This window comes from Pseudoalteromonas sp. SMS1 (assembly GCF_021530565.1).
GTDB lineage: Bacteria > Pseudomonadota > Gammaproteobacteria > Enterobacterales > Alteromonadaceae > Pseudoalteromonas.
The window spans coordinates 115,343-201,317 of sequence record NZ_JAKGBI010000007.1 but is presented as its reverse complement, the minus strand read 5'-3'; the positions used below and the strand labels follow the sequence as shown (position 1 = coordinate 201,317).

Sequence of the window (85,975 nt, the reverse complement as noted above, 5' to 3'; positions counted from 1 at the left end):
GGGCACCATCATTTCGGTGTGCCGACTTAGCTCAGTTGGTAGAGCAACTGACTTGTAATCAGTAGGTCATCCGTTCGACTCGGATAGTCGGCACCATTTCCCCCAGTACACCCTGAGTTATTAACTCTGACACGTATATATCGTGTTTTGACTGATCTCCTAGCTGCCCTTGATAAAAATCTCTATTTGATTGTGATATTTTCAACTAGAATTTAAATAGCATACTGAGTCATGTAGTATCGATACTATAAAACTCAGATTGATGACTATTGGATTTTTTGTTGACCTCACGTATGGAACAAATCGAAATTTTTCCGATCCCGAGTCCATGCAAAGGGATCTGTGAAGTAAATAATCGCGGCTATTGTAAAGGGTGCTTTCGTAGCCGAGAAGAACGTTTCTGTTGGAATAACATGACAGAACAGCAAAAGCGTACGGTTGTTGAACTTTGTCAACGAAGAAAAAAACGTGTTTTAGCCAAGCAGAGTGCAGATGCACAAGTGTATAGTGAGGCACCATTAGAGCAGCAAGCAGATCTCTTTAAATCCGATACTTAGCTTTTAAAACCGCGGTTACACCTTTTTTTTCAAGTTTCTCAAGTGTTTTCTTCAACTTAGGGATTAGCGCTATGTGTTTTTTATGCAAATAGTGAAAACTCTCAATGGTTACCAAATCTTCAATTCTAATGGTGTCCATATCCATATAAGGAAGGTGCTCTCTCAGATGAAAATCCACAATAAGCGCGCCTTGTACTTTTTTTTGCATGAGTAGGTTAAGTTGTGCTGCGGTACTTTTCACTTCAATGAGTTCACCATCAAATTGATGGTCCATCATGTATTGATAGGCAACCAAGTAGCCACTTTGCACAACCAGCGAGTCCAATTGGTTAAAAGCACAAACAAGGCAATGACTGATCAGCTGAAGATTAAAAGAGTAAAGCGGGTAGTCGACATAAATTAAGTTGGCATAGCTATCGGTGACGCCAGCAATACGGCCTAATTGCCCGTCCAACTCGCCTTCATTGGCAGCAATAAGCGCACTGTTTCTATCAAAATCAATGATTTCAAGTTTGTGGCCCATATCTTTGTATGCAAGGCTCAGTAATTCAATAACATAACGAGCTTGTGCTGTGTCAGCGGGGCGATTGAAGTAGAGTGTTTTGGTGTTGGCTATTGCGCAGGTGGTTAGAAACAGCATACATAACAATGTTAGATTCCGCACATATTCTCCTTGTCGTACTTGTCATTCTGATATTTGATTGGCCCATTTAAATACGCAACTGCATATTTCGTCATGAACTTTGTCAATCTGTACTGCCTCTGTCCAGTTCATATATGATACACTGTTTTCAAGAATTTCAATAATTGTACTGTCTGATGTCCTACAATCTATGTAATCTTTCTCGCGCTGAAAAATATCAAATTCAATTGGAATATGAGGCGTCTTTTTGGGCATATCAAATCAAGCGCGGAAAAAATACGCGAGAGGCGATTTATGATGCCATTAATAGCAGACCTATTTCTGAGCGTGATACGCTAAAAGCTAAATTTGAACAATACCTTGGACTAATGCTAGTTTAATTATGACATTGCACTGTTATTGTCTTCCAGCCATTCAAACACCTTTAGCCAATAAGTTTTTCCAGACACACAAAGTGCGTGGCAGGGCGACAAAGCAGGACCAAGTTTGGGTCGTTAAGCAGGTCGACTTGATTGCAGCGTGTAGAGTTCAAAATGTGGATCACCATGCATTCTTGTCGACAGTATTTGTGGCTACCGATTTTCGCGGGCAGGGGGTTGCAAAAATGATGTTAAAACAGGTGGTTGAACATAATATACACGGTATATACACCTTTGCTTATCGGGATGTTGTACCATTGTACTTACAGCTAGATTTCGAATGTGTTGATGCACACTCACTGTCAAATACATTACAAAGAAAATTTGCAAGTTATACTCAGCAAGGGCGAGATATCATCCCCATGTATCATTTAGGGAAAATACACTGATGATACGACTTTTCATTTTATTCATTTTTATATTTAGCTCAGTTAGCTCTGCACAAGTGGCCCGTATATCACCTGCAGAGGGCTTATCTCAAAGTTATGTTAATACCCTTTTGTTTGATAAAAAGGGGTATTTATGGCTATCAACGGAAGGTGGGTTGAACCGTTATGATGGCTATCAAGTGCTTGAAGTCATGGGACCCAATCGTGACTTGGATAAAATGCAAATTGATCGGATTTACCAAGATTCGAGCGGTACTATTTGGATAGCCTCTGGGCGAGCAGGGTTCTTTAGCTATAACCCAGAGCAAGACACTTATCGGCAATACATAAAAGCACCCTCGTCAGAACAAGATTATATTCATAACAGCGTTTTTCAAATGCTGGAAAAAAATGACAATGAGCTTTGGCTTGGCCGCACGCAAAATGTCTCGATACTTAACAAGCAAACTGGGGAAATAAAAGAGGCAATCCCTATACCTGGCATGACTGAGCGCAGTTTGGTCAGATCATTATTACAGCACGATGATATCCTTTATATTGCGACGACAGAGCAACTCTTTGCTTATCATATTCCTAGCGAACAATTAAAGCCTTTGCAGCATATTCATGCTCCTCAACATCCCTTTGAGCACAACACCAAGTCTTTATTACTGCTTGACGAAAAGACTTTATTAGTTGGGGCCGTGCTAGGCTTGTACGTACTCGATATTGGAGCATTGCAAAAAGATTTCAATGCAACACCAAGCTATAAAACATTGTTAGAAGATTTTAATATCTGGCATATGTTAAAGCAGGAAAAATACTTACTTTTGGGCACAGATAAGGGATTGATGCGCTATGACCCTGAGTCTGCACAAATCACACCTGATTTGCGATTGTCCCGGAGCCGGTTTTCGATCTCAGACAGCAGCGTCATTCACTTAAATGAAGATCAAAATGGTGGTATTTGGGTCGCAACTCGAACCGATGGGGCATTTTACCTTCCCCCTGAAAACCATATTTTTGACAATGTTCAAGCGGAGTCTGTGGTGGGGGAGTTATCCCATGGCACAATATGGGGGTTAGTAGAGTTTCAAGGCTATATTTGGGCTGCCACGAGAGATGGTTTGACACGCTATGATCCAAAAACACGCGAAGCCAAGCCGTTATTACAGGGCTATATGGGGGAAAGTTTTTTACCGGAGTACTCCATTATTTCTTTGTATCCATATAAAGATAAATTGTGGCTGATCAGTAATCGTGGATTATTTGTGTTTGAGCCTGAAACTGAACAGATCTATCGCCCTCGCGCACAAGATGCAAGCGCCACGGAAGTGCTGGCTGGATTTGTCAAAGGCGCAGCATTGGTTGAACCTGGCCTGCTTTACTTTGTTGATGGCAACTCAGGCTTTTATCTATTTGACATTGAAAGAGGGCGTCTTGAGGCCTTAAGCAGCCAATTCAATCAATTTGACCCATTTTTGAGTTATGGCTTTTTCCCACCCTTGTCCAGCCATCCAACTCAGCCTGTATTTTATAGTGAGGGTCGATTATTTAGATATGATCACAGCTCAGACACGTTGACGGAGATATATCAGGTTCCTAAAGCACACAAACAGTCCGCCGTAGATTTACTCAGTTACACCATTGATAAAAACAATGTTTTGTGGCTATCTTTCGCAACGCACGGTCTGGTCAGGTTGACCGCTGACGGCTATAAGGAACTTCCCCTGCCTACAGATTCTCTGTCAGTCACCAACTTCTTGCTGTATGAAATGCAACAAGATGAAGCGGGTATGATATGGATGTCTTCTCATCAGGGGATCTGGCGATTGGATCCGGATAACTTTCATCTACAAGGGTTTACCATCAATGATGGGTTGATGAGCAATGAGTTTAACAGCGGTTCATCAGTGAAATTAAAAGATGGCAAAATTGCGTACGGTTCACTACAGGGCATTACGATTTTTGACCCTGAAGTCAATCGTCCCAGTAAACCGTTGCTCACACGTGTAAATATTACGAACGTTGATCTAATGTCGCGTGATTTAAAGCCCGCAGGGTTAAAATCTTTTTCTTCCATAGTACTCGACCATGATGATATTGGCCTGGAAGTGTCATTTTCTGCCATGGCTTTTACAGCGCAAGAACGTATTGTATATGAATATCAGCTGTCAGGTGAGCAACGTATTTTGAGCCGTAATAGCAATCGCGTTGTTTTTCCGAAGTTAAACCCTGGTAACCACCGTTTAAAAGTTTGGGCCAAAGACCCGCTTACTGGAGATTATACGCAACCAGCCGAGCTGAATATTAGAGTTAAATATCCTTTTTGGCGCTCACCAATTGCATTGGCATGTTACCTGATTTTAGCCAGTGCGCTTTTTGCTCTATGGGTACACCGTAAAAATAGAGTCGCGCAGCTATTAATGGCTGCACACAAAGAAACACGAAATAGTGAAACACGCCTGAAAATGGCTTTAGAAGGTAGTAACTCCGGGGTTTGGGACTGGCAGTCTGGATCTAATCTAGTTTATCAGCCTAGGCTGGTTAATGAGCTGGGGTACAAAACGGATTATATCAACCTCGATGACTACCTTGAATTGATACATCCTCAGGACCGCGCACTTTTTCGCATTGAATGGCTAGAGTTTGTGTCGACTGCAAAAGGGTATATTGATTGTACCTATCGATTACGTAATCGAGTGGGGCAGTGGCGTTGGTATAAAGACTACGGCAAAGTGATGGCGTGGCGAGAAGCGGTGCCGATGAGAGTCGCTGGCACGTATACAAATTTAACACGTGAACGTGTATTTGAAGAGCGCGCTTCATTATTTGGTGAAGCGTTTGAGCAAACCCGAGATTGGGTCATGATCTTTGATAAGCGTTTCCGTATTTTGGCATGTAACAAGGCACTTCAAGAGGCTTTTTCGGTGCCTGCGAACCCGACTTCCAGTACGAGTGTTAGCTTGGGCCTTGAACGTCACGTTCGAATGCATTATTTACGTGCCATGAGTGAGTTAAGTGAAGGTGAGTACCACAGTGCAGAAGAAGCACTGCGGTTACCAAGTGGTGAAGTACGGCACGTATTGGTCAAAGTGACTGCCACCTTGGGGCAGAACTACATTATTGTGTTAACCGATATCAGCAAGCAAAAGCGCACAGAAAAAGAGTTGTATCAACTTGCGAACTATGACTCACTTACAAAGTTGCCAAACAAAGTCCTATTTATGGATCGGGTGCAGCATGCACTTGAGCAAGCCAAAGAAGCAGAGCAATCAATGGCTATTTTGGCGATTAAATTTGGACGATTGCAGCGATTAGCAGATATGTACGGCAATGAGTTTGTTGCCAGTGTCATTCAGCGAGTTGCACAGACACTCCAGTGTTGCTTTAGAGAAGTGGATAGCTTGGCGATTGGCCATGAAAGAGATTTCTTTATTCTAATGGAGCATTTAAGTGATGTAGATGCCGTGACGCGTTATATTCACTGTTTAATGGAGCGTTTTCAAGATGGAATTAATGTACACGATCAGCGAGTACATTTGCAGGTGTACGTTGGCATTGCGTTGTACCCGGATGACGCCAGTGATGCGTTTGAATTGAATCAAGCGGCAGAGATAGCGTTGAGTCATGCTAAAAAATCTCTGACTAGTGGTTATCAGTTTTATCATCACGATATTAATCAGCAAGCAAAGCGCACGTTAGAGATAGAGCGGCGACTCAATACCGCGTACAATGATGAGCTGTTTTGTAACTACTATCAGCCTATTTTAAACGGCACAAAGGGAGCGATAGAAGGGTTTGAAGTACTTCTGCGCTGGCCTGAGGATCCGACATTCAGTGCGCAAGAGTTTGCGAATGCAGCAGAAAAAACAGGCCTAATCACGAAGCTACTTTTACAGACATTAGAGCGTGCCTTAATCGAGTTGAAAGTCTGGCACCTATCGTGGCCTGACCTGTACTTGTCTATCAATTTGTCAGCTTTGGATTTTGAGTACGATGAATTGATAACAAGAGTTAGACAGGCGCTTGAAAAGTCTAATGTACCTGGTCGCTGTTTAGTTTTTGAAATCACGGAGTCCGTTATGATGGCGGACGCTGAAAACGCCATCGATCGCATGAATGCTTTGAGAGCACTTGGATGTCGTTTATATATGGACGATTTTGGTACTGGTTATTCTTCGCTGACTTACCTCAAGCAATTCCCCGTGGATGCGCTGAAGATAGATCGTAGTTTTATTACCGACATTGGTGTTGATAAAGATCATGAAACCATTATCCACTCCACACTGTCACTGGCTCATAGTCTCGGCAAGTTTTGTATTGCCGAAGGTGTTGAGAGTACCGAGCAATTGAGGTTCTTACGCATGCTCGGTTGTGAGCGCTTTCAAGGTTACTTGTTCAGTCCACCTTTACCTGGAGATTTGATTTCTCATCAAATGGAAAGTGCTTGGCATGAAATGTTCCGTGATTAAAGTTTTTTGCCACAATGGCGGCAGTACAGGTTTTGTGCACGTTGCGAAGTCATCAATTTGATTGCCTGATTCGCTTCACTGGCACTGAGTCCTAATTGGAGCCTCAGTGCCTCTAGATGATCTGTTTCGTACTCATCTAATTCACCGTCAACCAATGCATGTAATATGGCCTCATTGAAAGCATCACGTCGTTTGCGTAATTGATCAGCGAAACTCGAAGCGAGCAGTCCTGTCGGAATTGCAACCATTCCCATACTGAGCAAGGTAATGACGCCCCCGAAAAAGCGGCCAAGCGGTGTAATGGGCACAACATCGCCATAGCCAACGGTGGTTAATGTCGCCATTGCCCACCACATTGCTGCGGGGATAGAGCCAAACTTATCGGGTTGCACGTCGTGTTCGATGAGGTAAATACCGCAGGACGCGACGATTAACACCAACGACATGATAAAAAATGCGGCCATGAGTGAGCTAGCTTCTTCTTTAAAAGCCGCTAGGAGCAACTGCATGGCCCGTGAATATCGCGTCAGTTTAAAGATGCGCATAAGCCTAACCACGCGTAAAAAGCGCAGATCAAACGTAAAAAACACCATCAATAGCGTGGGTAAAATCGCGATAAGATCAATGACAGCGAGTGGCGAGCGCACATACTTCAAGCGAATAAAAAAATGATGCTTAGCCTTATCTCGATAATTCACCTTATCCACACAACACCATAACCGGAGCAAATATTCGACACAAAAAATACCAACCGATACAACTTCGATATAAAAAAAGACTTGGTAGTATTGCTCTGCCAAAGTAGGTACAGACTCAAGTACAATCGCAATGACGTTAAAAATAATTAGCGCAATCAGGAAAATATCAAGACTGTGGGCTATTTTTCTATATTTTCCGCTGCCTTCTAATATCGCAGCTGTTTTTTGTCTTAACGTCAAACTCATTGTACTTTGTTCACATGTGCCGTATTTATTTTGGGTTATTATGTAATGGTAAGGTCATGATTGTAGCGCCTTCTTCAAAATCACGCTTAATTTTAAAGCCAAGATGCTTAGCAAGACTGATCATGCCCAAGTTTTCGGGCAAGGTTATTCCTTCTATGGTCCCGACACCCTTGGCTCGACAATAGTCGATCGCTGCGTTCATGAGCAATTTGCCAAGACCTAGCCCATGACTATCTGAGCGGACTATGACAGAGAACTCAGCACTGATGTTATCTGGATCCATCAATACCCGAGATACGCCTAAGGTACGATGTGCACTTTTATATCTTTCACTAATGATAAAGGCCATTTCTCTGTCGTAGTCGATTTGAGTCATCTTTGCTAGCTGCTCGTGTGTAAATTGAGGCAGCTGCCCAAAGAATCGGCTGTATCTATCCTCTTTACTCAAAGATTGGTCAAACTCTTGATGGCTTCGTTCATCTTCAGGCTTGATGGGTCTTAAAGTGGCTACTTGACCATTTTTCAATGTGATTTCGCGTTCTAACTCTTTTGGATAAGGTTTAATGGCGAGCCGTTTTCTATTCGCCATCGGTTGATAGGGTGAAAGCGTAATTTGGGCATCTAGTACCAAAAATTGTCCGGCACTTGCCAAAATTGGATTCAGCTCCAAACTGCCAATATCTGGTTGCTCGACGATCATTTGAGATACTCTGGTAAGCAAGGCACATAGGCGGTACTTATCCACTTTGTCAGGTAAAGTACGTTCTTTGAGTACGCCTTTGTCATGGGCTGCGGCAATTAAATACTTTGCCAAGTTCATGTTTAACGGCGGTAAAGCCACAGCAGCTTGGGAAAAGTTTAAAGCCGTACCAGCTTCTCCGAGCAAAATAACAGGCCCCACGTCAGGTTCTGTTTTGATGGCAATCCGTAACTCTTGCGTACCTGCCCTCGAAGCCATGCGCTGCAGTGAAAAACCTTCTATGGCGGCATCTGGATAGGTTTTTTTAATCCGCAATAACATGGCGAAGGCGGTTTGCTCAACCTCATTTCCGTCGTTCAAGTTGAGCACGACACCACCTACCTCAGATTTAGAAGGGATTGCAGGGCTAATCAGTTTAAGTGCAACCGGATATCCAAGTTGCTCAGCTTGTTCTCTTGCATCGCTTGGCGTCAGGGCCACTTCTGTTTCAATACATTCAATGCCATAGCAGGATAAGATTTGAGAGGACAAGTGTGTCGAGAGATAACGATGCCCAGATGCTAAATAGTCTTTAATGTGTTGCTTAGCCACGGTGCTGTTAATCAAGTCATCTTGAATAATTGATTCAGGAGTTTGTGTTAAGTGTTTTTGGTTTCTTCTGTATGTGATTAAGTGCATAAATGCACTGACGGCGCCTTCAGGTGTACGGTAAGTTGGAATGTGGCTTAAGACACAAATGTCCCTCGCAGATCTTGCCGCCTCTTCCCCCATAAAATTAGTCATCACAAATGGTCTTGCCATTTTAGGAATTTTTTCGAGTGTTTGGGCAATAATTTTTGCATATGCACTGCTCGGCGCCAGTGCTGAAGGTGTATGAATGATCAATAGGTTTTTTACTTCATCTGCTTTGAGTAATATTTCTAGTGCTTGTTGATATCGCTCAGGTGATGAGTCGCCAAAAATATCAACTGGGTTATCGGTTTGAGAAGATTGCGGCACGATCTGTTTGAGGGCTGCGATGGTCTGCTCACTCAACGTTGCCAATTTGCCTGAGCGCATTAATAGCGTATCCACGGCCATAATACCTGGCCCACCACCATTAGTGAGAATGGTCAAGTGTTCCACTTTTAGCAGTTTAGGGTGAAGCGCCAACGTTTGTGTTGCAGCAAAAAGCTCTCGTAGGTCATTGACTCTCAACATCCCGGCACGTTGGAACATCGCATCATACACGGCATCATCCGATGTTTTTCCACCAGTATGGTTGTAAGCTGCTTGTGCACCAGCCAAGGTACGGCCAGTTTTAATTGCAATCACCGGTTTATTGAACGCAGCGGCCCTTGCAGCGGAAATAAAACGCCGTACATCTTTTATGTTATCGATATAGAGCAGTATGGCTGAAGTTTTTGCATCTCTGGCGAGATAATCAAGCAGTTCATCAAAGTCAATGTCAACACAATCTCCTACAGAGATAAAGTGGGAAAAGCCGATGTGTTTGTTTTGAGCCCAATCCAGAATGGTAGAGCAGACCGCAGCAGATTGTGAGACAAAAGCCAGTTTGCCAGGCCTTGCCACCGTATGTGAAAAGCTGGCATTGAGGCCAATATGGGGCAGCATGAGCCCAAGGCTATTTGAACCAAGTATCGTCACACCAGCTTGGTGAGCGACATGTTGCAGCTGTGCTTTATGTTCGCTGTCTAGTCCAGCAGCCACGACAATTGCATGTTTACATCCAAGTAGGCCTAGTTCTTCGATAAGTTGGCCAAGGGTGTTCTTGTTTGTGCAAAGAATGACAAGGTCAGGTGTGTATGGCAAGCTCTTGATGTTTGGGTAAGCTAATACGCCTTGTACTGCCGTATATTTTGGCGTAACGGGCATTATTGGTCCCTTAAAGCCACCTTGTAGGAGATTCCGCATAACAACATTACCCGCACGCGCAGGGTTGCTGGAGGCGCCTACCACCGCAACGGAGTTTGGATTAAAAAATTGCCCTATGCGTTTTACACTCATGTCTACTCCTTTGATTTCTAAGCGACCAAGGTATGCATTGGACTATGACTTTAACATGTCTGGGGGATAATTCGAGCGGATAAATCAATTACTTTGATCTGACCCGCGTTGGGCAGTCAGATAAAAGCTGAGCGGGCGCAAGCACTTAAAACTTGCGCCTAAAGACGCAGAATTAAACCTTGAAGCGTGACACGTCCTCCTGCATTTTATGTGCGTCGTACTCTAAAGCTTCACAGTTTTTGCAGTTTTCGCAGGAATCTACATACAACTGCTCGGCAGAAACCGAAATATTCGCAGCGGCATCTTCAACGCCTTGCACCGTTGCCATTTGCTCTTCTGTTGCCCCTGCGATTTGGATGACCATATCACGAATTTTATCCATGGCCAGTTTGTTTTCGTCCATGCTTTGCTGCGCATCGGTAATGCCTTCATACATTTTCTCACTCAAGCTTAAGCTGGTTTGCATTGCATGCTCCGACTCGGTTACTAGGCTTTGGAGGCTATGTATCATGCGCTCAATCTCCACGGTGGAGCTTTGAGTTCGTTTGGCGAGGGTTCTAACTTCGTCAGCCACAACGGCAAAGCCTCTGCCACTTTCACCTGCACGAGCGGCCTCAATTGCAGCATTTAAAGCTAGGAGGTTGGTTTGCTCGGTGATACCTCGTATCACGGAGGTGACACTTTCGATTTCTCCACTTGCTGAAGAAAGCTGCTGCATGAGTTGGCTATTTTGATTGATGTGACCAGTTAACTCTGACATGTTGTTATGTGCGCGATGCATAATTTCAGAGCCTCTCGCCATGTTTTCGTCCGCTTCGTTAACGTTATTTTGCACCGCGACGCTGTTTTCTGCGATCAGGGAGACAGCTTGTACGAGTTCGCTTACTGCTGTTTTTACCGCATGCGTATTATTTTTTTGCTCCTCAATCGCTTGCTGCGAGCGCTTTGTGACTTCGACGGATTGATGGGCACCAGTTTCAACGGTCTCGCCGGTGTGTTTTATCTCTCGAACAATGTTGGCAGTGGTATCAATAAATTGATTAACCGAACCGGTAAACTCGGTGACTTCATCTTGCCCCCGTAGCTCAATATGATGGGTTAGGTCACCTTCACCATGGCTGATTGTGGCCATGTTAGCGTTGGCGGCTTTCAAACGATTGACTATGCGGTAACCTTTCCACAGCAGTAGTCCGGCAATGATGGTGGTAAGTATGGTCGCCAGTGCCATCCCCTGACTCTTCGCTGTTCCCAACTCAGTATGAATATTTTGATCTATCTGACCTGAGAGTTGATTCATGGTGCTTTCAACTTTATGAATGCTGTTTCTCAATTCACCTCTTAGGCCAGAATCTGAATCTAAGCCCCTTTCCATTAATGCTTCGGTGAGTGCGCGGGCGGTGTTTTCAAATTTTGTTAAGTCATTTTGACCTTCACTGAATTGGTCATTGAAATACACTTTCATCACGGCCAGCTGCTGGGTAACCTCTTGCTTGGTTGACATGTTTAAATTAGTTTGAAAATCATTTTCCAGTAGAACAAGCCGTAACGCCTTACTCATTGCCGTAATGTCTCCAATGTTCGTAAGAGACTCATGCAATGCGATTTCGGCTTGGTTGAACTCTGCGCGCAGTCCTTGTGTTGGAGATAGGCCTATTTTTCGGTCAAGCGCAACCAAATTTCTAAGGTTAAGCTCGTAGCTAGATAAATCTTTTTTTGCCGTGACTAATTCTTGTTTTAGACTTTCTGGCAATTGTGTGCTGAGTGCTTGCATGTTGGCGCGCATTTTCGTGATACGCGCATCAAATTTGTCAACGTACTTTTCATTCTTGCGCAGTAAAAAGTCTTTTTCATGGCGCCTCAGCATCAGTAAGTCATTGCTAATTTCTTTACTTTTTGCGAGCCGCTGGCCCAAAGACGCAATGTGTGTGGTTTCGTACCAAAGCACGCCAACCATACAAAACATTGCGAGCATAACTAATGAAGAAAGTAATATAAAAGTCTGGCGAATGGTCATTATCTACTCCTTTAACCTTGTTGCTCCTAACAACAAAACTTAGAACAGAATTTATAAAATACCAATTTGAAGTCAGATTTATTGAAGTTATTTGTCTAACCACTTGTTCATCGCTGCTTCATATGAGCTTTTTATTACATTTTCATTACATTTATACCCAAGTGAAACCCACTCGTTTGAAAACCCTTGGGGTACCGGAGTACTGGGGTCACCGTGCATGACCTTGAAGCACCTGTCTCCCTGTCTATACTCCGTAAAGATCTGATTTTGCGTTTCAATTTTTGGAATTTTCAATATGTCAGCTGTGTGCGATGTGGGTACGGTGATGCGGCCAATATTGTGTGTATGGGTGGGTGGTTGGTGTGTACGCTGGGTCGTGTTTAGTTCGGCTTGCTGGGCTTTGAATGCCTCTAACCCCAGGTATGGATCGAGTTGTTTAAAATGGGGTTGGCCAGATTGTTCCTTATCCTCTGCCGAAGTAAGTTCCGGTGAGGGGCTAAGATGATCAGATTGAGGTACTTGCTTAAAAGTGTCAGACTCGATTAACTGACTTTGCTCTGGCTCTGGCTCTGGCTCTGGCTCTGGCTCTGGCTCTGGCTCTGGCTCTGGCTCTGGCGTAGCTGAAAGGGCCGAGGGGTCGGTATCCTCAATCACCAAATAGGTTTTCATCGTGGGTTCTGGCACAGGCTGTGATGAAATGATTATTACCTCAGAAAGCGCGAATAGCACAAGTAAATGTGCCGCGATGGAAAAGAGTATCGTTTTTAAAGTTCTATGCACTGATTTCCGTTTCCTTAACGTTAGTGTGCAATCCTTTTCTGGGGATCTGGATAGTGCATATGACCTGTCAGACAGTGGTTAGTTCAATTCGAATTCAGCTGCGACCGCCTCTAAAATAATGGTTTCTCTTCGCAATGACTGTCCTTTCTTATCACTGTTTGCCATGGCATGACGGTTGTGTGCGATAGCTTCTTGGATAGGCAGCCAAATAGGGCGCATACCATTCGCTTGCTCATAAGACTCCATTTGTGGTTCGGTAAAGTCACCACAAATTTCCACTAAGAAGCAATGCGAGATAATTTTTACAGTGTCAAAGTCTGACTTATACCAGTGTTGATATTCTTCATATACACCATATGGTTGAATATTGATTACTGACTTGGCCCCAGTTTCTTCTAGAAGTTCTCTCGCCAGAGCAGACTCGATATTTTCATCCTCATCAATTCCACCACCTGGAAGGGTATAATCATCATAGCGAGCGGTGTATAGAAGTAATATTTCATTGCCTCGAAGTACAATTGCACGTGCCGCTTGCCTTTCAAAACAAGAACCGGGCAACGGCTTTGCGGGTGTCAAATTGAGTTGTTTCATAGGTATCAGGGTATTGAATCAATGCAGGGTGGCGATACTACCACACCTGCATTTAGAATGTTTGCTGATTGGCTAAAAAGGCACAGGGTAGGTTTTGAGAATCGTGTCAATCTCAGCAAGGGCTTCAGGGGGTAACGGTTGCTCAAAGGCGGTGATATTCTCTTTTAACTGCGTCATATTCGTCGCACCAATGATCGTTGAGGCTACGCCATCCACTTGATCACACCACGCCAGAGCTAACTGCGCAGTAGTCAAGTGGTGTTCATGGGCAACTTCTTGGTAGGCAGCGGTGGCTTGTTGAGAGTATTGAGTGTCTCTAAAGAGTCCGTGGCGCTGCATTAAGGTCCAACGGCTACCTTCAGGTCTCGCACCGCCAAGGTATTTACCGCTAAGTAACCCCCCAGCAAGCGGTGACCAAGGTAAATAAGCAATGTCTTCATTGACGCAGTTCTCAAGTAAGTATGGCCAATCTTTTTCATGCAGTAAGTTAAATTCATTTTGAATAGATACTGGCCTCTCGATGCCTGCCTGTAAGCAAAGGTTAAGGTAGGTATTTAAGCCCCAAGGTGTTTCGTTAGACAAGCCCCAATGTTTAATTTTTCCTGCTTGAATACAGATTTGGAGCCCCTCTAATATCCCTGCCATTTCTTCTAGTTGTTGCGTTTTACTGACGGCATGTAAGTCCAGCATACCGTGCCAATGTTTACCAAAATGAGGAGATGTTCTATTTGGCCAATGTAATTGATATACGTCTATGTAGTCGGTGTTCAATCGTGCCAGAGAATGCTCTACCGCTTCGATAATTGCCTGTTTGTCAATGGGTTTACCACCTCGGACCCAATCAAGCCCTGCACCTGCAATTTTGGTCGCTAAAACTATATCTTGGCGTTTTTCTGCGTGACGTTTTATCCAGTCGCCAATGATTTTTTCTGTTTTACCGTAAGTTTCAGGTGAGGGGGGCACTGCGTACATTTCTGCCGTATCAATAAAGTTGATCCCTTGACTCAGTGCATAATTTATTTGTTCGTCAGCGTCATGCTGGTTATTTTGTAACCCCCAAGTCATACTCCCCAAACAGACACGCGAAATTTTTATAGACGTGTGACCTAATTGGCTGTACTTCATACATACTCCTTGCAAAGGTGGACTGATTTAATCTGATAGTGTAGCCAACATTAACTTGCTACAGATAAAAAGCTATAACAGCAGTGTAGAGCATTTCAACCTGATCTGCCGAGCTTTGTCTCGAACAAAAATAAGTTGAGCGGAAATTCGTTTTCTCACAATAAAGGCAGGGAGGAATAGGAGGCTTCTAGCTGGATACGACGTAGTGCTGGACAAACACAAAATGAACTGTCAGTATACTGTATATATAAACAGTTTTGTATGGTCGCATCTGTGAGAAAGTTTATTCATATTGATATGGATTGTTTTTACGCTGCTGTTGAGATGCGTGACAACCCTTCACTGGCCAACGTGCCAATGGCAATTGGAGGCCGCAGTCATCGGGGCGTTTTGTCCACTGCCAATTATATCGCGCGCGAATATGGTGTGCGTTCTGCAATGTCGAATTACAAAGCTAAACAATTATGCCCTCAATTGGTTATCGTACCTGGGCGGATGCAAGTTTATAAGGAAGTATCCCAACAGATCCGTGCGATTTTTGCAAAATATACAGATCTGGTTGAACCTTTATCACTTGATGAAGCTTACTTAGATGTTACCGAATGTTTCGCGTGTCAGGGCAGTGCCACACTAATTGCACAACAGATCCGTGCAGAAATTTACCATGAAACCGGCCTCACAGCATCGGCAGGGGTTGCGCCAATTAAGTTTCTAGCAAAGATCGCAAGCGATGAGAACAAACCCAATGGTCAGTGTGTTATTACGCCACACAACGTCCATGAGTTTATTGATACACTACCTTTAAAAAAGATACCTGGGGTAGGTAAAGTGACCCATGAAAAGCTGCTAGCATGTGGTTTAGTGCATGGTAAAGATATAAAAGCACTGACACTCGATGAAATGGCAAATCGCTTTGGCAAGTTTGGACAGGTGCTTTGGCGCCGCTGTCAAGGTATTGATGAAAGGGGGGTGGAAACTTCGCGTGTACGTAAATCAGTGGGGGTTGAGACAACCTTTGAAAAAGACATTCAAGACCTTGCTACATTGAAATCTATATTATGTGAAAAGCTCATTCCTGAGCTTGTAAAACGCAGTGCTGCGTATCAGTCTGAACGTGAATTTACTAAATTGGGGGTAAAGGTAAAGTTTTATGACTTTACGCAAACGACCAAAGAGTGCCAATTTCATGAAATTGACCAAGACATTTTGTGCACTTTATTGGCGCAAGCAGTAGCACGCCATGGTAGCAAACCAGTTAGGTTAGTAGGGGTACAAATTGGCTTGGGAGAAACGCCGAGCAATCAGGTACAAATGGGATTGTTTAATTAAACAATTTTTTCTTACAGAGGTGGCTATTCAGCAAAGTGATTTAATGCGACTAAAATATAACAGATTTTATCCTCAACCGTGTTAAAGTGATGTTAATACAACAATAACACAGAGGACACCCCATGCAATCTATCATGATAGTGTTGTTTGGTATCTTGGGTATGCTGTTTGGCTGGTTTGTATACTCCAAGTTTATTGCTACTAAGATCTTCAAAATGGATGACGATTTTGTCACTCCCGCCCACGAATTAAATGACGGTGTTGACTATGTCCCTACAAACAAAGTGGTACTTTGGGGGCATCATTTTACGTCCGTTGCAGGAGCTGCGCCAATTGTCGGCCCTGCCATTGCTGTTTATTGGGGTTGGGTACCCGCTGTACTTTGGGTCGTTATTGGTACGATCTTTTTCGCTGGGGTGCATGATATGGGCGCGCTGTGGGCCAGTGCGCGTCATAAGGGTAAATCCATGGGGGCACTCTCTGAAAGTGTGATTGGCAAACGTACCCGATCTTTGTTTATGATTGTTGTATTTCTCGTATTGCTCATGGTTAATGCGGTATTTGGGGTGGTAATCGCCAATTCATTTGTCGCGAATCCTCAAGCCGTATTTCCAGCTTGGGCGGCCATTGTTGTCGCGCTGATTATCGGCCAGTTATTGAAACGTAAAGTTCCTTTGGTCCCTCTATGCTTGGTAGGCGTCGCGATTTTGTATGCAACAATCTATGCAGGAAGTGGTATGCCCATTGCGTTACCTAGCGAGTTGTTCGGGTTAACAGACAAAGCCAGTTGGATTGTTATTTTGTTTGTGTACGCCGCTGTAGCTTCACTGCTACCTGTTTGGATGTTGTTGCAACCAAGAGACTTTATAAACGGCATGCAGTTGCTCGTTGGTTTAGTGTTACTTTACGGTGCTGTATTTATGGTGATGCCGGATATTACAGCGCCCGCATTTAATACCCAAACCGCGATAGATACACCCAGTATTATCCCATTGTTATTTGTGACCATCGCATGTGGCGCGGTGTCAGGTTTCCACGGTATTGTTTCATCGGGTACAAGCTCTAAGCAGCTGAACAAAGAGACGGATGGTCGTTTTGTCGGTTATCTTGGGGCAGTGGGAGAAGGCTCCTTGGCGCTCATCACGCTGGTTGCGGTAAGCGGGGTTATGCTGGCCGTTTCTCCTGAAGAGTGGCACGAAATATACAGTCATTTAGGGGCTGGGTCAGTAGGTGCATTCATCCAAGGTGGCGCTAATTTAATAAGTACAGGTTGGGGCTTGCCTGCGGAAATAGCCTCGACTTTGTTGGCCGTCATGGTGGTGCTTTTTGCTGGCACGACAATGGACTCTGGTGTGCGCCTGCAGCGGTATATAATTCAGGAATGGGGCGACATTTACAAACTGCCTGTTTTCAAAAATGGCATTGCTGCCACACTTATCGCGGTGGGCTGTTGTTTATTATTGGCCTTTGGTGCTGGTGGCGCATCCGGGAGTGGCGGTATGATTATTTGGCCATTGTTCGGCTCAACCAATCAGATCTTAGCCAGCCTAACCCTATTGGTCATCTCGGTATATTTAATCAAATTAGGCCGACCAGCTAAATTTACGCTTATTCCCATGACTTTCGTGATCTTAATGGCATTTTTCGCAGGCTTGATTAAACTGGGCGAATACTATGAAAAAGGAAATTGGCTATTAGTTGGCTTAGACATTGTTGTCCTCGTTGTCAGCGTCTTAGTGATGTTGGAGGCTTGGAGCGTTGTAAGTAAACTGAAAAATACACCGCAAAGTGCATCAGACAGTAAAGAATCGGGCATCTAGCTTGGTTCTTTTTGATAAATAACCGATAATCGGCCCTTTCATGATAAGAAAAAGGGCCTTTTTTATGTCTTTTCCTCTCTCTCTACCAGCCGTTAGCTGGCAGCAAAATGACGCGGATGCCGTAATTGTAATAACTTCAGACGTTACGCAGCTTGGTGATGAACAGCTCAATCGTATAGCAGCACCTTATCTGGCTGTTGATGCTAGACTCACTAGCCAAGCTAGTGTGCTATTAGCAGACGGCGTACCAGGAAAGCGCCTTATTGTCGCACCTACGGGTCCTGTCAATAGAGACTTTGACGATGTACGCCGTTTCTTCGAAGCCGGTCAAGCGGGTATTGCACAGGCTAAAGCTGCGGGTGCGACGAAACCTGTAATTGTGCTGGCAGGTGTACCGCATGCCGAGCGTTACCAGAATGCATTGCAAGTTGCTTTTTTAGGCGCGTGTCAATCACTTTGGCAACCCCTTGAAGCGCGTGAATATCGCGGTGAACAGATTGAACCAGTTGAACAAATTTTTCTTGTGGGCGCTGATGAAACGCTTTGCTCACAGCTAAATGCCATTGCAGCAGGTCAATATGCGGCACGTGATCTTTGTGGTACTGAGCCAGAGCGTATGGCACCACCACGTTTCGCAGATTACTGTGTCGAATTATTTAAAAATACACCGGTAAGCGTAGATGTGATTTCTGACAGAGCCACCATTGACCATGACTATCCAATGCTTGGGACGGTTGCACGCGCTTCTTATGCTGTAGAACGTCATCATCCACGCGTTGTAAAAATGGAATATGTTCCGCAGGGTGATGTCGAGCGTACGCTCATGTTTGTAGGTAAAGGCCTTGTTTATGATACGGGTGGAGCGGACCTAAAGGTAGGTGGCTTCATGGCAGGTATGAGCCGTGACAAGGGCGGGGCGGCCTCTGTTGCTGGCTTTATGAAAGCTGTTGCTGAATATCAGCCGAAAGGTGTGAAAGTGGTTGCTTATCTAGCGGTCGTCAGAAACTCAATTGGCTCGGATTGTTTTGTACCAGATGAAATTATCGAGACGCGTGAAGGCGTGCGCGTGCGTATTGGAAATACGGATGCTGAAGGCCGCCTTGCAATGGGTGATCTGCTAAGTGAGATGAAAGATTTGGCTAAGTCGGAGGTAAACCCAGAGTTATTTACTGTCGCCACCCTGACAGGCCATGCTGCACGTGCCATGGGACCTTACAGTGCTTATGTTGAAAATGGCCCAGCCCGTGCAAATGCAGTATCACGATTGATTGCCGATCAAGGTGATCTATGGGCTGACTGTGCGGAAGTGTCTCGTAGTCGTCGTGAAGACTATGACTTCGTTAAGCCGCGTACATTGGCTGACGACGTCTTGTCGAGTAATAATGCACCTTCGGCAGTGACAGCGCGTGGCCATCAATTCCCAATGGCGTTTTTAGCGATTGTGGGTGGTTTAGACAAACATGGTTGTGATTCGGAACAGCCTCTACCTTATGTCCATATGGACATTGCAGGCAGTGGTGTTGAAGGTGGCGACTGGCAACATGGTAAGCCAACCGCAGCAACGGTCAGTAGCTTATTTGCACGATACTGCCTATAAGCTCAACAAGTGCCTGTAATGATTTTCAGTCACTACATTTAACTCAAAAGCAGATATCATGGGTATCTGCTTTTCTATTTGGAGTGTTTAACAATGACTTTTGAATTGGCCCCAGAACTACAACGGGATTGTATAGAACTCGCAAATTGGCCGCTTTGTAAGGTGTTACTTATGAATGATAGCCAATATCCGTGGTTTATATTAGTGCCAAAAGTCGCGGGACTGAGAGAGATTATCGACCTTGATGAGCCGCAGCAAATACAGTTTTGGCAAGAGTCAAAGCAGTTAAGTGAATTGTTAATGTCAGTGTTTAAACCGGATAAACTGAATGTCGCAGCACTTGGTAATATGGTGCCTCAATTACATGTTCATCATATTGCTCGCTTTGAACACGATGCTGCATGGCCTAAACCTGTATGGGGCGTAAATCCAGCTATGGCGTATACTGATGCTCAATTGAATGAGTTAAAAAAGGCGCTAGCTCTGTAGCGCCCTTTGAAAATTATAGTCCAAGGACTGTTTTACCTTGCTTAAAGGTGACATCTACAGGAATGTTCGCTTGGGCTAACTTCGTTAAGTCTGCTTGAAGTTCAGCTTTGATATCACCATGGGTGGCGATAAGCTGATCGACTTTTTGGTAATCTCCATCACCTTGCAGAGTGAGAATTAGGTTAGATAGTTTTGCCATGGCAGCGCCCATTTTTTCCATATCTACCTGATATAAGCCCTGGGCATTTTTAGAGAAAGCCCCTTCTTGTTTGAAGAAATTGAAGCGGATCATATTGGCTTTGCCGTGCGCACTTGAAGCACCAAAGCGCACTGAACGGAAAATACCAGCCATGAATGTTATGTAGTAGTCTTCCAGCGTACCCTCTGTAATTTCTCCTTTTTTCAGTAGCTGCTCAACCATGTATAAACCGAGAATATCAGCTTTTCCTTCTTCGATTGCACTGGCATGCTCTTGCAGTGACTGACGTACGGTACCTTTACCTGTAATGGTGTTCTTGATACCAAGGCCATGAGCGACTTCATGGAACATGGTATTGGCAAAAAAGGCGTCGAATGTAATATGTTTTCGCTGTTCTGGTACAATCAATTGATCGGCGATGGGTACTAAAATCTTATCAAACTTTGCACGCATGGCGTTTTTCAGCTGGAGTCTACGTGTCCCTTTTTCGAGCTGTACTTGCTCATCATTGGGTAAGTTAATTGCAATTGTTTTACTGCCAGCATTAGAGTGGCCAGCATAATAGACAACATCATATGCATTTAAATCAGCATCAGATCCCGGTACTTCCTGTTTGTATTTTTGAGCAACAGGTAATCCAGTTTGCAGCTCAGGTAGAAATGCCGCAAACTTTGCTAAGCGTTCACTCCAAGCGAGATCTTTTACTAACACGTAGGATTCAAATGCACTGCGATAGCCAAACAATTGGTCCTCATAGGTTTCGATGGGGCCAATAACCACATCAATAGGGTTATTTTTCATGTCCATCCAAGCGAAATCTGAGGGTTGATAGCTGTTATTCAATAGCGCGTCAGCACGTAGGTTTAAATAGTTTGCGAAGTCTTTATCCACTGCAAGGTGGCTTGCTTGTCTTAATAATTCTGCGGCTTGTTCAAGTTCAGTTCTAAACTCAGTCGCGTAGGCGGTGCTGTAAAGGTTGCCTTGTTGGTCTCTTTTGACCATCGAGTATAGACCTTGTTTATCCTTAAAATCAGCGTTGTTCAGTTCTTCTTTTGTCACATCATGTGGGTAGAATTGTGCGCCGGGTGATTTTTCTGAAAAGCTGGATAAAAAGACTTTATCACCGTCTAGGCGATCCCAAGGGCCATAATTGATGTCAGCAAAGCGGCGAACATCATGATCTGCAATACGGGAAAGGAAAGTGGCTTTATCTTCGCCAAAAGCCTGCTTCCAGAATAAATCATCCATAATTTTTGACGCATCGATCAATATCCCAATCATTTTTCTTTGATTGTCATTCAGGTGACTTAAGTCACTGGTGAGTGTGACTTCGGTATAGATGCCTAAGCGTTGTTGATCAATGTTTTGCAGCTGATAGTTGATAGGCGCTGTTGCACTTTGTTTGTTAGACTCATCCATAGGTGGTTGTGAGCACGCACTTACAAGCAAGCCTGAAGCGACTAAAATAGCAGTGGATAGTTTAGAAAGTTTCATCATTTACCCTTGAGTTTTTAGTTATTATGATTGTGAGGCTCTATGATGCTGAAAAAAGGCGTTTTGAGCAAACTGTTGAGGCAAAGTATTATTTTTTGTTTCATTGCGAGAATAATTTTTATACTTTTCTTAACTTTATCGAGAAGTTAGACGATACTTAATTAAGCTAAAAATTATAAGGCCATAGCTAAGTGGCGAATTTAAAGGACTTGACCATATGTCTACAGAAAACGCATTACTTACCATTCTTGTCGATAAAATTAATAACGATACGCTTGTCTTACCGACTTTACCTGAAGTTGCAGTGCGTGTCCGTCAGGCAGCTGATGACCCTGAAGTGAACTTGCTTCAGATGGCGGACGTAATATCCCATGATCCGGCGCTTGCGGCGCGTATGATAAAGGTTGCTAACAGTGGCTTTATGGGACGTTCTATTAAAGTCAACACGTTAAACCAAGCCGTTACACGAATTGGTTTACGGCAAATTAAAAATATTGCGACAGCGATGGCCATGGAGCAATTGTTTGTCTCAAATAACAAGCTCATTAAAACTTACATGGACAAAGCGTGGCAAAAGACCCTTAAAGTTGCGTGCCAAGCTATTTCGACGATGGAATTTTATTTACGAATAAACAAACATACGTCATTGAACAAAGACACCATCACGTTGGCATCATTGGTGTTTAACATTGGTGTTTTACCGATTCTGACAGAGGCTGAAAAGCATCCTGAGGTATTTGCAAACCCCAGCTTTTTAGCGCACGCAATCCAGAAGCTTGCTGGTAGAATTGGGGGAGCTATCATGCGCGAGTGGGGGTTCACGGATGAATTTGTTGAAGTGGCTGAAAGTTGGGCCAACCCGAATTACAAACCTGAACATGTTTGTTACGTTGATTTTATTCGTGCAGGCGCCATTGTCGAAGGTATTTTACAGGTGTCTGATAAAGCTGCCGCGCTTGGCGTATATGAAGAGAAAGGCGTGCTGCGTTCCATTGATACATTTACCGATGACGCATACCTTGAGTTGTTAAGTGATGTGAAATCAATGTTTGCTTAGACGCAGAGCAAAAAAAAGGGCCTAAGGCCCTTTTTTTATAAATCGTCTTTATCACCGAGCTCTTTTGTTAAGTCTTCAAGTAGCTCTTTTACTTCTTCCGAAACAAGAATAAAGTCAGCATCTAGCTTAATCGCTAGGTCCTCTTTAGGAATATCGGCGTTTTGCTCTTTTAATGCGTCATTGTAGCTTACTCGTTTGATTGAACCGTCATTTTGCAATAAAAACTGCACGCGTTCACGCCAATCCAGCGCTAACTTGGTAACGCGTTTGCCATTTTCGAGGTGTAATTTAATTTCGTCACTGGCGAGATCATGCTGTTTCAGTTTAACTTGTGCACCTTCATCAGCCGCGTCTTGTAATTCGGCGTCATTGCCAATCGCAAACCCTTCAGGCGCCTCAAACTTAGTGAGCCAATCTGTTAGGAAAACGTCCAAATCATAGTTTGCAAAAGCAGGCACGATAGGTAACGTACCAAGTGATTTACGCAACAGCGCCATCATTTCTTCCGCTTTGTTAAAGCTCGCACTATTGACGATAACCCAACCACTTTCTTGATCGATAAACGCGAATTGCAAGCTAGACTTTTTAAAAGCCTGAGGCAGTAAGGTTGCGAGAATATTTTCTTTTAGCTCGTCTTTTTCTTTCTTTTTGACTGGGCGGTTTTCTTCACGCTCAATTTGCTCGACCTTTTCAGCGACCATGTCATTAACAACCGCCGCAGGTAGCACTTTCTCTTCACGTTTAGCACACAATAAAATACTGTTTTGAGAAAAGTGCGCCAAAGATTGGCCATGTTTGCCTAATGCATTTACCCAGCCAAAAGTGCTCATGTCCTGACTGCCACAAGAGCGGAAAACATCTTGCTCTAGTGCTTTTTCGAAGTCTTCTTGCGTGTACGAAACATCTTGCTTAAAACGGTAACAGATTAGGTTGCTGAACCACATATCATTTAAAATCCGAGTATGAAAAAACGACCTGCATCATAGCAAATCTATAATGTCGCGAGCAAAGACTAAAATGGTTAATTTTGCGGTGATGAAAAGCGAATTGGGCATGAGCATGTGGGCCAATTATGAATGGCCCACAATACATATCAACTAAACATGGCTTGTTGCGCTTGCATTTCTTTGGGGAATTTTATGTAGTAGGTCAGCCCTTTACCTTCTTCAGAGCTCACTTCAATGTCGCCATTGAGCGTCTGCTTTACAAGGTTAAATGTGATATGCGTACCTAAGCCACTTCCGCCTTGATCGCGTTTAGTGGTGAAAAATGGGTCAAACAGCTTCTCTAACTGTGCTGGTGAAACCCCTTTACCATTGTCCTTATAAACGATACGTACGTCGTCATTATCATCCGTTATTTGAATGTCGATCACACCTTTACTAATACCTTCAAAGCCATGTATGAGCGAGTTCATAATCAAATTGGTAAAGATTTGACTAATTGCGCCTGCTGGCAAATTAAGCGTTAGGTCGGCAGGGCAATCAATGTTGACCTCATGGGCTGTTTTTTTCAACTTAGGATGCAAAGAGCGTAGCACCTCGCCCAAATATTGATTGAAATTTATGGTCCTCACTGCTTCACTGGCCTGATCAACAGCAATCTGCTTGAAGCTCGCGACTAATTCAGAAGCGCGTGCCAAATTGTTGGTTAACAAGCTAGTACTTTGCTTCGCTTCGTGCATAAACTCTTCTAAGGCTTTTGGCGAAAGAGTTTTTTCTTTATATGCTGCCTCGAGTTGATCCAATCGTTCTTGTAAGAATGATGTTGCGGTCACCCCAATCCCTACTGGTGTGTTTATATCATGAGTAATCCCCGCCACTAAACCGCCAAGTGCAGCCATTTTTTCGGAGCCAACCAATCGCTCCTGCGCCATGTTGAGCTCTTCAACGTACTTTTCCAGTTCGTTTTGTTTAGTGAGTAACTCTTCTTCAGTTTGACGTCGCAGATCAATCTCTTCGGTGAGTGTGAGTTTCTGTTTTTCGAGTTCGTATTTTTGCTGTTGCAGATCCATCATGGCTTGACTGAGATTTGAGGTTTTTCTAGCAACCTCTTGTTCAAGCTGGATATTATGTTGGTCAAGTTTTTCGTTACTGATTATGAGCTCTTTTTGGGTTTGGTCGAGTTGTTTACGATACTCAGCGACCTTATCAATCAGCTTGTTGAACGCCTCCTCCATGACTTTCAGCTCGTTGCGTTCAGTTGTATCAATATCAATTTTGTGCCCATCTACGTTGTCGACTTCGAAATCTTCTATCTGCTCCGTTAGATCAGTCAGTGGCTCGGTTAGTAATTTTCTGAATGCGAGCAAGAATAGAATAATGAGGAAGGTTGTCTTGACCATCGCATTACCGATTAAAAAGTAAATGGAGATCATGATGCGGCTAAATACCACTTCCCGGCTTGAGAAGAGAGTGACATCTCCCACTTGCGTCGCGCGTCCAGAAAACTCAAATATCAGGGGAAAGGTATACCCGAATAAACCTGATGGCGTGTCTTCAATTAGCGCTTCTTCTTGAACAAGTTGCTGACTGTATAATTCGTGGATATTGAGTGACCGACCTAATTGGGAAATGATCTCGCCACTGTCATCACGCACAATAATCCCTTCTATCATAGGGATGGCCAGTAAGCCCTCTGCTGTGGTGACTGTTTGCTTGGTATTGAGTTCCCAAATGGCACGAGTTAAGCTGCGGCTAAACGTCTTTTGCAGCATGGTTAGCTCATTGCGGATATAGTCTTTGGTATTCACATATTCTGCGACAACTTGTCCACAAGTCACCACAAAGGTTAGTAAGAAGTAAACTGACAGAACATTTGTGAGCAGTTTTTTCGACAGACTTTTCTGTAGCATGGAGTATTCTTAGCTCCTGACAACCAAGTTAATGCGCGCGTATTAAACTTAAAGTTAGCCAATAAACGGCTAAAAATAAATGTTTATCTTGCTATCTTTACAACATACAAGCAGATATAAAAAACTTACTGGATGTTGATTATTGTGTTATAAGATTAGAACAACAATAACGTTTATTTGTTACTAGAACAATAAAGATTTACCTTCTTATGAGCTATTCTGTGTTAGTGTGCGACGATTCAACTGTTGCCCGTAAGCAAGTGGTGCGCTGTCTAACATCAAATCTTGATGTAGATGTGTGTCAGGCCAAAAATGGCCGTGAGGCACTAGAAATATTGCAAAAATCGCAAATCGATTTGCTGTGTTTAGATTTGACCATGCCCGAACTTGATGGCGTTGGCGTGCTTGAAGCGATAAAAGCGCATAAAATTGAAACTTACGTCGTAGTGATCTCTGCAGATATCCAAGTTCAAATGAAGACTAAAGTTGCGCAGCTTGGCGCCATGAAGTTTTTAGAAAAACCAGTTAAAGCCGACCAGCTCCTCGCTTTGTTGAGCGAATATGGTATCCGTTAGATAGCTTTTCCACTTCCTTGTACGTATCTTGAACTTTTTGCATATTTAATTTACTCCATGCTGCTTGACAGATTGACCAAGGATCAGGCAGTCTAGTTCAGGTAAGCAATTTTTAAACAACTTTGAACTAGGTTAATCAAAGAAACTATGAACCGAATTACACGTAACGTGACAATTATTATTACGACCACCATCCACACTGGATAGTGGCATAGGTCCGTGCGTAATTATAAAAGGCCTGTGCTCACCAAGAGCACAGGCCTTTTTCGTTTTAGGAATGAGGAAAAACACAGTATGCGAGTTTTAAAATTTGGGGGCTCATCATTAGCAGATTTTGACTGTCTGCGACGAGTACAATCTCTTGTAGCAAATTACAGTAGTGGCAGTGCCGTGATCGTTCTGTCTGCGCCTGGTGGTATGACTGATCAATTGGTCGAGTTAGCTGAGTACGCGGCAAGAGGAGAGAACTATGACGCGCTTTGGGTCGCATTTGAATCCCGATGCAAGACACTAAAAGCGGCAGTCGAATCTGAGTTCGGCGCGGTAATTGGATGGCCAGAGCTAAGCCTATTGCAAGATAAGTTGGCCGGCGTCAAGCTGCTCAAGCAATGTCCTGATGCTGTGAATGCGTTTGTCATCAGCTTTGGTGAACGGATCAGCGTGGCGTTAATGGTGAGCATGTTGAAGGACCAAAAAGCGCAGGCATTGGATGCTACCCACTGTATTAAAACTCAAATGCAATACTTAGATTCTGAGGTTGACTTAGAGCGAACCAAGCAGGCGCTCATGCAACAACTGCACTCTTGTGAATCAGGGTTATATATTTTAGCTGGATTTACGGGCAGCAATGACTCAGGTGAACTGACGACCTTGGGAAGAAATGGGTCAGACTACTCGGCGGCAGTTGTTGCAGCAAGTATCAATGCCAAGATCTGCCAAATTTGGACGGATGTGGATGGTGTTTACAGCGCAGATCCTCGCCTCATTAAAAAGGCAACCAAAGTGTCAAGGCTGTCTTATAAAGAGGCGATGGAGTTAGCCTATTTTGGGGCGAAAGTTTTACACCCAAAAACAATTTTACCGTGCGCGAAAGCAAATGTACCTTGTGAGATCAAAAACACACATGATCCAGATGTACCAGGCTCACTCATTTCGGCACAAAGTGACAATGAATCACCGGTTAAAGCGTTGTCGAGCTTAGATAAGCTTGCCATGTTGACGGTGTCAGGGCCTGGAATGAAAGGCAAGGTCGGCATGGCAGCTCGGGTCTTCTCTGCCTTAGCCAATGACAATGTGTCGATTGTATTGATCACACAATCATCTTGTGAATTCAGTATTAGCTTTTGCGTGCATGAGCAAGACTTGCCTCTCGCTATGCGCGCGTTACAAACGGCCTTTGAATTAGAAACTAAAGCTGGCTTGATTGAGCCTATTGAAGTGCAGAAAGATCTCGCGATTGTGACGTTAGTCGGGGACAACATGCGTTCACATAAAGGCCTAGCTGCTAAGTTTTTCGCATCCTTGGCGCAGGCGCAAGTGAATATTGTGGCGATTGCGCAAGACTCCACAGAAAGCGCCATTTCTGCGGTAGTCTCAGGTGCTTTGTGCAAAGACGCGATGAAGGTTTGCCACGAAAACTTTTTCACGCATGTGCCTTCAATCGACGTGTTCTTACTGGGCTGTGGTTTAGTGGGCGCAGAACTGGTTCAACAGCTAGAAAAACAACAACATTGGCTAGCGAACCGCAATATTAAATTAAATTTGTATGGGGTGGCGAATTCTAAAAAATGCCTGCTGTCACCCGATGGTATTGAGTTTAACGCTTGGCAAGCGCAGTTGGCTGCCTCTGAGATGTCTTTTTCAATTGACCAATTAGAGCGATTTGTCAAAGCCAACCACTTGATTAACCCTGTGATCGTGGATTGCAGTTCTTCTCAGCTTCTGGCCGATCAATATAGTCAATTTTTGGAAACTGGGTTCCATGTTGTTGCAGCGAATAAAAAAGCGAACACTGGCGACATGGCTTATTACAGACAGCTCAAACAAGCTGCGGTTAACTCAGGAAGAAAGTTCTTGTACGAAACTAACGTCGGCGCAGGGTTGCCTGTGTTAGATAATTTACAGTTATTGTTCGGAGCTGGCGATGAATTATTGTCCTTCAGTGGTATTTTATCGGGTTCCTTGTCCTACATGTTCGGCGCGATAGAAGATGGGCTTACGCTGTCTGAAGCGACACTGCAAGCAAAACAAAATGGGTTTACAGAGCCTGATCCAAGGGATGATTTATCGGGGACAGATGTAGCTCGAAAACTACTGATCATTGCGCGCGAAGCAGGCCTTGAACTGGAACTAGATGATATTGAGGTCGAGCCTGTTGTACCTGATGACTTTGCAAAGGGCACCGATGTAGATGCGTTCATGGCACGCTTACCAGAGCTAGACGCTGTATTTTCTGACAGAGTAGACAGTGCGGCAAGTGAAGGCAAAAAGTTGCGCTATGTAGGGAGCATTGTGGATGGTAAATGTCGTGTTGGTATCGAGGCTGTCGACGCGCAACACGCACTATTTGATATTCGCGACGGTGAAAACGCATTGGCTATTTTAAGTCAATATTACCAGCCTAAACCGTTTGTTATCCGTGGTTATGGTGCCGGTGCCGAAGTCACTGCTGCTGGCGTATTCGCGGATATATTAAAGACATTATCAAGATAAGGAAGACACAATGAGGACATTTTTTGCACCTGCATCAATTGGCAACTTTTGTGTCGGCTTTGATTCTTTGGGGGCGGCATTAGCTCCTTTGGGTGAGCAATTGTTGGGAGATATTGTTCACATAGAAGAAGCTGAACAAGATGAGTTTAGGTGTATTGGAGAGTATGCAGATAAATTACCCAGCAATCAGGAAGAAAACTTGGCCTATCAATGTTTGTCGCACTTTAGGGCGCATGTAAATGCAGATATGCCCAATGTGTCATTAACATTAGAAAAGCGATTGCCAATAGGCTCAGGTCTGGGGTCTAGTGCATGCTCAGTCGTTGCCACATTTGCCGCGCTGAATGCATTTAGCCAAACTGCGCTATCTCAGGTTCAAATGATAGAATTGATGGCTGATTTTGAAGCAAAAGTCAGTGGTGCACGCCATTACGATAATATAACGCCTTGCTACTTGGGTGGTTTACAATTGACCTCTGAGATAGTACCGGATCGTGCAATCGCTCTGCCAACAGGCGCTGATTGGCATATTGTCGTTGCTTTCCCAGGGTTTGCTTTGAATACCGCGAAAGCGAGAGCAGTGTTACCAACGCGCTTAAATCTCGGTCAAAGTGTCACGTTTGCGCAGCGGTTGGCTGCCTTCACCGCGTTACTGCAACAACAGCGCTTTAATGAGGCTGTACAGCTCATGCAGGATGAGATAGCAGAGCCCAGTCGTGCCCCATTGATTCAAGGTTACAAAGAAGCACAGTTGAGTTTACCCGAGCTGGGTGCTGATGTGGTGAGTATTTCAGGCGCAGGCCCGACGCTATTTGCACTATGCACATCACTTGATCGTGCCAAGCGCTGCGAAGACTGGCTTAACAAAAACTATGTAAACGAAAATGGCTTTAGCCATATCTGTAAATTTGACAATCAAGGCACTCGAGAGCTTACTTAAGGAATTAACATGAAGTTAGTAAATTTAATGGACCCAGAACAACAGGTTTCGTTTACAGAAGCAGTTAAAGTGGGTCTTGGTCGCAACCAGGGGGTGTTCTTTCCTAAAGCACTCTCTAAATTAACCAATATTGATGCGCTATTATCACTGCCTTTTGCACAACGCAGTGGCAGAATACTGCAGCACTTAATTGGCGACGAACTGCCAGAAGATACTATTAATGAAATGGTAGCGCGCGCGTTTAACTTTCCGGCCCCCCTTGTTCAAGTTGAAGAAAATAAATATTGCTTAGAGCTGTTTCATGGGCCGACCTTGGCATTTAAAGATTTCGGCGGACGCTTTATGTCTGAGTGTATTAGCCTATTCAGTCAAGGGGAGCGAGTGACGATTTTGACAGCCACCAGCGGTGATACTGGGGCGGCAGTCGCACATGCGTTTTATAACAAAGAAAACGTAGATGTGGTCATACTTTACCCGAAAGGCAAGATTTCTCTGGCGCAACAAAAGTTATTTACGACGCTGGGTAAAAATATTCATTGTTACGCAGTGGAAGGCAGTTTTGATGATTGTCAAGCTATTGTAAAGCAAGCCTTTTTAGACGAGGAGGTTAAGAGTAAATTGGGTCTTAATTCGGCTAATTCAATTAATATTAGCCGTTTACTTGCGCAAGTGTGCTATTACTTTGAAGCTTTTTCACAGGTGCCTGAGCAACAACGCGACAACGTTCATATTTCTGTGCCAAGTGGCAATTTTGGCAATGTATGCGCCGCTATGATAGCGGCAGCTATTGGGTTACCAGTAAAAAAACTCAGCGCAACAACCAACCAAAATGACACGGTACCGCGTTATTTGTCATCTGGAAAATGGGCGCCAAATGCGACCTTGGAGTCACTTTCCAATGCGATGGATGTGAGTAAACCTAATAATTGGCCAAGAGTTGAAAGTATGCTTCGAGAAGGTGTCTTTGATGAAGATTACTTTTATTCAAGTTCGGTATCAGAGTCGAGAACGCGAGAAGTGATGCAACAAATTAATGCTAGTGGGTATGTGGCAGAGCCACATACCGCAATCGCGTATGAAGGGCTTAGATTAAATAGTGGTGCTAGTGAGACGGGGATTTTTCTCGCCACTGCGCATCCAGCAAAATTTAAAGAGTCAGTAGAAAGTGTTTTACAACAACAGCTTGAGATGCCTAAAGTGCTGTCTGATGCGCTTGCCAAGCCTTGTTTAGCAGAAACCGTAGAAGCGGATTACAGCGTGCTTAAACAGCATATTTTCGACAAATTAGGATAAACTATTCGTCACCCTCTGCGGGTAATGCATGTACGCAAAGTACACGATTGTGTGCATGCATATTTTAATTTCAAATGTAATTGCTGTATTTCATAAATAAAATTTATGTTTAAATAAAAAAATATCATCCCCTAAAGACTGTGAAATAAATTCAATCCCTGCTTAAATATGCTCACGCAGATTTCGTAGGCAACTGGACGTAAATTGCGTACAATTGCAGACGATAAAATTAATCATACGTGCACCTAGGAGAAACCATGTTAGAACGTAACATGAATATTGCAGATTTTGACCCTGAATTACATCAAGCGATCCAGTCAGAAACGACTCGTCAAGAAGAGCATATCGAGCTAATCGCATCTGAAAACTACTGTAGCCCACGTGTACTTGAGGCTCAAGGGTCACAGCTTACTAATAAATATGCTGAAGGTTACCCAGGCAAACGCTACTATGGTGGGTGTGAGCACGTAGATGTTGTTGAGCAGCTAGCCATTGACCGCGCATGTGAACTTTTTGGTGCGGATTACGCAAATGTTCAGCCACATGCTGGTTCTCAAGCAAACGCAGCGGTTTTCCAAGCGCTACTTCAGCCGCATGATACGGTTTTAGGTATGAGCCTGGCGCACGGTGGTCACCTGACTCACGGTTCGCATGTTAATTTCTCAGGCAAAACTTACAATGCGATTCAATACGGTCTAAATGAAGAAACGGGCGAAATTGATTATGCGCAAGTTGAAGCACTTGCACTTGAACACAAACCAAAAATGATAATCGGCGGTTTTTCTGCATATTCAGGTATTGTTGATTGGGCAAAATTCCGTGAGATTGCAGACAAAGTAGGTGCATACTTGTTAGTTGATATGGCACATGTAGCGGGTTTAGTTGCTGCAGGCGTATATCCTAACCCAGTGCCACACGCGCATGTTGTGACAACAACAACACACAAAACACTGGCTGGTCCTCGTGGTGGTTTGATTGTATCAGCGTGTGGTGATGAAGATATCTACAAAAAGCTAAACAGCGCTGTATTCCCTGGTGGTCAAGGTGGCCCTCTTTGCCATGTTATTGCTGCTAAAGCCGTTGCTTTCAAAGAAGCACTAGAGCCTGAGTTTAAGGCATACCAAACACAAGTTGTTAAAAATGCACAAGCGATGGTTGCTGTACTTCAAGAGCGTGGTTACAAAGTTGTCTCTGGTAAGACAGACAACCACCTATTCCTTCTAGATTTAATCGACAAAGACATTACAGGTAAAGATGCTGATGCTGCGCTTGGTCGTGCGAACATTACAGTAAATAAAAATTCAGTTCCAAATGACCCGCGTTCTCCTTTTGTGACGTCTGGTCTTCGTATTGGTTCTCCAGCTATCACGCGTCGTGGTTTCAAAGAAGCAGAAGCGGGTGAGCTAGCGGGTTGGATCTGTGATGTGCTAGACAACATCAATGATGAGTCAGTACAAACTGAAGTGAAAGAAAAAGTAAAAGCAATCTGTGCTAAATTACCGGTTTACGCATAATTTAAGTCACAATTAGCGTTATTTTTGATATCATAAAGGCCGCAAATATGCGGCCTTTTTTATTTTCTAACATCACTCAGCGCATTTAAAACTACAGTGAACTCAGTGGATTAAATGCCAATAGCTAAAGAGCCGTAATATAGAGATTGACTAAACAGTGAGAATTTATGCATTGTCCTTTTTGTACTGCAAAAGACACCAAAGTTATTGATTCGCGATTAGTGGCATCGGGTCACCAAGTGCGTCGACGTCGTGAATGCATTGTATGCCATGAACGGTTTACGACTTTTGAAGGCGCGGAGCTACTCATGCCTAGGGTGATAAAGCAAGATGGTACTCGCGAGCCGTTTAATGAAGATAAATTATTGAATGGCTTACATAGGGCATTGGAAAAGCGACCTGTAAGTACAGAACAAATTGAAGAAGTGGTACACCAAATCAAGTCTCAAATCCGCGCAACGGGTGAACGAGAAGTAAATAGTCAATTAATTGGTGAGTGCATCATGGAAGCTTTGAAGAAGCTGGATAAGGTGGCATACGTGCGATTTGCATCGGTTTATCGCAGTTTTGAAGACATCAAAGAGTTTGGTGAAGAGATCGCGAGGCTTGGCGACTGATGACGTTTACACAAGCCGATCATGATTATATGAATATGGCCATATCACTGGCAAAGCGTGGGTTTAACACTACAACTCCTAATCCCAATGTAGGTTGTGTTATTGTCAAAGACGACAAGGTTGTTGGCCAAGGGTTTCACATTCAAGCTGGTGGACCTCATGCTGAAGTATTTGCATTGCGAGAAGCTGGCGCATGTGCACGTGGCGCAACGGCTTACGTTACACTAGAACCATGTAGTCATTATGGCCGCACACCTCCTTGTGCGAAAGGGTTAATTGATGCTGGGATCAGTAAAGTGATCTGTGCGATGGTTGATCCCAACCCTGAAGTCGCTGGAAACGGGCTCAAAATGCTGCAAGAAGCAGGTGTTGAAGTGGCCTCTGGGTTATTAGAGCAAGCAGCAAGAAGCTTAAATAAGGGCTTTTTGAAACGCATGGAATTTGGTGTTCCTTATGTAATTGCAAAATTGGCAGCTAGTTTAGATGGCAAAACCGCTTTGCAGAATGGCAAAAGTAAATGGATAACGGGGCCACAAGCCAGGCGGGATGTACAAACGTATCGAGCGCAAAGTTGTGCTATTTTATCAGGTGCTGATACGGTGTTAACTGATGATGCGCGCTTGAATGTGCGACAAGAAGTGTTGTCTGCCGATAGCAATACACTGGAGAATAACGATATTCGTCAGCCTATTCGTGTCATAATTGATACGCAAAACCGTTTAACGCCGACGCTCTCACTTTTCGAATGTCACTCTGACATTATTATTTTGCGCTCAGAGCTTGATAAAGTGCACAACTGGCCACATTTTGTAGAACAAGTCTGTCTACCCACTGCAAACAGCAAGCTCGATTTAAATGCGGTAATGCAATTTTTAGCGAGTCGAAATATTAATTTGGTGTGGTTGGAAGCCGGTGCCACGTTATGTGGCGTGATGCATGAGCAAGGCTTAATTGACGAGTATATTGTTTATTTAGCACCTAAAATCATTGGCGAAGGTGGTAAAGGCTTGTTTCAGAGTCACGTTTTAACTGAAATGGGCCAAATCAGCGAGCTTCAGTTTACAGATTGTACACAAATCGGTACTGATATTCGCATTAGCGCCATTAAGAAATAAGAGAAACTATGTTTACAGGCATTATTGAAGCAACAGGCACGCTCACTGAATTAACTCTTAAGCAAGGTGATTTAAGTGTGCGCGTTAAATCGAGTTCACTGGATATGGCAGATGTCGCGCTTGGAGACAGCATTGCAACGAATGGTGTATGCCTGACAGTCGTTGAGAAATTCACCGATGGTTTTAGAGCCGATGTGTCGAATGAAACCTTATCTTTGACACGTTTTGGTGAGTACAACATTGGACAAAAAGTCAATCTTGAAAAAGCACTCCAGCCGATTTCTCGCTTAGGTGGACATTTGGTTTCTGGCCACGTAGACGGTATTGCAACGATAGTTGCTGTCCAAGCCAATGCTCGAGCCACTGATTACTGGCTATCAGCCCCAAGTGAACTCTTAAAATACATTCCCTACAAAGGGTCAGTGGCGATTGATGGGATCAGCCTGACAGTTAATGCCATAGAAGAAAACAAATTCAAACTCACCATAGTGCCCCATACTGCACAAGAGACAACCATTGCTGATTTTAAAGTCGGCACTAAGGTGAATCTAGAAGTTGATCAAATTGCAAGATATTTGGAGCGCTTGATTCAGGGTACACAAGCGCCAGCCAGTGAATCGACTCTCACAACCAGTTTGTTGGCACAAGCTGGCTTTATAAAATAATTGCCACACAAACAAAGTAAATAATGGGAAGATTATGAGCTTAAACAGCGCAAAAGAAATCATCGAAGACATTAAAGCCGGTAAAATGGTTATCTTGATGGATGATGAAGACCGAGAAAATGAAGGTGATTTAATTATCGCGGCTGAGCATATCACGCCAGAAGCAATTAACTTTATGGCGACCTATGGCCGAGGGTTAATTTGTTTGACGATGACGCAAGAGCGATGTCAGCAACTTGACCTACCGCTTATGGTGAGAAACAACGGTGCTCAATTTTCCACGAATTTTACTTTGTCAATTGAGGCTGCAAAAGGTGTAACAACGGGGATCTCAGCGGCAGACCGAGCGCGAACTGTACAAGCCGCAGTCGCAAAAGGTGCGGTGCCAGAAGACATTGTTCAGCCTGGCCACATATTCCCTATTATGGCGCAACCTGGTGGCGTACTCACTCGTGCGGGCCATACGGAAGCAGGGTGTGATTTAGCGCGCTTAGCGGGATTAGAAGCCTCTTCTGTGATTGTAGAAATTTTGAATCCAGATGGCACAATGGCGCGACGCCCTGAACTCGAAGTATTCGCAAAAGAGCACGATATTAAGATTGGCACCATTGCAGATTTAATCGAATATCGCAATTTAAATGAAACAACGATCGAGAGAGTTGCTAAATGTAAGCTGCCAACAGAGTTTGGCGATTTTGATTTGGTGACGTACAAAGACACCATTGATAACCAGCTACACTATGTGCTGCAAAAAGGCGAAATAAAAGCAGAAGAAGCGACTTTGGTGCGTGTTCATTTACAAAGTACCTTCAATGACATTTTACTGTCTGATCGCAGTGCAGATAGAAGTTGGACACTTCATGGTGCAATGAAATATATCGCCGATAACGATGGGGTTTTGGTTATTCTTGGCAAAAGTGAACAATCTGAGGACCTTGAACAGCTAGTTAAAGCTTTTGAGGCAGAAGACGCTGGTGAGAAAATCAATTATCGCAAATTCCAGGGCACTTCGCGCACAGTTGGTGTGGGATCGCAAATCTTGGCGGATCTGGGCATACAAAAAATGCGCTTAATGAGCTTGCCTAAAAAATATCATGCTTTGTCAGGTTTCCACCTAGAAGTTGTAGATTATGTAGAACCGCAATAAATCCGGTTTTCACTTTTTTACACCTACTGACTGGTTTGGACAGTAGGTGTTTTTCTTTAAGATGTGCTATCATGCGCGTCAATTTGGCTATTGCTAATACTGATTAGGAATCATCTAATGAAAATAATTGAAGGTAACAAATTCGCACCTGGTAAAAAGTTTGCCATTGTCATTTCTCGTTTTAACGACTTTATTGGCAGTAGCTTGTTAGAAGGTGCGGTGGATGAACTAAAGCGCACAGGTGGTGTTAAAGAGGAAGACATCACAGTGGTTTACGTACCTGGCGCAGTTGAGTTACCTCTTGCAGCAAAACGTCTAGCAATGAAAAAAGAGCATGATGCTATCATTGCACTAGGTGTCATCATTCGTGGTGGGACGCCGCACTTTGATCTTGTTGCCAATGAGTCTAATAAGGGATTAGCAAGTGTTTCATTAGATTACGATGTTCCAGTTGCATTTGGCGTATTAACGACAGAAAGTATTGAGCAAGCTATTGAACGTGCGGGAACTAAAATGGGCAACAAGGGTGGCGAAGCTGCACTTGGTGCACTTGAGATGGTTAACGTACTTGAGCAAATTTAAGAGGAATCTCTGTGAAACCAGCAGCTAGACGTAAAGCACGCGTACTTGCATTGCAAGCAGTCTATTCATGGCAGCTTAGCGGCAACCCAATTGCCGATATTGAACAGCAAATGTTAATTGAAAATGACGTTTCTAAAATAGACGTCGAATATTTTAAAGACCTAGCGCGTGGTGTTGCCGTTAACCACAAGCAGTTAGATGAGGCGATTGCACCTCATTTATCTCGCCCGTTCGATGACTTGGACATGGTTGAATTGGCAACTTTGCGCGTGAGTGCTTATGAGCTTAAGTTCCGTGAAGATGTACCATATAAAGTGGCTATTAATGAAGGGATTGAACTGGCCAAGATGTTTGGTGCTGAAGACAGCCATAAATTTGTAAATGGCGTGTTGGACAAAGCAGTTAAGAAAATCCGCAAATAATTAAAGTCATGAGGAGAGCCGGCGTTGGCCGGCTTTTTTAATGTATGAAGGAATTTGAGTTAATTAATCATTACTTCAAAGGTCGTGGTATTATTCGCCGTGACGTTGCCATTGGCATTGGTGATGATTGTGCTGTTGTTGAGATCCCAGAAAACTGTCAACTCGCAGTCACTACTGACACCTTAGTTGAGGGTGTTCATTTTTTTCCTGATATCCCACCTAGAGCATTAGGACATCGAGTCCTTGCTGTTAACTTAAGTGATCTTGCTGCCATGGGTGCAGAGCCAACTTGGGTATCGATTGGCCTCACTTTACCCGATGTCGATATGACTTGGTTGGAGCAGTTTGCTGAAGGCATGCATGAAATTGCAGAGTATTATAATGTGCAATTGATTGGTGGAGATACGACGCAAGGTCCGCTGACGATTACCATTTGTGCAAAAGGTATTATTCCTAAAAATAAGGCATTAACCCGATCAGGCGCCAATGTTGGAGACTGGATTTATTTAACCGGTCCAGTTGGTGATGCGGCGTTGGCGATTGAATCCAGAAAGCGCGGTATCACACTGTCACCCGAACAAATTAAGCGCGTTACAGAAAAACTGCATTATCCAAAGCCTCATGTCGCTGCGGGCCAAGTTTTACGAGGTTTAGCAACAGCTTGCATTGATGTGTCGGATGGTTTGCTTGCAGACATGCAGCATATTTTAAACCATTCATGTGTTGGGGCAGATATTGATGTTGCGAGTGTCCCTATCTCTGATGATTTGAAAGCAATTGGTGATCAAGCGCTTATTGATATGCTGAGCCTTTCTTATGGGGATGACTATCAATTACTCTTTACAGTAAGCGACAATAATCGCAGCGCCGTTGAAGCGCGATTGAGTCAATATGGTGTTGAGGCGAAATGTATAGGCCAGATCACCAATAATATTGGCAATATAGAATTGTTTAAACATGGCGAAAAGTACATCTTGCCTGAGCAAATCGGATATGAACATTTTAATTAGGAGCGAGTTTGGATAAGCCGTTAAAATTCAATCTCAAGCGCCCACATCAATTTTTTGCATTGGGTTTTGGTACAGGTTTGGCACCTAAAGCGCCGGGCACCGTTGGTACGCTTGCAGCGTTGCCTTTTATATTCGCGACGATGACGTTACCAATTTGGTTTCAAGTAACACTGGCCCTTGTCATGACTGTTTTTGGTGTGTGGATATGTGGAAAAACAGCGCGAGATGTTGACGTACATGATCACCCAGCCATAGTATGGGATGAAGTCGTTGGCTTTTACATCACAATGATTGGCGCGGTAATTAGTTGGCAATCTTTACTCGTCGGATTTGCGCTTTTTCGCTTTTTTGACATTGCCAAGCCCGGCCCAATCAGAATGTTAGATAAAAAACTGCACGGTGGCAGAGGGATTATGGCTGACGACGTTTTAGCAGGTATTTTTTCATTGATTTGTATCCAGGCTTTGTTTAAAGCAGGTGTCCTAGGCGGCTAAATTAAGGTTGAGTAAGAGGGAGTCTATGCGCAAGTTTTTCCTACTGTTAATGATGCTGGTCGTAACCAATGTATATGGTGCGATCAACGACTATGTTGTCAAGCAGTGGAATATGCAAAATGATCTGCCATCGCAAAGCATTAAAAGTGTGGTGCAAGATCAACAAGGTTATATTTGGTTAGGCACACAATTTGGCCTGAGTCGATTTGATGGACACCAATTTGTTAATTACAACACGCAAAATAGCAACTTTTTAGTTAGCAATGCGATCAACAAATTAGTCGTCGATCGATTTGGTATGCTTTGGGTCGGCACTCGCCGCGGCGTACTGCGTATCGATCCGCAAACGATGAAAACACAACAATTTAAAATTCAAGCTGATGTAAAGGATATAATCGAAGACACCCGCGGCAATATTTGGATAGCAGCAAATGGGCTATACTATATTTCCGCAAAACGCCTAATGTTGGATAAAAACAATTTAGACGACAGCAAGCTCTCCCTTACCCATATTAGTCAGATAGTAGGTGCAGTGACGAAAATGGCACCAGCGCCTGACGGCATTTGGCTCGTAAATGAACGTCATCTGTTACGTATAGGCGAAGCGCAATCTGTCGGTTCCAATGGTATGCGTCTCGAGCTTTCAAGTAAAATTTCTCTCCCTAGACAACTGGCCCAAACCAACATTCATGACTTAGCATGGGTGGATGGGAAACTGTATTTAGCGTCTCAACTTGGCGCGTTTTTTCTAGATTTCGACGAAGTATTGAGGCGGTTTGACGAGATTGGAAATAGCGCAGTTTACAAATTCTTAAGTGATGATCAAGGCGGTTTGTGGGTATCAACATATGGCCGCTTGTTATACAAAGAAAGCGGTGGCGACTGGCAGTCTGTTGATTTAGTACAATTGGACCAAGGTATTTGGTTTACAGACTTATTTATAGATAAAAGTGACAATGTGTGGCTTGCTAGCATAAATGAAGGCCTGTGGCTTGCACATGCGGGTCGTGTTGAGCGCTTTCAAGCTGGTCTAAGAGGTAAACAGGCGATATCCGCCATGACGATGGGCCCAAAAGGTAATGTTTGGGTTGCGACTCGTGAAGGCGTTGGCATGTTAGACCAAGATGATAACTACCAACCAATCATTACACCGGCTCAACTCAAAGGTGTAGAAATTCATGACATGGAGTTTTTGGATAATCGCCTTTACTTAGGTACCGGGCGGGGTGTGGTTATCTACGATAATGGCCGCTTATTAGCCATTCCTAATCGAGAGTTTCGTCAGACTCAAGTATTTACAATCAGTCCCTCAAACCAAGGTGGGCTTTGGATTGGTACGGGCAGAGGTCTGTATCGACTTGACTACAATGGTTTAACGCCCTTTACCTACAACGCTTTTTTAGGTAGCCAGTTTGTGACCTATGTTGTGGACTTTCCCCGATTCGGTTTTATTGGCACTGACAAGGGGGCATATAAGTACAATGAACGCGGTATAGAAAAAATTGGGGGGCAAACCTCACTCGAATCCGCTTATGTGACAAGCATCTTGCACGTCGATACCTACACCACATTGGTCGGCACATTTTATGATGGCCTCTATTACAGAACAGCCACCGGTGACTGGTTCCAACTTGATGCCTCCCATGGCTTACCATATGGACCGATCTTGTCGTTACACTACGACAAAAAACAAAACTTTATTTGGGTAAGCTCAATGAAGGGCGTGTACCGTATGTCGATCGAGCAATTTACCAGTGAAATTGAAAACTTAAAAGTCGAGCAAGTGATCAACCCATTTGATCGGCAACTCGATGGTATGCCCAGTCAATGTTGTACCGGCTTGGGGCATGATTCGGTTGTTGAAGTTGACGATGTGCTGCTCTACCCAAGCTTGCAAGGTGTGGTACGTATTCCGAAAAGTGTTAAATTGTTCAGTGATAGTGAATTGGAACCTAGGTTCGAAGGGATCACAACACCCAGCAGAGAGCTCACACCAAATAAAATTGTTGAGAGTTTAACTTTAGATACAAACGAGCGTGATTTAACCATTCGTTATACAGCCATTGATTTTTATGCGCCGCAAAGCATCGAGTTTCGATATAAGCTGGAAGGGCACGATGAACAGTGGCGAGATGCTCTTGCAAGACGTGAAGCGATTTATACCAATTTGCCTCCAGGTGAGTTTACATTTAAGTTGGAAGTGAAGCGTAGAGGGGAGGATTGGCAAGAGGCGCACCTCAAAGCTGTGAAACTTGTTTTGCCACGTCGCTTTGATGAGACAGTATTTTTCAGGTTAATTATAACATGTGGTTTTATTTTCTTGTTTTATCTGGTTTTTTGGGTTTTCAGAGCGCAGGAAAGGCGTAAACAAGCCGCGTTGGAAGCGTTGGTAACAGAACGGACGACCGAACTCAGAAAAGCCAATGAAAAGCTAAATAAAGTAAATACACAACTCAAATTGGTGAGTCATTCTGATGAACTGACTGGGCTTAAGAGTCGACGCTTTTTGTTTGATCAGTTGCCTAAGGACATTGAGCACTACCAAAGAAATGCTCAATCATTGCGTGAGCAAGGTAAAAGCTTGGTGTTGATGATCTTAAACATTGATAAATTTAGCAAAGTGAATGATGCCAATGGTCCAATTGGCGGCGATAGCTGCTTGCAGCAACTTGCGACATTACTCAATACCCGAACCCAAGGTTCGGATTATGTGGCTAGGTGGAGCGGTGATGAGTTTCTGCTGCTGTTACGAGACTTTCAATGTAGTGATGTAGAGGAATACGTTAAGGACCTATGTAAAGCAATTGGTGAATTCGACTTCACGTTACCAAATGGAAGGTCGACTAACATGACGGTGTCAGTTGGGTGGTCTTTCTATCCTCTGCAAATGCTTGGTGGGCATGTTATCGGTTGGGAAGCGTCAGTTAACTTAGCAGACATTGCACTACATCAAGTGAAACGCAGTGGTGGAGATGGTGCTGCGACTGTGATGTTTGATGATGAGTTAGATGCATTTGAGTTTGAGCATAGCCAAAATGTGGAGTCTCAATTACAGTTATTACAGTCAAATGGACTTGCAGAAATAAAGGTTTGGATGCGGTAATTTAAAAGGGAGTAAATACTCCCTATGTCCGCCTAGAAAGAGGACACTAACATTTGCATGTTAACCGAGTGGCGAGGCAGTTGATATCTTGAGTGTGACAGTCTCCGATCTCTGAGATTGGGCACACTTCTTCTGAGATTCGGCATTTTCTTGAGCGACAATTGTCTCCGACCGTTAAATCAAAACCACCAGCGACTTGTGGGGTCTGCATCGTCTTGAGTATGTGGGTATTACTAAGCGCCTTAAGCTTACTTTTCTTGAGTAACAATTTCATCTTGTTTCCTTTTAATCTATTGAGCAACATGTCCTTGCTCTTGTTAAAATGTGAAATGATCCGACAATCTATATGGCATTGCCAACTATTAGAAGGCGACAGCACGCGTACGGATCATTACTCATAGTTGGATATGAGTAATAGTAATACTATTTACTTAGATTGAGGGCGTCAACAGAGGAAATAAACTCATTGTTTACTACTTGCCTGGACATCACGTAATGCTTTATTCATTTTTTCTATGAAGTCTAATTTGTAGGGAAATCTCTCCCCATTTTCTTTGGTATAGCCAATGTGTGCGGTACGAGTAAGTACGATCTTATCTTCTTTAAATTGTTTAATATCGAGTGTGTGTAACTCAGACTTTAACGCTTCTATGCCCATGACGGTTGATAGCCTATCATTGAGATAGCAATCAAGGCGGTTTTTCGATAGTTTTTTAATGTTTGATTCAGTATCTTTATTCTCCCAAATTTTTATCAACCCCTTTTCTCGAGCCTTTGAAAGCTCATCATCTAAAATTAAAAACCCTGCGTTAATACCGATGTTTATAGGCCCTAATTGCGGTTGGCGCTTGAGGATCCCATTGAGCGTTATACCTTGATTACAAAAAGCGACAACGGCTTCTTCACCCAATGAGATAGAGTAGGGCCAAATATAAGGCCGTTTATCTTTGTGTATATAAGGAGGCATTAACGCAAAGGCTTCACCACTTTCCATTGCGGCGACACCTCTCTTCCAAGGTATGGCTTCTAATGTAATTTGATAATGGTCCGATAATTGCCGAGCTGCTAGCTTGACTTGCTCTACGTAGATTCCATACAGATAGCCATTGCTGACATAGGAATAGGGGGGGTAACTGTCATCCACCAAAATAGTGACCCTAGGTTTAATTGCGAATTGCCCCTGCAATGCATACGAAGTCTGGCAAGCAAACAATGTGATTAAAATCAGAGTCCAGAAAATACGCGACAATGCTTGCATAACGAATATCAATTGATGGGAGTCATTGATAACTTTAGGCAATTATTAAGTAGATTGCCAGATAGGTGAGCATTTCGGCATGATATCAAAAGGTTGAACAATCTTTCTACACTGTAATAAGACGTAATTTATTTGCGCTGAATTTGGAGCTAGAATGTCTCAAGAGAATAATCTAAAAGGTGTTTGTGTCGTGCCCTGCCTTTTAGAAAAATTTAAGCAAGGTGATTTATGGCAAAGCTCCGAGTAAAGGACAGTACAGACGTTATTTATCTCAAAGCGTTTCATCGTTTTGGTCGGCTCACTTATTCTGTAGATACGCAAGTTAGTGGAGTAGAAATATCCCGCATCCATGCGGTTATTGAACATAACGGTGAGCATTGGGAGTTGCGAGATCTCAGTAAAAATGGCGTTTGGATGAACGGACAGCGCATTGCATACAACCAAGCGATAGCACTTAAAGTAGATGATGAAATCACATTTTCAGAAATGCACCCACAAACCTTTATTGTTGATTCAATATCACCACCCAAGGATCTGTTAATCCCGACTAATCATGAACAGCCCGATGACGTGATCCCGCTCGAAAAGTATCATTTCCTACCGTCAGAGAGCGACCCTGAAATCGTGGTATTTTATGACAATGAAAGAATGTGTTGGTGCTACGAACATTTAGAATCTGGCAATATTGTTGCGTTAACAGACAGTGATAATCTCTCTGTTGCAAATGAACTATGGTACTTATTTCAGGTTGAAGCTGCTTCACAAGAAGCAACTATGCCCATTGAAAGTGCTCACCAGTCTAGCTTGGAGTTTTTATTTGATATCAGTTTGGATGAAGAGATCACGGAGTTGAAAGTGAACCACAATGGTGCATCATTGGATTTCGACGTACGGACACATCATTATTTGACTGCGTTACTCGCTCGTTATAAGGCTCGAGATGAAGCCGCTGTGGAAGATGAGTTGGAGCGTGGGTGGGTGTCTGTATCGCAACTATCCAAAGATCTCGGGATCAGTGAAAGTCATATTAACATTCAAATTCATCGCGCTCGCAAGCAGTTTGTTGATTTGGTGAATGACAAGAGTTTGGCTGAGAAAATCATAGAGCGAAAGCGTGGTAGGGTTCGTTTTGGCGGGAAACACTTTACGATCAAAAAAGGCTCACAAACTGAAGCATCTTATGATGGCTTGCAAATGGCATTTTAAGTAAATTACAAAGCGTATATATTGTGTGAAAGAGATATACGCTTTGTATGGTCTATTATCGTGCGATGCACTGGTTGAGAGTACGGATGGGTAGACAAGGAGTTAGATTTCATTACTTAAGTAAGCTGTTTTGTTTGTGCTTATTGCTTCACCACGTGCCTTCTACAGGAAACGTTGTGATTGCGGAGTTTAGGGGCTCCCCTACGAGTGATAAATATAAAACATCGATAGAGGGTTGGCTCAATACGGGCCATAATGCGGTTGTCAAAACATTAGGTCCTGTTGCTCAAGAACACATTCCCATTCAAATTAACGTGACAACAACGGCTCAAGAGGCAGTCCCTTGGGGTGAAGTCATTAGGGGAAAACTAGACAGTATCGAGCTGAGAGTAAATAAATTTTCGCAACCTGAAACTTTGAGCGCAGACTGGACACTGTACCATGAATTATCTCACCTCTATCACCCACTTTTTGCGTACCCAGACTTTTGGTTAGCTGAGGGATTCGCAACTTACTTTCAGAATATTGTGATGCTACAAAATGGCATTTACAGCCAAGATGAATTTATCAGGCGAATGCGAGATGGGTTGGCGCGAGGTCAAAAATCAATGCGTACTTATCCGGGGCGATTAGATACCATATCATCAGATATGTGGCGCTTAAGAGCTTATCAAAGAGTTTATTGGAGTGGCGTAGGGTTTTTTATTGAAGCAGAGCATACTCTGCGAAAGGTGAATGCGAAATATACAATTTCCGAATTAATATCCCACTATCAACGCTGTTGTCGAGGCAAAGAGCGCGAAGGGCACGTAACCAGTGCACAAGAGTTTGTGACTGCGTTAGACAACTTATCGGGTCACAAAGTCTTTAACCCCCTTTACCAGCGTTATCGGCGCACCCAGAGCTTTCCCCAAATAAGCAATGAGCAACTTAAGTCGCTCATTCATCTTTATACTCATTAAAGCGTGATACGACTCAAAGTCTAGCTTTTACATACTCTCCTGGGGCATCATAAATCCCTGGATTAGCTTTGGTTTTGATCGCTCTCGCGGGTACCTTTTCATCCGTGAATTGAGTTATCCATTTACCCCAATGAGGCCACCAAGAGCCTTTACTATGCTGTGCTTTTTCAAGCCACGCATTGGCGTCACCTTCCGGTGTTGGGCCACTCCAAAAGCCATATTTATCCGCTTTAGGCGGATTTATCACCCCTGCTATGTGTCCAGACTCACCCAATACAAAGGTTGTTTTTGAGCTTGTAAACTGGAAGCCTTTAAAGGTCGCTTGCCAAAGTGCAATATGGTCATCCCGAGTGGAGAGCGCATAAATAGGTTGTTTAACTTTTGCTAAATCTATTTTTGTGCCTCGAATGTCCACCTCTTTGGTTTCAATCAAGCGATTTTCTAGATATAAATCTCGCAGCATGAAATTATGACATTTGGCGGTTAAGTTTGTACTGTCACCATTCCAGTAGAGTAGGTCTAAGTCCATGGGGGGCTGACCTTTCAGGTAGTTATTGACGTAATAGTTCCAGTACAGGCTATTTTCTCTCAGCATACTGAAGGAGACACCAAGTAAATGGCCATGCATCACACCGTTTTGCGTGTTATAGGCTTCAAGTGCAGATATGGTACCTTCATTGACAAAAACGCCTAGTTCACCGGGCTGAGAAAAATCCAGTAAGGTCGTTAACAGCGTGGCACTCTTGATCTTTTGCTTCATTCGTTTTGAAGTAAAGTACGCCATGGCTGTCGCAACAAGGGTACCTGCAATACAATAACCAATCGCATTGACGTAAGCCTCACCCGTTAACTTTTCAATTTCATCCAATGCCGCAATCACACCATCCACAACATAATCGTCGAACCCTATCTCAGACATACTCGGATCAGGATTCTTCCATGAAATCATGAACACAGTGTGGCCACTGTCTACAGCCCACTTGACATACGAATTGTCTTCTTTGAGATCTAAAATATAGTATTTGTTAACATACGGCGGCACGAATAAAAGTGGCGTCTTATAGACATCTTTAGTGGTTGCTTTGTATTGGATCAACTCAAACAGGTGATTTTGAAATACAACCCTGCCAGGAGTGGTTGCCAGATCCTTCCCGAGTTCATAGGCATTTTCGTTAGTCATGCTGATCCTCAGCATGTCTGAGCTTTTTGCCAAGTCCTTTTTAAATAGCTCTAAACCATTGATAAGATTTTGTCCCTCTGACTCAATGGTTAATTTAAGTAATTCGGGGTTAGTGGTAATAAAGTTACTAGGAGAGATCGAGTTGATAACTTGTCTGGCGAAAAACTCTAAACGCTCTTTTAACCTCTCATCTAACCCTGGTGTTTGGCGAATTGAGTCTAAAAGTGATTGGCCGAACAGCAAATAACTTTGTTTTATATAACTAAACCACGGGTTATCTTGCCACTCGCTATCCAGAAAGCGTTTATCACCGCGTTCTGTTGAAACGACTTCTTCCGAAGAGGCGTTGATGCTTTGTTCCCAAGTTTGTTGGACGATCTTTAGTTGTGCTTGCCACCAGTTCAGCTGCTGCTGAGCAAATAGCTCGGGTTGTTTGGTGATTTCTTGTGCCCATTGACCAAAATCTTCGGCACTTTGTTCATTTAGTGCTTTTTGTACAGGGCTGTTTTTAAATAAGTTAGCAGAAAAAATACTGTAGAGATCTTGATTATACTGCCACCAAGCGGTCATGGTCTGAGTAAAATCTTTATTGTCGATATCCATTTTTTGCTTCCTAGTCGGAGGTGTGACAGGTTAGATGTCGCTTCGAAAAGCAAATTCAATTGTGTCCCTATGTATTACTTGGTCAATCATACAAATGATATTGGGTTACAGGTGGCTTGCCGAGTAACTGGTTTTGATTTCATCTCGTTCTGCACCAGCAAGCTTAAAATTAAAACTTATGTTGTTGCCAAGTAGTGTGTCAGCCTAGCCAAGGTACTTAGCTAGGCCATAAGAAAGGTTAAGCTTTTGCGGCTTTCACACTTTCTTTTGAGATTGTTTCTAGGTTGTCTTTGAAATCTTGACCAAGTTGCGTCAACTTTTGACCATCTTCGATAAGCTGTTGGCTCAGTTTATTTACTGCGCTTAATTGGCTTGCATTAAAATCGATGAAAGATTTAACGTCTTTTACTTCCGCGGCAGTTTTGAGTTGCTCAACTGAAGTTTCAGTGAAAGAGTGGGCTGCATCCAATTGGATCTTAGCAAGTTGCTCGATGTTCTTAGCAACTAATTGATTGAACTGGATTGCAGGAGAGAAAAACTTTTCACTTTGCTCTGTGATTGATTTGAAAAAGTCGTTGTACATGGCTTGCTTCCTATTGAGAGTTATTCCGTTAAAAAATGCAATTTCCACCTACTACAGAAAAGTGAAACTTTTCTAAATGGACTCATTGTGTTTACTAATTCATATACAGGCCGCCATTTAAGGCTAGGGTCTCACCTGTTATATATGCCGCACCGTCCGATGCAAGAAAAGCGACTGTTTTCGCTACTTCTAGTGGTGTTGCCAGCCTTTGCATGGGGACCTGTGCTTTGATACTTTCGAGTACATCCTCGCGCATTTTTGCAACCATTGGTGTCTCTGTATACCCGGGTGCTACCACATTTACTGTCACGCCAGCCCTTGCGCCCTCGTAAGCCAAAGACTTACTGAACCCAATCATGCCTGCTTTTGCTGCTGCATAGTTTGCTTGCCCAAACTGACCTTTCTGGCCATTGACACTCGAAATGTTGATAATGCGCCCTGATTTATTACTACACATATGTGCAAACAGCGGTTGTGTCATGTTAAACATGGAGTTCAGATTGGTATCTATCACGTCATGCCATTGTTGCGCGTTCATTTTTTTGAAGGACGAATCGCGTGTTATACCAGCGTTATTGACCAATACGTCAATTTTACCGTGTTGATCGATAATGGACTCAATGCTATTCGAACACGCTTGCGCATCGGTAACATCGAGAAACAAAGGTTCAACTAAGCTTGGGTTGATGTTGTACTCACTACACCACCTATCAAAGTCAGATTCACTTCTTCGCGTGCTCGCGACCGCGACCACTAGGTGGTTTTCAGATACTAATTGCTGAACTATCGCTGTACCAATGCCACCTAATGCGCCCGTAACAACTGCTATTTTTCTGTTTTCCATAATGTGCTTTTCCGAACATGTAGTGGCAAAACTACTGTACAACTAAGCCACAGATTACTGAGCAATATGCTCATGTAGGATTAAAACTAACGCTATTGTTCATGCCTATTGTGACGAATTAATAACCAATTTGTTTAATATAAAAGACAAAACATCATTATTTCGTACGTGTTTTGGGCACTTGTGCGTTCAATTCGCTCATTAGTTTAAAGTCAGTCTAGTATTTTAGAGCAAAAACTCAAATTAAATTATCCAACTTGTGACAAACTACTTTTAATCAGTCCTAACGCGCGTGCAATAAGTAATAGTCTGGATTTGTAATTCCGGTATTAGACTAATGGATAGTAGACGTGAGTTTTCTCAATGGTATTTATTTAAGTGTTTGATACATATTGTTTATTTTTTGTTTGGTAAATTGGTTAAATAGCAAATTATGGACTTGAAAATTTTGCGTGTTGGGCTGAGTTGATTTAGAGTAGCAAGAGTTCGAATCGCGTTTTTAGGGGTTAACCAAATGTACAAGCTCATCCAATTTGTTTTTATCAGTATGCTTTTTTGCATTCCGTCTTTGGCATCAGCAGACACGGCCATTATTTCGGCCAATGACCTTATCGTTAACCAGATGTCGAGTAATGCATTTAAAATTGTTGATGTGAGAACGCCCGAAGAGTTTGCCGCTGGCCATATCAAAGGCGCAATCAACATTCCGTATGATCAAATAGAAGCACAGTCAGCTAAATTAGAAACGCTGAAGTCTGATACGCTTGTCGTATATTGTCGATCGGGGCGCAGGGCGAGCATATTTGAAGGGATCTTGCAAAAAAGGGGATTTAAATTGAAGCACTTGGAAGGCGACTATTTAGCTTGGAAAGCGGCTCAGTTACCTCTGATCAGCGATAACTGAGCGCACCGGATTAGTAAAGTGTTGAGAGCATCTCTTCGTTATAGGGAAGCAGCGCCTGATTCATTTTGATTTTGTTTACATAGTCCGGATTTGCGATAAATGGGCGTCCAATTGCCAGCAAATCAAAACGATCTTCTGTTATAGCTTGTGTACCTGTTTCAGCACTAAAACCACCATTTCCAACCAGTGTATGCTTATAGCGCGCTCGAACATAGTCTGATGCGCGCCCACCTAAATGTTCAAACGTCATTTCATCATCAAATATCCCGATATGTAAATATGCCAAATCACGCTTTTCAAGTTCTGGTAATAGGTAATCAAACACCTCTTTGTCTTTAGTATCTGGTGCCATGTTGAAGTATGCACCCGGAGATATACGTAACGCAGTTCGTTCATTTCCAATTCTGTGTGCGATGGCATCTACTACCTCAAGCGCAAAACGGCTCATATTCTCTGGAGAGTTACCATATTGGTCGGTGCGTTTGTTACTATCAAAGTGCAAAAACTGATCGATAAGATAGCCGTTGGCACCATGTATCTCCACACCATCGAATCCAGCATCTATGGCATTTGCCGCGGCTTGTGCGTAATCCAGAATAAGTTGCTGAATTTGCTCAATCGTTGCAGGTGTTGGTGTGATATAAGTGAGCTCTCGCATTCGGGGCACCGTTCCTTCAACAACCGTGGCACTCGGTGCGATCACGGTTTCTCCATTATAAAAATGAGGGTGGGCAACTCGGCCGGTATGCCAAAGTTGGGCGAAGATTTTTCCACCTTTGTTGTGTACGGCATTGGTGACTTTTCTCCAGCCTACAATTTGTTCCGGGCTAAATAGTCCAGGCGTGTTTGGGTAACCTTGTCCATCTGGACGGATGATTGTTGCTTCCGAAATAATGAGACCCGCATCGGCTCTGCGTGCGTAATATTCGACCATCGCGTCAGTTGGCACGAGCTGGTCATCTGCCATACAGCGTGTTAACGGCGCCATCAGTATCTTATTTTGCAGGGTAATCGAGTTGTTTAGTTGATAATTGTTAAATAAATCCTTTGTCATGGCACAAACCTCTTTATTGAATGTTCATTCAAGATATCGGTATTTGAATGATCATTCAACCTCTTTTTTGAACATTTGTTCAAAATTGTTTAAGATGCATGTTTATTGGCTCAATAGGGGAAACTATGAGAAGCGCAGAATTTGATCGAGAGCGAGTTTTGAGGGCCGCAATGAATGCATTTATGGAAAACGGTTACAATAAAACCAGTATGCAGGATCTGAAAAGGGCAACGGGGTTGCACCCAGGTTCGATCTATTGTGCTTTTGAGAATAAAAAAGGCTTGTTGTTAGCGGCACTTGAACAATACAATCAAGATCGAACAGCGGAATTAAAGTCAATATTTACGCAACAACATAGTGCGCAATGTGGGTTGAATGCTTACTTAAACAGTATCGTAGCCGAGTGTATTAGTGATGACCCGACACAAGCTTGTTTAAGTCAAAAAGCCATCAATGAAATAGCGCAACAAGACGATGAAGCACAGCAAGTTTTGAGTAATCAATGTCGTCTTTGGCAGCGCTTCATGTGCGATGTTTTTGTCGAGATAGCGCAAGAAGGCGGGCTGAAAGGCGAACGCAAACCAGAGCAAAGAGCACAGAGTTTAATCGTTGGTATTTACGGCCTAAGAACCTATTCTCAAGCCCAAAAAGATCCTCACGTCATAGCGAGCATAGCAAAGCAACTACTTATAGATGTGTGTCGATAGCTCGATTCAACTCGCGTCTCACGAACAGCATGATTCTGTCAGCTCTATCGTTGTTGCAATGAGAGAACAACGAACGAGGTACATTTGAACCAATAAAAGGGACGATTTGTGGGTGTTTTCCATTAGACATTATTACTAATTGATAGGGCTAGCTCTGTTGTTGAGTTTGGTATAGTCTATTAATTCTTTTAGTTATTAGTAAATTAAATGGAAATGGCAGTGATATGGAGTATCGATTTTCAAATGTAATATTGAATGCTAAAACCCAGACTCTGGATGTAGCGAACAAAAAAGTCGTGTTAGAGGAGCGGGCATTTAATTTACTTTTGTACTTATTGGACACCCGCCCCAAAGTATGTAATCAGCAAGAGCTGGTTGCGTATCTTTGGCCTGACTCCGTTGTGTCTCCATGGTCACTACCACGTTTGGTTTCTGATACACGTAGTCTGTTACAACGCCTTGGCGTTGCACAAGACATCATCGTCACGGTTCGTGGTCAAGGTTATAAGTTTAATCCTGAATTACACGTATTACAGCACCATGCTTCGGATGAAACACAATTAAATTTTGAAGCAATTGGTGCTGAGCACAGAGCAGATGGCACGCATTTAAAATTCTGGATTGGCCTGACGTTGTTTATGTGTACGGTGTGTATTTGGTTGGTGATAAATCACTCTTTTGAACATTTAGGTGAAAATGAATTTAAAGCAAGTGAGCCGCTCAATGCCATTGGCCGGATCCTGTGGGTAGATGACAACCCCACTAACAACAAAAAAGAGCAAAGCTATTTTTTACAACACAAAATTGGAGTATATAACACCACGTCCACTCAAGAGGCGCTGTTACTACTGAGTATGTACGACTACAATGTGGTCATTTCGGATATGGGCCGCCATGGTGAGCCACTGGCTGGTCTTAAGTTGCTACAAACAATGCGTGCACGTGGCGATGAGACACCATTTTATGTGTATACATGGGTAGAGTCTGACAACCAGAATAAAGTGATCAAATCTGCGGGGGGGCAAGGTGTTGCAACCAAAAAAGCGGACTTGTACAAAAATGTATTACTGCATTTTCATAATGAAATACTGTAAATGAAAGTTGTTAACTGTTTGATTTATCTGCTTTTCAATTTAAATCAAATGGATTCAAGGGACATATTCATGCAGCTATGGCAACGTGGAGTTGCTGCTCTCTTACAGCACATGTCTTGGCCTCAACATTTGTACTGTGGTGGGTACAAATGTTGAGGCTGTTTTCTTTATAAGCCGAGCTTTGTTAAAACACCTTAAGTAGTAAATGCGTATACCGTCCAAGAGATGCATAAGGTTCTGAACGATTGTAGCGCAGTTCCATCTCCAACAACGCATCAAACTGATGCTCCGCCTTTTTTAACTCACGCAAATAATCATGAAAGCATCTCACGCCAGTTTTACTCATTTGAGTCAACCCTAACTCACGTAGCCACGCGTCGACTTGCTCACTTTCTAATGGTTGATTTGGGCTCAGTCCAACTTTTTGTTTCACTTTAAGCCCTTTGGCCACATAATCAAAATTGCCATAGATCATATTCGCAAATCTTTGAGCGGATTTGTTGAAATACATGAGGGATAGTATGCCATGCGAATTTAACGTCGATTTTAATATTTTGAGTGCAGCTTGTTGTTCAACAACCCATTCCAAAACCGCGTGACACAAGACCAAATCAAATTGCCCAAGTGAAAGGGATGGTATTGTCTGCAAAGGAGCATGCACAAATGTCATGGCGTTGTGAACACCATGGATGTGGGCACGCTCTTTCGCTAATTCGAGCATCGGCTCAGAGATATCAACAACGGTGACATGATGACCTTGCTGCGCAAGGTATAGTGCTAGTTGACCTTGACCACCACCGACATCGAGAATGCGCAGTTGTTGAGGCGTTTCAAATTCAGCCAATACTTCTTGAAGATCTCGCTGCAGTACGGCCTCTCTAATTCTGCCTTTTGTTGTGCCGTAAATATTCTTTTTAAATTTATTGGCAATATCACAAAAATTACGATCTTGTGGAGTTTCAACCGTTGTGCATTTTCCCTTTTTAGGCATCAAAATTATACCGGGTTGTGAATATCAATGAATTCAACATCTAAGTCATATTTATCTGCCAAGTATTCTCCAAGCGCTTTAACACCATATCTTTCTGTTGCATGGTGTCCAGCTGCAAAAAAATGAATACCTTGCTCAGAAGAGCTGTGTATTGTTTGCTCTGATGCTTCACCCGTGAGGTAGGCATCGATACCCTGGCTTGCTGCTAAATCGATAAAACTTTGGCCGCCACCAGTACACCAAGCAATGGTTTTTATTTCATGATCACCTGCTTGATTAACTAGGGGAGATCTACCTAGTTTCTGCTCAATAAGTGCCGTGAATTGAGCGACTGACATGGGGGTTTTGAGTTTCCCCTTCACCGCTACACTGTTTTTATTCCAGGGTTCAAGCGGACGCTCAACAATGAGGTCTAGTAACTTGCCCAATTGAGCATTGTTGCCAAGCTCAGGGTGAACATCGAGAGGTAAATGGTATGCGAGTAGGTTAATGTCATTGGCCAGTAGGCTTTTGATCCGACGCTGCTTCATACCTGTAATTGTTTGATCTTCGCCTTTCCAAAAGTAACCATGGTGTACCAAAATAGCATCAGCTTGCTTTTCAATGGCGGCATCAATTAATGCTTGGCTGGCCGTTACGCCCGTGATCACTTTTTTTATTTCTGATGTACCTTCTACTTGTAGACCATTTGGGCAGTAGTCGTTGATCTGAAAGGGTTTGAGTAATTCGGTTAATTGGTTGACCAGTTTCGTGCGCTGCATGATGCCACCTAAGATATGATAAAAACGCATAGTTTAGCGGTTTTTAGTGGAAAAAAAAGAGCACAATAAAGAAGTTGGCTTTTTTATTTTTAGATTCTTCTGAGGTTGTACTTTGGTGTGTATGGTCTAGTTTTAGTGGCAGTCTTGTAAATAATGGAACCCTGCTATGAGTGTAAAAGCGATACCCGAAGGTTACCACTCCCTAACACCTTATCTGATTGTCGACGGTGCAAATGAAGCCATTCATTTTTATGAAAAAGCATTTGATGCGCAACTTGTCATGCAGATGAACTTACCCAATGGCCGCATTGCACATGCCGAAATGAAAGTCGGTAATTCGCATCTGATGATCAGCGATGAATGCCCTGATATGCACTTTAAGGGGCCAAAGCAACTGGGCGGAACGGCGGTTTCATTAATGCATTATGTGGAAGACGTTGATACGGTGTTTTCGCAAGCTTTGGCTATGGGCGCGAAAGAGCTAAGAGCCGTCGAAAACCAATTTTATGGGGACAGGGCTGGGACGTTGGAAGATCCATTTGGTCATGTTTGGACAATTGGAACTCATATTGAAGATTTAAGTGAATTAGAGTTACAAGAACGCATGAGTGAGTTTATGGCAAAGCAATCTGAGTAAATGAGGGCCTGATTATGGCCCTGAAAACAGTTGTTTTGTGTTATTTCTGAGCGAGTTTATCTTGTGTTCTTAGGTCAAAATCACTGCTGTCATGGCGTTCATGAAGCTGCTCATTAGCGTCTCCCCACGTGCGGTTAACGATGCGACCGCGTTTAACCGCTGGACGCGAAGAGATTGCTTTGCTCCAGCGCTGCACATTTGCATATTCAGAGACACTTAGAAACTCAGCCGCGTCATACAGCCGTCCCTCAACGAGTTGACCATACCATGGCCAAATTGCGATATCAGCAATGGTGTATTGACTGCCACATATGTACTGATTATTTGCAAGATGTTTATCTAAAACATCTAGCTGACGTTTCACTTCCATGGTGAAGCGATCGATAGGATAGGCATATTTTTCTGGTGCATAGGCATAAAGTATTTATGTTATAATCCCCATCAATTGAAAAGTATCGTTTTTGAGGGTTGTTATGAAGCCAAGAGCTTATTCTTACATTCGCTATTCATCACCACAACAAGCTAAAGGGGATAGCTTTAGGCGGCAATTCGCACAAACTCAAAAGTTCTGTGAAGAAAATGGTTACGAGCTAGATACTGAACTCAGTGTCTACAAAGAGCTTGGTAAATCGGCTTTCAAGGGTGAACAAGAAAACCTAAAACGTTTCATTGAAGATTGTAAATCGGGCATTGTCGAAAAAGGCAGCTTACTAATCGTGGAGAACCTTGACCGTCTATCACGGGATACGATAAACAAAGCAATGCGTCAGTTTTTACACCTGCTTGACTACGTTAACATTTATACGCTACAGGATAGAAAGTTTTATACCAGCAACGATGATGTAGACAACGATGCTCAAGTATTCGACATAATCACTAGTTTGTTAATTATGAGTCGTGCTCACGAAGAGAGCCAGACTAAGCGCAAGCGTTTAAAGGAAAGTTGGGAAGCCAAACGACAACAGATCGATAAAAAAAAGTTTGCTACCTCATATCCTCATTGGTTGGTTCTTGCTGATGATTGGGAGTCTTTCTCACTAAAAGAAGATGCAGTGAGAGCGATAAGAAAAATCTTTGAACTCTGCGTTGATGGAAATGGGTATAACCAAATCTTACGCCATTTGAACGATAAGATTGAACAGTATCCAACCCCATCCAAGCGAAGTAAAAGTGGATTATGGGTAAGATCTACCATTCAGTTGCTCCTATCTGACCGTAGGCTCATTGGTGAAATGCAGATGTACAAAGGAGCCTATAAAAACCGTAAACCCTACGGTGAGCCAATTGCGGATTACTACCCACAAGTGATTGATGAGGAAACATTTCTCAAAGCCCAGATTGCAATGCAATCGAGAAAAGTTGGCAAAGGCAAAACGGGAAAGTACCGATTTTCAAATATCTTTCGTGGCTTTTTGCAATGTGCAGAATGCGGTAATGCGATGGAATATGTTGACAAAGGCAATATAAAAAAACGAAGCCAAAAATATCTAACTTGTACCAGTGCGAAACGAGGCGGCAGCTGTACCCACTCCAGACACTATCGCTATGAAGAACTGGAACTAATGCTCTTACACCTTGTAACAGAGAATGGCTTTTTACCTAAACCCGTTGAACCAAATGATCTCCATCTACAAGTTCAAAAATTAAAAGAACAAAAAGTCTCAGCAAACAATAAGCTTAATGCTCTACTGGAGCACGACTTCACCGCACCAGCAATAATGACGAAAGTTCAAGAACTTAACGAGCAAGTCGCAAGATTCGATGCTGAAATACAAACTATTGAAAATAAGCTCAATCAAAAAACCATTACCTATCAATATGATCAGCTTGTTTACGATTTGATCGATGAACCAAATGAAGAAATAAAGTTCAACAACCGAGTCAATTTTAATTCTAATTTTTCTACGAAGGTTCAGAGAGCAAGTGTCCAAAATGACATCAACTGCTTGTTGGTTGAGTTCGTGATGGAAAATGACGATAAACACCGAATTATGCTGGAACCAAAGTACTACCTTGGGGCTTGTACACTAGCGAATGGAAAAACCGTGCATAAAAGGCTTCACGGCTCTCCTAGCCAGTACCCTGACATTCACGATGATAAAACAATTATTCTCGTATTAGAGCAATACATCGAATGGTTCTTCGAACTTAGGCAGATCGTCACTGAACTTGAGCCAGCGTTACTGTCCGATATCCAACCAATCTTTGACTATGTGATTAAATTGATTAGAAAATATGCGGCTAAACCTGATGATTTTGACAATCTTCTTATGGTTGCTGATGCAGTATTTCAACTTGAGCCATTCGTAGAAAATGCACGAAAGTACAAGATAGAAGAGCAGTTGTCAGATAACTAGCAACTAATAATACATATTACAGGCGCTTTTTCTTGATCGTTTGAGAACCGCTTTGCTTCACCTTCAAAGCCAATGAGTTTTCAAGCTCGTTGGCTTTTTTGGGGTTGTATTTTCGAAGCTCGGCAATCGCTGCTTTAGCAATGTCATAGGTGCTTAAAAGATGGGTTTGATGCGTGTCGATGATAGCGACCAGTTCATCTAAGGCTTCTTGTCGCCCTTCAATTCTATTCGTCAGTTTTTGTGACGGCTCTGCGCCAGCTTTGAGCAAATCATCACGAATAACAATATCTTTTCGCAGTTTGTTATTCATCATCTCTTTCAACTGACCTTTTACAAAGTCAGACTCAGCCAATTTTTGTGTTTTCTGTAATTCGTTTTTCGCTGTCGATTCCAGCCTCTTTTCGTGATCTTTTTTACTCATCATTTTTCTCCTAACCATACCTATTTGATTATCACAAAAATCAAGTTTGGCAAGGACTTACCAGCTCTGGGACCACTGGGGACCTAGGTCTCCCAATTTGACATCGTCTAAAAATATGCTCTGTTGAGTATAAGAGTTTAAGACAGTTAAAGAAGAGGCAAGTTGAGGCTTGGGTTCCCCAAACCACTTGTTTTAAAACAGAAAAACGTTTTAAAAAGGAGTGTTGATCACTTTCTAAAATCACCTGAAAAATCTCATTTCATTCGATATTTTGCAGCTAATTTCAGACAGCGATCTTCGATGAAAAGCCTATCCAGTGTTCTATCAACCGTCTTAACACTCATTGTATTTGTTCAGCAAGGAGGAAATTATGGCGCAAAGGAGCAGCAATACAAAAATCGTAATACGTTGTAGTGAAGGGGAAAAATCAGCCCTACTATTGGCAAAATCCCAAATCAAGGCAAGAACGTGGCTTGAAATGTTTAACAAGCTCTTGCACCGTAAGAAAATCGAACCACCTAAGACCATTATTCAAGATAGTGTTTACCTACTAGAAATCCTGACGGAGTTAAAACGCTGCGGTAACAACCTCAATCAAATAACGAAGCTCGCCAACACAAACAAAACCATTACTCCACAAGAAACCGCACAGCTAAAAAAACTGGCAGTTCAGATCTCTTCAATGAAAAACAAAGTCCTGAAAAGCTTTGTTGTTGAAGGAGAAAAGTAATGGCAATTGCGAAACTATTACACGAAGGAGAAACCGTCAAACAGCTTAAAAGTATCATTAGATACAACACAGTAGCTAAAGAATACCTTAACTCGCCTGAAAACCCTCGATTGCTGCAAGCCCTGTCCAATCTAGGGGTTATCGACATATCAGATCTAGTTGCTTATCAAGGTTTTATGGATGGGTTTATTGAAGAGGTAAAGCTCAACAAAAGCCAATCGACCAACAGACGACAAACCAAGCTTTACGCTCACGAAATGCTCTCCTTTGAAGATGAAGATAATGCTCGTTTCACGCAAGATGAACTGGCACAAATCAGCGTGGAGCTATTATCAAGCCTATACGATATGGAAAACACCCCATACCTTATCTATCCGCAAGTCGATAGTGGCCGTTTGCACTTCCATTTTGTCAGGGGAATGCACAACAGCCTTGGCGAGTATCAGCGTGTCAAAAACTCAAAAAGAAAAATGCGTGTAGCGTGTGAAAAAATTGAACGCAAATACAACCTAACGCCAACGGGCAACAATGTGTCTAACGAGATCCGTCCTGCTAATGACCCTATGGCAAAAGTGATGAAAAACCGCAAACTTGAAGCAGAGTACCAACACCAGAAAAACCTTAGCGCAGCGAAAGAGCAAGACGCACCACTAACCAAGCTCAAACGTAAATCGTATGATCTATTGATGGAAGGTAAGTATCAAAATGAAGCTGAAATGGCGGAGCACACATCTTATGAACAAGTTCAGCAAAATTTAACGGAAACGACACAAGTAAACCAAAAGCTCGAAACTGTGAAAAAGCACATTTTTAATCTCTACAAGTCGGCTAATGATGAAGCTGATTTTATTGAGCAGTTAGAAGAGCAAGAAATCACCGTAGAGATAATCAAACACGCTAAATCAGGCAAGAATAAGGGCATAGTGTTTCACCACAAAGGTGAAACGATTTCTGGTGGGAAAATCTCAAGCTCTATGACATTAGGTAAAATCAAAAAGCGTTTTCCTAATTTTATTCATACGCTAGAAAAACCACCATCGTTACGAGCGACATTCAAGCAGCAGCGTAAAATGCTGGATTTTCAGATCGAGAACATCAATCGCTATTACAAACAGCAAAGGAACAACGTTAATGGCGACATTCTGATTTATTTCGGCAAAAAGAACATCGTTGCCCGTCCTTACAACTACAACATCGTACTATCTAACGATAGAAGCAAAATCAGGTTCGGTTCATCAACCAACAGCTATGACCTAACGCTGTCAATCAACGTTGCATTAGAGAATGGCTGGCAAGCGGCAACACTAACTAACTCAAGTCCCGACTTTTTGAAACGTATGATGAAAGCGGCTTATGAAAAAGATCCAGATCTATTGTTTTTTGTTCAGCCTGATAAGTCGCAACAGCTTACACTTAGAGATCTGATTGAAATCAAAAGTAACCTTTGTTTCCAAGACATCACTATCGCCATAAAGAATGACCTATTAGTGAAAAATGAGAATAAGAAAGTTATAAGCAAGCTTAGGGAACTCGCTGAGAGTGAAGGAGAAAGAGCATTTATAGCAGCTTTTGAACGTGGGTTTTCTATCACAGAACTATGCAAAAAAACTGAGCGAGAACTTCTAAAATTTATGCAAAATGATTCTTTCCAAAAACCTCATACTACTCAACCAAAGGAACAAAAGCGTGCAGTAGAAGTACAATTAGAAGAACGTGACAATCAGCTACAAGAACTCCGACACCAAGCGCCTACAGGTAGTGTAGAAACGCCACTGAATACAATTAAGCACTGGAACAAAATAAGGCCTCAATAAAGCTGATTTGTTTATCAAAATCAGAGACTAACAAAGCCCAGTATATTAATATGGTTTTATATCTAGATATGCAGGAAATGTAATTGTGGCAGAATCAATTTCAATAATGGGAGTAGCTAGTTACCACCCTACCACTCCCGAAAAACTTGATGTATCAAAGCAAAACACGTTGATTTTTGGCTTGAACGGTTCGGGGAAATCTACAATATCTAACTTCTTATACGCCCCTGAGCAACAGCGTTTTGCAAGTTCTACCCTGAACATTGAGGGGGACTATACAGCTATTGTGTACAATCAAGCGTTTGTGGATGATAACTTTGTACATAGCTCAATGCAGGAAGGAGTCTTCACTCTGAGTGAAGACAACGCCACACTTGAAGTTAGGATTACTGAAAAAACACGACTCCGAGAGCAACTTGCTGATGCCTATCGTGATATTAAGAATAAAATTTCTGACGCAGAACAGGCTAAAAAAGATATTGTTGACTCAACTATTGACGAGGTATTCAAACAAAAACACGCTATTGAGAAAACTTCGCTCAACGCTTTCCTTAGTGGGTTTAAAAGAAAGGTTAGTTTTTATGATCAAGTCAAAAAGCAGAAAGGGAATGCGAGCGACTCCATTGACAGCTTAGATTCAGAATATCAATCATTAACTCAAAATGATAAAACCCAACCAAATTTAGTTATTCTCCCATCTCCACCTAAGATCACTGATGAGCAAGTAGCTCTACTTTCTGAGCCTATAGTTGGCTCTTCTAGCAGCCAACTCACGGAGTTTATATCAGAATTAAACAATCAAAACTGGGTTAAAAATGGTAAAGATAACTATCTGAAAGACTCCCAAAAAAAATGTCCATTCTGCCAACAAGAAACGATTGACGATACATTTCGTTCAGAGCTAGCCTCATTATTCGATAAAACCTATGAATCCAACGTACAAAGAGTTGAAGCAGTTTTAATCTCTTATACAGGTGCTGTTGCTAGCTACATCGACTCTATCAAAGCTGCTTTTATCGGCTGTTCCATATTCGACTCAAACATACATAACGTAGAGCCAGCATTTGAACTAATCGAACGAGCTTACCAAGACAACGTGGCTCTCATTCAATCCAAAGTAGACAAACCGAGTTCAGCTATTGAGCTGCTTGACTGTTCAGAGAAGCTTAAACCGATTGAGGAAGTAGCTAAAGATATCAATCAAGCAGTTCAATCTATTATAGCTAGAGCAAAAAAGTTTAATGAAAATAAAAACGATATTCAGTTCAGAATGTGGGACTCTATCCGTTACCACACTGGAAACCTTTTCTCTCTTGAAAAAAATCAAATAGATAAAAAAGACAAAGAAATAGCGCAATTCAAAGAACAATTAAGTCGAGTAGAGAGAATCGGTAAAAAAGTCGCCGCTAGAATTGGCTACCTACGATCTAAGACATCTAATATTGATGAAACAATATCTAGAATAAACATAAACTTAAAAAGCCTTGGGCTTACCAGCTTTGAAATTGTCGCCTCAAACAACCCAGAACAAAAAAACTACTTTATCTTAAGTCGTGGGGAAGAACCCAAAGACGGAGAAGCTGTTTTTAAATCCCTCAGTGAGGGAGAGAAAACATTGATCACGTTCTTGTACTTCATAGAGAAATGTAACGGAAGTATGAGCACGGATTCAGATCTAACTGACAACGAAAAGCTAATCGTCATTGATGATCCTATTTCAAGCCTTTCCCAAAACTACATCTATGACATTGCGTCTATGATCCACACTAAAATCATAAAAGGGAATAGATTCAAAAAGGTCATTGTCTTAACCCACAGCTTGTTCTTCTACCAAGAGCTATTGAAATTAGCACCACAAGGGAAGGATAAATTTAATGACAAATACTCTTTGTATCGCCTAAACAAGAAACAGTACACCAACGCAAAACCAATGGATAAAGGTGAACTAAAAAATGATTATCAGTCGTTATGGCAGACCGTAAAAGATGTTATTGAGGGTAATGCACACCCAGTCGTATTACCTAACGTGATGAGAAATATTATTGAATACTATTTCGGTTTTGTTCATAAAAAGGACAAATTAGCTGATATATTGAATAAACTAATAGAAAATGAACCAGAGCAAGGTTACAAATCATTTTATCGCTACATTAACCGAGGCTCACACGCAGATCCAACAAACATAGGTTTTATGGTTGATGTTGACCATACAGCATATCTAGAAAGGTTCAGAGCAATTTTTAAGGAAAGTCAAGATGAAGAGCATTACATTTGTATGATGGAATCATAAATTGTTACCACTGAGGTATTCATTCAACTTAGCGTCTAGGAAGCGAACGGCGGTGCTTACACACGACCTCAAGCTTACCTAGACGGAATCGAGTGTACTGACGTACATCAACAATTTTCGGTCTCATCGGCAAAATCTCCACTGAGTACCTGTGTTTGCCACAGGCAGCCTCATCACACAATGTAATAAGCTACTTTGGTTCAGTAGGCTGGAGAATTACCAAAGTGGTAACAGAACCATCATAATTGAAGTTGAAAATTATGTAAATTAGATAGTTAGGCTAATCACTTTTCTTTCTTTTACCCGGTTTTCTCTTATCCATCTTTTCGCTTTGAAATTGACCATCTTTCAGGCGATAGATCGAAAAGTCGTAATCCCCTTCTTTACGAGGCGCAGAAATTTGAGGTGGATGCTGATAATCAAAATCTTTAACGATACCGACTGTACGGATTTTATTCTTGATGGAACGGATCTGCTCTTTTCGATCTTGATTAGTAGACACGCCCAGAAAATCGACTAAGAAGTAAAAATTAGCTCTATATGGGTAATACGCCAGCGTTTGAATATGCAGTTTGATAGATGAGACTTGCTTGTATGGCATAAGCGCACTTAGCCCCACATTTACCGCTTTTGGATCTAGCATTTCTTTTGCTTGGAGGTTTAGGAACTGGCGACTAAAAGTGACGTTGATACGATCATCATCACAGGAAATTTTGGCAATAAAGGGATGCTGAATATTTATAACAGCTTGCTCGATTTTACTCTTTGAAAGCTTCACCCAACCAAATAGAGACTCTTCTGATTTAAAATCTTTAAGGAAGATTTCAACGTGATTAACGATATCGTCTTTCATTCCAGCTTGAGCAAGAAAGGACAACACCAATTTCATTTGAAGTGGGGTTAAATTTTCTGGGTAAAGTGCGGATTGAGCGTCAGAGTTGTTGACCACACAATCACGAGGTAATCTTAAAAAAAGGTTGTTTGATAGCATATTTTTTCTCCTTGGTTGATTATGCTATCTCGTGAGAAAAAATATAATTTATGGTTAAGCTATTGATAAAAAGTAAAAATATGCTAACAATGATTATATCTCGCTGCATCGAGATTTTCCGAAACTAAAGAACTTTTGCCGAGTTCTTTTTTTTCGTTCTTCAGTCAGTAAACCTCAAAAAAAACAAATTGCAAGAGTAAAAGCCTTATTACACACACCTCCCTAGTTGTACACACCAAGAATTATTACACACACCAATACGCTCTATTGTTCCCCCCTAATTGTTCACCCCCTTAAATCTGAGGTAATTCAATAATGGAGTGATAATAAAATCTTTCTTTAATATAACAAAAGTGCATAGAAAGGTGTTTTGAGCTAACTTTTAGGATTAGCCCATCCATTAGCTACAACAATGCTAAATCAGGCTAAAAACGCCATTTAAAGAGCCACTATCGCTATATGAGCATAAGGCTGATGAATCAGAGATTCACAGAAATGAAAAATCAGAGATTTTTCTGCCTCTGAGTGAAAATTATTGAGTTATGCGTCTTGCATTAAGTCCCAAAATTCACTGTCTAACTTTTTAATTTCAATGACCTTTTCAACTTGCATTCCCAAGTTAAAATCATAAATGTATTGAGCGAGTTGCTGACCATCGATCAAAACCAGTGCGGTAGTGCCATTCAAATTATTAGCGTATTCTTGAGCACCTTTCGTATAAGATGAAGTGGTAATGAAAATCCCTTTGTTCGATTGAGCGACAGCTAACGCACCAACAAACTTCTGAATCTCGTCTCGACCAACCGTATTACCAATATCATAACGTTTTGCTTGGATGTGGATTCGCCCTAACCCCAGTAAATCTTCTTTGATAATCCCGTCTATTCCACCATCATTAGAGGCTTGAGTCACTTCACCAGCGTTTTTAACTTGTCCACCATAGCCCATTCTCTCAAGCAGAGACACGACAAGGTGTTCAAACTCTCGTGGTGATTTTCTCAGAACCGTCTCTAAAATCTCATCGTAGATGGATTTTTTAATTTCATCGAATGATTCAGAAAAGAGCTGAAGTGGCGTTTTATCTTCCGCTTCAATATCAGCCGATTCATCTACCGTTAAAGGCTTTGATTTTCTCTTTGTATGAGCTTTATAGAGGTATGTTTGAGCGTCTTCTCGTTGCAATACCAATCGACCAGCATCATTGATTTGATACACACCACGCTTAGGCTTATCTATATACCCTGCTAAATTTAAAAAGCTCATCGCCCACGAGATCCGATCTAAAAAAACGGGTCCATTACCAGAATCATACATTTGCTCAATCTCTTCATCAGAGAGTTGGAAATGTTGCGCTAACGGTTTAACCAGTTCTTTGAGTTTCTTTACTTCACCATCAAGTAAGTGAGTTAAAACTACAAATCGAATCTCATTGTGCTTAGGGATTGTCATAATTCTTTACCTATGCCGCATTGCGCTTAAAGTTCTCAGCCTGCTCAAAAATCTCTTTATACACTTCATCACGATCAATCGGTGGGTAGCCCCACTCATCGAGCAAAATGATCAGGTCAAAGTGCAATTCAGCTTTGATATCGTCTCGCTTGTTCCAATCGGTGTATTTCGCTTTATCATCAATGACCTTCTTCACCTCTTTAGATAGGTCAAGCAGCTTCTCTTCGGGATAGGTAAAGTCATACTTGTGAGCCAGTGAAATGAGAATGTCGTAAAACGCTTTTTCTTCAAAATCTATCCCCATTTCACCAAACGAGGCCATCTCAGCACGTAGTTCATTGTAAAGGTTGATAATTTCATCAGAAAAGTCATTAATGACTTCCGAACGAAGTACATCCTTTTCATCACGCTCATTGTACTTTTCGACCAACATATTCATTTTCTTAGTGAAATCGACACCTTTCACTTTATTGGTCTTTTTAAACTCGCCAATCGCTTTGGCAAGCATTTGCTGAAGTAGTTGAAGTTTGGTGTTTGGCTGTTTCACCATCTCCAACTTAGCAAGATAATCATCATCAAAAATATCAATCTCGCCACCGTCTTTTTCACCCAGTTTAAAGATCTCTTCAACACCATCACTGATTAGTGCGTCTTTGACCAAATCACGCACCTTACGGTTCATTTGGTCAACATCTGGCGCACCACCCGTAGTGATCTTAAATACGATGGTTCGAACCGCTAGATAATAGTGAATCTTGTCCTTATGCTCTTTGGTCACCTCACTGCTACCCACACAAATGTCATAAGCTGATTTAAGGCGTTTGGTCAGATCCATAAACGTCTTTTCAAACTTCTTGGTTCTTAGTGCAAAATCAGCCGAAGCATTTAAGCAATGTAACTGCTCTAGTGGCGTACCATTGAAGTAGGGTTTAGAGTCGAACTTATGGAACAGCCCATCCAACAGACTCAAGTGATCCTTAACGATAATAACCGACTGTTTAATGTCTTCTAAGTTCTGATCTTGTCCTGCTGTGTATTGGGAAAGTGCAAGGTTCATCTGTTTTTTTATGCCGATGTAATCAACTACCAGACCATTCTCTTTACCTTCAAATTTACGGTTTACTCTCGAAATGGTTTGGATCAGATTATGCTTTTGCAAAGGCTTATCAATGTAGATGGTATCGAGGAACGGCACATCAAAGCCCGTTAACCACATATCGACCACAATAGCGATTTTGAAGTTCGATTTACCATTTTTAAACTGACGATCCAGCTCTTTACGGTACTCTTTATTGCCGAGTTTGTTCCACAGAGCTTTATCATCGTCTTTGTTACGAGTCATAATCATCTTGACTCGTTCCATCGGCTTCACTTTCTTCTTATCACTTTCTGATAGAGTTGCACCGTCTTCACAGACTTTTACTTCATCCCACTCAGGGCGAAGCTCAAGCAGTTCTTTATAGAATTGATAGGCGATTTCACGACTGCTACAAACAAACATTGCTTTGCCTTTTTGAGTCGTGCCTTCTTCAACACGATTCTCATAATGCTCAACAAAGTCTTTCGCTATGGCTTTGATGCGATCTGGGTCGCCTAGTATGGTAGACATACTCGCCATAGCCATTTTGCTTTTATCTATTTGATATTCGTTTGTTCCAGCGTCTTCACACTCTTTATAGTATTTTTCGACTTCATCAAGCTGGCGACCATCAAGTAGCACTTTTGCAGCTCGACCTTCATACACAATACGAACAGTAATTTCATCGTAAACCGATTCTGTCATTGTGTAGCTATCGACAACCGCACCAAATACATCCAGCGTTGCGTCAATTGGTGTGCCAGTAAAGCCGACATAAGTAGCGTTTGGTAAAGAATCGTGAAGATACTTAGCAAAGCCGTAAGTCTTTTTCACTCCGTCTTCAGTAACGGTAATTTTCTGTTCTAAATTGGTTTGGCTGCGGTGCGCTTCATCCGAGATACAAATGACATTGGTTCGCTCCGTCAACAGCTCCAAATCTTCAGTAAATTTATGGATGGTAGTCAGGAATACACCACCACTTTTACGCCCCTTCAGGTGTTCACGAAGTTCAGCACGACTCTCTACACTAATGATGTTTTGATCACCCACATAACCTTTTGCATTAGTGAATTGACCTGAAAGCTGATCATCCAGATCGGTACGGTCAGTGATGAGAATTATGGTTGGGCTACCCAATTCGACATCTTTCATCAGTAGACGAGATAAGAACAACATTGTGTAGCTTTTACCACAACCAGTCGCACCGAAATACGTACCACCCTTACCATCACCGCTCACCAACTTTCCGTGCTCATCAAAGCACTTCATATGCTGTTTGATATTGGCAAAAAGCTTTGTTGCTGCGTAATACTGAGGATAACGACAAACAATCTTTTCTTGTTTGCTTGAGGTATCAGGCAAGTAGATAAAGTGACGTATCACATCAGTAAGTCGTTTCTTATTGAACAAGCCACTGATCATCGTAAACAGTGAATCAATACCGTCTTTGTTTAGCTTTTCTTCACCCGTAATTTTACGCCAAGAGTAAAAGAACTCGTATGGGGCAAAGTACGACCCCATTTTGCTGTTCACACCATCACTAATTACACACAGAGCGTTGTATTTGAATAGTTCAGGGATATCTCGATCATAACGAGTGGTTAGCTGCTTATACGCATCATAGATAGTCGCTTCTTCACGAATGGCACTCTTAAATTCAAACACCACAAGAGGTAAGCCATTGATGTATAGAATCCCGTCAGGGATACGCAGTTCATAGCCTTGTATATCCATTTGGTTAACAATGCGATAGATATTACCGTCTTGTCTTGGGAAGTAACTCAGACTCGATTCAGCTACTTTTAGGTGGTCACTAGCCTCTGATTCAAGAGCTAGAACAACACTTTCAAAGTCGATGAGCTGAATGTATAAATCTTTTTGGCTTGCATCTTCACGCTTTAACAAAAAACCATCAGAGACAAACTTCATTATGGCTTTGTTGGTGTCGTAGAGATCTGAAGCTGGAAGATACTCAAGCCTATGGATGATTTGCTCTATCTCATTAGCTGTAATACCTTCTGCTTGGTAACGTTTGGCTAGAAATTCACGAAGATCGGACTTAATCAGCACATCTTCAGGTGCTCGCTCAATCGCTTCACCACGAGTATGTGGGTAGCCTTCTTTCCCTAGCAGTTCAATGATGGCTTGTTCTAGCCTTTCCTCAGTGAATTTCATTTTTTAAGCCTTTGACATTCTTTGTAATAAGACCAGTTTCAAGTTACTCAATGTTTTACTTTGCTCTTTAATGTTTCTCATATTGCTAATCAAAGTAGACGTTGTTTTTTGGTACTTTTCTAGAGTATTAGGTAATGGAGATAAGATGATCCGTCCTTTCATCTCTGGTGCAGTTAACTGTCCCTGTGCTGAGGCTGCGCTATCAAACTGAAACTGATTTATGGACTCAAATAAGTAATTCAATAGTTCTTGTTTCTTCGGAGTTACAACTATTAATCGAACAATCGGTACGAATGGCTCCAACCTAAGAACCGTATATCCGATGATCGCTCCCCTAGCTGATACAGTGATGCTATTTTCTTTAACTTTGGCTTTGTTCGTATACCCGTACAAACCTTCATTTTCTGTACTGTTAGCGTAGATAGGTACGTTGCATTCCTCTGTCATAAAGTCTGATACTATACTAGGTCTATCACCACCTGCTTTTATATCCGCCACTTCGCCTAAAGCAATTGGCTCCCATCCAATTGGGATTTGAACATTTAGCTCTTCACAGTACTCCATCTCACCACCAAAGGATTTGTATGACTTCCCTTCAAGTTCGGGCTTACCGATGGATTGTGCGTATTCTTTTGAGATCGGGAACTCAAAATCTACAAACCACTGTTTGTAAATAGCTTGAGCTGTATCTTCTAGCTTTTGAGTTAGTTGTTCGTTAAGTGCAATACGGTCATTCACCACATTGTATTCACGTACGATTTCACGCTGTTTCTCGATAGATGGAACAGGTAGTTCCATATCGCAGAAATCAGCCCAACTAAAACCACCACGGACACTATTGTCAGTCATAAACCAAGCGTTTCGGTCGAACTCCGAACGCCTGCACCACATCATCAGATATGCAGGTAAAAGCTCTTCTTCTTCCTTTACCTCAAAAACCACGTAAGCAGGCGATACAATAATTGGCTCATCATCTTCAAGCATCGAAATGGGCAACACTTCATCTCGGCCAACGTGCATTGGGTTAAATGCAAATTGATTTTTCTTAACAACTCGGTACTTGCTTAGATCTGTACCATTGATGTTCGCAACCGAAGGCATAAAGTGTTTATTGATGTTTATCCCTTTAAGCGAAGAGATAGAGTCATCCGTATTTTTTAGTTTGATTTGGGTGACGTAATCACCAATACGCTTATAGTGTGATCTCATAACCCAACTCTTCAAATACCGATAAAAGTTCCGATTTCGACTTTTCTTCTTGCTTCAATAGTGCTGTAAAGTCATCTCGCATTTGACTCATTTTCTGGTCAAAATCGACATCTTCATCGTGATTCTTAAACTCGATGTATTTACTTGGCACTAATGAGTAGTCTTTAGCTGCAATCTCTTCTTTAGTCGCAGAGTAACAATACTCAGCAATATCTTTGTATTCCGTCTCGGCACGTACTTCTTGCCAAGTGTGAAGCGTTTCAGCAATTTCAGAGATTTTCTCTGGAGAGAATTGAACGTATTTTTTCTCAAATGCTTCACCGTGTTTACGTAAGTCCATAAACAGAACTTTGTCTTCACGGTTACGGTAATGACGAGTCAGATCTTTGTGTGGAACCGTTCGCTCTTTCTTGTTCTTGTTAATAACCCAAAGTGTCACACTGATATCGGTAGTATAGAACATCTTCATCGGCAAAATGATGATCGCTTCTACTAAACCATTCTCGACAAGTTTCTGGCGAATAGCTTTTTCTGTCCCATCACCTGATAACGCACCGTTAGCTAGAATAAATCCAGCCACACCGTTTTCAGACAGCTTCGACACCATATGCAAAATCCAACCATAGTTGGCATTGCCTGTTTGTGGTGTTTCGTAGCCGTCCCAACGATGATCATCAACCAGCTCATCAGAAGCTCGCCAGTCTTTTTGGTTAAATGGCGGGTTTGCCATAATAAAATCAGCTTTAAGAGTTTCGTGCTGATCATTAGCAAAGGTATCTTTTGCGGCTGCACCAAGGTTGGCAGAGATACCACGAATAGCGAGGTTCATTTTCGCTAGTTTGTAGGTTGCACCTGTGTACTCTTGACCATACACAGAAATGTCTTTCTTGTTGCCCTTGTGGTTCTCAATGAACTTCATTGACTGAACAAACATACCGCCCGAACCACAACAAGGGTCATAGATTTTACCTTTGTATGGCTCAATCAGTTCTGCGATTAGGTTAACGATGCTCTTTGGTGTATAGAACTCGCCTTTACCCTTACCCTCTGCAATCGCAAATTTAGACAAGAAATATTCGTAGACTCGACCTACTACATCTTCGTGCGGATTCGCTAGGGTGTCGATGTTGTTAATCACGTCAATCAGCGCAGATAGCTTGCTGACATCCAAACCAAGGCGAGAGAAATAGTTATCAGGCAATGCACCTTGCAGTGCTTTGTTGGTTTTCTCGATGGTACTAAGAGCGGTATCGATCTTTAGAGCAATATCTTCTTGTTTGGCGTTTTGCTGAACAAAGCTCCAACGGCTCTCTTCTGGTAGATAAAACACATTGTCTTTGGTATAGGCTGGAACCATATCAATTCGAGCTTCATAGCCATCATCAATCAGCTTTTGACGGTGCTTCTCGAACGTATCACTGATGAACTTGAGGAAAATCAGGCTCAATACGATGTGTTTGTATTCTGACGATTCAACACTACCACGCAACTTGTTTGCTGCATCCCAGAGTGTTTCTTCAAATGATTTTTCTTTCTTTTTTGCTGCTGTTTTTTTAGTAGACAGTTTAGCCACTTACGCACACCCTATAGGATTCTGTTAAGAATATTTTATTGATTACATTTTGGGCCAAATACTATCAGAAACACCCTGATTTTTCTATTGAAATCACACTCATATCAAGTTGATAGACATCACTTTTAACTAAATTGGCACTAGAAATTTCGCTTCTACTATTCCCTCAAAAAGCCGAAATCTAGGGATAAAATTAACGCTATACTTTCAATAACTTGGATAATTCAAAATCAGTGATACGACATAAGTAGCAGCCTAAGAAAAGGAGTTACTTATGAAAATGCCAAGATCGAGTGCAGGACGCACTACTGCAAAAACAGACCAACAAAACGAAATACTAAACCGTCTATTCGATTACTTTTCAAAACCGAAAGGGGAAAAACCATCTTCAGAAAATGATATCAATGTGAGCTTTTATCGTTCTACCTTAAACGCCCTACCCAGAAACTTTAACGACAATAACTACAACGGGGTGAACATCATAATGTTGCTACAAGCTCAGGAAGAATCCGCTACCAAAGTGCCAATTTACGCCACATTCAAACAAGCCGCTGCACTATTAGAACAGCACAAAGATCAACTCCCCCCTAAGTCAGAAATATTTGATCCTGATAAACCACTGAAAGGGCTAAAACTGGATGCTCAAGTCGTAAAATACCTTGAAACTTACAAGAAAGACGGTGAGGTGATCAGCAAGGCTAAATTTGAGAATGAAACCCAAGGAATGAGTTTTAAAGAAATGCACGATAAGGGCTACCTCAAACGCAAAGGGCTTAAACCATACAAAGTTTTTCCGATAGAGCGCATCAAACATCTTCTACCTCAATCATACATTGACGAGCGCAGTTATTTTGCTAAACAGGCCGAACTTGAATCACAGCAAATGAGTGAAGAAATGCGAGATCAGGAGTTTGTTGAGAAAGCCCAGCTCATCATTGATGCGATGGGAGTACCTGTAATAGAGAAGAACGAGGATAGAGCTTATTATTCGCCTAGCAAACACGAGATTGTGATCCCTCCTAGGCATAAGTTCCGCTCTGATAAAGCCTATTTTGCAGTGATTTTGCACGAAATTTCTCACTCAACTTCAAAGCATTTGGGGCGTGATATGTCAGGCATATTTGGCAGTGCGACATACTCAAAAGAAGAATTAATCGCTGAGACAGCAACAATGTTTATGTGCTTAGATGAGGGCTTAGAAACGTTTCATTCCCACGCTCGCTACTTAGAAGGATGGTCGAGCCACTTTTCAGACAATAAAAAAGTGCTACTCAGTGTATGTAAACAAGCGAAAGAGGCGCAACAGTACATCAGTGATAAAGTCGCAGAGCACAAGTTAAAGCTACAACAAAAAGCTGCTTATTCTGTTCCTAACCTGCTAGACCAAAGAGTGACGCTCAACTGTGCCTACAGTGACGAACTCAGCCAGTTCATTGACAGACAATCACGCTCATTTGGTTTTTTGATTCCGCTTAAAAATCAGCGAATTGTTGGTTTTAACCATTTAGCCAAAGGGTTAGAAATTTACACCGATGAAAAGAAAGTTAATGTGTATGGCCCAGCCGCAAAATCGATAGAGCACAAGCTGCAAGAACTAGAGGTGAAGCAAGAGCTATTCTGTGATTCGATGCTGGATATCGAGCCAGATAACTTCACAATGCAAAAACCCAGAAATGGATCTCGATTATTTCTTTAGCGAAAGAGTAAAAACACAAAAAGCCCAAATCGGGCTTCTTGCACACATTATCGCAATAAGCTATCGCTAACTCCCAATTCACAGTCTTTCCCCCTTAATAAACCACGCACTATAATATTCTCAAAACGTAAAAACACTGTAGTAGAGGGATTTTTTTCACGCTCAACTTTTACTCAATTTGACGTTTGCTCGATTTATGGATCACTGACTTAGGGTTTAAAAACCCGTTTTTAAAGGAGTGAACTATGAATAACACCACAGAATTAAACATCAACACCACAGCATTTCAAAGATTTTCTCAGAAACAGGGCGAAGTCCATTTGCTGCGAGTAGCAGCATTGAACAGAGAAAAAGAAAATATCTTAGAAGGATTTTTGATTGAGATTGAACATCGAAGAGGTTCTAACTGGGATATGCAGCAATATTACTTATCTGAGGTAAACCCGAAATTAGCCAGAATAGGCGGAAAAATCTCAGGACAAACGAGACGGTTTAAACACACGCTTATTACTCAGATCTTGAGTCAGCTTATCAACAACCACCCTGAACTATTTAGCGCATTCTCGTGTTTGGCAATGAGTTTCTTTTCACTGAACTTGCTAGGTGTTTGTCCGACCAAGAAATCCATACTATCGCTAATCAAACCCATTTCAGACAAAAAAAGACTCACTGAAAACGGTCAAGGTGTCGAAGATAAGGTAAAAGAACTGTTTGAACGCCATCTAATAAACCAAGCTTTGATCAAAGAACTTTTCGATACGCAAATGCTTCACTACCAACAGCAAGTTCAAGCGCTTTCTGAAGAGTCCAGAGCGGCATACTTGCAGATCAAACAAGAACTTAATAATCAAAAGAAGGAGGAGTAATTCCTCCTTGGTTGCGAGGGTTAGAAAACCATTTTTTAAACCCTTATCGACCGTTTTTAACCGCTTAGAGTCGTGAGTTGTGTACAAGGTTATGGGCGGATTTGCAATACACGGTCGATATCTTCAGCAGAGTGTCGTTCTGGGACTTGTTCCCATTCTTCCCCCCATCCTTTATTCACCACTATGCCTCGTTGTACCGCTTCACGAGACTCTATTTGTTTAGCCCAGCGTACAACGTTCTCATAGGTATGTACTTCTAGGAACTCAGCAGCATCATATAACTTGCCTAGCACCAAATTGCCATACCAAGGCCAAATAGCCATATCAGCGATAGTATATTCTTCACCAGCGACATAAGTGTTCTTTGCAAGTTGTTTGTCTAGCACGTCAAGTTGACGTTTCGCTTCCATCGCAAATCGGTTAATAGGGTACTCTTGCTTTTCGTCCGCATAAGCATAGAAATGACCAAAACCACCACCTAAAAATGGGGCAGAGCCTTGCGCCCAAAATAACCAGTTAAATGTTTGGCTACGTGCAGATCCATTACTTGGTAAGAACTTGCCAAACTTTTCAGCAAGATGAACAAGTATAGAGGCGGATTCAAACACGTTTACGGTTTCGCCCCCCGATTTGTCAACTAATGCAGGGATTTTAGAGTTAGGGTTTACTCCTACAAATCCAGAAGAGAACTGATCTGATTCACCGATATTGATGAGGTATGCGTCATATTCAGCCTCTTTAATACCTAGTGCCAAGAGTTCTTCAAATAAGATAGTCACTTTTTGACCATTTGGAGTAGCTAGTGAATACAGTTGAAATGGATGTTCACCTTTGGGTAACTCTCGTTCAAATCTAGCGCCAGATTCAGGGCTGTTTATATTGGCCCACTTGTTACCGCTACTTGCTTCGTTTTTCCAAACCTTAGGCGGAGTGTATTGCTTTTCGCTCATAGCTATATCCCTGTCTTTTTGTTCGTTTAAGTGAGTTGAGTGGCTGAAATATTACTATACAAAATACCACTTAATTATTTTGTATAGTGCTTCGTAAAGCCTAATTAATTGAAATTAATGAGTATGTTTAGAATGATGATTTGGGTGGGGATATTGACAAGCGTATAAGTGACCAAACCCTCCACCCAGTATGGGGGCTGAGCTCATTTGCCAAAACAACCAATTGAGGCATTCGGTTCTCTCTGTAAAGCCTGTGGGTAAAAATGCAGAGAATTTCTCTGCGAGATAAAGCAAAATAGCACCAGACTCAAATACCCTTATTGGCGGGGTGTGACTGTTATCAACCAGTGCAGGGATTTTAGAGTTTGGGTTGATAGCTGTAAAGCCACTTGAAAACTGTGCGCTTTCCATAATATCAATAGTGAACGCATCGTATTGCGCAGCCGATATGCCAATTTCTAACAACTCTTCTAATAAAACGGTGACCTTGACACCGTTTGGTGTTGCCAGTGAGTAAAGTTGTAAGGCATGTTGACCTTGAGGAAGCGACTTATCGAATCTAGGCCCCGAAGTGGGTCGATTGATATTCGCGAATTTACCGCCATTACCTTCTTGCCACTGCCATACATTATTCGGTACATAGTTGTGATTAGACATATCAAGCACACTCGTTTGTATTTTATTATCCTGTTATTAAGAGACCGATAAAACGTCGAAGTTGATTCATACTGAAAAATAAAATGACGATGAGGCAGAGTGGAGGGCGCTTAGCGTCAATAGAGTATCTCGATAATTGAGTGAGCGCGTCAGACAACATATCAGCCTAAGATTCCACTTTGTTACCCAATATGCTCAACGATGGATGTGATTACAATGCATTTTTTGTGGCTTCAATGTTTCATGAGAGTTGAGTTTTTATTTGTATTAGGTACATTGACGTTAACGGTTGCATCTCTTTTGTTAACTTTTCGAGACGGACGCATATATGGCTAAGGTTATTTTTTATCTTTTATTTTTTATCTTACTTAGTTTTTCGTTTTATTTGGATGCAAATGACAACGTTGTCTACGGTGGGGCCGAAAAAACGCAAGTAAACAAATCTAGGCGTATATCGGGTTTATGGCATGACGTAAATAACAGTCATTTTGAAAATGGTCATTTAATTGTATCTCAGCAAGGCCAGCAAATATTTACCGCACATTACCTTGAGTTTAAAGGTGCACCATTTATCGAACATGGTATGGGCGTAAGACATCTAGATACGATTACTGTGCATGTGGAAGTGACACAGCAGATACCAGGGTGGACAACCAAAGGAATTCATACTTTGACGTTGTCTGAAGATGGGCAGTACTTGATCGGAGAATATTTTTCAGGGGGGGAGAAAGGCCCATTGAAATTTAAAAAAGCGGGTAAGTAATTACCAATATAAACAAAAACAATAACATGTAGAAGGAATTCTAATGAAGTATGTGAATAATAGGGTTTTAAGCCACGTAAAAGGGGCTTTATTATTCTCTAGTTTAGTAACCTCTATTCCATCACTGGCGGCTGTGCCCGGCGCACCGAAAGTAGAGTGGATGGTTGAAAAACACAGCCTGGTGACAATCACAGACTCTTTGGCGTACAAAGATGTTGTGGTTGCCCCTAGTGTTGATGTGTCTGTGCCGTGGTCAAAGTGGACGGGAGTGGCAGGTGATACTGTTAACATCCTACTGGATGGACGAGTCGTGCACAGTCGGGTTTTAACCGATGTTGGTAATTCGCAATCAGGCGTAGAAACATTAACTTTTGATACCGGCGGTAAATATCAGCTCACCGTGCAGCTTTGTAATTCGAGTGGTTGTACAGACAGCAGTAATGCTAAAACTTTGATTGTTGCCGATACTGCGGGAACGCATTTAGATCCGCTTCCGATGAGGGTGAATGACCCTCGGTTTCCAATTGAAATGACAAACCGCTCCTACGTAAACACAACTGGTAAAATGGTGGCTGCCTATGCCGCTGAGTGGTCAATTTATCGCGTCGAAGGAATGGATTACTATATTGACAACATTCCTGCACAAAACTTAACCCACATCTTTTATGGGTTTGTGGCTATTGCAGGCCCTAATGAATCCTTCAAGACTGAAAACCCGACAGGGTATGAAACATTCCAAAAGGTGACTGCGGGCTTGAACGACTTTGAGTTGGCCCCTCCTGATCCTTGGGCGGCTTATATGAAACCAATCGGTGATCAAGTAAATCAAGACGCGATAAAAGGTAACTATGGTCAAATGATGGCACTAAAACAGCGCTATCCAGATCTCAAAATAATCCCTTCTATTGGTGGCTGGACGTTGTCTGATCCTTTCTATTTCATGGAGCAGGATGCGAATCGTAAAGTATTCGTTGAGTCTTGTCGTAAATTCCTGAGAACGTGGGCGTTTTGGGATGGCATAGATATCGACTGGGAATTCCCTGGAGTTGCGGCAGCCAATCCAAATTTAGGCTCGCCAAACGACGGTGCAACTTACCTCAAGCTGATGCGTGAACTTCGTGCAATGCTGGACGAAGAAGAATTGCGCACGGGCCGCAAGTATGAGCTCACGTCAGCGATAAATGTCGGTTACGACAAACTAGAAAAAGTGAACTACGGTGAAGCCATTAAATATATGGACTATATCTTAATGATGTCCTATGACTATTTCGGTGCTTGGGACTTGGAAGGGCTTGGCCATCAAACCGCTGTTTACCCATCAGACTTTAAACCTGCAGATAAACGTACGACTCAATACAATTTAAAAACAGGCATTGATTTATTAACAGCCCAAGGTGTGCCTAGCAATAAACTGATAGCCGGAGTAGCAATGTATGGTCGAGGGTGGACTGGGGTTGAATACACGCCAGGAACCCATCACATGCAGGGTAAGGCGACGGGCCCTTCAGCGCCTGCGGATGCATTTAAACTTGAACCTGGCACTTTGATGTATGCCAATATTGCACAATGGGCCAAACATCCTGATTGGGAGTATCACTATGATACTACCGCTCAGGCTCCATACATATATCGCCCAAGTACCGGAGATTTAATTTCATATGATGACCAGAAGTCAATAAATGCGAAAGGGCAGCTTGTACAACAAGAAGGCCTTGGCGGTATGTTCGGCTGGGAAATTGATACTGATAATGGGGATATTTTAAACTGGATGCACGAGGCCTTAGGACACCCTATCGCAGACGGGAAAAATCGTGCACCTGTGGTTGATGCTGGTGTGGAGCAAAGCGTTATGTCTGGCTCTGTCGTGCAATTGACAGCAGCAGCCTCCGATGCGGATAGCGATGTTTTATCGTACCAGTGGCAGCAAGTATCTGGGCCAGCGATTAGCCTTAGTGTTGAAACCGCACGCACGACGGAGTTTGTTGCGCCTGATGTCGTTGGCGAGGCAATGGTTGTTTTACGTTTTAGTGCGCATGATGGCAAAGGCGGCAGCGCCAGTGATGACGTGCGTATTATGGTAAGTGATAGTAAGGTGAATACGCCGCCTGTCGTCAATGCAGGTGCGAGCCAGCAAGTTGATTCTGGTGCCCAGAAAGTTGTCTTAGATGGTAGTGCCACCGCCGATGCTGATGGCGATACACTGTCCTTCTCTTGGACACAGGTATCAGGGCCGACCGTCACACTGTCTTCTATCAATTCGAGTAAGTCGAGTTTCGCGTTACCGGCGGTGACGCAAAAAGCGCAGTTGGTATTTCGTTTAACGGTATCTGACAACGGCGTAGATATGTACAATGATACTACGACCGTGACCATTATACCGAAGGACGGGGGCGGTTACCCAGTCTATGATGCAAATGCGATATACAATACGGGCGACAAAGTGAGCCACTTCGATAGAGAGGTACAACAGGACTTAGTTTGGGAAGCGAAGTATTGGGTGTCAGGTATTACGCCAACCAGGTTTACCGATGCTTGGATATTAATAAGTCAGGTTGCATTTCCGTGGCACACTAATGTTGCTTACGATACGGGTAGTGAAGTGTCGCACTGCGACAGCGCTATGCAATGTGCAACATATAGAGCAATTTGGTGGACGAAAGGTGATGAGCCGGGTAAGTCGAGTGCTTGGCAAAAACTATAGTGAGTAAATAGTCGCCTAGGTGGGAATAGCTGCCCATCTAGGTGCTATCTATTTGAACACACCTAGGTCAAATCTTTACCAATCCAGACAACTTTACCAATAATTTCTAACTGTTCCAGTTCATCAGGTTTGACAACCTGTTCCACATACTCTTTGTTGTCACTGATCAGCCTTACTGAGCCGTCTAAATACTGCTGGAGGCGCTTTGCATAGAGTTCCTCACCCAAGCGCACCACATAAATAAGCCCTTCACTGAGCTTTTTATCTGATAAATCGACCAAAATCGTATTATTGTTATGTATGGTTGGCTCCATTGAGTCGCCTTTAGCAAATACAACAGCAAGCTCGCTTTTTTCTAGATTTTTATATTCTAACCACTTTCTTCTAAATGCTAAGTGCCTTGCGATTTGGGTGTGACCATTGAAAGCTCCATGTCCAGTACTCACTGAAACATGATAGCCAGGCACAAGCACAAAGGCTTCATTAAACTCATCTAGCTTTACCAAAGGGTGCATTGATGTTTGTGATTCAGGTAATGTCGTTTGTGCTTCGCCAGTAATAAGCCATAGCAAGCTGACATCAGCTTCTTCAGCGATTCGCTCAATGATACTCAGTTTAGGGTCTTCGCCTTTTAAAATTCGACGCAAAGTCCCCTCAGAAACATCAATTTTTGACGCAAATGCTCTAATGCTATGTGGTTTTATAGCCTCTTCTACCCGAGAAGATAGACTATTTAAGGTATTTGATCCGTCCATAATGGGTTTTTAAGTCCTAGGTGGCTTCTATTACACAGTAATAGACGCATTATAAAGAGCTTTAAAAATAAACTCAATGCAATTTTTTACGCAAAAAGTGAAAAGATATGGGTTGTTGTGCGTAATAAATTGCTCTATAATTCTTAAAAAATTACGCAGACTGACATTTTTTGATTCAGGATGTATTAACAGCAGTAAGTTATAACAACTATTTATGTACCCATAGTACTCATTTAACTTACTTGCGTAATAAAATAAGGAAAGCGGAAATGGCCAAACAATCAATCTTCAACGCTCAAATGAAAGTAAGACTGTCACAGCGCTTAGTTACGGCGCAGCAAACACCAGATGCAACCCCTTCATCGAGTGAACTAGTGCGTACGCCAAAGGGAGCGCAACTACTTAAATATGCGCGAAAATGTCGTGGTTTTACACAAGCAGAATCTGCGGCTTGCTATGGGATTGAAGAGCGCACTTTAAGGCGTTGGGAAAATAACGAATATAACCCTCGCTGGAATGATGTTATTTCGCTAATCGAAGATGTGTATTTGATGAATATCACTCAGGCGATAGAAGGGGTTAGAAATAATCCAGAACTCATTGCGTAATTTTTTAAATAAAGAAGTCATCATGGACAACGAGTACACAATCGCGCACTTCTTAGGGAAGTGCGTAATAAATTGAATAATGTATGTGTTAGAGTCTATTTTTGTGCATTTTAAAGCGTGAACAGCGGTAAATATGACACTCTGAGGCATTGTTTTATTACCTTTTTCGGATCTTTGAATAGGATTAAGCGTGTTTGTATACGGGGGCTATGAGGCTTTTTCTAAGTGGGTTATTGAATGTATGTCTTCATTTTTAAGTTTAAGATTTAGATAGAAACACCAGTTAAATAGTATATTAAAGTGATGACTATTGCGGGAGTGGCTGCTGAGTGCGAGTTTGTACATGAATAACGGATGCGAACAGTGATTGCGTGTTCATTGTTTAAAACTCACTGTGAAAGGAATTACGATGAAGCTTTTAAAGTTATGCTTGGTGCGGCACTCTTACCAAGCTTTATGGTACTTGCACTGGCTAAAAATGTTAGCGACATCGATAGGTTTGAGCGCATAACAAACTATGCATCCGGTCCTGTGAAATCGGTCAATATTGTCAGTTACAGAGCACATATATTAATGATCACTGTCCGGCTGAAAAATGTGTAAAGCCATTGTACATATTGCCAATGTATATTCGAGTAAAACTCATTTTTTTAAATCACCTGACTGTGACTTAGGACGACAGCAGTCATGCTAGCCTTACTCATAAAGCTGACTAGAATGATGAATCTACTTTATTAGATACCGAATCTGCACATATTCGCTGCATGGATGAGCTTGATACTCATGCCTGAAGCCTTCATTGTTGATTGACAAATACCTGTAGAACCTGCTGGTAAATGTAGCTATCAACCTGATTCATTTAGTTACCCTTCAGCATACAAGATAAAGAGCAAATTGAGCGTCAACAATCAGAATTCACAGGCTTGTTTACCACTTTACCTAATCGTGGCGTATCTCTTGGGTTATTTAATGGTAAAGACAGGCTAAACGATGCAAAATCGGTATTATTTCAATTATTGAGAGCGCAAATGCGGCAGGTAAGAGCATGGTGACAAAGGTATTTAACTTGACGAACCCAAACTTAATTCATACGTGGAAAGATGCGTTGAGTATAAAATTGACGGCCTAGAAACAAAAAAGCAAGCGATGGCCGCTTGCTTTTGTGATGTAAGTTGGCTGTGAAGTTTATTTCACTTCTTTGCCCGCAGCCTGTTGATCTGCATGATAGCTTGAGCGCACAAATGGTCCGCAGGCAGCGTGCGAGAACCCTATTTCATCGGCATACTCTTTTAACGCGTCGAACTCAACCGGTGGCACATAACGCTTTACCGGTAGGTGGTGCTTGGAAGGCGCAAGGTATTGACCCACTGTGAGCATATCAACATTATGCTCGCGTAAATCTCTGAGTACTTCTTCAATTTCTGAGATTTCCTCGCCCAAACCTACCATCAAACCAGATTTAGTTTTCACTTCTGGATGGGCTTCTTTGAAGCGGCGCAGTAATTCGAGTGACCATTTATAGTCAGCACCTGGACGTGCCAGTTTATAGAGTCTCGGTGCTGTTTCTAAGTTGTGGTTGAAGACATCCGGTGGTGTCTCAGTTAAGATCTCAAGCGCACGTTCCATACGACCACGGAAATCAGGGACTAGAATCTCTATGGTGATCCCTGGATTGTGCTTGCGGATCTCACGGATACAGTCAGCAAAGTGCTGTGCACCGCCGTCTCGTAAATCATCACGGTCAACTGAAGTAATAACAACATACTTGAGCTTCATGTCTTTGATGGTAAGTGCTAGCTTCTCTGGCTCTGCGGCATCAGGCTTTAGAGGTCGTCCGTGTGCAACGTCACAGAATGGACAGCGGCGAGTACAGATCGCGCCTAATATCATAAAAGTAGCAGTACCGTGGTTAAAGCACTCAGATAGGTTAGGGCATGACGCTTCTTCACATACGGAATGGAGGCCATGCTTTCTCATGGCGCTTTTAATCCCTTCAATTCGCTCGCTTGACTTTGGCAGACGAATTTTTAGCCACTCAGGCTTTCGTAGCATTTGTTCGCGTTCAGTTGGTAGGACTTTTACCGGGATCAATGCCATTTTTTCGGCATCACGCAGCTTTACACCCGGTTCCATTTTGACTGGCTTACTCATTCGTTCTCAAACCCTTCAGTGTGAACAACATGCTCAGCGTTTAGGCGCTTAAGCATATGTTTTATTAGCCCTTGACCCGCTTGTTCTAGCGAGGCAGGGCCATTGATTTCGCTCGTTTGTACCATTTCCATTCCGGCATAACCACATGGATTAATACGCAGAAATGGGCTTAGGTCCATATTCACGTTCAGTGCTAACCCATGAAATGAGCAGCCTCTTCTAACTCTTAGACCCAGTGAAGCAACTTTGCAATCATCGACGTAAACACCTGGTGCATCAGGTTTGGCATAGGCATTGATACTGTAATCTTGCAATGCATCGATGATGGTTTCTTCGAGCCAAGTGACTAGCTCGCGAACCCCTATTTTTAAGCGGCGCAAATTAAATAAAACGTACATCATTTGCTGTCCGGGTCCATGGTAGGTAACTTGACCACCCCGATCGACTTTGACCACGGGTATATCACCTGGTGCAAGCACATGTTCCGCTTTACCTGCTTGTCCTTGGGTAAATACCGGCTCATGCTCTACTAGCCAGATTTCATCGGCAGCTGAGTCATCACGTTGATCGGTGAAGGTTTGCATTTTTTGCCAGATAGGCTCATAGCTTTGCCGCCCCAAGTGGCGAATGATGACGCTTTGGTTGCTCATGGACTTCCTTCACTTATTACAGTACGTAACGTACAGCTTCAATACTGCCAAGTTCAGTGTAAATTTGCTCTATGTGCTCTTTCGAAGTCACAGTTGCAACTAAAGTGACCGACTCATAAGTGCCTTTACTGCTTGGTTTGACCTTAGGCGCGTAATCTCCCGGGGCAATTGTTTGCAGTTTAGCAAGAATTTGGTCCGTTAGGTCTACATTAGCTAGCCCCATTACTTTGAAAGTAAATGGGCATGGAAATTCTAAGTACTCATCAAACTTAGTGTTTTTTACAGGTTTTACCACGACGGTTTCCTCACTACAGATACTAAGCAATGATTGTGTAATGTGAATCGTTTTCACTTAGGCATCATTACCTTAATAATGGCGGCATTCTATCATTTTTGGAGCAAAAAAAAACGCCTCTAGAAGAGGCGTCATGTGTTTATATACTTACTCAGGTCAGGGTTATTGCATGATCTGTAAACGTAAGTAGTCGTATATGCGGCTAAAGAAACTGCCTTCTTCAATTTCTTCTAGCGTAACTAACGGGTATTGTGCAATATCTTCGCCTTCAAGTTGAAGGAATAAAGTACCCACTTTACTGCCTTTCGCTAATGGCGCCGTCAGTGTTTGATCAAGCTCGAAATGCGCTTTTAGATTTTTGCGCTGACCTCGAGGGATCGTGATTGGCGTATCTTGGGTAATGCCAAGAGAAACGGTTTTCTTGTTACCCATCCAGATCTGTTGGTCTGCAAAGCTGTCTCCGGCTTTATAAGGCGTAATCGTTTCAAAGAATCTAAAGCCGTAGTTTAGTAGCTTTTTACTCTCTACCTTTCTTGCGCGCTCACTGGCTGTGCCCATTACCACGGCTATCAGTCGCATATCGCCTTTTGTTGCTGACGTCACAAGGCTGTAGCCAGCTTCTGCGGTATGACCTGTTTTAATGCCGTCTACATCAAGGCTGGCATCCCATAATAGAGAATTACGGTTATATTGCTTAATACCATTGAATGTAAATGACTTTTGCTTGTATAGAGCATACTCTTCTGGCACATCTTTAATAAGGGCAGCGCCTAATGTTGCCATATCGCGTGGTGTTGTAAACTGCTCTGGTGCATCAAGACCATGACTGTTTACGAAGAAGCTATTGGTCATGCCTAACTTTTCGGCATGGGCATTCATGAGGTCTGCGAATGCACTTTCACTACCGGCTATGTGTTCGGCCATTGCAACACAGGCGTCATTACCTGACTGAATAATAATGCCATGATTCAGATCGTCTACACTGACTTTTTTACCAACCTCGATAAACATAACCGAAGAACCAGGGAAGTTTTTTGCCCACGCGTTCTCACTGATTGTAACCATATCTGTTGGCGCGATATTTCCAGCTGAAATTTCTGTACCAATTACATAGCTGGTCATCATTTTTGTTAAGCTAGCTGGAAGTAATTTGGTATCTGCTTCGCCCTCAGCAATGACTTTCCCGGTTGTGAAGTCCACAAGGAAATAGCCTTTTGCATTAATTTGAGGTGGAGACGGAATGATCTGTGCACTTGCTGAAAACAGTGACAAAGAACACACAACACCAAGGATTTTTTTTACAATTTTTGGTTTAAATACTGTCATCATGCTCGCTTTCTATTTGGTTCTGAACAGTGCTTTATTTTCGACTGAACAGCTGATTTACTTCTTGTCCAAAAGTATGTGTATTAAAGCCACTGTTACTGACTAGTCGGACAAGAACGAGTTAATCGTTTAGGTTATTTTAAAGTTCCTGCTCTGTGTAAAGCAAGAAAGCTTTATTAAATTCGCCTTCTTGTAAGGTTTTTAGCACTTTTTGCGCCTGCTGGTCATCTAAAATCGGTCCAAGTCGCAATTTGTAGAGATTATCTTCATAAGCGATAGGTGTACCGAGCGCAAACTTACCTGCCAACTTAGTGGCAAGTGCTTGAACATTACTTTCATTGCTTGCTGCGGCAACCTGAACATAGGTTAGACGAGGCGTTTTTCTATCTATGGTAATGGCCTCAATCTTAACCTGCGCTGTACCTTGTAAGTGATAGCCCAGTTTGTAGGCCGCAGCGTAGGACAAATCTATCACCCGGTCGTCATGAAACGGACCTCTGTCATTGACTCTCACAATCGCTGACTTGTTGTTTTCTAGATTTGTTACTTTGACAAAACTTGGTAATGGCAGCGTTTTATGCGCCGCTGTCATATCAAACATGTTGAAAGTTTCGCCATTGGAAGTGTAGTAACCATGAAATTTTCTGCCATACCAAGATGCAGTACCTTGCTGAACAAACCCTTTTTCATCCGACATCGGCTTGTAGCGTTTGCCAAGGACTGTGTAAGGGCGTCCTGCGCTGACACTTTTCGTTTCATTGGTTACTTTGGCATCGCGCATTTCCAGCGCCGTCGGCGCGCGCAAAGGCGCTTTGTCTTGTCGAGTATGATAGCGACTGCTACAAGCACTCAATACAATCAATATGCTTAGTATTGACAATAATTGTAAAGATTTCATTATTTTAATAACATTCTTTTATCTGTGGCAATCGCCATGATGATACCGAAGCCAGCCATCAGTGTAACCATAGACGTTCCACCGTAACTAACAAGTGGCAGCGGGACGCCCACCACCGGTAATAACCCTGAAACCATGCCTATATTAACAAAAATATAAACGAAAAAGGTCAATGTAAGTGCACCTGCAAGTAGTTTACTAAACGCCTCTTGTGCGTTCACGGCGATATACAGGCCACGGCCAATAATAAACAGATACACACTCAACAGCATCACTACTCCAAGAAGCCCAAACTCTTCACTTAGAACAGAAAAAATAAAGTCAGTATGCCGTTCAGGTAAAAACTCCAGCTGAGACTGTGTACCTTGCAGCCAGCCCTTACCTTCAATGCCGCCGGAGCCTATTGCTATTTTTGATTGAATGATGTGGTAACCGGCACCCAATGGGTCGCTCTCTGGGTCCAGTAAGGTCAATACACGCTGTTTTTGGTATTCATGCATGACAAAGTGCCACATGGCAAAGGCACCAGGTATCGCGAGCAGTATGCCAGAGCCAATTAACTTCCAACTTAGGCCAGACAAAAATAGGACAAAAACCCCTGAGCTGGCGATCAATAATGACGTACCAAGATCGGGTTGTTTTTGAATCAAGATGGTGGGGATCAGTACTATGGCAAAACCAATGATGAGGTGTAATATCTTCGGGGGCAATTGCTGTCGGCCAATATACCAAGCAACCATCATTGGTACTCCCAGTTTCATTATTTCAGAAGGTTGAAATCGCGTGATACCAATGTCTAGCCAGCGTTTTGCGCCATTGATGGTGACGCCAAAGAAAAAGACTCCGATCAACATGATTAAACCAATAAAATACAGTGGAATTACCAATCGTTTTAAAGTGTTCGGAGATATCTGCGCCATAATTACCAATGCGATAATAGCCCCAAGCATACGTGTTGCGTGGCGTGCCATCATATCCATATTTTGACCACTGGCACTATAAACAACTGCCAAACTGCCTATCATCATGACCAACAATGCGGTTAATAGGGGCAGATCAATATGAATGCGCTGCCAAAAGGAGCGTTGCTTTCTCAATTGATTCATTTACCCTCCGTGTCACTTGGGTAAGTTTCAA

At 42.5% G+C, this 85,975-nt stretch carries 72 protein-coding genes, 1 tRNA gene and 2 pseudogenes (1 of these 75 only partly in view); 40 read left to right on the top strand and 35 right to left on the bottom strand.

Annotated features, from left to right (window positions below; genetic code table 11):
- The first annotated feature begins 20 nt into the window (after positions 1-20).
- Positions 21-96, top strand: a tRNA-Thr gene (locus tag L1286_RS10900).
- A gap of 197 nt (positions 97-293) precedes the next feature.
- A complete protein-coding gene (locus tag L1286_RS10895) occupies positions 294-557 on the top strand; it encodes a DUF1289 domain-containing protein (RefSeq protein ID WP_235407040.1) in 264 nt (87 codons plus the stop codon).
- On the opposite strand, the gene L1286_RS10890 is transcribed toward L1286_RS10895, so the two are convergent.
- Positions 541-1,221 carry a hypothetical protein gene (locus L1286_RS10890; protein WP_235407038.1) on the bottom strand — a complete coding sequence of 227 codons (681 nt, stop codon included), beginning with the start codon at positions 1,219-1,221 and terminating at the stop codon, positions 541-543. The genes L1286_RS10895 and L1286_RS10890 overlap by 17 nt on opposite strands.
- A 155-nt stretch (positions 1,222-1,376) precedes the next feature.
- On the opposite strand from L1286_RS10890, the gene L1286_RS10885 reads away from it, so the two are divergent.
- The 3 genes from L1286_RS10885 to L1286_RS10875 are packed head-to-tail and all read left to right on the top strand — an operon-like array spanning position 1,377 to position 6,462.
- Positions 1,377-1,580, top strand: a complete 204-nt coding sequence (locus tag L1286_RS10885) for a DUF3283 family protein (RefSeq protein ID WP_235407036.1) — start codon at positions 1,377-1,379, stop codon at positions 1,578-1,580.
- Positions 1,581-1,582: 2 nt separating this feature from the next.
- Positions 1,583-2,008, top strand: a complete 426-nt coding sequence (locus L1286_RS10880) for a GNAT family N-acetyltransferase (protein ID WP_235407035.1) — start codon at positions 1,583-1,585, stop codon at positions 2,006-2,008.
- Entirely contained in the window at positions 2,008-6,462 is a 4,455-nt protein-coding gene (locus tag L1286_RS10875) for an EAL domain-containing protein (protein ID WP_235407033.1), read from the top strand. The genes L1286_RS10880 and L1286_RS10875 overlap by 1 nt, the downstream gene beginning before the upstream one ends.
- Here L1286_RS10875 and L1286_RS10870 read toward each other — a convergent pair.
- The 6 genes from L1286_RS10870 to L1286_RS10845 form a co-directional block, all read right to left on the bottom strand.
- Complete coding sequence (locus L1286_RS10870; protein WP_235407031.1) at positions 6,459-7,406, bottom strand: ion transporter; 948 nt, start codon at positions 7,404-7,406, stop codon at positions 6,459-6,461. The genes L1286_RS10875 and L1286_RS10870 overlap by 4 nt on opposite strands.
- Positions 7,407-7,431: 25 nt before the next feature.
- On the bottom strand, positions 7,432-10,113 hold the full coding sequence (locus L1286_RS10865) for a bifunctional acetate--CoA ligase family protein/GNAT family N-acetyltransferase (protein ID WP_235407029.1): 2,682 nt from the start codon (positions 10,111-10,113) through the stop codon (positions 7,432-7,434).
- Between the two features lie 172 nt (positions 10,114-10,285).
- Positions 10,286-12,127 carry a methyl-accepting chemotaxis protein gene (locus L1286_RS10860; RefSeq protein WP_235407028.1) on the bottom strand — a complete coding sequence of 614 codons (1,842 nt, stop codon included), beginning with the start codon at positions 12,125-12,127 and terminating at the stop codon, positions 10,286-10,288.
- A gap of 87 nt (positions 12,128-12,214) precedes the next feature.
- Entirely contained in the window at positions 12,215-12,907 is a 693-nt protein-coding gene (locus tag L1286_RS10855; RefSeq protein WP_235407026.1) for a hypothetical protein, read from the bottom strand.
- Positions 12,908-12,985: 78 nt separating this feature from the next.
- Positions 12,986-13,498, bottom strand: a complete 513-nt coding sequence (locus L1286_RS10850) for an NUDIX hydrolase (RefSeq protein WP_235407025.1) — start codon at positions 13,496-13,498, stop codon at positions 12,986-12,988.
- 72 nt (positions 13,499-13,570) lie between these two features.
- Positions 13,571-14,623, bottom strand: coding sequence for an aldo/keto reductase (locus tag L1286_RS10845; RefSeq protein WP_235407023.1), 1,053 nt, complete (start codon positions 14,621-14,623; stop codon positions 13,571-13,573).
- Between the two features lie 273 nt (positions 14,624-14,896).
- Here L1286_RS10845 and dinB point away from each other — a divergent pair, with 273 nt between their 5' ends.
- The 4 genes from dinB (at position 14,897) to L1286_RS10825 (ending at position 19,858) form a co-directional block, all read left to right on the top strand.
- On the top strand, positions 14,897-15,952 hold the full coding sequence (dinB, locus tag L1286_RS10840) for a DNA polymerase IV (RefSeq protein WP_235407021.1): 1,056 nt from the start codon (positions 14,897-14,899) through the stop codon (positions 15,950-15,952).
- A gap of 122 nt (positions 15,953-16,074) precedes the next feature.
- The gene (locus L1286_RS10835) at positions 16,075-17,772 is read left to right on the top strand and encodes a carbon starvation CstA family protein (RefSeq protein WP_235407019.1); all 1,698 of its coding nucleotides are present in this window, start codon (positions 16,075-16,077) and stop codon (positions 17,770-17,772) included.
- 64 nt (positions 17,773-17,836) lie between these two features.
- Complete coding sequence (locus tag L1286_RS10830) at positions 17,837-19,369, top strand: M17 family metallopeptidase (RefSeq protein ID WP_235407017.1); 1,533 nt, start codon at positions 17,837-17,839, stop codon at positions 19,367-19,369.
- Positions 19,370-19,462: 93 nt separating this feature from the next.
- Positions 19,463-19,858, top strand: a complete 396-nt coding sequence (locus tag L1286_RS10825; RefSeq protein WP_235407016.1) for an HIT domain-containing protein — start codon at positions 19,463-19,465, stop codon at positions 19,856-19,858.
- Positions 19,859-19,871: 13 nt separating this feature from the next.
- On the opposite strand, the gene L1286_RS10820 is transcribed toward L1286_RS10825, so the two are convergent.
- A complete protein-coding gene (locus L1286_RS10820) occupies positions 19,872-21,551 on the bottom strand; it encodes a dipeptidyl-peptidase 3 family protein (RefSeq protein WP_235407054.1) in 1,680 nt (559 codons plus the stop codon).
- Between the two features lie 217 nt (positions 21,552-21,768).
- Here L1286_RS10820 and L1286_RS10815 point away from each other — a divergent pair, with 217 nt between their 5' ends.
- The gene (locus L1286_RS10815; protein WP_235407014.1) at positions 21,769-22,608 is read left to right on the top strand and encodes an HDOD domain-containing protein; all 840 of its coding nucleotides are present in this window, start codon (positions 21,769-21,771) and stop codon (positions 22,606-22,608) included.
- A 35-nt stretch (positions 22,609-22,643) separates the two neighbouring features.
- On the opposite strand, the gene rdgC is transcribed toward L1286_RS10815, so the two are convergent.
- Together rdgC and L1286_RS10805 are read right to left on the bottom strand one after the other, a co-directional pair.
- Positions 22,644-23,552, bottom strand: a complete 909-nt coding sequence (gene rdgC / locus L1286_RS10810; protein WP_235407012.1) for a recombination-associated protein RdgC — start codon at positions 23,550-23,552, stop codon at positions 22,644-22,646.
- A gap of 149 nt (positions 23,553-23,701) precedes the next feature.
- Positions 23,702-25,462, bottom strand: coding sequence for a sensor histidine kinase (locus L1286_RS10805; RefSeq protein WP_235407010.1), 1,761 nt, complete (start codon positions 25,460-25,462; stop codon positions 23,702-23,704).
- A gap of 209 nt (positions 25,463-25,671) precedes the next feature.
- On the opposite strand from L1286_RS10805, the gene L1286_RS10800 reads away from it, so the two are divergent.
- The 14 genes from L1286_RS10800 to L1286_RS10735 all read left to right on the top strand — a co-directional run bounded on the left by L1286_RS10800 (position 25,672) and on the right by L1286_RS10735 (position 41,651).
- Positions 25,672-26,037: a response regulator gene (locus tag L1286_RS10800; protein ID WP_235407009.1), complete on the top strand. Its 366-nt coding sequence runs from the start codon at positions 25,672-25,674 to the stop codon at positions 26,035-26,037.
- A 294-nt stretch (positions 26,038-26,331) separates the two neighbouring features.
- Positions 26,332-28,749: a bifunctional aspartate kinase/homoserine dehydrogenase I gene (thrA, locus tag L1286_RS10795; protein ID WP_235407007.1), complete on the top strand. Its 2,418-nt coding sequence runs from the start codon at positions 26,332-26,334 to the stop codon at positions 28,747-28,749.
- 10 nt (positions 28,750-28,759) lie between these two features.
- Positions 28,760-29,689 carry a homoserine kinase gene (gene thrB / locus L1286_RS10790; protein ID WP_235407005.1) on the top strand — a complete coding sequence of 310 codons (930 nt, stop codon included), beginning with the start codon at positions 28,760-28,762 and terminating at the stop codon, positions 29,687-29,689.
- Between the two features lie 9 nt (positions 29,690-29,698).
- The gene (gene thrC / locus L1286_RS10785) at positions 29,699-30,982 is read left to right on the top strand and encodes a threonine synthase (RefSeq protein ID WP_235407004.1); all 1,284 of its coding nucleotides are present in this window, start codon (positions 29,699-29,701) and stop codon (positions 30,980-30,982) included.
- Positions 30,983-31,239: 257 nt separating this feature from the next.
- The gene (gene glyA, locus L1286_RS10780; protein ID WP_235407002.1) at positions 31,240-32,496 is read left to right on the top strand and encodes a serine hydroxymethyltransferase; all 1,257 of its coding nucleotides are present in this window, start codon (positions 31,240-31,242) and stop codon (positions 32,494-32,496) included.
- Positions 32,497-32,663: 167 nt separating this feature from the next.
- Positions 32,664-33,113 carry a transcriptional regulator NrdR gene (nrdR, locus tag L1286_RS10775; protein WP_235407000.1) on the top strand — a complete coding sequence of 150 codons (450 nt, stop codon included), beginning with the start codon at positions 32,664-32,666 and terminating at the stop codon, positions 33,111-33,113.
- Positions 33,113-34,228 (top strand): bifunctional diaminohydroxyphosphoribosylaminopyrimidine deaminase/5-amino-6-(5-phosphoribosylamino)uracil reductase RibD, encoded by a 1,116-nt coding sequence (gene ribD / locus L1286_RS10770; RefSeq protein ID WP_235406998.1) that lies wholly within the window; start codon positions 33,113-33,115, stop codon positions 34,226-34,228. Before nrdR ends, ribD begins: the two co-directional genes overlap by 1 nt.
- 8 nt (positions 34,229-34,236) lie before the next feature.
- Positions 34,237-34,893 carry a riboflavin synthase gene (locus tag L1286_RS10765; RefSeq protein ID WP_235406997.1) on the top strand — a complete coding sequence of 219 codons (657 nt, stop codon included), beginning with the start codon at positions 34,237-34,239 and terminating at the stop codon, positions 34,891-34,893.
- Positions 34,894-34,927: 34 nt separating this feature from the next.
- The gene (gene ribBA / locus L1286_RS10760) at positions 34,928-36,040 is read left to right on the top strand and encodes a bifunctional 3,4-dihydroxy-2-butanone-4-phosphate synthase/GTP cyclohydrolase II (RefSeq protein WP_235406995.1); all 1,113 of its coding nucleotides are present in this window, start codon (positions 34,928-34,930) and stop codon (positions 36,038-36,040) included.
- A 117-nt stretch (positions 36,041-36,157) separates the two neighbouring features.
- Complete coding sequence (gene ribH / locus L1286_RS10755) at positions 36,158-36,622, top strand: 6,7-dimethyl-8-ribityllumazine synthase (RefSeq protein ID WP_063355338.1); 465 nt, start codon at positions 36,158-36,160, stop codon at positions 36,620-36,622.
- An 11-nt stretch (positions 36,623-36,633) separates the two neighbouring features.
- On the top strand, positions 36,634-37,044 hold the full coding sequence (gene nusB / locus L1286_RS10750) for a transcription antitermination factor NusB (RefSeq protein WP_235406994.1): 411 nt from the start codon (positions 36,634-36,636) through the stop codon (positions 37,042-37,044).
- Positions 37,045-37,088: 44 nt separating this feature from the next.
- Positions 37,089-38,054 (top strand): thiamine-phosphate kinase, encoded by a 966-nt coding sequence (thiL, locus tag L1286_RS10745; protein ID WP_235406992.1) that lies wholly within the window; start codon positions 37,089-37,091, stop codon positions 38,052-38,054.
- An 8-nt stretch (positions 38,055-38,062) separates the two neighbouring features.
- Entirely contained in the window at positions 38,063-38,548 is a 486-nt protein-coding gene (locus L1286_RS10740; protein WP_235406991.1) for a phosphatidylglycerophosphatase A family protein, read from the top strand.
- A gap of 25 nt (positions 38,549-38,573) precedes the next feature.
- A complete protein-coding gene (locus L1286_RS10735) occupies positions 38,574-41,651 on the top strand; it encodes a ligand-binding sensor domain-containing diguanylate cyclase (protein WP_235406989.1) in 3,078 nt (1,025 codons plus the stop codon).
- 46 nt (positions 41,652-41,697) lie between these two features.
- Here L1286_RS10735 and L1286_RS10730 read toward each other — a convergent pair whose 3' ends face one another.
- Positions 41,698-41,925, bottom strand: coding sequence for a hypothetical protein (locus L1286_RS10730; protein ID WP_235406988.1), 228 nt, complete (start codon positions 41,923-41,925; stop codon positions 41,698-41,700).
- 189 nt (positions 41,926-42,114) lie between these two features.
- Complete coding sequence (locus tag L1286_RS10725; RefSeq protein WP_235406986.1) at positions 42,115-42,909, bottom strand: substrate-binding periplasmic protein; 795 nt, start codon at positions 42,907-42,909, stop codon at positions 42,115-42,117.
- A 228-nt stretch (positions 42,910-43,137) separates the two neighbouring features.
- On the opposite strand from L1286_RS10725, the gene L1286_RS10720 reads away from it, so the two are divergent.
- Both L1286_RS10720 and L1286_RS10715 read left to right on the top strand, forming a co-directional pair.
- On the top strand, positions 43,138-44,115 hold the full coding sequence (locus tag L1286_RS10720) for an FHA domain-containing protein (protein ID WP_235406984.1): 978 nt from the start codon (positions 43,138-43,140) through the stop codon (positions 44,113-44,115).
- Positions 44,116-44,201: 86 nt separating this feature from the next.
- The gene (locus L1286_RS10715) at positions 44,202-45,077 is read left to right on the top strand and encodes a M61 family metallopeptidase (RefSeq protein ID WP_235406983.1); all 876 of its coding nucleotides are present in this window, start codon (positions 44,202-44,204) and stop codon (positions 45,075-45,077) included.
- A 13-nt stretch (positions 45,078-45,090) separates the two neighbouring features.
- Here the strand turns inward: L1286_RS10715 and phaC are convergent, their stop codons facing one another.
- From phaC to L1286_RS10700, 3 genes are all read right to left on the bottom strand, one after another.
- Complete coding sequence (phaC, locus tag L1286_RS10710) at positions 45,091-46,860, bottom strand: class I poly(R)-hydroxyalkanoic acid synthase (protein WP_235406981.1); 1,770 nt, start codon at positions 46,858-46,860, stop codon at positions 45,091-45,093.
- Positions 46,861-47,098: 238 nt separating this feature from the next.
- A complete protein-coding gene (locus L1286_RS10705) occupies positions 47,099-47,443 on the bottom strand; it encodes a phasin family protein (RefSeq protein WP_063355347.1) in 345 nt (114 codons plus the stop codon).
- A gap of 94 nt (positions 47,444-47,537) precedes the next feature.
- Entirely contained in the window at positions 47,538-48,287 is a 750-nt protein-coding gene (locus tag L1286_RS10700; RefSeq protein ID WP_235406979.1) for an SDR family oxidoreductase, read from the bottom strand.
- 514 nt (positions 48,288-48,801) lie between these two features.
- On the opposite strand from L1286_RS10700, the gene L1286_RS10695 reads away from it, so the two are divergent.
- Positions 48,802-49,191, top strand: coding sequence for a rhodanese-like domain-containing protein (locus L1286_RS10695; protein WP_235406977.1), 390 nt, complete (start codon positions 48,802-48,804; stop codon positions 49,189-49,191).
- Positions 49,192-49,201: 10 nt separating this feature from the next.
- On the opposite strand, the gene L1286_RS10690 is transcribed toward L1286_RS10695, so the two are convergent.
- Complete coding sequence (locus L1286_RS10690; protein WP_235406975.1) at positions 49,202-50,245, bottom strand: alkene reductase; 1,044 nt, start codon at positions 50,243-50,245, stop codon at positions 49,202-49,204.
- Positions 50,246-50,370: 125 nt separating this feature from the next.
- Here L1286_RS10690 and L1286_RS10685 point away from each other — a divergent pair, with 125 nt between their 5' ends.
- Positions 50,371-50,952, top strand: a complete 582-nt coding sequence (locus L1286_RS10685; RefSeq protein WP_235406974.1) for a TetR/AcrR family transcriptional regulator — start codon at positions 50,371-50,373, stop codon at positions 50,950-50,952.
- A 224-nt stretch (positions 50,953-51,176) separates the two neighbouring features.
- On the top strand, positions 51,177-52,046 hold the full coding sequence (locus tag L1286_RS10680; RefSeq protein WP_235406972.1) for a winged helix-turn-helix domain-containing protein: 870 nt from the start codon (positions 51,177-51,179) through the stop codon (positions 52,044-52,046).
- Between the two features lie 184 nt (positions 52,047-52,230).
- Here the strand turns inward: L1286_RS10680 and L1286_RS10675 are convergent, their stop codons facing one another.
- Positions 52,231-53,037: a methyltransferase domain-containing protein gene (locus tag L1286_RS10675; protein WP_235407052.1), complete on the bottom strand. Its 807-nt coding sequence runs from the start codon at positions 53,035-53,037 to the stop codon at positions 52,231-52,233.
- Between the two features lie 5 nt (positions 53,038-53,042).
- On the bottom strand, positions 53,043-53,798 hold the full coding sequence (locus L1286_RS10670; RefSeq protein ID WP_235406971.1) for a Nif3-like dinuclear metal center hexameric protein: 756 nt from the start codon (positions 53,796-53,798) through the stop codon (positions 53,043-53,045).
- A 166-nt stretch (positions 53,799-53,964) separates the two neighbouring features.
- On the opposite strand from L1286_RS10670, the gene L1286_RS10665 reads away from it, so the two are divergent.
- A complete protein-coding gene (locus tag L1286_RS10665) occupies positions 53,965-54,435 on the top strand; it encodes a VOC family protein (protein ID WP_235406969.1) in 471 nt (156 codons plus the stop codon).
- A 40-nt stretch (positions 54,436-54,475) separates the two neighbouring features.
- On the opposite strand, the pseudogene L1286_RS10660 reads toward L1286_RS10665, so the two are convergent.
- A pseudogene (locus L1286_RS10660) lies at positions 54,476-54,853 on the bottom strand (glutathione S-transferase C-terminal domain-containing protein); the annotation flags it as partial.
- A gap of 55 nt (positions 54,854-54,908) precedes the next feature.
- On the opposite strand from L1286_RS10660, the gene L1286_RS10655 reads away from it, so the two are divergent.
- On the top strand, positions 54,909-56,792 hold the full coding sequence (locus L1286_RS10655; protein WP_235406968.1) for a recombinase family protein: 1,884 nt from the start codon (positions 54,909-54,911) through the stop codon (positions 56,790-56,792).
- 16 nt (positions 56,793-56,808) lie between these two features.
- Here L1286_RS10655 and L1286_RS10650 read toward each other — a convergent pair whose 3' ends face one another.
- Positions 56,809-57,216, bottom strand: a complete 408-nt coding sequence (locus tag L1286_RS10650; RefSeq protein ID WP_235406966.1) for a hypothetical protein — start codon at positions 57,214-57,216, stop codon at positions 56,809-56,811.
- A gap of 367 nt (positions 57,217-57,583) precedes the next feature.
- On the opposite strand from L1286_RS10650, the gene mobC reads away from it, so the two are divergent.
- The 3 genes from mobC to L1286_RS10635 all read left to right on the top strand — a co-directional run bounded on the left by mobC (position 57,584) and on the right by L1286_RS10635 (position 62,047).
- Positions 57,584-57,943 (top strand): plasmid mobilization relaxosome protein MobC, encoded by a 360-nt coding sequence (gene mobC, locus L1286_RS10645; protein WP_235406965.1) that lies wholly within the window; start codon positions 57,584-57,586, stop codon positions 57,941-57,943.
- On the top strand, positions 57,943-59,757 hold the full coding sequence (locus tag L1286_RS10640; RefSeq protein WP_235406963.1) for a relaxase/mobilization nuclease domain-containing protein: 1,815 nt from the start codon (positions 57,943-57,945) through the stop codon (positions 59,755-59,757). The genes mobC and L1286_RS10640 overlap by 1 nt, the downstream gene beginning before the upstream one ends.
- Positions 59,758-59,842: 85 nt before the next feature.
- Complete coding sequence (locus tag L1286_RS10635; RefSeq protein WP_235406961.1) at positions 59,843-62,047, top strand: AAA family ATPase; 2,205 nt, start codon at positions 59,843-59,845, stop codon at positions 62,045-62,047.
- A 280-nt stretch (positions 62,048-62,327) separates the two neighbouring features.
- On the opposite strand, the gene L1286_RS10630 is transcribed toward L1286_RS10635, so the two are convergent.
- The 5 genes from L1286_RS10630 to L1286_RS10610 all read right to left on the bottom strand — a co-directional run bounded on the left by L1286_RS10630 (position 62,328) and on the right by L1286_RS10610 (position 70,522).
- Complete coding sequence (locus L1286_RS10630; RefSeq protein ID WP_235406960.1) at positions 62,328-63,038, bottom strand: hypothetical protein; 711 nt, start codon at positions 63,036-63,038, stop codon at positions 62,328-62,330.
- A gap of 540 nt (positions 63,039-63,578) precedes the next feature.
- Positions 63,579-64,487: a restriction endonuclease gene (locus tag L1286_RS10625; protein ID WP_126609646.1), complete on the bottom strand. Its 909-nt coding sequence runs from the start codon at positions 64,485-64,487 to the stop codon at positions 63,579-63,581.
- Positions 64,488-64,497: 10 nt separating this feature from the next.
- Positions 64,498-67,740: a type I restriction endonuclease subunit R gene (locus L1286_RS10620; protein WP_235406958.1), complete on the bottom strand. Its 3,243-nt coding sequence runs from the start codon at positions 67,738-67,740 to the stop codon at positions 64,498-64,500.
- Between the two features lie 3 nt (positions 67,741-67,743).
- The gene (locus L1286_RS10615) at positions 67,744-68,949 is read right to left on the bottom strand and encodes a restriction endonuclease subunit S (protein ID WP_235406957.1); all 1,206 of its coding nucleotides are present in this window, start codon (positions 68,947-68,949) and stop codon (positions 67,744-67,746) included.
- Positions 68,933-70,522, bottom strand: coding sequence for a type I restriction-modification system subunit M (locus L1286_RS10610; RefSeq protein WP_235406955.1), 1,590 nt, complete (start codon positions 70,520-70,522; stop codon positions 68,933-68,935). Before L1286_RS10610 ends, L1286_RS10615 begins: the two co-directional genes overlap by 17 nt.
- Before the next feature lie 274 nt (positions 70,523-70,796).
- Between L1286_RS10610 and L1286_RS10605 the strand changes: the two genes are divergently transcribed.
- Both L1286_RS10605 and L1286_RS10600 read left to right on the top strand, forming a co-directional pair.
- Positions 70,797-72,218, top strand: coding sequence for a zincin-like metallopeptidase domain-containing protein (locus tag L1286_RS10605; RefSeq protein ID WP_235406953.1), 1,422 nt, complete (start codon positions 70,797-70,799; stop codon positions 72,216-72,218).
- Between the two features lie 245 nt (positions 72,219-72,463).
- Positions 72,464-73,084 carry a hypothetical protein gene (locus L1286_RS10600; RefSeq protein WP_235406951.1) on the top strand — a complete coding sequence of 207 codons (621 nt, stop codon included), beginning with the start codon at positions 72,464-72,466 and terminating at the stop codon, positions 73,082-73,084.
- Positions 73,085-73,173: 89 nt separating this feature from the next.
- Here the strand turns inward: L1286_RS10600 and yghU are convergent, their stop codons facing one another.
- Together yghU and L1286_RS10590 are read right to left on the bottom strand one after the other, a co-directional pair.
- Entirely contained in the window at positions 73,174-74,034 is an 861-nt protein-coding gene (yghU, locus tag L1286_RS10595) for a glutathione-dependent disulfide-bond oxidoreductase (RefSeq protein ID WP_235406950.1), read from the bottom strand.
- A 147-nt stretch (positions 74,035-74,181) separates the two neighbouring features.
- Positions 74,182-74,691 (bottom strand): annotated as a pseudogene (locus L1286_RS10590) (glutathione-dependent disulfide-bond oxidoreductase); the annotation flags it as partial.
- Positions 74,692-75,019: 328 nt separating this feature from the next.
- Here L1286_RS10590 and L1286_RS10585 point away from each other — a divergent pair.
- Positions 75,020-75,454: a hypothetical protein gene (locus L1286_RS10585; protein WP_235406948.1), complete on the top strand. Its 435-nt coding sequence runs from the start codon at positions 75,020-75,022 to the stop codon at positions 75,452-75,454.
- A gap of 43 nt (positions 75,455-75,497) precedes the next feature.
- A complete protein-coding gene (locus L1286_RS10580) occupies positions 75,498-78,155 on the top strand; it encodes a glycosyl hydrolase family 18 protein (RefSeq protein WP_235406947.1) in 2,658 nt (885 codons plus the stop codon).
- A 62-nt stretch (positions 78,156-78,217) separates the two neighbouring features.
- Here L1286_RS10580 and L1286_RS10575 read toward each other — a convergent pair whose 3' ends face one another.
- On the bottom strand, positions 78,218-78,910 hold the full coding sequence (locus L1286_RS10575; protein WP_235406946.1) for an XRE family transcriptional regulator: 693 nt from the start codon (positions 78,908-78,910) through the stop codon (positions 78,218-78,220).
- 269 nt (positions 78,911-79,179) lie between these two features.
- Here L1286_RS10575 and L1286_RS10570 point away from each other — a divergent pair, with 269 nt between their 5' ends.
- Positions 79,180-79,518 (top strand): helix-turn-helix domain-containing protein, encoded by a 339-nt coding sequence (locus L1286_RS10570; protein WP_235406944.1) that lies wholly within the window; start codon positions 79,180-79,182, stop codon positions 79,516-79,518.
- A gap of 354 nt (positions 79,519-79,872) precedes the next feature.
- Positions 79,873-80,121 (top strand): hypothetical protein, encoded by a 249-nt coding sequence (locus L1286_RS10565; protein WP_235406943.1) that lies wholly within the window; start codon positions 79,873-79,875, stop codon positions 80,119-80,121.
- A 582-nt stretch (positions 80,122-80,703) separates the two neighbouring features.
- Here the strand turns inward: L1286_RS10565 and lipA are convergent.
- From lipA to mrdA, 7 genes are all read right to left on the bottom strand, one after another.
- Complete coding sequence (lipA, locus tag L1286_RS10560) at positions 80,704-81,669, bottom strand: lipoyl synthase (RefSeq protein WP_235406941.1); 966 nt, start codon at positions 81,667-81,669, stop codon at positions 80,704-80,706.
- Positions 81,666-82,319, bottom strand: coding sequence for a lipoyl(octanoyl) transferase LipB (gene lipB, locus L1286_RS10555; RefSeq protein WP_235406938.1), 654 nt, complete (start codon positions 82,317-82,319; stop codon positions 81,666-81,668). Before lipB ends, lipA begins: the two co-directional genes overlap by 4 nt.
- Before the next feature lie 16 nt (positions 82,320-82,335).
- Positions 82,336-82,614 (bottom strand): DUF493 family protein YbeD, encoded by a 279-nt coding sequence (ybeD, locus tag L1286_RS10550; protein ID WP_235406937.1) that lies wholly within the window; start codon positions 82,612-82,614, stop codon positions 82,336-82,338.
- A gap of 162 nt (positions 82,615-82,776) precedes the next feature.
- Entirely contained in the window at positions 82,777-83,940 is a 1,164-nt protein-coding gene (locus tag L1286_RS10545) for a serine hydrolase (protein WP_235407051.1), read from the bottom strand.
- Between the two features lie 139 nt (positions 83,941-84,079).
- A complete protein-coding gene (locus L1286_RS10540; protein ID WP_235406935.1) occupies positions 84,080-84,838 on the bottom strand; it encodes a septal ring lytic transglycosylase RlpA family protein in 759 nt (252 codons plus the stop codon).
- Positions 84,838-85,944: a rod shape-determining protein RodA gene (rodA, locus tag L1286_RS10535; RefSeq protein ID WP_235406933.1), complete on the bottom strand. Its 1,107-nt coding sequence runs from the start codon at positions 85,942-85,944 to the stop codon at positions 84,838-84,840. Before rodA ends, L1286_RS10540 begins: the two co-directional genes overlap by 1 nt.
- On the bottom strand, positions 85,941-85,975 hold the 3' portion of the coding sequence (gene mrdA, locus L1286_RS10530) for a penicillin-binding protein 2 (protein WP_235406932.1). It continues 1,837 nt past the right edge of the window; 35 of the gene's 1,872 nt are visible here — the last part of the coding sequence; the start codon falls outside the window, past its right edge — the gene reads right to left on this strand; its stop codon occupies positions 85,941-85,943. The genes rodA and mrdA overlap by 4 nt, the downstream gene beginning before the upstream one ends.

Coding starts and splice junctions, on each gene's coding strand:
- L1286_RS10895 (WP_235407040.1), top strand. CDS start 294: ATGGAACAAATCGAAATTTTTCCGATCCCGAGTCCATGCAAAGGGATC.
- L1286_RS10885 (WP_235407036.1), top strand. CDS start 1,377: ATGTCCTACAATCTATGTAATCTTTCTCGCGCTGAAAAATATCAAATT.
- L1286_RS10880 (WP_235407035.1), top strand. CDS start 1,583: ATGACATTGCACTGTTATTGTCTTCCAGCCATTCAAACACCTTTAGCC.
- L1286_RS10875 (WP_235407033.1), top strand. CDS start 2,008: ATGATACGACTTTTCATTTTATTCATTTTTATATTTAGCTCAGTTAGC.
- L1286_RS10870 (WP_235407031.1), bottom strand. CDS start 7,406: ATGAGTTTGACGTTAAGACAAAAAACAGCTGCGATATTAGAAGGCAGC.
- L1286_RS10865 (WP_235407029.1), bottom strand. CDS start 10,113: ATGAGTGTAAAACGCATAGGGCAATTTTTTAATCCAAACTCCGTTGCG.
- L1286_RS10860 (WP_235407028.1), bottom strand. CDS start 12,127: ATGACCATTCGCCAGACTTTTATATTACTTTCTTCATTAGTTATGCTC.
- L1286_RS10850 (WP_235407025.1), bottom strand. CDS start 13,498: ATGAAACAACTCAATTTGACACCCGCAAAGCCGTTGCCCGGTTCTTGT.
- L1286_RS10845 (WP_235407023.1), bottom strand. CDS start 14,623: ATGAAGTACAGCCAATTAGGTCACACGTCTATAAAAATTTCGCGTGTC.
- L1286_RS10835 (WP_235407019.1), top strand. CDS start 16,075: ATGCAATCTATCATGATAGTGTTGTTTGGTATCTTGGGTATGCTGTTT.
- L1286_RS10830 (WP_235407017.1), top strand. CDS start 17,837: ATGTCTTTTCCTCTCTCTCTACCAGCCGTTAGCTGGCAGCAAAATGAC.
- L1286_RS10825 (WP_235407016.1), top strand. CDS start 19,463: ATGACTTTTGAATTGGCCCCAGAACTACAACGGGATTGTATAGAACTC.
- L1286_RS10820 (WP_235407054.1), bottom strand. CDS start 21,551: ATGAAACTTTCTAAACTATCCACTGCTATTTTAGTCGCTTCAGGCTTG.
- L1286_RS10815 (WP_235407014.1), top strand. CDS start 21,769: ATGTCTACAGAAAACGCATTACTTACCATTCTTGTCGATAAAATTAAT.
- rdgC (WP_235407012.1), bottom strand. CDS start 23,552: ATGTGGTTCAGCAACCTAATCTGTTACCGTTTTAAGCAAGATGTTTCG.
- L1286_RS10805 (WP_235407010.1), bottom strand. CDS start 25,462: ATGCTACAGAAAAGTCTGTCGAAAAAACTGCTCACAAATGTTCTGTCA.
- L1286_RS10800 (WP_235407009.1), top strand. CDS start 25,672: ATGAGCTATTCTGTGTTAGTGTGCGACGATTCAACTGTTGCCCGTAAG.
- thrA (WP_235407007.1), top strand. CDS start 26,332: ATGCGAGTTTTAAAATTTGGGGGCTCATCATTAGCAGATTTTGACTGT.
- thrB (WP_235407005.1), top strand. CDS start 28,760: ATGAGGACATTTTTTGCACCTGCATCAATTGGCAACTTTTGTGTCGGC.
- thrC (WP_235407004.1), top strand. CDS start 29,699: ATGAAGTTAGTAAATTTAATGGACCCAGAACAACAGGTTTCGTTTACA.
- glyA (WP_235407002.1), top strand. CDS start 31,240: ATGTTAGAACGTAACATGAATATTGCAGATTTTGACCCTGAATTACAT.
- nrdR (WP_235407000.1), top strand. CDS start 32,664: ATGCATTGTCCTTTTTGTACTGCAAAAGACACCAAAGTTATTGATTCG.
- ribD (WP_235406998.1), top strand. CDS start 33,113: ATGACGTTTACACAAGCCGATCATGATTATATGAATATGGCCATATCA.
- L1286_RS10765 (WP_235406997.1), top strand. CDS start 34,237: ATGTTTACAGGCATTATTGAAGCAACAGGCACGCTCACTGAATTAACT.
- ribBA (WP_235406995.1), top strand. CDS start 34,928: ATGAGCTTAAACAGCGCAAAAGAAATCATCGAAGACATTAAAGCCGGT.
- ribH (WP_063355338.1), top strand. CDS start 36,158: ATGAAAATAATTGAAGGTAACAAATTCGCACCTGGTAAAAAGTTTGCC.
- thiL (WP_235406992.1), top strand. CDS start 37,089: ATGAAGGAATTTGAGTTAATTAATCATTACTTCAAAGGTCGTGGTATT.
- L1286_RS10735 (WP_235406989.1), top strand. CDS start 38,574: ATGCGCAAGTTTTTCCTACTGTTAATGATGCTGGTCGTAACCAATGTA.
- L1286_RS10730 (WP_235406988.1), bottom strand. CDS start 41,925: ATGAAATTGTTACTCAAGAAAAGTAAGCTTAAGGCGCTTAGTAATACC.
- L1286_RS10725 (WP_235406986.1), bottom strand. CDS start 42,909: ATGCAAGCATTGTCGCGTATTTTCTGGACTCTGATTTTAATCACATTG.
- L1286_RS10720 (WP_235406984.1), top strand. CDS start 43,138: ATGGCAAAGCTCCGAGTAAAGGACAGTACAGACGTTATTTATCTCAAA.
- L1286_RS10715 (WP_235406983.1), top strand. CDS start 44,202: ATGGGTAGACAAGGAGTTAGATTTCATTACTTAAGTAAGCTGTTTTGT.
- phaC (WP_235406981.1), bottom strand. CDS start 46,860: ATGGATATCGACAATAAAGATTTTACTCAGACCATGACCGCTTGGTGG.
- L1286_RS10705 (WP_063355347.1), bottom strand. CDS start 47,443: ATGTACAACGACTTTTTCAAATCAATCACAGAGCAAAGTGAAAAGTTT.
- L1286_RS10700 (WP_235406979.1), bottom strand. CDS start 48,287: ATGGAAAACAGAAAAATAGCAGTTGTTACGGGCGCATTAGGTGGCATT.
- L1286_RS10695 (WP_235406977.1), top strand. CDS start 48,802: ATGTACAAGCTCATCCAATTTGTTTTTATCAGTATGCTTTTTTGCATT.
- L1286_RS10690 (WP_235406975.1), bottom strand. CDS start 50,245: ATGACAAAGGATTTATTTAACAATTATCAACTAAACAACTCGATTACC.
- L1286_RS10685 (WP_235406974.1), top strand. CDS start 50,371: ATGAGAAGCGCAGAATTTGATCGAGAGCGAGTTTTGAGGGCCGCAATG.
- L1286_RS10680 (WP_235406972.1), top strand. CDS start 51,177: ATGGAGTATCGATTTTCAAATGTAATATTGAATGCTAAAACCCAGACT.
- L1286_RS10675 (WP_235407052.1), bottom strand. CDS start 53,037: ATGCCTAAAAAGGGAAAATGCACAACGGTTGAAACTCCACAAGATCGT.
- L1286_RS10670 (WP_235406971.1), bottom strand. CDS start 53,798: ATGCAGCGCACGAAACTGGTCAACCAATTAACCGAATTACTCAAACCC.
- L1286_RS10665 (WP_235406969.1), top strand. CDS start 53,965: ATGAGTGTAAAAGCGATACCCGAAGGTTACCACTCCCTAACACCTTAT.
- L1286_RS10655 (WP_235406968.1), top strand. CDS start 54,909: ATGAAGCCAAGAGCTTATTCTTACATTCGCTATTCATCACCACAACAA.
- L1286_RS10650 (WP_235406966.1), bottom strand. CDS start 57,216: ATGATGAGTAAAAAAGATCACGAAAAGAGGCTGGAATCGACAGCGAAA.
- mobC (WP_235406965.1), top strand. CDS start 57,584: ATGGCGCAAAGGAGCAGCAATACAAAAATCGTAATACGTTGTAGTGAA.
- L1286_RS10640 (WP_235406963.1), top strand. CDS start 57,943: ATGGCAATTGCGAAACTATTACACGAAGGAGAAACCGTCAAACAGCTT.
- L1286_RS10630 (WP_235406960.1), bottom strand. CDS start 63,038: ATGCTATCAAACAACCTTTTTTTAAGATTACCTCGTGATTGTGTGGTC.
- L1286_RS10625 (WP_126609646.1), bottom strand. CDS start 64,487: ATGACAATCCCTAAGCACAATGAGATTCGATTTGTAGTTTTAACTCAC.
- L1286_RS10620 (WP_235406958.1), bottom strand. CDS start 67,740: ATGAAATTCACTGAGGAAAGGCTAGAACAAGCCATCATTGAACTGCTA.
- L1286_RS10615 (WP_235406957.1), bottom strand. CDS start 68,949: ATGAGATCACACTATAAGCGTATTGGTGATTACGTCACCCAAATCAAA.
- L1286_RS10605 (WP_235406953.1), top strand. CDS start 70,797: ATGAAAATGCCAAGATCGAGTGCAGGACGCACTACTGCAAAAACAGAC.
- L1286_RS10600 (WP_235406951.1), top strand. CDS start 72,464: ATGAATAACACCACAGAATTAAACATCAACACCACAGCATTTCAAAGA.
- yghU (WP_235406950.1), bottom strand. CDS start 74,034: ATGAGCGAAAAGCAATACACTCCGCCTAAGGTTTGGAAAAACGAAGCA.
- L1286_RS10585 (WP_235406948.1), top strand. CDS start 75,020: ATGGCTAAGGTTATTTTTTATCTTTTATTTTTTATCTTACTTAGTTTT.
- L1286_RS10580 (WP_235406947.1), top strand. CDS start 75,498: ATGAAGTATGTGAATAATAGGGTTTTAAGCCACGTAAAAGGGGCTTTA.
- L1286_RS10575 (WP_235406946.1), bottom strand. CDS start 78,910: ATGGACGGATCAAATACCTTAAATAGTCTATCTTCTCGGGTAGAAGAG.
- L1286_RS10570 (WP_235406944.1), top strand. CDS start 79,180: ATGGCCAAACAATCAATCTTCAACGCTCAAATGAAAGTAAGACTGTCA.
- L1286_RS10565 (WP_235406943.1), top strand. CDS start 79,873: ATGCGAACAGTGATTGCGTGTTCATTGTTTAAAACTCACTGTGAAAGG.
- lipA (WP_235406941.1), bottom strand. CDS start 81,669: ATGAGTAAGCCAGTCAAAATGGAACCGGGTGTAAAGCTGCGTGATGCC.
- lipB (WP_235406938.1), bottom strand. CDS start 82,319: ATGAGCAACCAAAGCGTCATCATTCGCCACTTGGGGCGGCAAAGCTAT.
- L1286_RS10545 (WP_235407051.1), bottom strand. CDS start 83,940: ATGACAGTATTTAAACCAAAAATTGTAAAAAAAATCCTTGGTGTTGTG.
- L1286_RS10540 (WP_235406935.1), bottom strand. CDS start 84,838: ATGAAATCTTTACAATTATTGTCAATACTAAGCATATTGATTGTATTG.
- rodA (WP_235406933.1), bottom strand. CDS start 85,944: ATGAATCAATTGAGAAAGCAACGCTCCTTTTGGCAGCGCATTCATATT.